The organism is Mangrovimonas sp. YM274, assembly GCF_030908385.1.
In the GTDB taxonomy this organism is placed as follows: domain Bacteria; phylum Bacteroidota; class Bacteroidia; order Flavobacteriales; family Flavobacteriaceae; genus Mangrovimonas_A.
Map to the genome: position 1 here is coordinate 1,783,873 of NZ_CP133091.1, position 115,343 is coordinate 1,899,215.

The 115,343-nt window shown below is 38.4% G+C and carries 73 protein-coding genes and 1 pseudogene (2 of these 74 only partly in view); 38 read left to right on the top strand and 36 right to left on the bottom strand.

The window, feature by feature from the left end; translation table 11 throughout:
* From mnmE to RBH95_RS07865, 9 genes are all read left to right on the top strand, one after another.
* Window positions 1-1,096, top strand: partial view of a tRNA uridine-5-carboxymethylaminomethyl(34) synthesis GTPase MnmE gene (gene mnmE / locus RBH95_RS07825; protein ID WP_307902133.1) — the 3' portion only. It extends 293 nt beyond the left edge of the window; 1,096 of the gene's 1,389 nt are visible here — the last part of the coding sequence; the start codon falls outside the window, past its left edge; it ends in the stop codon at window positions 1,094-1,096.
* Window positions 1,097-1,359: 263 nt separating this feature from the next.
* Entirely contained in the window at window positions 1,360-1,962 is a 603-nt protein-coding gene (locus RBH95_RS07830) for a helix-turn-helix domain-containing protein (RefSeq protein WP_307902134.1), read from the top strand.
* Between the two features lie 43 nt (window positions 1,963-2,005).
* The gene (locus RBH95_RS07835; RefSeq protein ID WP_374047821.1) at window positions 2,006-3,094 is read left to right on the top strand and encodes a site-specific integrase; all 1,089 of its coding nucleotides are present in this window, start codon (window positions 2,006-2,008) and stop codon (window positions 3,092-3,094) included.
* Entirely contained in the window at window positions 3,081-4,007 is a 927-nt protein-coding gene (locus RBH95_RS07840) for a hypothetical protein (RefSeq protein ID WP_307902136.1), read from the top strand. The genes RBH95_RS07835 and RBH95_RS07840 overlap by 14 nt, the downstream gene beginning before the upstream one ends.
* Window positions 4,008-4,219: 212 nt before the next feature.
* The gene (locus tag RBH95_RS07845) at window positions 4,220-4,534 is read left to right on the top strand and encodes a helix-turn-helix domain-containing protein (RefSeq protein ID WP_307902137.1); all 315 of its coding nucleotides are present in this window, start codon (window positions 4,220-4,222) and stop codon (window positions 4,532-4,534) included.
* Between the two features lie 20 nt (window positions 4,535-4,554).
* The gene (locus RBH95_RS07850) at window positions 4,555-4,890 is read left to right on the top strand and encodes a hypothetical protein (RefSeq protein WP_307902138.1); all 336 of its coding nucleotides are present in this window, start codon (window positions 4,555-4,557) and stop codon (window positions 4,888-4,890) included.
* Window positions 4,887-5,411 carry a ribbon-helix-helix domain-containing protein gene (locus RBH95_RS07855; protein WP_307902139.1) on the top strand — a complete coding sequence of 175 codons (525 nt, stop codon included), beginning with the start codon at window positions 4,887-4,889 and terminating at the stop codon, window positions 5,409-5,411. Before RBH95_RS07850 ends, RBH95_RS07855 begins: the two co-directional genes overlap by 4 nt.
* Window positions 5,412-5,421: 10 nt before the next feature.
* A complete protein-coding gene (locus tag RBH95_RS07860) occupies window positions 5,422-6,702 on the top strand; it encodes a DUF3987 domain-containing protein (protein WP_307902140.1) in 1,281 nt (426 codons plus the stop codon).
* A gap of 453 nt (window positions 6,703-7,155) precedes the next feature.
* Window positions 7,156-8,601, top strand: coding sequence for a S1C family serine protease (locus RBH95_RS07865; protein ID WP_307902141.1), 1,446 nt, complete (start codon window positions 7,156-7,158; stop codon window positions 8,599-8,601).
* A gap of 1,141 nt (window positions 8,602-9,742) precedes the next feature.
* Here the strand turns inward: RBH95_RS07865 and RBH95_RS07870 are convergent.
* Entirely contained in the window at window positions 9,743-10,315 is a 573-nt protein-coding gene (locus RBH95_RS07870; protein WP_307902142.1) for a hypothetical protein, read from the bottom strand.
* Between the two features lie 323 nt (window positions 10,316-10,638).
* On the opposite strand from RBH95_RS07870, the gene RBH95_RS07875 reads away from it, so the two are divergent.
* The 8 genes from RBH95_RS07875 to RBH95_RS07910 all read left to right on the top strand — a co-directional run bounded on the left by RBH95_RS07875 (window position 10,639) and on the right by RBH95_RS07910 (window position 21,968).
* On the top strand, window positions 10,639-10,944 hold the full coding sequence (locus tag RBH95_RS07875) for a helix-turn-helix domain-containing protein (RefSeq protein ID WP_307902143.1): 306 nt from the start codon (window positions 10,639-10,641) through the stop codon (window positions 10,942-10,944).
* 147 nt (window positions 10,945-11,091) lie between these two features.
* On the top strand, window positions 11,092-12,663 hold the full coding sequence (locus RBH95_RS07880; protein WP_307902144.1) for a class I SAM-dependent DNA methyltransferase: 1,572 nt from the start codon (window positions 11,092-11,094) through the stop codon (window positions 12,661-12,663).
* A complete protein-coding gene (locus RBH95_RS07885; RefSeq protein WP_307902145.1) occupies window positions 12,647-13,870 on the top strand; it encodes a restriction endonuclease subunit S in 1,224 nt (407 codons plus the stop codon). Before RBH95_RS07880 ends, RBH95_RS07885 begins: the two co-directional genes overlap by 17 nt.
* A gap of 19 nt (window positions 13,871-13,889) precedes the next feature.
* Window positions 13,890-14,138, top strand: coding sequence for a WYL domain-containing protein (locus RBH95_RS07890; protein ID WP_307902146.1), 249 nt, complete (start codon window positions 13,890-13,892; stop codon window positions 14,136-14,138).
* 5 nt (window positions 14,139-14,143) lie between these two features.
* Window positions 14,144-16,018: an ATP-dependent endonuclease gene (locus RBH95_RS07895; protein WP_307902147.1), complete on the top strand. Its 1,875-nt coding sequence runs from the start codon at window positions 14,144-14,146 to the stop codon at window positions 16,016-16,018.
* Window positions 15,987-17,018 carry a hypothetical protein gene (locus RBH95_RS07900; protein ID WP_307902148.1) on the top strand — a complete coding sequence of 344 codons (1,032 nt, stop codon included), beginning with the start codon at window positions 15,987-15,989 and terminating at the stop codon, window positions 17,016-17,018. Before RBH95_RS07895 ends, RBH95_RS07900 begins: the two co-directional genes overlap by 32 nt.
* 3 nt (window positions 17,019-17,021) lie before the next feature.
* Complete coding sequence (locus tag RBH95_RS07905; RefSeq protein WP_307902149.1) at window positions 17,022-18,812, top strand: DUF262 domain-containing protein; 1,791 nt, start codon at window positions 17,022-17,024, stop codon at window positions 18,810-18,812.
* Between the two features lie 9 nt (window positions 18,813-18,821).
* Complete coding sequence (locus RBH95_RS07910; protein ID WP_307902150.1) at window positions 18,822-21,968, top strand: type I restriction endonuclease subunit R; 3,147 nt, start codon at window positions 18,822-18,824, stop codon at window positions 21,966-21,968.
* Window positions 21,969-22,623: 655 nt separating this feature from the next.
* Here RBH95_RS07910 and RBH95_RS07915 read toward each other — a convergent pair.
* Window positions 22,624-23,250, bottom strand: coding sequence for a hypothetical protein (locus RBH95_RS07915; protein WP_307902151.1), 627 nt, complete (start codon window positions 23,248-23,250; stop codon window positions 22,624-22,626).
* 112 nt (window positions 23,251-23,362) lie between these two features.
* Here RBH95_RS07915 and RBH95_RS07920 point away from each other — a divergent pair, with 112 nt between their 5' ends.
* Together RBH95_RS07920 and RBH95_RS07925 are read left to right on the top strand one after the other, a co-directional pair.
* Window positions 23,363-23,830: a hypothetical protein gene (locus tag RBH95_RS07920; protein ID WP_307902152.1), complete on the top strand. Its 468-nt coding sequence runs from the start codon at window positions 23,363-23,365 to the stop codon at window positions 23,828-23,830.
* Between the two features lie 28 nt (window positions 23,831-23,858).
* A complete protein-coding gene (locus RBH95_RS07925) occupies window positions 23,859-25,082 on the top strand; it encodes an AbiH family protein (RefSeq protein WP_307902153.1) in 1,224 nt (407 codons plus the stop codon).
* A gap of 761 nt (window positions 25,083-25,843) precedes the next feature.
* Here the strand turns inward: RBH95_RS07925 and RBH95_RS07930 are convergent.
* The 3 genes from RBH95_RS07930 to RBH95_RS07940 form a co-directional block, all read right to left on the bottom strand.
* A complete protein-coding gene (locus RBH95_RS07930) occupies window positions 25,844-26,608 on the bottom strand; it encodes a M15 family metallopeptidase (RefSeq protein WP_307902154.1) in 765 nt (254 codons plus the stop codon).
* Window position 26,609: 1 nt separating this feature from the next.
* Window positions 26,610-27,578, bottom strand: a complete 969-nt coding sequence (locus tag RBH95_RS07935; protein ID WP_307902155.1) for an SH3 domain-containing protein — start codon at window positions 27,576-27,578, stop codon at window positions 26,610-26,612.
* A 93-nt stretch (window positions 27,579-27,671) separates the two neighbouring features.
* Complete coding sequence (locus tag RBH95_RS07940) at window positions 27,672-29,786, bottom strand: AAA family ATPase (protein WP_307902156.1); 2,115 nt, start codon at window positions 29,784-29,786, stop codon at window positions 27,672-27,674.
* Between the two features lie 667 nt (window positions 29,787-30,453).
* Here RBH95_RS07940 and RBH95_RS07945 point away from each other — a divergent pair.
* Window positions 30,454-31,032, top strand: coding sequence for a T9SS type A sorting domain-containing protein (locus RBH95_RS07945; RefSeq protein ID WP_307902157.1), 579 nt, complete (start codon window positions 30,454-30,456; stop codon window positions 31,030-31,032).
* Between the two features lie 196 nt (window positions 31,033-31,228).
* On the opposite strand, the gene RBH95_RS07950 is transcribed toward RBH95_RS07945, so the two are convergent.
* The 18 genes and pseudogenes from RBH95_RS07950 to RBH95_RS08035 form a co-directional block, all read right to left on the bottom strand.
* The gene (locus tag RBH95_RS07950) at window positions 31,229-32,734 is read right to left on the bottom strand and encodes an efflux transporter outer membrane subunit (protein WP_307902158.1); all 1,506 of its coding nucleotides are present in this window, start codon (window positions 32,732-32,734) and stop codon (window positions 31,229-31,231) included.
* The gene (locus RBH95_RS07955; RefSeq protein ID WP_307902159.1) at window positions 32,731-35,895 is read right to left on the bottom strand and encodes an efflux RND transporter permease subunit; all 3,165 of its coding nucleotides are present in this window, start codon (window positions 35,893-35,895) and stop codon (window positions 32,731-32,733) included. Before RBH95_RS07955 ends, RBH95_RS07950 begins: the two co-directional genes overlap by 4 nt.
* Window positions 35,896-35,906: 11 nt before the next feature.
* Entirely contained in the window at window positions 35,907-37,061 is a 1,155-nt protein-coding gene (locus RBH95_RS07960; protein WP_307902160.1) for an efflux RND transporter periplasmic adaptor subunit, read from the bottom strand.
* 178 nt (window positions 37,062-37,239) lie between these two features.
* Window positions 37,240-37,857, bottom strand: coding sequence for a CatB-related O-acetyltransferase (locus RBH95_RS07965; RefSeq protein WP_307902161.1), 618 nt, complete (start codon window positions 37,855-37,857; stop codon window positions 37,240-37,242).
* Between the two features lie 677 nt (window positions 37,858-38,534).
* On the bottom strand, window positions 38,535-38,966 hold the full coding sequence (locus RBH95_RS07970) for a hypothetical protein (protein WP_307902162.1): 432 nt from the start codon (window positions 38,964-38,966) through the stop codon (window positions 38,535-38,537).
* A 244-nt stretch (window positions 38,967-39,210) separates the two neighbouring features.
* Window positions 39,211-39,912 (bottom strand): CPBP family intramembrane glutamic endopeptidase, encoded by a 702-nt coding sequence (locus RBH95_RS07975; protein ID WP_307902163.1) that lies wholly within the window; start codon window positions 39,910-39,912, stop codon window positions 39,211-39,213.
* A gap of 10 nt (window positions 39,913-39,922) precedes the next feature.
* Complete coding sequence (locus tag RBH95_RS07980; RefSeq protein ID WP_307902164.1) at window positions 39,923-41,323, bottom strand: alpha-amylase family glycosyl hydrolase; 1,401 nt, start codon at window positions 41,321-41,323, stop codon at window positions 39,923-39,925.
* A 27-nt stretch (window positions 41,324-41,350) separates the two neighbouring features.
* On the bottom strand, window positions 41,351-42,931 hold the full coding sequence (locus RBH95_RS07985) for an amidohydrolase (protein WP_307902165.1): 1,581 nt from the start codon (window positions 42,929-42,931) through the stop codon (window positions 41,351-41,353).
* A 219-nt stretch (window positions 42,932-43,150) separates the two neighbouring features.
* Window positions 43,151-43,630: a hypothetical protein gene (locus tag RBH95_RS07990; protein ID WP_307902166.1), complete on the bottom strand. Its 480-nt coding sequence runs from the start codon at window positions 43,628-43,630 to the stop codon at window positions 43,151-43,153.
* Window positions 43,631-43,692: 62 nt separating this feature from the next.
* A complete protein-coding gene (locus RBH95_RS07995; protein WP_307902167.1) occupies window positions 43,693-44,976 on the bottom strand; it encodes an APC family permease in 1,284 nt (427 codons plus the stop codon).
* Window positions 44,977-44,991: 15 nt separating this feature from the next.
* The gene (locus RBH95_RS08000; protein WP_307902168.1) at window positions 44,992-45,945 is read right to left on the bottom strand and encodes a hypothetical protein; all 954 of its coding nucleotides are present in this window, start codon (window positions 45,943-45,945) and stop codon (window positions 44,992-44,994) included.
* A 206-nt stretch (window positions 45,946-46,151) separates the two neighbouring features.
* A complete protein-coding gene (locus tag RBH95_RS08005) occupies window positions 46,152-48,866 on the bottom strand; it encodes a phosphoenolpyruvate carboxylase (protein WP_307902169.1) in 2,715 nt (904 codons plus the stop codon).
* 197 nt (window positions 48,867-49,063) lie between these two features.
* A complete protein-coding gene (locus RBH95_RS08010) occupies window positions 49,064-49,375 on the bottom strand; it encodes a GNAT family N-acetyltransferase (protein WP_307902242.1) in 312 nt (103 codons plus the stop codon).
* Window positions 49,376-50,251: pseudogene (locus tag RBH95_RS08015) on the bottom strand (pirin family protein); the annotation flags it as partial.
* 30 nt (window positions 50,252-50,281) lie between these two features.
* The gene (locus tag RBH95_RS08020) at window positions 50,282-50,857 is read right to left on the bottom strand and encodes a TMEM175 family protein (protein ID WP_307902170.1); all 576 of its coding nucleotides are present in this window, start codon (window positions 50,855-50,857) and stop codon (window positions 50,282-50,284) included.
* Window positions 50,858-50,936: 79 nt separating this feature from the next.
* Complete coding sequence (locus RBH95_RS08025) at window positions 50,937-51,479, bottom strand: hypothetical protein (protein WP_307902171.1); 543 nt, start codon at window positions 51,477-51,479, stop codon at window positions 50,937-50,939.
* 90 nt (window positions 51,480-51,569) lie between these two features.
* Window positions 51,570-52,751, bottom strand: a complete 1,182-nt coding sequence (locus RBH95_RS08030; protein WP_307902172.1) for a TlpA disulfide reductase family protein — start codon at window positions 52,749-52,751, stop codon at window positions 51,570-51,572.
* A 284-nt stretch (window positions 52,752-53,035) separates the two neighbouring features.
* The gene (locus RBH95_RS08035) at window positions 53,036-55,192 is read right to left on the bottom strand and encodes a S46 family peptidase (protein ID WP_307902173.1); all 2,157 of its coding nucleotides are present in this window, start codon (window positions 55,190-55,192) and stop codon (window positions 53,036-53,038) included.
* A gap of 681 nt (window positions 55,193-55,873) precedes the next feature.
* Here RBH95_RS08035 and meaB point away from each other — a divergent pair.
* Both meaB and RBH95_RS08045 read left to right on the top strand, forming a co-directional pair.
* Window positions 55,874-56,893, top strand: coding sequence for a methylmalonyl Co-A mutase-associated GTPase MeaB (gene meaB / locus RBH95_RS08040; RefSeq protein ID WP_307902174.1), 1,020 nt, complete (start codon window positions 55,874-55,876; stop codon window positions 56,891-56,893).
* A gap of 138 nt (window positions 56,894-57,031) precedes the next feature.
* Window positions 57,032-58,618 carry an aspartate:alanine exchanger family transporter gene (locus RBH95_RS08045; RefSeq protein ID WP_307902175.1) on the top strand — a complete coding sequence of 529 codons (1,587 nt, stop codon included), beginning with the start codon at window positions 57,032-57,034 and terminating at the stop codon, window positions 58,616-58,618.
* 127 nt (window positions 58,619-58,745) lie between these two features.
* Here RBH95_RS08045 and scpA read toward each other — a convergent pair whose 3' ends face one another.
* The 8 genes from scpA to mce form a co-directional block, all read right to left on the bottom strand.
* The gene (gene scpA, locus RBH95_RS08050) at window positions 58,746-60,875 is read right to left on the bottom strand and encodes a methylmalonyl-CoA mutase (RefSeq protein ID WP_307902176.1); all 2,130 of its coding nucleotides are present in this window, start codon (window positions 60,873-60,875) and stop codon (window positions 58,746-58,748) included.
* Window positions 60,876-60,912: 37 nt separating this feature from the next.
* Entirely contained in the window at window positions 60,913-62,721 is a 1,809-nt protein-coding gene (locus tag RBH95_RS08055) for a methylmalonyl-CoA mutase family protein (protein WP_307902177.1), read from the bottom strand.
* A 33-nt stretch (window positions 62,722-62,754) separates the two neighbouring features.
* Window positions 62,755-64,065 (bottom strand): acetyl-CoA hydrolase/transferase family protein, encoded by a 1,311-nt coding sequence (locus RBH95_RS08060; protein WP_307902178.1) that lies wholly within the window; start codon window positions 64,063-64,065, stop codon window positions 62,755-62,757.
* A gap of 47 nt (window positions 64,066-64,112) precedes the next feature.
* Window positions 64,113-65,426 carry a sodium ion-translocating decarboxylase subunit beta gene (locus RBH95_RS08065; RefSeq protein ID WP_307902179.1) on the bottom strand — a complete coding sequence of 438 codons (1,314 nt, stop codon included), beginning with the start codon at window positions 65,424-65,426 and terminating at the stop codon, window positions 64,113-64,115.
* A 67-nt stretch (window positions 65,427-65,493) separates the two neighbouring features.
* On the bottom strand, window positions 65,494-65,919 hold the full coding sequence (locus RBH95_RS08070; RefSeq protein ID WP_307902180.1) for a biotin/lipoyl-containing protein: 426 nt from the start codon (window positions 65,917-65,919) through the stop codon (window positions 65,494-65,496).
* Between the two features lie 24 nt (window positions 65,920-65,943).
* A complete protein-coding gene (locus RBH95_RS08075) occupies window positions 65,944-66,309 on the bottom strand; it encodes an OadG family protein (protein ID WP_307902181.1) in 366 nt (121 codons plus the stop codon).
* Between the two features lie 2 nt (window positions 66,310-66,311).
* The gene (locus tag RBH95_RS08080) at window positions 66,312-67,871 is read right to left on the bottom strand and encodes an acyl-CoA carboxylase subunit beta (RefSeq protein WP_307902182.1); all 1,560 of its coding nucleotides are present in this window, start codon (window positions 67,869-67,871) and stop codon (window positions 66,312-66,314) included.
* Between the two features lie 37 nt (window positions 67,872-67,908).
* Window positions 67,909-68,316: a methylmalonyl-CoA epimerase gene (gene mce, locus RBH95_RS08085; RefSeq protein WP_307902183.1), complete on the bottom strand. Its 408-nt coding sequence runs from the start codon at window positions 68,314-68,316 to the stop codon at window positions 67,909-67,911.
* A gap of 518 nt (window positions 68,317-68,834) precedes the next feature.
* Here mce and RBH95_RS08090 point away from each other — a divergent pair.
* From RBH95_RS08090 to treF, 9 genes are all read left to right on the top strand, one after another.
* Complete coding sequence (locus RBH95_RS08090) at window positions 68,835-71,336, top strand: heavy metal translocating P-type ATPase (protein WP_307902184.1); 2,502 nt, start codon at window positions 68,835-68,837, stop codon at window positions 71,334-71,336.
* A 171-nt stretch (window positions 71,337-71,507) separates the two neighbouring features.
* Entirely contained in the window at window positions 71,508-71,954 is a 447-nt protein-coding gene (locus tag RBH95_RS08095; RefSeq protein ID WP_307902185.1) for a hypothetical protein, read from the top strand.
* 352 nt (window positions 71,955-72,306) lie between these two features.
* Window positions 72,307-73,605, top strand: a complete 1,299-nt coding sequence (locus RBH95_RS08100) for a hypothetical protein (protein WP_307902186.1) — start codon at window positions 72,307-72,309, stop codon at window positions 73,603-73,605.
* A 183-nt stretch (window positions 73,606-73,788) separates the two neighbouring features.
* On the top strand, window positions 73,789-75,252 hold the full coding sequence (locus tag RBH95_RS08105) for a gliding motility-associated C-terminal domain-containing protein (protein ID WP_307902187.1): 1,464 nt from the start codon (window positions 73,789-73,791) through the stop codon (window positions 75,250-75,252).
* A 1-nt stretch (window position 75,253) separates the two neighbouring features.
* The gene (locus tag RBH95_RS08110; RefSeq protein ID WP_307902188.1) at window positions 75,254-77,929 is read left to right on the top strand and encodes a type IX secretion system membrane protein PorP/SprF; all 2,676 of its coding nucleotides are present in this window, start codon (window positions 75,254-75,256) and stop codon (window positions 77,927-77,929) included.
* A gap of 99 nt (window positions 77,930-78,028) precedes the next feature.
* A complete protein-coding gene (locus RBH95_RS08115) occupies window positions 78,029-86,260 on the top strand; it encodes a T9SS type B sorting domain-containing protein (protein ID WP_307902189.1) in 8,232 nt (2,743 codons plus the stop codon).
* Between the two features lie 38 nt (window positions 86,261-86,298).
* Window positions 86,299-87,258: a type IX secretion system membrane protein PorP/SprF gene (locus RBH95_RS08120; RefSeq protein ID WP_307902190.1), complete on the top strand. Its 960-nt coding sequence runs from the start codon at window positions 86,299-86,301 to the stop codon at window positions 87,256-87,258.
* 129 nt (window positions 87,259-87,387) lie between these two features.
* Window positions 87,388-95,589, top strand: a complete 8,202-nt coding sequence (locus RBH95_RS08125; RefSeq protein ID WP_307902191.1) for a T9SS type B sorting domain-containing protein — start codon at window positions 87,388-87,390, stop codon at window positions 95,587-95,589.
* A 160-nt stretch (window positions 95,590-95,749) separates the two neighbouring features.
* A complete protein-coding gene (gene treF, locus RBH95_RS08130; RefSeq protein WP_307902192.1) occupies window positions 95,750-97,336 on the top strand; it encodes an alpha,alpha-trehalase TreF in 1,587 nt (528 codons plus the stop codon).
* Window positions 97,337-97,373: 37 nt separating this feature from the next.
* Here treF and RBH95_RS08135 read toward each other — a convergent pair whose 3' ends face one another.
* Window positions 97,374-98,099 carry an acetolactate decarboxylase gene (locus RBH95_RS08135; protein WP_307902193.1) on the bottom strand — a complete coding sequence of 242 codons (726 nt, stop codon included), beginning with the start codon at window positions 98,097-98,099 and terminating at the stop codon, window positions 97,374-97,376.
* Window positions 98,100-98,525: 426 nt separating this feature from the next.
* Here RBH95_RS08135 and RBH95_RS08140 point away from each other — a divergent pair, with 426 nt between their 5' ends.
* From RBH95_RS08140 to RBH95_RS08165, 6 genes are all read left to right on the top strand, one after another.
* The gene (locus tag RBH95_RS08140) at window positions 98,526-99,710 is read left to right on the top strand and encodes a Pycsar system effector family protein (protein WP_307902194.1); all 1,185 of its coding nucleotides are present in this window, start codon (window positions 98,526-98,528) and stop codon (window positions 99,708-99,710) included.
* A gap of 13 nt (window positions 99,711-99,723) precedes the next feature.
* Window positions 99,724-102,069 (top strand): hypothetical protein, encoded by a 2,346-nt coding sequence (locus RBH95_RS08145; protein WP_307902195.1) that lies wholly within the window; start codon window positions 99,724-99,726, stop codon window positions 102,067-102,069.
* A gap of 14 nt (window positions 102,070-102,083) precedes the next feature.
* A complete protein-coding gene (locus RBH95_RS08150; protein WP_307902196.1) occupies window positions 102,084-105,740 on the top strand; it encodes a metallophosphoesterase in 3,657 nt (1,218 codons plus the stop codon).
* Window positions 105,741-105,950: 210 nt separating this feature from the next.
* Window positions 105,951-107,426, top strand: coding sequence for an alkaline phosphatase PhoX (locus tag RBH95_RS08155; RefSeq protein WP_307902197.1), 1,476 nt, complete (start codon window positions 105,951-105,953; stop codon window positions 107,424-107,426).
* Between the two features lie 208 nt (window positions 107,427-107,634).
* A complete protein-coding gene (gene nhaA / locus RBH95_RS08160) occupies window positions 107,635-108,942 on the top strand; it encodes a Na+/H+ antiporter NhaA (RefSeq protein WP_307902198.1) in 1,308 nt (435 codons plus the stop codon).
* A gap of 58 nt (window positions 108,943-109,000) precedes the next feature.
* On the top strand, window positions 109,001-109,531 hold the full coding sequence (locus tag RBH95_RS08165) for a DUF4251 domain-containing protein (RefSeq protein WP_307902199.1): 531 nt from the start codon (window positions 109,001-109,003) through the stop codon (window positions 109,529-109,531).
* A 6-nt stretch (window positions 109,532-109,537) separates the two neighbouring features.
* Here RBH95_RS08165 and RBH95_RS08170 read toward each other — a convergent pair whose 3' ends face one another.
* The 4 genes from RBH95_RS08170 to RBH95_RS08180 all read right to left on the bottom strand — a co-directional run bounded on the left by RBH95_RS08170 (window position 109,538) and on the right by RBH95_RS08180 (window position 114,018).
* Window positions 109,538-110,737 carry a porin gene (locus RBH95_RS08170; RefSeq protein WP_307902200.1) on the bottom strand — a complete coding sequence of 400 codons (1,200 nt, stop codon included), beginning with the start codon at window positions 110,735-110,737 and terminating at the stop codon, window positions 109,538-109,540.
* A gap of 187 nt (window positions 110,738-110,924) precedes the next feature.
* Window positions 110,925-111,395 carry an META domain-containing protein gene (locus RBH95_RS08175; RefSeq protein ID WP_307902201.1) on the bottom strand — a complete coding sequence of 157 codons (471 nt, stop codon included), beginning with the start codon at window positions 111,393-111,395 and terminating at the stop codon, window positions 110,925-110,927.
* A 105-nt stretch (window positions 111,396-111,500) separates the two neighbouring features.
* The gene (locus tag RBH95_RS16695; RefSeq protein WP_374047828.1) at window positions 111,501-112,661 is read right to left on the bottom strand and encodes an acyltransferase family protein; all 1,161 of its coding nucleotides are present in this window, start codon (window positions 112,659-112,661) and stop codon (window positions 111,501-111,503) included.
* Window positions 112,662-112,755: 94 nt separating this feature from the next.
* Window positions 112,756-114,018: an outer membrane beta-barrel protein gene (locus RBH95_RS08180; RefSeq protein ID WP_307902202.1), complete on the bottom strand. Its 1,263-nt coding sequence runs from the start codon at window positions 114,016-114,018 to the stop codon at window positions 112,756-112,758.
* A gap of 323 nt (window positions 114,019-114,341) precedes the next feature.
* On the opposite strand from RBH95_RS08180, the gene RBH95_RS08185 reads away from it, so the two are divergent.
* Window positions 114,342-115,343, top strand: the 5' portion of a protein-coding gene (locus tag RBH95_RS08185; RefSeq protein ID WP_307902243.1) for an MFS transporter. Its footprint extends 129 nt past the window's final position; 1,002 of the gene's 1,131 nt are visible here — the first part of the coding sequence; the start codon lies at window positions 114,342-114,344; the stop codon falls past the right edge of the window.

Sequence of the window (115,343 nt, forward strand, 5' to 3'; positions counted from 1 at the left end):
AATCATCCAATTGTTCTTGCGTCGTGGTTGCAGAATGGCCAATGCGGGGGAGTTTACCCTTAGGGCATTTTTAAATGGTAAACTAGATTTGAGCCAAGCAGAAGCTGTAGCCGATTTAATTTCCAGTGACAATGAAGCATCACATCAAGTAGCCATGCAGCAGATGCGCGGTGGGTTTTCTTCGGAAATTGCCAAATTGCGTGAAGAACTGTTAAACTTTGCTTCTTTGATAGAATTGGAATTGGATTTTTCGGAAGAAGATGTAGAGTTTGCCGATAGAAGTCAGTTTAAGGAATTGGTGGAGCGCATTGTTTTTGTATTGAAACGATTGATTGATTCCTTCGCGGTTGGAAATGTCATCAAGAATGGAATTCCTGTAGCCATTGTAGGCGAACCTAACGTTGGAAAGTCTACATTATTGAATGCTCTACTAAATGAAGAGCGTGCCATTGTAAGTGACATTGCAGGAACCACTAGAGACACCATTGAAGATGAAATTTCTATTGGAGGTATCGGTTTTAGGTTTATCGATACGGCCGGAATCCGGGATACTAAAGATGTTGTGGAGAGCATTGGGATTAAAAAGACTTTTGAAAAAATAGAACAGGCCCAAGTGGTAATTTATTTGTTTGATAGTACTCAATACCAAGAACAAAGTGCCAAGTTTAAGGTAGAGCTTGAAAAAATTAAAAACAAATACCCACAAAAACCACTGATTATTTTAGCCAACAAAGTGGATAAAATCGATGCCGACCAACAGGCTAAAATGAGAGCGGAAATTCCTGAAATACAAATGCTGTCTGCCAAGACGGGAGAAGGGGTGGAAGACTTGACCAAAAACCTTCTCGATTTAATTAATACAGGAGCGTTGCGGAATAACGAAACCATCGTTACCAATTCACGCCACTACGACGCCCTGTTAAAAGCTTTTGAGGAAATCCAAAAGGTAAAATACGGTTTGGAAACGGGATTGTCTGGCGATTTGTTGGCGATTGATATACGACAAGCCTTATATCATTTTGGAGAAATAACTGGGCAAGTCACTAATGATGAATTATTAGGAAATATCTTTGCTAATTTCTGTATCGGCAAATAATCTTGCATAGCTTTACAAAAGAAAATATCTAAAACCCTTATAAAATAAGGGTTTTTTTGTATTTGTGTTTTTCGTGATTTTTCGAAAATAATCCATTTTTTGTTAAATTTTGTACCTCAATTGTACCTTTTGTTATAATTTATTCATATGTTTGGTAAAAATATGTCGTATGTTTTTAATATGATACTTTATGACCTTTATATAACCATTTTTAATTTTTAAATAATTGAAAATTAAATAATTAAAAAATGAATAGTTGACGTATGTTAGTTTCTAAAAAATGTACTTTTTGTGGCAAGAATTTTAAAGCAAAGACTTTGAAAACGAGTTATTGTAGTCATGCCTGTAATCAGAAACATTATAAAGAAAAGGAGAAACAAAAGAGACGTCAAGAGAGAATTTCAGAAGGGAAGATGGTTGCTCAGTCTTTTCAGAGCATTTTGGAAGATATAAAGGTCAAAGAGTTCTTAAGTTTAAAAGACGCTTCCTATTTATTGAATGTAAGTTTGTCGACCATAAAGCGGGTGACAAAATCAGGTGAACTGAAAAGTTTTAATATTGGAAGCAGAGTTGTGATCTCTCGAGAAGCTATAAATGAATACTGCAAAGCTTCCCAAGAAAGAAAGATGCGAAAAGCGCAGGATGAAAAACCTGTAATATCAAATAAGGTTCGCTTTTTTAATAAAAAGAATTATTATTCAATTGGTGAGATTCCTAACTATTATCATTTATCTCTTAAATCAGTCGAACGCCATATCAAGGCAAATGGGATTGAGAAACTTAAAAAGGGGAGGAATGTATATGTATTAAAAACAGATATAAAAAAACTTTTAGGAGTACCAACTAAAACAGAAATCGATGGTTAATGTAACATTAAGGCAAAAAAAAATAGCGAACAACAAATCTAGTTTGTATTTAGATTTTTATCCCGCAATCATAAATCCTGAAACAGGTAAGGAAACGAGACGGGAGTTTTTAAAGCTTAAAATATATAATGACCCAAAAACCGAAATAGAAAAGGCTCACAATAAAGAAACTATTGAGTTTGCTCAACTGATTAGATCAAAGAGACTGGTTCAGCTCCGCGATAAGGAATATGGATTTAAGGAGAATGTGAATTTGAACATTAATTTTGCGGCATTTTATGAAACAATGGTCGAGGAATATATGGATAAAGGAAGTTGGAATAATTATTTGGCATGGAATGCTTCTTTGAAGTATTTCAAAGCTTTTGCAGGTACCAAATTAAAGACAACTGATTTGACCCTTCTACATGTCAAAAAATTTAGAGAATTTCTGTTGAAAACAGATAATTTAAGAACAGGTAAAAAAAAGCTGTCTAGAAATTCAGCGGGCTCCTATTACAAAAAATTCATCAGGGTTCTAAAGGAGGCCTATAAACAAAATCTAACAGAGACCAATTTAGCATTGCATGCAGAGTATATCAAGGAAGAGGAGACCCATAGAGAATATTTAACTGAAGAAGAATTAGGCATTCTATGGAATACAGAGATTAAGGATGAAAAAATTAAGCATATGGCGTTTTTTTCTGCATTAACTGGATTGAGGTTTGTGGATATAGAAAATCTTCATTGGGAAAAGATTTATAATGATAAACATCAGGGGTGTTATGTACAGTTGAGAGAAAAGAAAACAAATAACTTATTTAATCATCCTATTTCAGAAACAGCATATGAGATTTTGATGTTGCAACCCACAAGAGAAGGTAAGGTATTTGCAGGTATAAAATATTCTCAAATAGTGAGACCATTAAAAAAGTGGATAGAGGATTCAGGAATAAATAAGAAGATCACTTTTCATAATTTCAGACACAGTTATGCAACCCTTCAACTGGCTAATGGTACTGATATCTATACGGTTTCAAAATTGCTCGGGCATAAGAATGTTTCCACAACTCAAATATATACAAAGGTGTTGGATAAGAATAAAGTAGAAGCGGCAAACAGAATAAAATTAAACTTGAATGGGTTATCTTAAAACGTATAATTATTTCTATACTAAAGCAAATAATATAGTTAAAAGGAAATTAGTGGAAGAATTTCAGGAAGCAAAAAAGAAAAGTAAGAATTATAATACTCTTCATAATAACATATTGAATTGGATAAATAGTTATAGGAAAGAAAGCTTTTCAAATGAGTTTGAAACTAAATATAAAGAGCCCTTTTTAATTTTTAAAAATAGAGGAGAATTTTATGAAAGCGATAATCCAGAAGATTTAATTAAATGGGTTTTAGAAGGTGAAATGGAAAACTGTTATGATAATAACAGGTATCCTTATAAAAAGTTTGTGGCTGATTTGGCGTTATCACAAAGTTTAGAGGATATCAGTAGGCATTTTCAAAATTACCGTTTGTATTATCAATTGGTTTATAGATCTGGTATGTACGAGTATTTTTATTTGAAGGATTTCGAGAGGATACTTCCAGAATCTTCTGTTGAGTATAAAACTATGAGGAATAGTTTGTATTCTGAGCGTGCTAAGGAAGAACTCAATCTTCCAGATACATTGCCTAAATCCATTGAAAAATATACGCCAAAAGAACTAGAGGATATTAGCAAGGTTAATAGTAAATTGAAATTATTTAATAATGATGAAAAGTTGTTGTTATTGAATATTTTAAAAACGCATGGGGGTGATATGTCAACGGCTGAATTCATTAGAATCTGTTTAATCACAAATGGGTTGTTTGATTATAAAATTTTCACAGGTGTGGATTATAAGAACACGGCCATTTATAGAAAGGTTAGTGAGGGGGTGAGCTATAGTGAAAAGATATATAATGAAGAATTTTTAAATGAACTAAAATTCAAATTAGAAGGGATGAATGTTCCTATTATTTCTCAAGAATTGAATAGGCTTTTGGCGAAAAAGACATTTCGCATTACATAGTAAAACAAATAAAATAAAAAGAAAATAGGCTAGGAATAGACTGTTTGTCTTAATGTAAAAGCTCAACTATTAGATAGTTGGGCTTTTTTTTGTTTATGCGAACGGCATGCGAAACCCTTTAGCAGGAGTGATAAAAGTCTAAACTTTGCTCGAGCTAGAAAGAGTTTCTGGCATTAATTAAAATAAGCATTATTATGCATAAACCAATTTTTATGCTTGACGAGGAAGGGATAAATCACCTTGTTGAGCAAATTACCGAGAGGCTACAAAAGACCTCTATTTTTTCAAACAGTGTTAATGAGGATGAGCTCCTTACAATTGATGAGGCTGCCTCTGTTATTAAATTAACAAAGCCTACTGTCTATGGACTGGTCCATAGAAACAAAATTCCCTATAGTAAAAAGGGGAAAAGGTTATACTTCCTAAAATCGGAGTTAATGGAATGGATTGCATCTGGAAAAAGAGCATCTAAATTAGATATCCATTCCAGGGTGGATGAATATCTTGCCAAAAACAGAATTGTTTAATTAAATAAAGCAAATTAAGAATGCAATTCGTAGAAAACAAAAAGGCGTTATCTCAATCTGAGATCAACCAATTGTTCGATAAATTTTTTGTAGATGCCTCAAGGGCTCAAGTGGAGCATGGTCATATTTCACTTGTTTATCGGACAATTCAAAGTTTGATAAATCTAGTTCGTTTGATTTATGGTAAACTACAAAAGGACCCAAGATTTAATTGGGTGATAATTCAAAACGATATTGATGAATTATACCGGAAAGATAATTCTATTAACCAGTATAATATCACCCTAATAATTGAAGAGAGTGATGAACCAAATATAGGTTCACTTGTGTATCTAATTAAAAAATCAACCATATGAAAAAAGAAAGTATAACCATTAGAGTAAGTGAGGAACTAAATCAAGACCTGGAAATCTATGCCATGCTTCACGAAAAACCAAAATCCGAAATTATCAGAGAGGGAATAGAGAATCTTTTAGGAACTAATGTGACTCAAGAGTTAAAGAATGATACTATAGTTAAAATTGAAAACAGACCTAACCTAAATCTAGTACAGTCATTGTCTTTTACTGAACTTATCTTTTGGATTTATAGGAAGCGAGAGGATCCAGAAATAAATGAAGGGACAGAATTTTATATTCAACATATCAAGTTGTTGAGAAAAATGAATAACCATCCTCTTTTTACCCCTGAGATTTTGATTGAGTTTAATAAGGTACTAGCAGAGTTAGAGACCTATGTGTGGGGAGAGGAATGGTATGATAGTGATTTTAGTTTTCCTAAGAATAATCCAGGAGGGTTTGACTATGAAAAATTAGCCTATTTCATGCATACCATAAGATATGATGAAGATAATAATCGGGTCGTTGAAATTGATTGATTTTTAGAGTATGAGAGATAGAGTTATCGACAAATCAGATGATATAGAAGTTGTGTCGTCTGAAAGTATGTTAAATGAAACAATAGAGAGATTGAATTATATAATCTCTCTATTGCCAAATGAATACAGAGATTTAATTGAGCAGGGCTTTTTACATAAAAGAATCCCCAAGGAGTATACTTTGAGTTCTATACTGTATGCAATATCCACAGCAACAGGTCTTACTTTTTTTGTTAAAGGATTGGGGTATAAAAATTATGGTAATTGTTACCATACAATAATAGGAAGCAGAGGAGATGCTAAAACCGAAGCTATTAAATTGGCCATACGCCCGATAAAAGAAATGGATGACAGGGATTATGATGATCACCTCTCTGAAATGGGGAGTTATGAGGAGGAAGAGCCTCCTCCCGTTAGAAAACAAATGTTGATTCAAAATGCGTCAATTGAGGCAGCGTATAAAATTCATTCGGAAAATCCGAATGCAATTGGAATTTCAATGGATGAGATCTATGGGTTGATTGAGAAAATGTCCAGTTCTTCAAGTCGAGATGGTAAAGAATGGAGAAATTTTTTTCTTGAAGGCTATACTAACGGGCATATAGACATATCTCGGAAAACGACCGATAGCTATAGGATTAAGGAAACGTATCCAACACTAATAGGTGGATTACAACATCAATTTCTTCCTTTTCTATTTGCTCACGGCAATTTGGAAAGCGGATTTATAGATAGGCTATTGTTCACCCCAAAGTTAACCCACAGTAATAAGTTAACTTTAGGAGATGTTGATTCTGAAGTACTAGACATGTATGCTTCTTCCATTAAAAATGTATTAGCATACAAAAGGCAAAGTGAAAGACCAGAAGAGACAAACAAGCAGTTTGAAATAACCATGTCTCCTCAAGCTGAAGATAGGCTGTTTAGGTATACGCAGGAATTGATTGTAAGACAAAGTAAGGCGCAATCGATAATTAAGGAGTACATGTCTAAAATGCAGATCTCAATTCAAAAATTATGCATCAATGTCTTTATTATGAAGCATGCCGCCAACTCTACGTTTGGTACTGTCATGGGGGCTGACATAGTGCATTTGGCTATTCAATTAAATGAGTTTTACTTTCTTAATTTTCAGATGCTTTTTGAGCAAGGTTTGAAATCTAAAAATGTATTACCAAAAGTTGAGGATGTAATACAATTGGCAGTGAAAAATAATGCCTCACAAAAGGCGGTAGCTGAAATTACAGGTTTAAACAAAAGTACCATATCAAAAAAATGGCCAAAGAACTAAAAGCAACCTGCAACTGGAAACTCAATTATTTCTTAAACATCGGTTTAAGGGATAGAAAATCAATGCTCTATGAGGATATATTCTATTTTATTGAGTTTCCAGTTTCCAGATGTTATGGTGGTAAAGTGACATGATTTGATTTTATTATCTATGTAATACAAATGTCTTACAAAATGTAATACAATACTGTAAGACAGATTTAAATGCGGACTATATTTGCTACATTCTCTAAGCTCCTATGGAATAAGAACTAACAGAGTTGTTAGTAAGGATTACGGTAATCCTCATAATAATTCTATCCTTTTTTAGTATTTTGGTGCTATAAAATCAACTAGGATGTTTTGCAGCATTTAGGACATGGTTTCTTCCTGCCACATGTATGCAAAAGTATTAGCTTTATCCATAATAGCAGTCATCTTATGTGTTTTATCGTTACTTAAACAAACTTATTGAATGAGGAAAATTTTACACATTTTATTGATTTTTTTTAGCATAACAATTTGTGCTCAAAATGATTTTGCGACTATTAATGTTTATAGAACAAAAGCCTTTACAATAGGGTGTAATGATTGCGTAAAAATTCTTCTTAATGATGTTTATTTAACACCAATTGATAATGGCGGGCATTTAGAATTGAAAATTTTCAATATCAAACCTACAAAACTCACGATAACAGATGGAAAAACTTATAAAGAAGACGTAAGCTTAAATTTGAGGAATGGACAAATTTATTACTTCAAAGTTAAAGCAAGAACACCTAGGGCATTAGGGTTTAGATTAGAAAAAGAAACGAAGCCTGTTACCAAAAAATTAGATTCAGATAGATTTATTGCCTTAAGTGATATGGGGATTTTAGATAATGACTTTTCAAGAAGACCAGATACGGATTGGACAAAGTCAAACCTTAAAAAACACTGGGCAGAAAACGGATCAGAAGATATTGAAGGGATTTATGAGAAAATAGGAACTTCTTTAGAATATGAATTAGCTGTATTAAAGGAACAAAATGAATACAAGATAATTTATCTCTCAGGAGCTAGTGGAACCAACTGGAATGAAGGTGATATAAAAGCTACTTTAATTAAAACCGCCCAATTTGGTATTTTCAAAGCAGACTGGTTTATGTTAAATAAATCATACAACAAAGACATAATTCTCTCTTTTGATAAAGCTACAATGTCTTGTTTATCTGAAAATGGGAGGGACAAAGACATGTATCTGAAAATTTATCCGACATATGATGAAGCAAGTAATTCATTAACAACTGAATGGAAAAGTTCGGGAACAGGATTTTTTATCGATAAAAAAGGCTATTTAGTTACTAATTACCATGTGGTTAATGAAGGGAATGTTTTTGAAGTTGATCTAACAATTAAAGGAAAAACAAAATCATACGAAGCGGAAATAATAAGTACAGACCGACAAAATGATTTGGCTATTTTAAAAATCACAAGTTCTGATTTCGAGCCATTGGATAATTTAAATTACAATTTTAACACGAACATTCAGGATGTTGGTTCTTCTGTTTTTGCTCTTGGCTATCCTTTAACTCAAATAATGGGAAACGAAATAAAATTTACGGATGGAAAAATAAGTTCTAAATCTGGATTTCAAGGAGATATTACTACATATCAAATTTCTGTTCCAATACAACCTGGAAATAGTGGGGGGCCTTTGTTTGATGAAAAAGGAAATTTAGTGGGGATAACATCATCTGGTATAAATAAACAGTTAGCTGATAACGCAAACTATGCAATTAAAACAAGTTATTTAAAACTATTGGTCGACTCGACAGACAATAAAATTGACTTACCTAACAATTCAACACTTGAAAGTAAAGGTTTGACAGATCAAATAAAGACTTTATCGGAATATGTTGTTATGATTAAAGTAAAATAGGGAATTTAGGGTAATAATAATTGGGTACATTTTTTGGGGGATTTGTGATTGAAATATGTAATCCCATTGAAATAAACTTCTGTTCTAAGCATGTAATACAAACGGCTTACAATAATTTGAGTTCAAATATTTAGAAATCTATGACGTCATGTGTTACAATTGTAATACAAGTTCAATTAGCCAGATACTACTTTTTAAGATTCCTCTTTTATTATTGGCATTTAGTTATCAAAAAGGAATACACATCAGAAAGAAAGATCATCATAAAAATAAACAAAAAGAGCCCTTTAAAAGGGGCTCTCTTTAGGTGGAAGTATTAGAACTTCCATTAACCAACCGTTTCAAAAATAACCAAAAAAGGTATGTTTAAAAAATAAACTTGGCTAACTCTCCCTATTAACATTGCACAAAGCCCATAAATATTGCCTCACAAAAAGCCGTAGCTGAAATTTCAGGTTTAAATAAAAGCACCATATCAAAAAAAATGGCCCAAAAACTAAAAGCAACATGAAACTGGAAACTCAATTATTCCTTAATTATCTGTTTAAAGGATAGAAAATCAATTCTGTATGAGGATATATTCTATTTTATTGAGTTTCCAGTTTCCAGTTGTTATGGTGGTTAAGTGACATGATTTCCTTATCAATGTAATACAAGTGTCTTACAAAGTGTAATACATTATGTATTACAATTGTGTAAGACAAGTTTAAATGCGGATAACTTTCCTAAATATTCTCTAAGCTCCTACGAAACAATGTTTAAAGAAGAAATTGGCGCACTAGATACTATTCCGAAAAAACTAAATAAAAAAAATATCGAGAGTTTTTGACCCTCGATATTTAAACTTTACACACTTAGTGAGATACTACCTTAATTTATTAGTGCTTCCAATAATCTGAACCCTTGGAATATTTTATATAAAATTTGTCCGTGTCATAGTATTTAAAATAACTTGTCGATAAAGAACCTTTTTGGCCACAAAACTCTTTATGTTTAGTTTCGAAAAATTCCGATTCAGGATAGTTGGTGATTTTCGAAACGTAAAATTCATTTGTCACCTCTTTTAGGTTGCCATTTATCTCATACGTGATTCTATTACTAAATACAATAGGACTTTCATTTTCTGAATATGATACCGTCTTTATTTCTTTTTTCTTGGATATTTGAATAAATCGCAATTTCTTATTAAAGCCTCGTTTATTGAGTATTCAGAAACTCTTTTTGTTGTTTTTGATGGGATGCAAATTATAGAATCTTCGATTGTAGAAACAGAATACCCAACAGATGAGCTAAGATTAGCGGAACTTGAACTTTGAATTTGGTTTGTCTGTATATTATTATATACGTTTACCCCAGTTACTGCAACAGAACCAATTGATGTATTAGAAGTCGAAGCTGAATTGCTCTCAGATGTTGTAAATGTTCTATTTTTGAAATAATCGTATGCAAAACCATTTAAAATGAAATTACACTCATTTAGTTTGATATAAATCTTACTGTCAGTTTTATTGTAAAAATTGAAACCAATATTACCGCCATGAGACCAAAGATTATATGTTATTTTGCAATTTTCATCTTCAAAAAATAGCATGTCGGACTTGGTTATTGATTCATTTGTTGGTTTTACATCATAAAGTTGATAGAAAGGTGTTTTTGCACAGGATGACAAAGTTAAGACTGTGCCAACTGTGTAAAGTAAATTTCTAAATTTCATAGTTCAATTATTTTAATTTGTATTTCTGGTTGTCTTTTATTCAATATTGAATGTTTTTACTATTTCATTTTGTTGATTTTCAAGTTGGATGCCTTGTAATTATTCTTGACATTTGAAAGAAGCCAACTGTATTTGGTCTTGGTTTATATAGGGTTATTTTGGGCAAAAATAGTTGTTTCTTCCTGCAAAAAACAGCTTTTTCTTACGATTTATTTTTGTTTTTTGTATATCAGATGATTATAAAAAGGTCGTGTGATAAAACGGAGTAGTTTTTCTTAAAGTGTTGTGTTAAATTTAAAAATGAGAATACTAAAAATGAAGTCATGGAAAACTCAAAAACCATTTTATTACACAATATAACCCCAGAGGAATTGAGGGATATGATTGTAAAGGACTTGAAAGTTGAACTTGAGGCTATTTTGTCAAAAGCAAAAGAAGTTGAAAATTATTCTATGCAAGAAGTTGCAGAACAATTAAAATGTTCAAAGTTAACAGTTAGTAACTACATTAAAAAGGGCTATATACCAGCCTTTAAAATTGGTAGGAGGTGCTATGTTAAAAGAAAGGATTTAGAGGATGCTTTAAAATTAAAAGAGGTGAAATCGCTCAGATATAGGAGAGGAGGTTGAATTTTTGATGGCTCTTTCTTTGCTAGTTCGTTTTTTTGAAATCTGTTCATAACAATTAACTTCTTTTATGGAAACCCATAAGGCTGTATAATGCAGAATTCCTATTTTTAGACTTTAAAATTTACAACCAATTCTTACAATATATTAATGTCCAAATCATCTAAAGCAAAAAAAGAAAAATCAATAGAAGAAACCCTTTGGGACTCCGCAAATAAATTAAGAGGCTCGGTAGAGCCTGCAGAATATAAGCACGTTGTACTGGGGCTTATCTTTTTAAAGTTCGCTAGTGATAAGTTTGAAGTACGCCGAGCAGAACTTATAGCAGAAGGCAAAGACAAGTTTTTAGAAATGAAAGAGTTCTATAACATGTCTAACGTATTCTTTTTACCAGAAGAAGCCAGATGGTCTTATATTATTCAACAGGCTAAACAGGACGATATCGCCTTAAAAATAGATACCGCACTTCACACCATTGAAAAGAATAACCCAGCTTTAAAAGGCGCATTGCCCGATAACTACTTCTCAAGGTTAGGTTTAGATAAAAGCAAACTAGCGGCTTTATTGGATACCATAAATAACATTGATACCCAAAAAGACAAACAACAGGACGTTGTAGGGCGTGTTTACGAGTACTTCTTATCTAAGTTTGCTATTGCCGAAGGGAAAGGAAAAGGGGAGTTCTATACACCTAAAAGCATCGTTAATTTAATAGCCGAAATGATTGAGCCGTATAAGGGTATAATTTATGACCCTGCCTGTGGTTCTGGTGGTATGTTTGTACAGTCTATTAAGTTTATTGAAAGCCATCACGGTAATAAAAAGGAAGTGTCTATCTACGGACAGGAATATACCAATACCACGTATAAACTTGCTAAAATGAATTTAGCTATTCGTGGTATTTCTGGGAATTTAGGTGAAAAGGCAGCCGATACCTTTGCCGACGACCAGCATAAAGACCTGAAAGCCGACTATATTATGGCTAATCCGCCATTTAACCAAAAAGACTGGCGAGCCGACAATGAGTTGCTGGACGACCCACGTTGGCGTGGTTACGATGTGCCGCCGAAGAGTAATGCCAATTACGGTTGGATTTTGAATATGGTTTCTAAGTTGTCAAGTAATGGGGTTGCTGGTTTTATTCTTTCGAATGGTGCGTTGTCTGGTGGTGGAGACGAATATAAAATTAGAAAAAAGCTAATTGAAAATAATTTAGTTGAAGCTATTTTGATACTTCCTGGTAGTATGTTTTATACTACGGATATTAGTGTTACAATTTGGATTGTTAATTGTAATAAAAAAGCCAGAACCGTTGAACTTCCTGATAATATTGTTAGAAATTATAGAGATCGCGAAGACAATGTTCTCTTTATGGATTTAAGAAAAATAGGAGAGCCGTTCGAAAAAAAATACATTCAATTTAGTGAAAAGCATATAGTTGATATTGCTAAAACCTACCACGACTGGCAGCAAGAAGATAAAGACTACCAAGATGTACCAGAATACTGTGCTTCAGTAAATGTGGCTGAAATCGCTAAAAAGGATTATTCCTTAGTGCCAAGTAAGTATATTGAATTTGCAAATCGTGATGAGGATATAGATTTCAATGAAAAAATGGCAGACTTACAAAGTGAAATGAAGGTTTTACTAAAAGCAGAGGCCGACTCTAAGCAAGAATTGTTAAACGTTTTTAAAGAGTTAGGGTTTGAAATCGAAATATAAAACATTAGGGCAATTCATCGAGCCTTGTAATGAGAAAAATTTAAAAAGAGAGATTTCTGATTCGATGCTTAGAGGGATAAGCAATCAAAAATATTTTCAAAAAGCTAAGACTAATACTATAGGTGTTGATTTATCAAAATACAGGATAGTTAGAAAAGGACAATTTGCTTTTAATAGAGCAACTACCAGAAATGGTGATAAAATATCAATTGCTCTTAGAAAAGGAAAGGATTGCATTGTTTCACCATCTTATAGAATATTCAGGTCTAAAGATGAAAATATTTTAAATAGTGAATATTTAATGATGTGGTTTAGACGCCCTGAGTTCGATAGATATGCTCGTTTTAAATCACATGGTTCAGCACATGAGTTTTTTGATTATGACGAAATGTGTGAGGTAGAGTTACCTGTCCCAAGTATTGAAAAACAGCGAGAAATTGTAGCAGAATACAATACGGTTATTAATCGTATTAAACTTAATAAACAATTTAACCAAAAACTGGAAGAAACTGCACAAGCCCTATATAAACATTGGTTTGTGGATTTTGAGTTTCCGAATGAGGAAGGTAAGCCTTATAAGTCGTCTGGTGGTGAGATGGTTTATAACGAGGAGTTGGATAAGGAAATTCCTGAGGGGTGGGAGGCTGCTTCTATATCTGATTTTGGTAAGGTTATTACAGGAAAAACCCCTTCTTCAAAAAATCCTGAAGATTTTGGTGATGAAATGCTTTTTATAACACCTGGTGATTTCAAATTTTATAACAAGTTCGCTTTAAGTTCTGTAAGGAAATTATCAAAATCTGGTATTAATAGGTTATCGAATAAAGTTCTACCAAAAGGTTCGATAATTGTTACTTGTATAGGTTCCGATATGGGGAAAATTGTGGTTACAAATTATAATTGTATTACAAATCAACAAATGAACTCGATTATAGGTTATGAAAAATGTTATACGGATTACTTATTTCATCATTTAACATTTATTGCTGATGAAATAAAAGCTATTGCAATGGGAAGTTCAACCATGCCAATGCTTAATAAATCCGATTTTGAGAAAGTTTTGCTTTTGAGGCCTAAACTTGAATTATTAAAAGTGTTTGATAGGCTTTTAGAGCCAATAAATGATGAGTTAATTAACTTATCGACTCAAACTAAAAATCTTAAATTGTTGCAGAATTTACTGCTTTCAAAAATGACTAAACTTTAAAAATATAAATGATAAAATCATGAAAGACTTAATTATCGAAGCTGGCCAAAACTTAAGAACAATTCAAATCGATTACACCGAAAAGGACGGTAGTAATGAAGGTTGGAGAGAAGTAGAACCTTATAGTTTTAGAGAAAAAAATGGGGTTGAATACTTTTATGGGTACGATATCGAAAAGGACGGTATTCGTGGTTTTATTATTGACTCAATAAATGATATTGAAATTACAGAGAATAGTTATGAACCTAGATGGTCGGTTGAATTTTAATAGTTATGAAGTTAAAAAGGTTTGAAATAAGTGGTTTTAGAAGAGTTTTAGATGCAGAATATTTATTTGGTGACGCTACTTTTTTAATAGGTGAAAATAACGTTGGTAAAAGTGCTGTTTTAAAGGCTTTAGAATTGTTTCATTCAGGAGAAACTAGATTGTCTATTTTGGATTTTTTTTACGATGAGGAATCTGGCTATCGTTCTGAAAAGGTTGTTTTTACAGCGGAATACGTAGGTTTGCCAGAGGAAGCTGAAACATGGAGAGGGTTTAAAGGAAGGATTTTAAAAAGAGAAATTGAAGGCGGGGAAATTGAGCGATATATTTTATTTAAAAAGGAATATACACAAGATGGTAAAAGTCTTCATAGTTTAAAGGAATATAAAAGAGCTTTAAAAGTAGAATTTGAAGCTTGCAAAAAAGCTCAAGATTTTATTGACTCAGGGCTATCTTTAGATGAGTTAACCGCTGTTTTTGGAGATGAGATTGATTTAAATAAAAACATAACAGTTAAAGCACATGAAGGGGATTTAGAAGAGCTTACCTCAATTTGGGATTATGATTATGATAGTTCTGAATGGTTTCATAGACCAGGAGGAATTGTTGGTAATATCATATCTAAACTTCCTAGATTTTTGTTTATACCAGCAGAAGATAGAAAGGATGAAATTGATGGTAAGTCAGGGGCATTACAAAAGGTTATGAAAAGCCTTTTTGATGATGTACGTGATACTTCTGAGAATTTTGCGAAGGCACAAGAATATTTAAATAAACTTGCCGAAGAATTAGATCCGACGGATGAGACCAAAGATTTTGGTAAAATGTTAGAGGAAATAAATTTGATAGTTGGTAACGTTTTTCCAGAAACAGGGTTGCATGTAAAGACTGAATTGGATGATGCTGATAAAATATTGAAACCTCATTTTAATATAGAAATGTCAAGTAATATAAAGACATCGCCAGATAGGCAAGGTACAGGTTCAATTCGTTCAGCAGCATTTGCTTTATTAAGATTTAGGTCGACTTATCTAGAAAGAAAGGATAGAACAGACAGGAATTTGATTATAGGGTTCGAAGAGCCCGAGATTTATCTCCATCCGAATGCTGCAAATAGCATGAGAAATGAAATATACAATTTAGCCGTAGCATCAACGTCTCAGATTATTTGTACAACGCATTCCCCGTATATGATTGATTTGGGGAAAGATTTAGATAAGGATAAATACCCAAAACAGGTGCTTAATCTTCTGAAAATATCTTTAAACGAAAAATTTGGATTATTTGCTTCAAATTCTAATCCTTTCAATACAACACAAGCTTATAATGATTTAATAGCAGAAGAACAAGACCAAATAAAGTTTATATTAAAAATAGATGATTACATCGCGAGGGTCTTTTTTGTTAAACATTTGATAATCGTTGAGGGTGATACTGAAGATGTAGTTTTTAGGGAGACTATTAGAAGATTACCTTTACCTGTTAAGAAAGTTGTAGATGCAGATTATCAAATAATAAAAGCACGAGGTAAAGCAACCATAATATCTTTAGTGAAATATCTTAAAGCTTTAGGATTCCAGCCATTTGTTATTAACGATGAAGATCAAGTTGCTGGAGCAACAAAGTTTAATAAACCCATTTCCGATGCATTAGGTTCAGAAGAAGACCGATTAATGTTGAAATATTGTATGGAAGATGTGTTAGGGTATGAACCTCCATCTGGGAATAAGCCTTACCAAGCATATTCTTTTATTAAGGATAATTGGGATATTGAAGAAGGCTGGGACGGTGTTGGAAAAGACTGGAAGGAAATTATAGAAAATAATGTATTAAAAGAAATATTCGAGAGTTATGTCGACATTAAAACTGAATCAGAAGCTTAAAAGAGTAGAACTTCAAAAGTTTGAATTAGATAACGAAATCGTATTTAATTATTTCGACAAGCTCCCAGCCAGCGAGCGAGATGAAAAGCTAGTACGAGCATTGTATATTGGGGTTTTGGCGTTAATGGAAGACCGTATTTCATCTTTTTTAGCAAAAACGACGAATGAGCTAGGTACAGAATTAGAAAGCCTTAAAATGCTTTTTGAAATGAAAAAGGAGCTTTTTTATAAGTCAACCATAAAAGGGGCTTTAGCAGAAGATGAGATTGCAGAGGTTTTAAACGAGTTTTTTCAAAGTAAAAAAATAAAGGATAGAGCATTACTTACAGGGAATGCAGCTGGTGAACTGGCTAAAAATAAAACAGGGGATATTATTTGCGAAGTTAATGGCGAACCAGATTTAAAAATAGCCATAGAATGTAAGTTTGATAAAAGTGTTAAGCTCGGCACGATTGATACCAAAGATATATTCATAAGAAAGACAGATACCGCTTGGAGTCAGCTTATCGAGTCTAATGCTAACAGAAATTCTAAAGTTAGCTTGATTGTGTTCGATATTTCATTAGTTGATAATTCCATTTTAAAATTTACGGAAAATGTAGGCTTTATTCCAGAAATTGGTTTTGTAGCCATTATAGACTCGCAAAAAGGCGATTATAACAACTTGGTTATCGCATATATGCTGGCTAGAGATATAGCTTTAAACGCGAAAGAAGTAGAACTAGATAAAGATGTTTTAGTGGTTTTAGTTACAAGAATAATTAAGGATATAAATGAAATTAAAGCGATAAAAACCTTAGTTGAAAAAAATATAGATAACAATAAGGAAATTTTAAAGCAGATAGAAAAATCTATGCTGTTAATGGATTTTAATCAAAAATACCTAACTCAGTTTTTACAAACAGGAACACTTACTAAAAAGGATTTACTAGACTTTTACATGGGAGAAGAAGTCAAAGACCAGTATAAATTGATTGAAAAGGATTTAAACGAATTATAGAGAATGGCAAAATATTCTGTACACCAACAACCCGTCGAAACCTTATTAAGCTGGATAAAATCAGGTGATATTGCGATACCAGAAATACAGCGTCCTTTTGTTTGGAAATCGGCAAAAGTTAGAGATTTAATCGATTCTTTATATCAAGGTTATCCTGTGGGGTATATTATTACATGGCGTAATCCTGATGTAAAATTAAAGAATGGTGAATTATCAGCTGGTAAAAAGGTGCTTATCGATGGACAGCAACGTATTACGGCACTAACAGCCGCAATAGTTGGGCAAAGGGTATTAAATAAAAACTACAAAGAAGTAAATATTAGAATAGCTTTTAACCCATTAAATGAAAAGTTTGAGGTCTTAAATAAAGCTATAGAAAAAAGTAGCGATTGGATTGATAATATTAACCCTATTATTAATGATGAAGTATCTATTACTAAGGCGATAAGAACATATCTAAAGGCTAATCCAGAAGCGGATGAAGATATCGTAGAAGAGCGTATAGAAAATCTGAAACGGATTAAAAATAAGCAGGTAGGTATTATAGAGTTAGACCATTCTTTAGATATTGATACGGTTACAGAAATATTTATTCGTATCAACCAAAAGGGAGTGGTGTTAAGTAATGCAGACTTTGTTATGTCTAAAATTGCAGCCGATGAGATTAATGGCGGTAACAAGATGCGTAAGCTGGTTGATTACTTTTGTAGGCTGATTGTTGATAAAGGGTTTAATAAGCATATTTTAGATAACGATAATGGTTTTGCTAATCACGAGTATTACAAGGCCATGAAATGGATGGCAACGGGTAAAGACGATTTGTATGTCCCAGACTATATAGATGTATTACGTGTGTCATACACCTATAAATTTAGCAGGGGTAAGTTTAGCGATTTGGTTGCTTTATTATCGGGTAGAAATTTCGAAACAAGAAGTTATCAAGCTGATATTGCAGAAAGAAGTTACCTAATGTTGTCTGAAGGACTAATGGATTTTATTAACCAAACGAATTATCAGCGTTTTATAATGTTGGTGGAGTCAACAGGGCTTATACATAATAAACTTATTTCTTCTAAAAACAGTCTTAATTTTTCGTATGCACTATATTTAAAATTGAGAAAAGATGGTATGCCAGAATCGGAAGTACAACATTATGTGAAACGTTGGTTGATTATGTCTTTGCTAATTGGTCGTTATTCTGGTTCTTCCGAGTCTATGATTGATGAAGATATTAAGCAAATCAATGAAAAAGGCATACAGGCCTATCTTGAGCAAATGGAACGCACGCACTTAGGAGAAGGTTTTTGGGATTTCGGTTTAGTTTCAGACTTAGAAACTTCAAGTGTTAATAACAATGCTTACAATGTTTATTTGGCGGCTCAATGTAATGCGAATGCAACAGCCTTTCTGTCAAAAAGCATGAAGATAAGTAGTTTGATAGAACAGCGTGGAGATATACATCATATTTTTCCAAAGAAATACTTAAGTGACAATAAGTTTATTCAACGTCAGTACAATCAGGTGGCTAATTTTGTTTATACCGAGCAATCTACCAATATTAAAGTCGGTAAAATGCCACCGAAGGAATATCTTTCAAAGGTTATAAACCAAATTGAAAGCGAAGAGTTTGATATAAGTACCATTAATAACAGTGATATTTTAGAAGAAAATCTTGTCGTTAATGATATTCCTTCTTCGATATTAAATTCAGAATACGCCGATTATGATGAATTTTTAAAGACACGACGAGAATTGATGGCAAAAAAAATAAAAGGGTTTTACGAAACATTATAACCACAAAGCATGAAAAAATTTACCGAAGCACAATTAGAACAGGCATTTATAGATTTATTAAATCAAGAAGGCATACCACATGTGTCAGGTAAAGTAATTGAAAGAGAACCAGAAGAGGTTGTCATTAAAGACGATTTAAGAGCGTTTCTTTTAAATCAGTATAAAGAAGATGGCTTAACCGAGTTAGAGGCGAATCATATCATAAAAGAGCTTCTGTTACTGCCTGCTTCAGACTTATATGAAAGCAATAAAACATTTATGAAAAAGCTTTCGGATGGTTTTGCTTTCAAGCGAGACGATAGAAGCCAGAAAGATATATGGGTTTATCTTATCGATTATTCCGAAGAAAACAATAATACATACAAAATAGTGAACCAGCTTGAAATAGTCGGTTCACAAAAGCGTATTCCAGACGGCATTCTTTACGTTAATGGTTTGCCAGTTATAGTGTTCGAATTTAAAACGGCTATTCAGGAAAATGTTACTATTCATAATGCCTATAAGCAACTAACCGAACGGTACAGAAGAGATATACCAGAGCTTTTTAAGTATAATGCGTTTTGTGTAATAAGCGACGGTGTTAATAACAAAGCAGGGTCGTTTTTCGCAGCCTACGAATTTTTCTATGCATGGCGTAAAATTGAAGGGACGACCAAAGAGGTCGATGGTATAGACTCTATGTTTACTTTGGTTCAGGGTATGTTTAATCAGAACCGATTAAGGGATATTATTCGCAATTTTATCTATATTCCAGACACGTCGAAAAAGGACGAAAAAATTGTTTGTCGTTATCCTCAATATTATGCAGCAAATAAGCTTTACGATAATGTTATAAAACACCAAAAACCAATAGGCGACGGTAAAGGTGGAACTTATTTTGGGGCGACAGGGTGTGGCAAGAGTTTCACTATGCTCTTTTTAACACGTTTGTTAATGAAAAGTGTTCACTTTTCGAGTCCAACCATTGTTTTAATTACCGATAGAACCGATTTAGACGACCAGTTATCTGGGCAGTTTACCAATGCTAAAAATTACATTGGCGATAACGTAGTACAAAGTGTTGATAGTCGGGCAGAATTGAGGACCTTGTTACAAGGTAGACAGAGTGGTGGCGTGTTTTTAACAACCATCCATAAGTTTACTGAAGATACCGAGTTGCTAACGGAACGTACTAATGTGGTATGTATCTCAGATGAAGCCCATCGAAGTCAGACCAATTTAGACCAGACAATCCGTGTAACAGAAAAAGGCGTTAAGAAAACCTATGGCTTTGCAAAGTATTTACACGATTCGCTTCCAAATGCAACTTTTGTAGGTTTTACAGGAACGCCAGTAGATGCAACTTTAGATGTTTTTGGTGGTGTTGTAGATGCTTATACAATGAAAGAGTCGGTAAGCGATGAAATCACCGTTAGAATTGTTTATGAAGGTCGTGCCGCAAAAGTAGCTCTTCAAAACACCGAATTAGAAAAAATTGAGGAATACTACAATAGGGTTGCAGAAGAAGGTGCAAATGAGTATCAGGTAGAAGAAAGTAAAAAGCAGTCGGCTAATATGCATGCTATCCTTGGCGACCCAGACCGATTACAAGCTATCGCAGAGGATTTTGTTACACATTATGAAAACAGGATAAATGAAGGGGCTACGGTTAAAGGTAAAGCGATGTTTGTGTGCAGTAGTAGAGAAATAGCATACGAATTTTATAAAAATGTCATTGCACTTAGACCAGAATGGGCAGAAGTTAAGATAGCGGAAGACGGGGCAGAATTATCTGAAAAGGAAAAGAAAGAGATTAAGCCGATGGAGCGCATTAAAATGATAATGACCAGAGGTAAGGATGATGATGAAACCATGTATAATCTTCTAGGTACGAAAGAGTATAGAAAAGAACTGGATAGGCAGTTTAAAAACGAAAAATCAAATTTTAAAATCGCTATTGTTGTTGATATGTGGTTAACTGGTTTTGATGTACCGTTTTTAGATAGTATTTACATCGATAAACCTATTCAACGCCATAATTTAATTCAAACGATATCACGTGTTAACCGCAAGTTTAAAGGAAAGAACAAAGGTTTAGTCGTCGATTATATCGGCATCAAAAAGCAAATGAACCTTGCTTTAGCTATGTATAATAAGGGCGATAGAGAAAACTTTGAAGATATAGCTGAGTCGCTTATCGTAGTTAGAAATCATCTAGATTTATTATCTAAGGTGTTTCATAAATTCGATAGTACTAAATATTTCGACGGAACCGCTTTGGAACAGCTAAATACGTTGAACACAGCTGCCGAATTTGTACAAGTCACAAAAGACCTAGAAACCCGATTTATGGGCTTGGTAAAGCGTTTAAAAGCGGCCTATGATATTTGTGCTGGTAGTGAAAAGTTAACACAGAAGGAACGTGATTATACCCATTTTTACTTAGCTGTTCGTTCGATCGTGTTTAAGTTAACAAGAGGTGAGGCCCCCGATGTCGCACAAATGAATGCTAGGGTGCGAGACATGATTAAAGATGCGTTGCAAAGTGAAGGGGTAGAAGAAATATTCAAGTTAGGTGACGACAACCAGACTGAGCAGGATATTTTCGATGAAGCTTACTTAGCAAAAATTGATAAAATTAAGCTTCCCAATACTAAAATTAAATTACTACAACAGTTATTAGCCAAGGCTATAGGCCAAATGAAAAAGGTTAACAAAGTTAAAGGGGGTGACTTTTCAAGAAAAATGGAAGCTTTAGTGGAGCGTTACAACGAAAGAAAAGAAGATGATGTATTGAGAAGTGAGGTGTATGAAGAAATGGCTGAACAGCTAACTAACTTAATTTGGGAAGTACACAAAGAGTTTTCGGCAGGCGATGATTTAGGTATCGATTTTGAGGAAAAAGCCTTTTACGACATCTTAAAAGAACTGTGCATTAAATATGATTTCAATTATCCTGAAGACAAGCTGGTTACATTGGCAAAAGCAGTTAAAATATTGGTTGAAAGCGAAGCTAAGTTTCCAGACTGGAATAAACGTGATGATATAAAAGCTGCGCTTAAAGTTGGTCTTATCTTATTATTAGACGAGTATGGTTATCCACCAGTAGAGCGTGATGAAGTCTATAAAGACATCTTTGAGCAAGCTGAGAATTTTAAGAAGTATCAGAGGGTGTGATTTTTATTTGTTGTGACTGTCAGATGTGGTTTTGATTAATTCATTTTAAGATATCATCCTCTCTGTAGTTAGGTTTGAAAAAGAGGACTTTTAAATGATAAACATCCCAAATTATGGGGCTTTTTATTACCGATTTTAGGGCTCATAAAAATATTTAGCTATGACTTACTCCTTAGTAAATATCTTGATTCTTCACTTATATATGCATAAGGGACATATTCACTATCTGAGGAATACTTAATGCAGTCCTCGTCCGAATAAGAATCCTCCTCATAGTTGCTAAAAAAAGCAACCATATCATGAACAGATTTGGGAACTATTAGAAGATTAAACCTGAGATCTCCGTTCATTATAAAAGCTCCTGTTTCATCTTTGATCTGTTTTGCTTGTTGGTAAGTCATAATTTTACTTTTATTAAACAACTAAATATACTAAAAACCTTACTACAATAGGAACATAAAAGCCAACCCATCTAAATTTAGAATCTCAGAAATATTCAAGTCATTTTAAATACAATTGCTACAAGCTGCAAGACTGCTATCAAGCATAATATAGCAATTATAATGTTTCCTAATTTACTTGGTTTTCGTGGTTTCGTTGACATATTAGCTCAAAACAAGATATTTAAAATTATTAGCCATTATGATGATAATTTTTATTCTTCCAATTTAATCTTACCTAGCAAATAATCACTTATCACTACCTTAATTTTCATTGAAAACTTCGCCAAAGATGTAAAATCAAATTCTTCCAGAATATCATCTTCAGCAACCATCGAGACTTGGTTTGAGCTGGCAATTGACATCCCAATTTGTAAATCTTTTGCTTCACCATCAACATGGCCAATCAAAGAATTTCTTAACCACAAAGCTTTATCCTTTAATTCTCTGTAATAAATACGATCCTCGGATATTGGAAATGCTATATCAACAAATTTATCTAAATATTTACTTCTAAATATTTTGTCATTCTTAGCAATTTTCCCTTTTGCCTCAAAGCCTACATTATACAATGTAGAAAATGAAATAATAGCACATTTTCTCGCAGCCCTAGCGGCCCACTGGAACTTGATCCGCACAAATGGATTTACTGTTCCTGGTTTCATCAATTTGCGTTGACTATCCATTTCTTTGGCCGTTTCAATATATTCCCACACCTTATTTATTTCTTCTGTATAAACATGTAGCCTCCCTACAACACTAAGCTCAAAATAATCAAGAGGGTTATAACTTCCCCCAACGTAGCCAAAAACACTTCTTCTTGGATTCTTATCTATTGACATAAATAATTAATTGGTTTTGGTTAAAAATAAAAAAATCAACACACCAAACAACTTGATCGTACAATGTTTTCATTAGTTTTACTCACCTAAATGACCGACTAATAAATCATCCATGAGTTACCTAAAAGATATTATTGATGCCCCCGAAAAGCTTAAATCATTTATTGCTTATTTAATACCTATGCCTTTTTGGTACGTGGCATTTTTCCTATTCAACAAAGAATTGTATTTAAGTCTGGATCTTTTTACTTTATCTTGTTTTGCATTTTGTTTTAATATTCTTTCCTCATGTTTATATGCCTGGATAACTATGAACTTCGACAAAATTGACAATACCCCAGAAAAAAAAGATAGAGCCATGTATGATTTCGGTGTAACTGTTATATCTGTAGCCTTCCAAGTTTTACTGTTAGGTATTTGGATTGCAGTAAGTGCAATTATTAGCCATTACACGCTTTTGGTTTTTAACCTTAAAGGATTTCTTGGACTATATTTTGGATTTACAATTCTCCTCATCATAATCACCTCCATTGGAGCGAAACAAGTACATAACACCACAATAAAAACAAAGGATATATAGAAACAATCCTTCAAAACCAACCACATATATGATGACAAAAATTTTAATTACTGGCAACGGCTTTGATAGAAGTCTTCACCTCCCAACCCTATACAAACACTTCATGGATATTACAGATTATCTTTTAATTCCAGACCCACATGAATTTGAAGATGTATACGGCTATATTGGTGAAGACTCCTTAAAGATTTTTGAGAATTATAATGCATTTGAATTCAATGAGAGAAATATTGTAGAAATGATACAAATTGCTCAATCAAACCTGTGGTTTAATTTTTTTCAAAATGAGTCAAGAATAAATACTTGGATAGATTTTGAAAACAGGATTGAATATTTACTTGACGTAATATTGAATTCACTTAAGAAAATAAAAGAAAACCCTGAACTAATTTTAGCAAAAGATTCCACACCCCATATTCATCCAAAAAAAGTTGGCCTAAGCATAATTGATTCTATCGAGCTAGCAAGATTCGGAATTTTCTCCGGTGGAGACCTTGGGACACAATTTTTCAGTCCTCGATATATTATAATGAGGCACCAAGAATTTTATGATTTTAATTTTCAGAAAATTTCAGAAGATTTAAACAGGTCTCTAAACGATTTCAAAAAGCTGTTCAACCTGTATTTAGAAACCTTTGTTATTCCCCTATATAATAATATAAAAGAGCAGCCTGACCTTTCCCAATTTCTTCTAATTGAATACCACTTCACATTTAATTATACCCCTTCATTCGAGGCGCTATTTGATTTCACTAAATATAGAAGACGTATAGACAATAGATACATACACGGTATTACAGATTCAAAACAAAACAAAATTGTTTTAGGGATTGATGAAATTCCAGAAATGGGGATAGATACCTCCGATTTTATTCCTTTCACCAAAACCCATCAAACATTACTTTATGATACAGATCATCGATTTCTAGAGGAGGTTGGGATTTATAATGAGTCTGAATATAGCATCTATTTTTATGGACACTCCCTTGATTCTTCTGACAAGGAATATATAAATGAAGTTTTTGAGTTTCAGAAAAAATTAAAATATCAGCTAACAATTGTGGTAATCTACCACAATACTGATTCAAAAACGAAGCTAATTTCTAATTTGATAAAAATCAGGGGAAGAAAAGAAATAAGAGATTGGAGTAAAAGAAAGCAGCTAATTTTCTTAAAATCTAATTCAAAAGCACTTAATGACCACCTTTTAGACAAGAAGCGGGGAAATGTAATAACCGCAAGGTCAATTTAGGCAATGCTCCCCTTATTGATGAGGATAGCATAAAAGCTAAATACAATTATCCAATAAAATAACTTTCAGCATTGGTTAAGATTCCCTTGTAAATAAACAACTCAACTCCATCCTTTGTGATTTTTTGCTACCTTGTTCCCTCCAATCTAAATTCATTCAATCTCCTGTTGACATGTAAATACATCGCTGCTCTACCACTTTTCCAGTCCTCAGACTCAGTATTATAATTTCTTATAATTGAATAATGTATATTATACGAATCCAGAATACAGTCAATATAATTCTTATAATTTTCTTTTTCTTCAAATTGGTTTTTAAAGTTCAGCCTTAAAAACCCTAAAAGCATTATTAATATTCAGGTCCAAATATTCCTTTAAGCTCATTTCCTTTTAAAAACTGACAAATAAATTTAATAAAAAAAGGCTCCTAATGAAGGAGCTTTTAAATTCAATTTCAATTATCTTTAAAGTATTATTAAAACATAAATCAAAAGTCAAATAGGAGTAAGATTTATAGGTTATTTTTGATACTTCTAATTTCCGTGTAATTTCCGAGTCTTTTTGTAGCTCATTTCATTGTATCCATTGTAAAACTTGTGAAATTACTTTCTGTATCATATCAGGGAGTTTATTTGGAAATGTTTTTTTTAAGTATTACAATAATTTAAACAAAAAATATCGAGAGCTTTTGCCCCTCGATATTTTAACTTTACACACTTAGTGAGATACTACCTGCTTTAAAAAGCTAAACCCTCAATTTATCTAGAATTCTTTAGCATCTTTAGAAATTCCATTTACATAATTGGATATCATTTTTACTTTCTCTGCAAATTCATAACCTTTAAAATTAGCTATATCTGTATAAGTAATGTTTTCATTGTAGTAATTCAAATATCTACTTGCTAAAGGTAAATATGACCAATGCCATTTTTCTAAATTATATCCTGTTCGTCCGTTTTCTTTTTCTGTATAAACTTGATAAAATCCGAATTTTTTTGCGTTTTTTATAAGCCACTCATATTCTTTTCTTCCTTTTCCTTTATCAAAATATGAATTATTTAGATTAATTAAATCTATATCGGTTCCCCAATGATGTCTTGAGGTGGATGGCATAGAGCTGTATTCTAAAATTTTTGCTGTTCTTTCTAAAGGTTCGATATCTTTATACTTAACCCATTTTCTTTCCCAAATGGACTTTTGCTCATAAAAATTCCTTGTTCCAGAAACAACAATCAAGTTAATTCCATCTTTTTTTGCTGAATTATACATTTCTTTAAAGGCATCATAAACTTCTTTATTTAAATAAATTTCTTTAGAGGAATGATTGGAACTGATTTTAATAAAAGTACTATCATTTCTATAATTGAATTTGCCTAAAATAAAATCTTTATTATAAGTATAATTTTGGGTAACTATTTTTTCCTTTTTGGGAACGGTTTCGTTTATTACGGCTATTTCTTTTGGTTGTTCATTTTTACATGAAACAAAAAAGATTAATAAAGTAAATATTGGTATTTTTTTATACATATTATTTATCGAAACAGCATCCGTGAATCCAACCAATATTTCCACTTGGAGTCTTAACTTTATACCAAAACTCTGTAATTTCTTTATTGTTAATTTCTACAGTTGTTTGATTGTTTGATTTTTCTATAAATTCAACTTGACTACCGATAGCCAAATTTTCTATTTTTTCACTATTAAGTTCAGGGCTTGTTCTTACTCTTAAATTATCAACATTGATAGAGAAAATTAAATTGTCTGATAAAGCTTTAGTTTCATTTTTTGTTGCGCTAATATCGCTGCTTGGATTTTTATAATTTAAAAAATTCTCATACGAGTTCATGTTTAATATTCCTGAATTTTTAATTAATGCAGAATAGGCTTGTTTCCATTTTGTTCTAGATTCTTCAGAGGTTGGAGAATAGCGGTCTATTTCTTGGAAAATTTCAACTCTTTTTTCAGCTTTTTCTGTGTCTGGTTCGTACGTTTCATTTATACCTCTTCCGTTATTTGTAACTGAACCCCAGTTATATTTATGTTCTAATTCATAAACTTGTTGGAAAGTTTTGATTTCGTCTTGTAATATCCCGTTAATTTTTAACTGATTAGTTATTTCTTGAATCGATATTTTTAGTTCATAAGATTCCCATTTTCCTTTAGGATCAATATCTTTGATTACTCCTGTTGTACCTAAATTAATCTTTTCTCCAATTAACCTTTTAACAGTATAACTTATTGGAATTCCGTTTTCATCAACGAAGTCATTTTTATATTGTCTATCTTTATAACTATCCAATAATTTTAGTTCTTTCTCCCTTTTAATAGCTTTCTCAGCTGCATTTTTTTCTTTTAAAATTTTAGAATCAATTTGCTCAGTTTTGTCAGCAGTAGCCTCTGCTACATTTTTAGTTTCGCTATCCTTTTTACAAGAGCTAAATGCCAAAAGAAAAAGTAGAGCAATAAGTACTGTTGGTTTAGTTGAGTTTGTTTTCATTTTTTATTTATTAATTATTTGTTTTGTTATTCTTAATATGTCTAACGGTTTGACTATGTGCCTTATCTCTTAAGTCATAGTGTGTAGACGTTGTTAGCCTTCGTTTATTTTATTAAATATTTCTATCAATTCATTATCCATTTTTTCATGGTTCGAAGCAAATTCTTTAATGATAGAATTCTGGAAACTAATGAGGTTGGTAATCCCTAACTCTTTGGCTAAGGTTTCTAAAAGTTCTTTTCCTGGAAAAAGACTTAACCACCCATCATTCTCTAGACTTTCCTTTACTTCACTTTCGCAATCAGAAATTATTGTTTCAATTTCACTTGATGACAGGGCTGTTGTTAGTGTATCACTAATCTCATCAGAAGTTTTTGTGAATTTATTTTTTATGATTTGACTTTTGTCCTTCTTTATGAGACACTCTGAATCTTGTTTTTCAAAATAGGCATCTCCATTTAACACTTTCCCAATTGAAAAATCTTGAGGCTTTAAATTTAAGTTGAGCCTGAAACTAATCATATCTCTAACGACCTGTGATGAAATTTTTAATGCCGCCTTGAAGAGAATATCTTTTAGTTCTTGTTCAGATTTATTGATATTAAAAATTTCTCCCAGAACATTTCCAATTATACTCAAATCTAAGAGGTAGTTTTCAATTTCATGCTTTTCAAGAACGAATACCTTTCCTGATGAATGTGCTCTATATTTGGAAACCATGTCAGGGGTTAAGTAATCTCTATCTCTAATTAGGTAAAAGTTCATCCAACCTAAATTAGCATCCATTATAGATAAAATAGCACCGTTAATTCTAGTTAAATTATCACTTCCACTTGATGGTATTAATTTGAAATTAGAATTATCTTTAGGGAATAATGTACTGTAGAATTTCCTATCAGGACTGGAGTTATCGCCTTCTAGAAAAACTAGATTCTTTGCTACTCCAATATATCCTGAATAACCAAATAAATTTTTAAGTTGAATTATTACGTCTTCTTCGTTATCACCACTGACAAACTTTGCTTTTCTAGTGGATAAATCCCTTGCAACATAGACAACACGATCACGACCTGCCTCATCGATAATTTCCGAATTGTGGGTAGCAACCCAAATTTGATTTCCGTTCCTAATGGATTTAATATTTCTGATTAGGAGACGGGACAATTCCGGATGAAGGTGCAGTTCGGGTTCATCAATGACAATAATGGCATTTTCAACATTGTGTCTTATGAAAAAAGATAGAATAAAAAATACTTCCTTTTCTCCAGAAGAAAGGTCATTGAATGTTATTACTTCTTTAGAGGGAAGTTCAATAAATAGGTTGGAGGGAATAGACTCGTTCTTATCAGCGAATTTATAGTCTGGGAAAATTTGATTTAATAGGGTCTCATATGGTCTAATCGGGTCAGCTGGTTCGTCCCCTACGTCAATTCCTTTGTTCTTTTGGTTGTAGTAATTACCTAACTCTCTTAAATAATGATATCTCTGCTGTACCAAAAATTCATACATGTCAAGATACTGGATTTCACTTGTATTAAAGGCCATTTGCCATAAGTGCTCCTTTCTTTTTACATTATCAAATGAGAATATTTTTTTCCTGTCGAATCCTTTTTGAGGATAGTTTCTATCTGCCCTTAAAAAGAACCCTAACGACCTTTTTAATTTATCCTTAAGCTCTCTAGTTACGTAACTGTGAATTTGGTTATGAAGAGTTGAATCTTTAGCGTATTCGCCAGAATTATATTCGAAAGCCCTGTAGTAAACATCATTAGTTTTAAGATAATCTAAAATGTCATATTGGTGTTTGTGTGGTCTCTTCGTTCTTTCGATGAACTGTTCCTTTTGTGTTTCTTTAACCTCAGGCGTTAACCCTTCTTTGATGTCAATACTATTGATTCCTTCTTTTATAGTTTTTTCAATACTTTCTAATTCTGTTTTTAATGAATCAATAATTATCTTTTTTTCTTCAGGGCTTAATCCTATTGCTATTTCAAAGGAAAATCCATTGAAAGTTCTGCTGAGTGACCACCCCAAACTATATGAACTTGATAAAGCGTAACCGATTAATTCAAGTACTGAGCTTTTTCCACTTCCGTTTGGACCAGCAAAAACAGTTAATTCGGATGATTTATTATTAAAATTAAAAGGACCTAGGCACTCATTTTCTAGATGTCTGAACTTTTTAATTATGATTTTATTTATGTACATAATGTTTATTGAAGTCTAAAAATATAGAAGCAAGCACAATGATGTCTAGTGCCATTATTATAAGAGTTATGATGTTTTGGCAAGGATAGGCTTATTAACGTTAAGTTTGTTACAAGCTTTTTTTGAAATGTGTTATGCATTGGTTGGTTTGGTTGGTTTTCAAATGTAATAAAAACCTTAAAAATATAAAGCATTTCGCCGTTTTTTGTTTTTAGAATCAAAATTTGAATCTACTCATTAAAAAGTTATATATTCGTTTCAATAAAGTAGTTCTTGATTATTCAATAAATAGTTTCCAAGTTAGTCTTTTTTAAGAAGAAGTTGACATTGCTACTTTCCGTGTAATTTCCGAGTCTTTTTGTACCTCGTGTCGTGATATCCCTTATAAAACAAGGAAAGTTAAATACTGTATCGGCAAATAATCTTGCATAACTTTACAAAAGAAAAACTAAACACTATTTGGGCTGCTAGATAGCTTCGGCAATTCTTTAGACATCTAGTGTTTTTTTGGTTAAATGTAGGATTTGTAGTATTGTTTAGATGTAATAGTCTCTTGAAGTAGCCTATATACAGGCTTTTTAATTTGATGTTTAATTTCCTTAATTTTTTTTGGTTTATATTCGAATTGTTTTATTACTTTTCCTACGTGAAAATTTAACTTTATACCATGAAAAAACAATTACTTTTATTTGCAGTTTTTGCTGTCATAGCTTTTAGTGCTAAAGCTCAGGTTACACATGAAGTTTATTGGGGGGAGAATACAGCTTCCAATATTACAATTAACCAAGGAGATACCGTTATGTGGATTTGTGCTTCTTGTGAGGTTAACCATACTGTAAGTACGTTTTCGGGGCCAGAAAACTTTTATTATGAATTAAATGGTCCTGAGAGTTATGCAACTCATACCTTTAATACGGTTGGTACCATTTCCTATACATGTATTAACGAACCTGATTTTGTAGTAAGTACGGTGACAGTAGAGGGAGCTCTTAGTACAAATGAATTTTCCCTGAATAAATTTTCAATTGCCCCAAACCCAGGAGTTTCAGAGCTTAATATAAAGCTTCCTAATCTTGTTGACAATGTAGAGGTAACAGTATTTACATTGTTGGGAAAACAAATTCATAATAGTGTTTTATTGAATGAACAAACGTCGATAGATGTGTCAGATTGGAGTGCCGGTATTTATTTAGTGAAATTGAAATCAGGCAACAAGTCAATCATTAAAAGGTTTTTTAAGCAATAAGGATTTGTAAATATTAATCGATAACAACTTTAATTGGAAGTCTATACAAATTTTGTATAGACTTTTTTTTGTTTGCAAGGATATCTCAAAATAGAAATAATTGTAGTGTTTGTAAACCACAGGTTGGGGTTTAAGAAAAAAGAATAGAGGTTGGTGTCATTGGAAGACTTTAGAGATGTTAAAGATTGCTACAAAATTACTTTTTGTTCGGTATTTTTAAATCGGTTAGTTGTCCTTTATAGATGAGGGTATCCCTTCTTATGCTATTGTCTTCTAAATTCATTTGCTCTTCATATGCTTTTGCGTATGCTTCACGCTCACTTTCACTTATCCAACCACCTCCTAAGGCCTTGTAAAGTGTTATGTATGCCAAAAATACTTCTTTATAGGTTTGTGAATATTCCAATTTGGCGGCAAATGTTTGCCGTTGATTTTCTATAACCTCCAAATAACTGGTAACACCTTTGTCATATCGCAAACCAGAAAGGTAGCTAGCATTTTCAGCGGCTTTATAACGAAACTCTTTTATTTGTAGTTCCTCCTTAAGCGTTTGGACGGTAATCAAGGCATCATCTACTTCCCTAAACGCATTGAGTACCGTGTTTTCATAGGTGAATAAGGCCTGTTTGGCGCCTTCACGTTCAATATCAACTCTTCTTTTGTTTTTGCCCCATTCAAAAAGCGGCCCTACAAGACTGCCTTGTGCGCCCCATCCTAATCCATTGGAAATGATATTGGACAACTCTGGACTTCCATAACCTAAAACGCCTGTCAAACTTATCGTTGGAAAACGCAAGGCCTCGGCTACGCCTATTTTTGCATGTTGCGACCAATAGTTGTATTGCGAAGCAATAATATCTGGACGTCTTAAGAGTAAGTCGGAAGGGAGTCCAGCAGGGAGGGAATCGGGCAATTTTTTTTCTATTAGAGTAGCTGGACTTGTGACTGGACCCGGGTAATTCCCTAAAAGTAATTTCAAACGATGTTCTGTACGGGCAATTTGTCGTTGATACAGAGGAATAGCTGCCTCTGCGGTGGCACTCTGAACTTCCGCTTGATTAACATCCAATAGTGGAATGATACCCTTGTCGTAACGCAATTTGATGATGGTTAAGGCGCTGTCCCTAACCTTAAAGGTGTTTTGGGCAATGACCAATCGGGTACGGTAGTCCAATAAATCATAATAGCTAGCGGCCACTTCACTGATCAAACTTAGTTGCGTGGCCCTTTTTGCATAGGCAAGAGACAATAAATTGGCCCGAGCAGATTCATTGCTACGTCTAATGCGGCCCCAAACATCAATTTCCCAGTTTAGGAACGTTTGAAAGGAATAGTTGCCTGTCACCTCATCAACGGTAACATATTGAGGGTAATTGGTAGGGGTTAGGTTTCCTGAATAGCCTATGGCTGGTCCAAAATCGGCTTTACTAACGCCCAGCACGGCACGAGCCTGTTCTATCCGGCTACTGGCAATTAAAACATCTCTATTATTGTCCAAGGCAGTTGTAATCAAAGAGTCTAGGACAGGGTCTTTAAACAGTTCCCACCAATTCAAATTGATAACCGTATCTTGTTGAACATTAAACCTGAAATCAACAGGTTCGTTAACCTTTGGAGGCGTATAATTAGGTCCAACTGCACAGGAGTAAATCGCTAAAATAAGCGTAGCAAATAGGCCATATGTTATGAGTTTGTGTGTCATTCCTCTTTGGGCTCTAAGGTTTCCGGTGTGTCCTTTTTCAAGCGTTTCTTCTCATAGCCAAATAGTTTGCCTACAAACACAAATAGCATAGGATACAGAAAAACACCAACGAAGGTGGCTATAACCATGCCTCCCAATAAGGTCATTCCCATTACTTTTCGTGCTTCAGCTCCAGATCCCGTGGCAATGACCAAAGGGAATATTCCAAAAATAAAGGCAAAAGCAGTCATAAGAATGGGTCTAAAACGTTCTTTGGCCGCCATTATGGCCGCATCATACAAGCTTTTTCCATTGTGGAATTCTTCGGTAGCAAACTCAACAATAAGAATCGCATTTTTGGCCGCCATACCAATGAGCATGACGAAGGATACTTGGGCAAAAATGTTGTTTTCAAAGGAAGGCGATAAGAATCTAGCGATGTACAGTCCAAGGAATGCTCCAAAAATAGCAAAGGGGGTTCCTGCCAAAACACTAATAGGTAGAGACCAACTCTCATATTGAGCAGAGAGAATAAGAAAGACGAAAATCATGGAAAGTCCCAAGATGGGCAGCAAACCTCCAGAGGCCTTTTTCTCTTGATAGGAAAGTCCGTTCCACGAATAGCCGACATCACTGGGGAATACTTCTGCGGCTACCTCCTCCAGAGCGTCCAAGGCTTGCGTGGTACTATAGCCAGCGGCCGCCGCTCCAGAGACTTCAATAGACCTAAAGAGATTGAACCGATTGGTGTAATCTGGTCCTGAAATATGTTCCATATCAATGAAGGTAGACATAGGAACCATATCTCCATTCCTGTTTTTCAGAAAGAAGCTATTCAACCCCGATTCATCTTGACGGTACTCAGGTTTGGCTTGTATATAAGTTTTATAGAGCCTTCCAAATCTATTAAAATCGTTAACATAAGTCCCTCCCATATAGGCCCCGACTGTAGCATATAAGTCATTTAAAGGGATGCCTAGTTTGAGTGCTTTTTCCTTATTAATTTGTAGTAAGCGCTGAGGCACTGAAGCATTGAAAGGGGTGAAGGCTCTTCCTATTTCAGGACGCTCCATTGCTTTTTGCGTAAATATATTGGCTTGTTCAGATAGGTATTGTGGGGTGTTGCCTCCTCGGTCCTGTATCATCATGCTGAATCCTGATCCCTTGCCCAAACCGGGGATAGGGGGAGGGCCAAAGGCCAAATTGATACTGCCAGGTATTTTTAGGAGTTCTTGATTGATGTTTTCAACGAACGCTTTGGCGGTAATATTCCGTTCATCCCAATCTTTTAACTTTACAAACATCACTGCCGAATTGTTTAAAAAGGAGGTAGACAGCAAACTGTAGCCCGTTACATTAGTAACATATTGCACATCTTCTTTGGCTACCAACAAATCTTCTACTTGTCTGGTGATGTCGTTGGTCCGCTGGATGGATGCGGCTGGTGGCAACTGAATATTTACAAAAAAGTAACCCATATCCTCTTCAGGGATAAAGCCCATAGGAACCACTTTTGATAAGACTCCCATACCCACAATCAAAATTCCTATAAAAATCAATCCGCGTTTGATCTTGCCGGTAACCACATTGGTCACGGACATATAGCCTCCGGTAGATTTTTTCATAAACTTATTGAACCCTCCAAATATTTTGCCTAAAACGCCTTTATAAGGCTTGGGTTCTTTTAAGAGTAAACTACAGAGGGCTGGCGACAGTGTTAAGGCGTTTACAGAGGATACAATTACAGACAAAGCAATGGTAATGGCAAATTGTTGGTAGAGTTTTCCTGTAATACCGGACATACCAGCAACAGGAATAAAAATAGCTACCAATATCAAAGTGGTTGCAATCACGGGACCTGTTACCTTTTTCATGGCATCGATAGTGGCTTCTTTGGGTTGCATACCCCTTTCAATGTTTACTTGTACCGCTTCCACCACAATAATAGCATCGTCTACCACGATACCAATGGCCAAGACCAATCCCAACAGCGATAAAACATTGATGGTAAAACCAAGCATTGGAAAGAATATAAAAGCGCCTATAAGCGACACAGGAATTGCAAGACATGGTATGAGCGTGGCTCGCCAGTCTTGAAGGAATAAAAACACCACAAATATTACCAAGATTAAGGCAATGATTAAGGTTTCAATAATGTCATCAATTCCGGCAGTAATGGCCAAAGTGGTGTCTAAGGAAATATCATAAGAGATGCCCTCGGGGAATCGTGTACTCATAAAGGCCATGGCTTCTTTGATACCGCCTGCAACTTCCAAAGCGTTGGATCCTGGCGCTTGATATATGGCAATCACGGTACAGACTTCTTTGTTCAATCGTGTAAACGCGTTGTATTTTTCAATGCCCAATTCAACCTCTGCAATGTCCTTTATTTTTATTTCGGAACCATCGGGTTTTTCGCGAACAATGATATTTCCAAATTCTTCTTCTGAATTAAAGCGAGAGGGCATTCTAACGGTATAGGTGAATTCGGTGCCTTGAGGCGCTGGTTCTGCGCCCAATTGGCCTCCTGGTACCAAGACATTTTGTTCATTAATAGCTTTGACAATTTCCGGTACTGTCACTCCTAATTGAGACAATCTGTCCGGTTTCACCCAAATCCGCATGGAATAATCGGAGCCAAACACGGTAACATCGCCAACGCCGGGAAGTCTTAAAAGTTCGTCCCTAAGGTTTATCAACGCATAGTTCCCCAGAAATTCTTGGTCAAAACTGCCATCGGAAGCGAGTGTGACCACCATCATAACATTAGACATGGCCTTTTTGGTGGTAACTCCCAATTGCTTGACGGACTCTGGTAATCTGGCCGTTGCTGCTGCAGCTCTGTTTTGAACCAAAACCGCATTCATATCTGGGTTTGTTCCCACATCAAACGATACCCTAATGGCCATCGTACCATCATTGGAGTTGGTAGACAACATATAAAGCATATTGTCTACGCCGTTAATTTGTTGCTCTAGAGGTGTGGCTACCGATTCTTCAATGTCTATGGCATTAGCGCCAGGGTATTTGGCTCTCACAACCACTTGTGGTGGACTCAGACTAGGGTATTGTTCAACAGGGAGCCCCGTTAAGGTAATAGCGCCTACTAGCGTAATGATGATGGCAATTACCATTGCTAATACGGGTCGACGTACAAATAAGTTACCCTTTGAATCGGACATATAATTTGTTATTAGTTTTCTACCTTGCTTTGATACTGAACTAATTTGGGGGCAACTTTCATTTTGGATTTTACTTTTTGAACCTCGTCAACCACTATCTGTTCTCCGGGCTCAAGTCCTTTTGCAACAATGTAATAATCCTTATAATTTTTTAAGATGTCTATATTTCGTATCTGTACGATGCCATCATTGCCCACCACAAACACCATATATTGTCCTTGAATTTCTTGAACGGCTTTTTGGGGGACTAAAATGGTATTCTCCCGCAGATTGACTAGAGCTCTTACCTTAGTGAATTGCCCTGGACGGATCAGTCTTTCAGGATTGGGAAATGAGGCCTGAAGTAATATAGAGCCTGTACTAGGGTCGATATTACGGTCTATAAAGTCCAAATGCCCTTTGTGGGTATGGACGGAATTATCGGAAAGAATCAATTCTAAGATTTGCTTGTCTGCCAACGTTTTGAATTTTTCGTCGGTGTCGCCCGTATTCACCAATAAACGTTTCATGAAGGTTAGGTATTCTGCTTCCGCGAGAAAGAACTGCACTCTTATAGTGTCAATATCCGAAACCGTATTTAAGATGATAGGGTTGGGTTGTTTCCCAACATATTCGCCTTCTCGAGCCAGTGTTTTTCCAATCACCCCATTTATGGGAGCATAAATTTTACAATGTCCTAAATTAATATTGGCGATTTCAAGAGAGGCTAAGGCCGCTTTAAGTTCGGCATCCGCAGCTTCTTTTCTTGCCGTGGCTCCATCCAAATCACTTTTACTTACGGCATTCAGATCTGCTAAAGGTTTGATTCGGTTGTAATCGCTATTGGATTTGGCCAAAAGTGTTTTGGCAGCAGAAACGTTACTGTTTACTCTGGCTACTTCTGCTTCAAAGGTTTGAGAGTCTATACTATAAAGAAGCTCTCCTTTTTCCACTCGATTGCCTTCTTCAAAATGCATGCCTTCCAAAAAGCCGTCCACACGTGCCCGGATGGGAATATCTTTGATGCCGTATACTTGCCCTACAAAATCCTTGTAAATGGGGACTGTTTCGGTTTTTAGCTGTATCACGCTTATGGGAGCAACCTGTGCGATGGGCTTTTCCTCGTCATGTTTGCAGCCAAAAATGAGTAGTACTAAAAGAACAATGGAGTAATTGTAGTTAGGCATGTTTTGTACTTTAGTTCCTATAAAAATATGAAAAATCTAAAGAAAAACATTGTGATTTTAAATGTAAATAATTGTTTTTTAATGAGTTGTGTTTATTTTTTTGTGAGTATTGTGATGTGCTGAAAAGAATAAGGACTTTGCCCATAGACCGCCTGCGAGTCCTTTGAAGGTCGCCTTTCTATAATTCATCTATGCTATTGGAGGTCAATTTTTGAATGTTCTGAGTAATTTTTTCTATGTCCCAATGCCACCACTGCAATTCCAAAAGCTTCTTTATGGTGTTTTCGTCAAATCGTTTTCTTATTTCTTTGGCAGGATTGCCACCTACAATAGCGTAAGGCGCCACGTCTTTAACTACTGTGGAATTTGCTCCTATAATAGCGCCGTCCCCAATGGTAACACCCGCCATAATGGTGGCTTTATGCCCAATCCAAACATCGTTTCCAATGATTACATCGCCTTTATAGGGATATGTTTTGCCTTCCATGGCTTTTTCCCAACCATTTCCGAAAATGGCAAAGGGATACGATGAAATTGAATTAGTGAGATGGTTGGCCCCATTCATGATAAAAGATACCCCAGAAGCAATCATGCAGAACTTACCAATTATTAATTTATCGCCTGTAAAATCAAAAAGGTATTTGACGTTCCTCTCAAAATTGTCAACATTTTCAAAGTCGTCATAATAGGTGTAATCGCCTATAATGATATTCGGATTTTTAACAATGTTCTTTAAAAAGCAAAGTCTATCATAATTTTCAAGGGGAAATTTTAGGTCTTTGTCAGGGCCGTTCATATTAGTTTCAGTGTTTTGTGGAATTGATAGCTTTAAAGATAGGGAAAGTGCAATAATTTTCTGCTTGGACAAGAACCTGAAGTGAGAACTGGCTAAACAAAATTAGGAGTATTGAACTATACCTCTTGTTTTAAAAGGTTTTTCCCATTGAGTTCTTTCAGTATGTCGAATATCAATCCTTGAATTAGAATAATGATGAAAGTCAATGGTAAATCAACTATCCAACTTAGTCTTTTGGTAGCATTCCATTCATACATTGAATGGTATTTATCGGGGCAACAGTCCACCGTCCATTGAAATTTTGAATAAAAGTATATAAAGGAAAAGCTGGTCACAAAAAGATAAATGAGATTTAAAGATTTACTTCTCAATTTCTCAGATGTAATAGTAAATAAGATTATTAAAACTATGGGAATTAACCCAAGGTAGATGGGTGTTTCACCTAAAGTTTGGGAGTAGATGAGGTTAATTCTAAAAGCAAAAGATAAAATAGTTAATATGATACCAAATAGAAATCCATAAACAACACCAAAAAACTTTATTTCAATTAGTTGCATTTGTGGGAGGTTTTAAAAGGGAGAACAAATCTAGTGGAATAACTTTTGGAAATCTGTGTTATAGATGTTGTTCTATACCATATAAAGTTAGTTGCTATTCTTTTAAAGTAATAAATGGAGTTAGAACTTAATTATTGCTATTGTAATTACTTGAACTATAAATATCAAAATTCCTACTAAAGTTAATTTTTGATTATATGTTCTATTTATTTTTTCCATTTGAGGATATAAATCCTTAGTCCAAACATGTTTTAGTTCTTGTGCTTGGTAACCTCCATTATTTTTAAACTCACGACCTTCTTCCGTTATCAAGATATTTGCACTTTCATCTTCTCGAATATAACCATTGAACAAAAGCTCATCCTTAAATGACTCTTTCATCCAATCTTTCCATTGATATTGATGTAATGTTTTCGCAATAAATTCCATATCAATTTTTACGGGATTTGTTACTTTGAAAATTTCTTTAAATGTTAGAGATTCAAATGATAAAAGTAGGCCAAGAATATTATCTAAAATTTCGTTTCTGGATAATAGGGTTTTCTGTTCCATAAGTTATTTAATGAATTGGGGTAAATGGTTTACAAACATTGTCATAAATATAGTTCTTTTTATTTGGCTATAAAGTAATAGTCTATGGTTAGATATAAAGATTTTCTTCTTAAGATACAGGTTAACTTATGCTTCACAGATACTAGCCTCTTAAATAAATATTCCATTACAAATCAGCCAATAATGATTCCAAAGAACTCCAAAATGTCAACCAATTAGGGGATACTTTTGTGAACCGAAGTTTTTATATCGTTGCTGATATATCCGATTCCTTTTTTACAAAATACCTTACATATATGAGCACTAAAAGCGGCACTATAATCAAACCAGTTGTAAAATTCAATAGTGAAGCCCAATCGGTCAACTCTTTCCCGCCCTGAGAAATCAGGACTAAGCCTCCCAAAGGCCCTTTTGAAAATAAGGTGTTGTAAACGAAATTCCATCCCAAATGAAGTCCAAAGGGGAGCATTATAGATTTGGTTTTGGCAAAGGCCCAGGCCCATGCGTAGCCCATTAATCCAGTTCCGATAAATACCAAAATCATTGCCATGACATTTCCTAAAACACCATATGAGAACCAATGATAGACTCCAAACGCCATTGCTGAAATCAAAATACTTTTTCTTGGGCCTATTTTGTGGATGAGCATATAGAGTAGGGCGCCTCTAAACATCAGTTCTTCTGTCAACACCGATTTAAAATCCCACCAAAATGAGTTGAAAACAATTCTGGTAGTAATGGTATCATTCAAAACCCAATTCGAAGCTTTTAAATAAGCCTCAAAATATTGCACAAAGACACAAAGTATTCCAGTGACTAAAAACCCCATTGAGAATTGTTTCAGCCGTTTTGCCAAGGGCAGAATTCCTAAGGCTAGGATACTCTTTTTCTCAATGAGATATAAAAGCATCCACGAAACGGCAATGGCAATTAAAATTCCTATCATTTGGTTTGTACTATTTCACAAAAACTTTAAAAGCCCATGGTGCCATTTCAATTTTAGTGTTTTTATTGAGTTCCACGGGTTCATTTGAAATGAAGTCTTTATAGTTCCCGTGATACAAAGATTCCTTAAACTCTACAGTCCTTTTGTTCTCTGAAAAATTAAAAACGGCAAAAACTTTATCTTTATCATTTTGTCTCACAAAACTAAAAACTTCACTTTCTGCATTGTTGGGAACTTTTATCATGGTTGTGCCCCATTTGGCATGCCATAAAGCTGTGTTGGTTTTCATTAGCGCAAACAACTTCTTGTATAAATCGCCTATATAATGTTCTTGCCATTGGATAGGATCCTTCTCAAAAAATGCCAGTCTCTTTTTGTTTCCAGCTTCCTGACCGTTATATATCAAGGGCATTCCTTCCCCAACAACAGAAAGTACAATTGCAGCTTCCAAACCGTCTCCAAATTGCTCCCACATGGTACCTTCCCAAGCATTCTTGTCGTGGTTACTTACAAAGGTCATGCGCATACTATTTTGAGGAAAGGCACATTCATTCCAAGAATAGTAAATATACAGGCCATTAACATCTGCTTTGCCTGTACAGATCTTATGGACAGTTTCATTCCAGCTCCAAGCATAGGTCATGTCGAAGGCTTTGGCATGTAAATCTCTAAATTCCCATTCGGCCAGCATAAAAACGGGTTTTATGGCATCGAGCTCCTCCCGGGCATTATTCCAGAACTCTACAGGTACAAAGCCTGCAACATCACAGCGGTAGCCATCAATATCTGCTTCCTTAACCCAGTATTTCAAAGCGTCCGTCATGTTTTTCCTAACCTCAGGATTGTTATAATCGAGGTCAATGATATCATCCCAATCCCACCATGGAGTAGGTCTAAAATCTCCCTTAAAATCTTTCTCGTACCAATCGGGGTGATCTACCACCCAATTGTTATCCCAAGCCGTGTGATTGGCAACCCAATCTAGAATGACATGCATGCCTTGTTTATGGGCATCATCAACAAAATTTTTTAAGTCCTGTAAATTGCCAAATTCAGGGTTGACGTCGTAATAATCTTTCACCGAGTATGGACTGCCTAAAGTTCCCTTTCTGTTTTTGACACCAATGGGATGAATGGGCATCAACCAAATAATGTCTACCCCTAATTCCTTTAAACGAGGCAGTTGCTTTTGAGCCGATTCAAAGGTACCCTCGTCCGTAAACTGTCTTGTGTTTAATTGATAGATCACGGCATTCCTTGACCATTCTGGATGAGTGAGCTTGACGTATTCCTGTGGTTGATACCTGTCTTCAATTTTAGGCTTAACATGCTCTTGCTTGTTTTCTGTTACATTGTTTTGACATGCAGTAAGAAATGCTATTAAAAAGAAGTAGTAGACTGTGTTTTTCATATTGATGATTTTAATAGCAGGCAATGGCTATTTTCGTTTATAAACGCTTTTCCCTTCCTTAATAGTTTCCAGAACTTTAATGTCTTTTAATGTCATAGGATCAACCTTCAATGGGTTTTTATCCAAAATCACCAAATCTGCTAATTTACCTTCACTTAAGGTCCCTTTGATATCATCTTCAAACAATTGATAGGCAGACCAAGATGTGATACATTTCATTGCCTCATAAGGTGTTAAACGTTCATTTTTGCCAATAATATCTCCAGTGCGTGAAACCCTATTTACAGTTGTATGCATGATCATCATTAGATTAGGTAGGGCAACAGGGGCATCGGTATGACTGGTAACATGAACGCCTTTATCCATACAAGTTTTGATGGGGCTAATGTGCATGGCTGCTTCTTTACCTATAATTTGTTTATACCAGTCTCCCCAATAAAAAGTGTGCATTGGGAAAAGGGATGCTACAATATCATATTTTTTAAGGCTGTCTATTTGGTTTGTCCTAATTAATTGACCATGTATTAGTGTGTTACGTCGGTCATTATTTCCATACTTTTTAACTGCAGGTTCAAGAGCTTTTAAATATTGGTCTAGAGCTGCATCCCCATTACAGTGGATTTGCATTTGCCAATTATTTTTTAGGGACATGTCTACAATTCTGGCAACTTCATTGTCATCCGGAATAGCAGGGTAACCTCTGTAATCTGCATTCTGTCCATCGGGAGGTAACGTATAGGGCACAGTTCTCCAAGCGGTTCTGCCTTGAGGAGAGCCATCCAACGTTAATTTAATTCCAGCGATTCTATAATGATTTTTATAGACCTTGCCATACCATTCAGTTTCCATATACTGAGGATACATATAATCGACATAAGAATTGACGTCAATTGGCATTTTTCCGCGCTTGGCATAATCGGCCAACTGCAGATGGTTTTCCATAGCCCGTCCTTCTTGAGCCGTAGTATAGCCATAACTGGTAGCTAATTCAAACCCTTTTTCAATAAAAAAATCCCCTAATTCTGAAGAACTTGGTGTTAATACCTTTAACATGGCGGGAATACTCGCTAACTCTTCCATAACCCCATTGGGTTCTTGGCTATTAGGCATTCTTCGTATAATACCGCCAGCGGGGTCCTTGGTATCCTTGGTTATATTCAATAATTCCAACCCTTTAGAGTTTACTACACTGAAATGCCCCGATATGTGACAAGCCATTACAGGCAAATCTGTGGATACTTGGTCTAAATCTTCCTTGGTTGGAAATCTATGCTCTTGGAGTGCGGCATCATCAAAGCCTAGTCCGACAATCCAACCATTGGTTTTGTCCACTCCATTTTTTTTATACCAGTCTTTTAGTTCCGATATAAGTTCCGGAATGGTATTGCATTTGCCATCTGGCGAAGCCAATAAATTGGCACATACAGCTTGAGCACCAAAACTGCTGAAATGGGAGTGGCCATCTATAAAGCCGGGAACCAATGTTTTTCCTTCCAAGTCTATCATAGTATGCCCTTTACCAGCCTTAGTCATCGCCTCTGCCGATTCTCCCACATATACAATCTTGCCCCCCCCGAACAACAAGCGCTTGGGCATACTCTGGAGCATCGCTTTCCATTGTTATAATATCGCCGTTGTAATACACTGTGGTACCGGTACCATCAATTACGGGAGTTTCTTTTTTACAGGAGGAAAAAAGTACAAGACTTAAAACAAGAGCCCCCAAAATTTTTAGTTTCATAATATATAATTTTTATAGCAGGCAATGGTCTTGTTTGATTTCTTTGAGAGGAAAATTCAAAACAATAAAGGGACATGGTGTTGATATTAGTTTATTTGTTTCAATATTTTAATTTGGTTAACTAACTTATTCAAGCCATCATAAACTTCTTTACAAAATCCAAATTTTGTTTCTTCATTATTTATTTTTAAATCTATTTCATATGCTGTACCATCGGCATATCCGCCACATCCTGAATTCGATTCTTTGGCTTCACTTTCAAAAGCAATAACTAAATCAATCAATCCATTAATAGACCCTGAGAAATGCTCGGTTTCAGATGCTTCATTCGTTGATGAATGATAAAAAAACATTTTCTTGTTCCGTTGTGTTATATAGATTCGACCATAATTTAAATCGACGCATCCAGATAATTGTTTGTATATTATTTCGATTTCTAAGGAATCAGTGTTTTTGAATTTTTGACTGATTATCTTAGTATATGTTTTATCTATCTCAGTTTTATGTTTTGATCCACTACAACTAATTGAAATTATAAGAATAAAAAGTACTGAGTTTAGTTTCATTAAATTTTAAATTAATGTCAAGCCTTTTATAAATATAGTTGTTTTTGTGCTTTATAAAGCTATCAGTTTCTAAATCTCTCAGACCGCTTATACAAATATTCCATCACAAAACAGCCAGCAATAATTCCAAAGGATACCAAAATACCAAGCAAATTAGTGCGATACTGTTGCTGGATGAGTACCACAAGGGCGGTCATGCACAAAACAAAGCCAATTAAGGGAATGAATTTATTGCTTCCTGTGTCTCCGGCCAATCTGAATCCAACCAGATTAACAATTCCAAAAATCAATAGGAATCCCATACTCCCAGCGGTGGAAATACTTTCCAATTTCAAAACATTCACCAGAATCAAAGTCGCTATAGAGGTGATGAGCAGCCCAATAGGGTGGTTCCAAAATTTAGCTAAAAAGTGATGTGGTAGTTCATCATCTTCGGCAATTTCATAATTCACCCTACTACCGCCGTAAAGTGAGGCGTTAATGGCGGAAAAGGTCGAAATCAAGGCTGCTATGGTAATAATAGTAAAGCCTACTTGCCCCAACATGGGTTTGGCAGCTTCAGCCAATACATAATCCTGTGCATCCGCAATATTTTGGAAAGGTAAGGAGCCCACCGTAACCAAAGCAATGATGACATATAGGACAATCACAAAAAGGACTGAAGTATAATAGGCCCTTGGAATATTGCGGCTGGGATTGACAATATCTGGAGCGGCATTGGCAATCAGTTCAAAACCTTCATAAGCCACAAAAATAACCATCCCTCCCGCAAACAAATGAATAAAGGGTTCCCAATTGGCAACGGCCAATTGTTCGATATTGGGATTCCCTATTAAACCAAAGGCACCAATACCAACAAACCCGATAAGAATAATCAGTTTAATAACGACGGCATAAGATTCTATTTTACCAACTACAGCAATACTGTAATAATTAATAGCTGTTGCCAAAATAATAATGCCACTAGCATAAATATGAAAATCGATGGTTTTGTCATGTGTGATTTGCCACAGGTTAGGGGCATAGGCTCCAAAGGCCGAGGCATACAAAGACAACATGATAATATAACTCACCCACAACAGATTATTCATAGCACCGCTAAACACCGATTTCCCAAATCCTTGATTGATAAATTTTACGGTGCCGCCACGGTCAGGATAGTGCAAGGAGAGTTTTACGTAAGAGTAGGAGGTAATCAAGGCCAACAGTCCTGCCCATAAAAAGGCAATTGGTGTGCCGCCCTTAGCCAAACTTACGGCCAGACCTAACACGGCAAAAATGCCGCCACCAACCATACCGCCAATGCCTATAGAAATAGCTTCTTTAAGGCCTATTGTTTTGTTCATATAAACCTTGATTGCTTAATACACTTTAAAGCCTGTATACATTTTGCGTTCTATACAATTGGGAATTTCTGATATCAAGAGGTATTGCCCAGGGTCCAGTTGAACTTTAAAAAAGCCTTTGCTTTTTTCGGGTAAATCTTCAACACCTCCCAGAAAACTTACACCTTTGGGAGCTGGCGTCCTAAAGGCTTTAATGTTGGCCGTGTTTAGCCATTGGCCTAAGGTGGTTACTAAAGAATCATTTTCAAGCTTCACCAAATTAACATCATGCCCCAACATATGCTCATATTTCTTTTGATCTTCAAAATCCACGGAAAAGGTATAGGATCCTGCTTTAAGCGAATCGACAAACTGAATGCCGCGCTCACTGGATATTGTTATAGGGAGGTCCGCTTTGGGCGGTTCCAGATTATTAGGAGTATTTTGTACTCTTAATTCTTTGAGCATACCCATAAAAGTATGGGCCATACCATCGGGCATGCGGACATAACATTCCATAACATAGGTGCCAGGGCTTAGGTATACCGTAGACTCTGATGAGGTTTGTCCAGATGTTAACCCAACACCTCCGCCCAGTTCTACACGTTGGAACCATTCTGGAATATTCTGAAATGCTTGCATGCCAGCTTCCACATTACCTTGGTCAAAATGCTTGAATGCTGCTAAAAAAGGAGGAATCAACTCTTGTTTAAAGGCTTCGATGCCCAAGCTATCTGGCATTTTTTCTAGTATAAAGAAGTGAGGATCCAATGAATTGTTTTCATATTTAAAAGTGGTCCAACCGTAAGGGATATCATCTACCATTTCAAAGTTCATTCCAGTGGAACTTACAGTCACATAATTTGGGGAATCCATGGAATCTGTACTGTTAACAGAGGACGTATTACGTTTAGGGCTGTCTTTACAGGAAGTCAAAATTGCTACAGCGATAAAAAAGGGGGCTAAAAATGTTTTCAAAAGTAATTTCATAATGAATGAATTTTAGATAGAAATAAAATAAAGCTCCTTTAAAGATAACATTTTGTTTTTTAGGACCGTATGTTGCAATATCTAGAGTTTTTATTTGCGAGAGCTCCAAAGAAATGCCCGTCTCGTGTCAATTAAACTCCAGTGTTTTCCCTTTGGATAAAATGGGCTCTGTAATAAGTTTCCCAATATGATTGATAAACAGGGAATTAACCAGTGCCTTTTAAGCCTGTCGATAAGGCATTTATTAAAATCAAGAGTTGTACCAAGTAGTGCTCGGCCTGTTTAGGGTCTGTTTCACGAATGGCTCTCCATTTTTTCAGGTAGCTTACCTGTAATTCGCTTAAGGACTTTAGCGCATGGTTTCTGTATTTCATATCCTCAAGTTTGGAAATGCGCCTAGTGGCCATGGGCTCAGTAAAGATATTGTCAATTTCCTGCAGGCAAGAATGGTAATCGTTGATAATTAAAGTTATGAGTTCCGCTTTGGTTTCCGAATCTTGAATCAGTTCAGCAAACTGTTTCATGATATCGATATCTGAATCCAAGAGGTTTGATTCAATTTGAATAAGGAGGTATTTCCAAAAAGGCCATTCCAAAGCTAATTGTTTCAGCTGTTCATAGTCCTCGGGATAGTGTTCTTGAAACTCGTCCAAAGCCCCGCCCAATCCAAACCAACCACTTAGGTTGAATCTGGATTGACTCCAACTAAACACCCAGGGTATCGATCTTAGATCGTTTAAGGTACGCTGTCCTGTACGGCGTGCTGGTCTAGAACCAATTTTGCTCAGTTCTAAGACATCTATTGGAGTGGCATGCGAATATAACTCCATGAACTTGGGATGATCTAGTAATTTTCGGTAATGTATTCTGCTTAAATCAGCCAAAATATCCATCATGCCGTACACTTTTGAATTTTTGTCTACTGGAGGGGTTTTGACGGTTTGTCTAGCCGTTCCCGCTAAAAACATTTCAAGATTGTAGCTTGCCGTTAATTTATTGGCAAATTGATTGGCAATGGTTTCTCCTTGGACTGTCATTTTAATGTGGCCACTCAAGGACCCTGGAGGCATACTGTCCAAAAACCGATGGATTTTCCCGCCCCCACGACTAATGGTTCCCCCACGTCCGTGGAAAAAGCAAACTTTAATTCCCAAAGCATTGGCGGCCTGGGTTAAATTTTCTTCGGCTTTGTAAATGTTCCAACGGCTGGTGAGGATGCCCCCATCTTTGTTACTGTCGCTATAACCCAACATGACTTCTTGGGTAAACCCATCTAAGGTTTCACGCCGTTGCTTAACAATAGGATGGTTTAGGTAGGAGGTTAAAATCTCAGGTGCTGCATTCAAGTCGTCTATGGTTTCGAAGAGGGGAGCCACCATTAGTCCCGCATCTTTAAGACCAACCTCTCTCAAAAATAAATACACTACAAGCAAATCACTCAAAGATCGGGTCATACTTACTATGATAGAACCAATGCCTTCTGTGCCATAAAGGTTTACATACCGTCTTACTTCGCGTAGATAGCCGAGGACATTATCCGCTTCAGGACCGCAGGAGGTCCCTGCAACCAAAAATGGACGGTTATTGGTAAGTTCTTTATTTAAAAAATCCAAGCGTTGGGCCTCATCCCATTGGGCATAGTCTGAATTGGCATAACCTGAGCTTGCCAGCATTTGGCTGATGGCTTTTTCGTGATAGGCGCTGTTTTGTCTAATATCCAACTTGGCCAAATGGAATCCGAAACATTGAACGAGGCGTTCAATAGGAAATAGCCATTGCTTGGCCATGTGTACCGCTCCCAAATCAATGAGTACTTGCCGTAATTTTTGGAGTTCCAGCACTAATTCCTTAGATGATTTAAAATAACTGGCCTCTCCCAGGCTATGATTGTCTTCAATGGTATGTTCCAAGCGCACCAATAATAGATTCACATATTGACGGAACGGTTCTGATGGGTTTCTATCGATAGCTTTTTGTCCTTCAGCACCAAACAATTGGGCCGCGGTTGCAATGTCCTTTAAAAAACCCTTTGGAATGGGCGTGATATAACTGGAGATACTTAGCTCTGCAGCGAGGTCAAAAAGTTGTTGGTGTATAACCTGTAGTATGGCCTTCCTATGTAATCTTAGGGTAGAGGCTGTGAACTCTGGTGTCACAAAAGGGTGGCCATCCCTATCGCCGCCAACCCAACTGCCAAATTGAATGAGCGGAAACTGCTCGGGCCATTCCAAAAGCTCAGGCGAGTACCCAAGGGTAGTCCAGGCATGCTGTAACCGTTGGTCTGTTAACCTAACCGCTTCGGGGAAGACATTTACAAAATAATGCATGAGATTGCCGCGCTCGTCTTCAAGACGAGGCTTTTGCAGGTAGATTTCCCCGGTTCGCCACCAACGCTCCATTAAACTAATCATTTCCTGTTTTAATTGGGCTTGTTCCGAGGTGGACCAATTGGGGTTTTCCCTTTTCACCAAAAGCAAATAGAGTTCCCGATGAATGTCCAATACGGTTAAGCGCTTGGCTTCTGTGGGATGGGCTGTTAAAACCGGCATCACCATAATTTGCCGTAACTTTTCAGCAATGTCTTTTTCGTCCAATCCCTCAGTATGCCATTGGTGAAGCGTTTCTCCCCAAGATCCGCGGGTGGTTTCAATGCCAAATTGGGTTTCCGATTCTCTTCGGTATTGGGTGGCGGCATTTTCTTCGGCTAAATTTAGAAGCTCAAAGCAAATGCCTATAGCCTGGGTCATTTTTTCATTAGAGCTGTATGTTTTCGCCGCAGCATCCAAATTGTCGAATGGTAAAATATCAACCAGTTCGGCTTCATCAATGGATACAAGCATTTCTTTAAAGACGGATAATAAGTATTGGAAATCTGCTTTTATTTTTTTTAGTCCCTTTTGCTGCAGTGCTATCTTCATCATTTTATAGTGGTTTAAATCTTTGTTTCCTAAAATTAAAATAGACAAGGATGACAAAAAAACAGGCTTATGGTTTTTATGCATCCAAAAATTGGGGCTGTAAAATAAATAGTGGTATGATGCCTAAATATAGTGAATTTGAAGGTTTTAAGTTTCTTTTTTGTATTAAGTTATTGTGATGGGCAATGGCCTTTGCGGAATCAATTTTTATAGATACTCATGCGTAAATTTTCGTCTTGCTCCATTACTCGTTTGGCATAAGGACACAACGGAAGGATTTTAACCCCTTTGGATTTGGCATATGCCACTCCTTTTAGCACAAGCTGTTTGCCGTAACCTTTGCCCGAAAACGTTTCAAAGGTTTCGGTGTGGTCTATGATGAATTTGTTGTTACCGGCCCAAACATAGGTCATTTTTCCTGCGGGTTTACCGTTTTCAAAAATGGTAAAGGTTCCTTTTTTGTCGTGTTCTTCTCTTGTGAAACGTATCGTGTTTTTCGGTTTGTTATATATGGGTAGGGGAACAAATTCTTCGTCATCTCCAGGTACCTTGGGGAAAGCTTCCAGATTTTGTTCGTTCCAGTTCACTTTAGCTTGCTCCAAAATAGCTTTGTCCGAATTCACAAAATTCCAATGAATAAAACGTTCTTCAGGGAATGGGGTGCCTCCAAAAATGTATATGGTGGTATTGGCCTCCATTTCAAAAGCGCAGAGAGTACTGTCCTTGGCAATTAAAATTTGCTTGGGACCATATTGGTGACCATCACTTTTAATGCCCCCTTCCAAGATGTAAAGGGCGGATTCTCCATACAGGGCGTGGCCAATAGAGGCCATTTGCTCGGTTGTACTTTTTAACTCCAAAAAGTATAAATCACTGTGTACCGGCACAGGTGATGTTTTGCCAAAGGCTTTGCCTGCAATAAGCTTGATATGGATGCCTTTATCTTTCCACGAGGGGATGTCGGAGGCCTCAATATGGTGAAAAGACGGTTCCGATTGTTCCAAGTCTTTGGGAAGGCCTACCCAAATTTGAAGGCCGTGGAGTTTTTTATCCGTTGTTCTCAAGTAGTCTGGAGTCCTTTCTGAATGGACCACACCTTTACCGGCGGTCATCCAATTAACCGCTCCTGGCTGTATTTCCATGGCTGTTCCCAAACTGTCTCTATGAAAAATAGCGCCCTCAAACAAATAGGTGAGGGTAGACAAGCCTATATGCGGATGTGGTGGTACATCCAAATTTTGATAGTCCTTAAGTTCAGCCGGTCCCATATGGTCAATAAACACGAAAGGACCAACCGCCCGTTTTTGGCGAAAAGGCAAAAGCCTTCCCACTAAAAAATTGCCAATATCGGCAGCGCGTTCTTCGATAATCAATTGGATGTTGGACATGGTAGCATGAGTTTGAAAGGATTAGGTTTTTCAGTTTTGAAGGGTGTTTTCTATCTGCTTATCTGGGATGATCCACATAATGGCCACTATAACATAGCGTAGGATACCAATTACTGGAAGAAAGAACGAAGTGACAACACCTACAAGATACAAAACAAGAGATGCGTATTCCTTTTTGTTACCGGAAAGAGCCTTGCCAATTTTGGAAGTTTTACCTTCAAATTTAATCGCTGCTTTTTCCAAAACTAAAAAGGCAATGGCTGCTAAAAGTAGGTTGATACCATAAAGCGCAACGGGATAGGTGTCAAAATGGTTTTCACCCATCCACCCTGTAGTAAACGGCACCAAAGACAAACTGAACAGCAAGAATAGATTACACCACAAGACACTGCCGTTCACTTTTTCCATAGCTTGGAACAAATAGTGGTGGTTGTTCCAATACACCCCCAAATAGATAAAACTAAGCACATACGACATGAATTTGGGAAGTACAGGTTTTAGGGCTTCCCAACTGGAGCCTTCGGGAACCTGCATTTCCAAAACCATTATGGTAATGACGATGGCCAAAACACCATCGCTAAAGGCTTCCAATCTGTTGGTGGTCATGGTGTTGTTTTTAGTGTCGAATTGTCAAAAGTAAATTACACTAAAAAATTGTGATGGGCAAGCAGGGGTAATGTGGGGATTATTTGCAGTTGGATTGCAATATTTTATGTTTCCATTGAATCCAATATTCCTGTAAACCTTCAGGAGTTGTTTTTAAATCACTAATATGCAATTCTTGGCCATTCATAAGAGCTTTGGAGAGTTCTTGCTTTCTTCTTGCCAAAGCAGGAGAATGGTTCCAACCACCAACATGGTCAAAAGACGTATAGGCGTCGCAGGCCTCTTTTACCCTAACAAAAGGAATAGATAGGCTGTAAATAACCTGCCTAGTTCCCATACCTTCGGTATGCATTGTTATGTTGCTGAAATCCACTTTGCTGTAAATACCCGCCTGGTAAAGTGCTTTCAGTTTGTTGCCTATAGCTCCAGACATTTTGTTGGAAAATTGATGGGCAATATCAGAACCGTTGATAAATTCAGGACCTGTATAGGTGCCTGTGCAGCCTCCTTCGGAACATTTAATGTTGGCGTTTTGTTTTGTGTTTTGGGGGTGGTTTATAGCTGGATTGGTTCCTGCAATAATGTAAGCACATATTAGTAGACTGATAAGGAATTGATTCATGTTTTGAAATTATGAGGTATGTGATGTGTAGATGTCATTATCAATCTGCTATAGAAAAGGAAACTAAGGTTATTATAGGAGTGTATGCTTTTACTTCGTCTTCATATACGCATCAACAAACTGTATCAAATCCTCCCCATGTAAGTTTTTGGCAATTACCATACCATTTGCATTTAGGATAAAATTGGCAGGAATGGTTTGTACCCGTATGTGTTTCAAAAAAGCAGCATTGTCTCCTTGCAGGTCCGATGCATGAAACCAACGATTGGCGCCGTCAAATTCTGTTGCAGCCTTCCATGTAGAGGCATTGCTTTCTAAACCATAGGCAACAATTTGAAACCCCTGTTCATGGTAGGTATCCCATAAAGGCACCAGTACTTCGCGGTTTTCTTTACGGCATGGTGCACACCATGACGCCCAAAGGTCTATAACGGTAAGTTTACGGCCTAATTGCGCATACAGACTAACGGTATCTTTTGTAAGGGTTGGTAGTGCGGCATCAGGAAACTTATCTCCAACCAACACAGGTAAATTAGCCGCATCACTATCCTTGCAAAGTTCCTGTGTCCAAGGGTGTTCAGGCATACTTTCCTGCCATTTACTGCATTGGCGTACTAAAAATTCAGGAATACGTTCATAATCATGTTCGGGGCTAACCCAACGTAAGGCTGCCATAGCAGGTAGAAAATGAGAACTGCTATCGGCAAAGTTGATCAATTCCGTTTGGTAGTCTAAAATGGCGTGTTCTTTTTCCAGTAATTGGCTGCCATCTTCAATTTGCCATTCCTTTCCTGCCAAATGGTTTTGGTAAGCTTGATATTTAAGGTCTCTAAGGGTGAGTAGTGCTAAATTCACTTGAGATGGTGCTGCCATACTGAAACTTTTCTGAAATGCCTCCCATTGGGCAGAAATATGTATACTTTCTCCCTGTTGCCAAACAAAAGGCATATAGTTGGCGCTTTCAGGAGTTTCCGTTTCCAAATAGTTGGCGGCTTTGCCTGTAGGTTGAACAGCCAACTCCAATAAGCTGCCTGAAGCAGTGGCAGGCATGGTTTGGAATTTAAAACTGCCATCATCTTCAATAGTGGCCGAATCGATAACTTTTGCAAAATAAGGAGCTGCTACCGCTTTTAAATTTTCGGGCTTTAAAAGGTAGATTTTTGCCCCCTTTTGTTCAAGACCTGTTAAGGAACCAGAAATATCAGCTGGCGATTGACAGGAGAATATGCTTATAGTGATAGAGGCTAATATTAAGGACTGTTTTAGGCTCATGAGTTGTTGGGTTTATGTTGTACAACAAATCTAAGATTTTTGGTTTGTTGTGTCCATGTTTATAAGGGGATAAATAGAAGAAAAAATCAAAATGATTTGGCCGGTTGCCTATACCATTTTGAAATTAGCATTAAGGTTTTGGTAGGTCAAATTTTGACAGGCAATGATTTAGTAGGGAATAGACTTTCAATTTTAAGGGATGGGAGTGCTAGGTATATCAAAAAAAACCGAGAGCACATGCTCTCGGTTTTTTGTATCAATGTTTGCTATTTCAACGAAGTGATCTAGCTTTGATTGTCTGTAGCTATGATGGTTAATTCATCGATGATATTTGACGCATTGGAGTAGGTGTCTATCAACCAAAGTAGGTATCTAACATCTACATTAATAGTACGCTGTAAATCCTTATCAAATATAACATCACCGGCCATTGCTTCAATGTTGCCATCAAAAGCCAAACCAATTAACTCTCCCTTGCCATTCAACACAGGCGAGCCAGAATTACCACCAGTAATATCATTGTCTGTTAAGAAGTTTATAGGAAGTTGCCCCTGACTGTTGGCGTATCGCCCATAATTTTTCTTTTCGAACATCTCAAGCATCTTTGCCGGTAAATCAAATTCTTCATCATTAGGCTTGTATTTGTTTACCATACCTTCTAGGGTAGTGTAATTGTTGATGCTGGCATCGTTTCTCGAATCCTTTGGCAAAGCTCTTACTTTTCCATAGGTCAAACGAAGGGTAGAGTTGGCATCTGGATAACTGATCTTGCTCAAACCAGATTTACGTAAGCCATCAACTAGCAATCTGAAGGATGCTTGATAGTCGTTTAAAGGTTGTACAAGATGCTCTGGTTGCTCTCTATACTTGGTCAACAAAGCTTCAGAAAGGATATAGAGTGGGTCGTTTGCCAATAATTCGGCATTAGGGTAATCCAAGAAGGCCAATGCGCCTTCTTTGGTAGTAAACATACTTAGTTGGAAACAAGCATTGACATAGGTGTCTAGGTTGTCCTCAGCCTTTACATTGGCAATGACTTCTGGCAATTGGTAATTGGATTTTGAAGCATACAATTTGAGTTGCTCTGCCAATATTTCCTTTTCAAGTGGTAAATAGTGGTCCTTGTACAAAGCTTCAATATAGGCCTTGATTTTTGGAGACAATTCTGCACGTTTAGCCTCATTGGATGAGATGTAGGTTTCAAAAATTTGACCTATTCTATATGGTAAATTAGAAAATGTGCTGGAGCGTAGAATAACCCTTAGGTAGTTGTCGTGTTTCGCCTTGTCGTTCGTTAAACTGTAATAGTTGTTAATATTGGAAACAACATTTCCATAGGTGTCTTTGTTGGCAGATTTGTTGGCCCATTTGTTGAACTTGCTTTCGGTTTTACGCTTAGTTTCGGCAGTTTTATGAGCCGTTAGGGCGTCAATCATGCCTTGACGGTTTTTCCAATAATTCGCAATAACGGCATATTTTGAGGCGTACATTAAGTTGATGGACTCGTCTTGGTCCATATACTTTTTCATAACATCCATGCTTAATTTAGAGCCTTCCACCCAAGCTGGGTAAGCGTAATTAACGTTTTGCTCGATTCCTTCGGCTGGCATCCAACGGTTGGTTCTTCCTGGATAGCCCAAAATCATGGCGAAATCATCTTCTTCCACACCATCAATATTCACAGGTAAATGGTGTTTGGCCTTTAAGGGTACATTGTTAGTTGAATATTCTGCAGGTTGTCCATTGGCATCTCCATAGACTCTGAAAAGTGAAAAGTCTGCTGTGTGGCGTGGCCATTCCCAGTTATCGGTGTCACCACCATATTTCCCTAGACTTTTTGGAGGTGTTCCAACCAATCTTACGTCGGTATAATCTTCATATACAAAATAGTAATACTCGTTTCCTTGAAAGAAGGAACGTACAGAAACTTTATATTTACCATTTTCGCTATTTTCCTGTTCAATTTTTGCAATCTCTTGATTGATGATGGCTTCGCGCTCTATTTCAGTCATTGAAGCGTTTACTTTAGACAAAATGCGTTCAGACACATCGTCCATTCTCACAAAGAATCTTACATATAATTGTTCAGGTTTTAATTCTTCATTTAAAGACTTGGCCCAAAAGCCATTTTTAAGGTGGTTTTGCTCTGCTGAAGATAGCTCGGCAATAGCATCATACCCACAGTGGTGATTGGTAAGTAAAAGCCCATTTTCTGAAATAATACTGGCCGTACATCCACCATTGAACTGGACAATGGCATCCTTTAAGCTTTGGTTATTAATACTGTAGATTTCCTCTGGAGTCAATTGAAGTCCCATTTTTTGCATGTCGCGATGGTTGAGGCGTTCGATGTGCATCAAAAACCACATGCCTTCATTGGCAAATAGGGAGACTGGTAATGAAATCCAAAAAATAAGGATTAACAGACTAATTTTCTTCATTTTTATTTTGTGTTTAGTTTAATAATAAGTGTGCTCAAGACAAGGGGTTACTTTTGCGCCCCAAGGTCCTGTTAACAACGCGCAAAAATAGGGGTAATATTTTGATTTTGGCCATATTTTAAGTAATCCTTAACCCTTGGCAGATTGCTGTTTGTAATACGGTTTTTAAGTGCGATTATACCCATTAACTTTTATGGGTTTTTATCGATGACTAGCAGAGTATTTAACGGTTCGTTTTGCATTAAGGGGATAAAACTCATGCCTGTTGTAATGCTTGCTCAAAAGAAAGATCGTACAGAGTTTAAATACAATTAGTTACAATGGGTAAACGGGACTTGTGATGGGCCTAGTACTTAGTTGTATCCGTTGGCAGCGGCTTGAAAAATCTAGTAATATGTAGATTGGTTTTTTGTTTAAATCGTCTTGTGTTACCAATACCGCAAACCTATTTTATGAAAGAGCCTCATTTTAGTTCAGCATTTATGGATAGAATGTCCGTGAAAATTTCAGGGGGGGCCTCCTAAGGTTATCCTAAGGTCAACTTAAGGTCATCCTAAGGTGTAGTTAAGGTCAACCTGTTTTAAAATGCAACCCCAATTAAAAGCATAATATGTTCAATTAAGGACCAATGTCATATTATAAATAAACTACACTTCTTATTTTTGTAGTAACATTATTACCATGAAACACTACAAACCAAAAAACCGACTTTCCGCTCAAGCCTATATTGACGGAGTGCTAAAGGGAGATCGTATGATTTTGTCACGTGCCATTACTGTTGTGGAAAGTAATTTGGAGAGTGATAAAATACTTGCAAAGGAAATCATTCAAAACATATTACAAGCCTCCGGAAAGTCTATTCGTATTGGGGTAACAGGAGTCCCGGGCGTGGGTAAAAGTACCTTTATTGAAGCATTTGGGAAATACCTCATTTCACTAGGACATAAGGTTGCTATTTTGTCAATAGACCCCAGTAGTCAACGTTCCAAAGGAAGTATTTTAGGCGACAAAACCCGTATGGAGGAGCTTAGCGGAATGGACGAGGCTTATATACGACCTTCCGCCTCTGGCGATACTTTAGGAGGCGTGGCCAATAAAACTGCAGAAAGCATGCTATTATGTGAAGCGGCAGGCTACGACGTTATTTTAATTGAAACTGTGGGGGTTGGTCAATCTGAAACTGCGGTGCATGGCATGACCGATTTCTTTTTACTGCTTATGTTGGCCGGTGCTGGCGATGAATTGCAAGGGATTAAAAAGGGCATTATGGAAATGGCCGATATGGTAGTCATTAACAAAGCCGATGGAGATAATGTCAAACAGAGCGATAGGGCAAGGTTGCAATATCAAAATGCATTACACTTGTTTCCGCCTTCAGAATCGGGGTGGACTCCAACAGTTACGAAGGCTTCCGCTTTGCACAATACGGGCATTGCAACCATTTGGGAAAATATCTTGAGTTATAAGGAACTGGTTGTTGGCAATGGCTATTTTGTTGAAAATAGAAATCAGCAAAGAATACAGTGGATGTACGATACCATTAATGAAGAGCTAAAACAATTGTTCTACGGTTCTGAAACCATTGCAAAACAATTGCCAAAATTGGAAGCCCAAATCATGGCCTCTCAAATTTCTCCTGTAAAGGCAGCCGAAGATATGATAGCTCAATTTAAAGAGGCTATAAGCTTGGAAACGAGTTAAATTATTTAAGGGATTCGTTCGTATAAATTCAAGAAAAACGACGATAGGTCAGCTTAATTTCTGTAAATTTATTCGGACTTTGAAATTGGGCCTTAGTATAGTTATTTCATAACTCAACGAAGATTACAACCAACGAATATGGACTTTTTGCACACATCATACCTTGCTTTATTTTTGATAATCTGTATAGGGTTTATCATTGGAAATATCAAGATAAAAGGAATTTCACTGGACATTTCTGCTATTATTTTCGTGGCTTTGTTATTTGGCCATTTTGGAGTCTCCTTACCCGATATCTTACAAAAAATTGGACTGATTCTATTTATCTATACCATTGGGCTACAAGCAGGACCTGGATTTTTTGATTCTTTCAGGGAACAGGGTAAAAATTTGGTAGCGATATCGGTTTTGGTGGTGCTTTCTGCTGCTTTTCTGGCTTACCTTTCCATGGTACTGTTTCATATTGAAAAGCCTATTGCAATTGGCTTAATGTCTGGAGCGTTGACCAGTACACCTGGTTTGGCCACGGCTATCGATGTTACTGAGTCGCCCCTGGCTTCCATAGGCTATGGTATTGCTTATCCTTTTGGAGTGATTGGAGTGATTTTGTTTGTGAAGCTGTATCCCAAAGTCTTCAAAATAAATTTGAAAAAGGAAGAAGTCGATTATGAAGAAAAGGTACATGGACATTACGAAGCTATTACTAGATGTACTTTTATGGTAGAGAATGAAGGAGCTATTGACAGGACTATAGCGGAATTGAGAGTGCGTTCAATGACCAAAGGGGTTATTTCAAGGGTAATGCACGAAGGACATGCTTTTATACCTCATAAAGATACGGTATTGCACAAGGGAGACTACATAAGAGTAGTTGGTACCAAAGAAGCTTTAAGACGGGTAGAGCTGCTTATCGGGCCACAATCCAATGTTGAAATTGAATTAGGGAAGGAATATGTGGTTCAGTCTTATTTAATGACCAAAACGGAGTTGGTCAATAAGTCATTGGGAGAGCTTAATTTAAGAGATAACTTTAATGCTACCATTACTCGTATTCGCAGAAGTGGCATCGATTTATCTCCCAATTCAACATTGAGATTGCAAATAGGGGATAAATTGATGATTTCAAGTGAAAAGGAAAGTGTTCCTCAGATTTCCGAATTGATTGGGGATAACAAGAGTAAATTGTCCGACACCAATTTCTTTCCTTTGGCATTAGGAATTGTTATTGGGATTTTGGTGGGAGGTGTTTCTATTGCCTTTGGAGATAGCTTTAGTTTTAATTTAGGCTTAACGGGAGGAGTGCTTATTGTTGCCATGGTGCTTGGCCGGATTGGTAAAACAGGACCTGTATTATGGGTAATGAGTGGTAATTCCAATCAATTATTAAGACAATTTGGGCTAATGTTGTTCTTGGCTGTAGTAGGGACGAAAGCAGGAGCCACCCTAGTAGATACCTATTCGCAATACGGTATTAAATTGTTTCTCATCGGCGGTATCATTACCTTTTTGCCTATGTTTTTGGCTGCCCTGATAGCTAAGGTGTTTTTTAAAATAAATACCCTAACCTTATTGGGGACGCTTACCGGTTCCATGACCAGCACACCAGGATTGGCAGCAGTTGATAGTATGACTTCTACAGACGCTCCTTCAGTTGCTTATGCCACTGTGTATCCTATTGCCATGGTACTTTTGATTATCTGTACTCAAATATTGGGGTTGCTTTAAAATTATGTTGAAAAGCAATATTTTAGTTTTCCTCTAAAACTGAACTTGTTTAAAAGAAAAAAAGCTCCAAGATGTTAAACGCACCCCGAAGCTTTTAATCAAACAGATGTAAACAAAAAAAGTACTATTAATCGTGTTCTAAATATTTCTCCATGATGGTAATAGCTGATTTGGCAATTACGGTTCCTGGGCCAAATACAGCAGCTACTTTACGGTCTAATAAGTATTGGTAATCCTGTTCAGGAATTACACCTCCGGCAAATACTAGAATATCAGGTCTTCCCAATTGTTCCAATTCATTTATCAATTGTGGAATTAGGGTTTTATGTCCTGCAGCCAAACTGGAGGCCCCCACAAAGTGCACGTCGTTTTCTATAGCTTGTTTGGCTACTTCTTCTGGGGTTTGGAACAAAGGTCCCATGTCCACATCAAAGCCAAGATCGGCAAAACTGGAAGCGACTACCTTAGCGCCTCTATCATGACCATCTTGTCCCATTTTGGCAATCATGACTCTTGGTCTGCGACCTTCAATTTCAGCAAACTTATCTGCCAATTGTTGGGCTTCCTCAAAGGTGTAATCATCTTTCACCTCTTTTCTATAAACACCACTGATAAGTTTGGTATCTGCTTTGTGGCGTCCAAAGTGAGCTTCCAAAGCATCGGAGATTTCACCCAAAGTGGCAAAGTTTTCGGCGGCATCTACGGCTAATTCCAATAGGTTGCCCTTGCCTGTTTCAGCACAATGGGAAAGTGCTTTTAGTTTAGTGTCTACCAAAGCTTGGTCTCTGTTAGCTTTAAGGCTGTTCAAACGTTCGATTTGAGACGTTCTCACTGCGGAATTATCCACCTCCAAGATTTCAATATCCGATTTCTCGTCGGTTTGGTATTTGTTCACACCCACCAAAATATCTTGACCAGAATCCAATCTGGCTTGTTTTCGAGCAGCGGCTTCTTCAATACGCATTTTAGGAACGCCAGTTTCAATGGCTTTGGCCATACCACCCAATTCCTCAACCTCTTCAATGAGTTTCCACGCTTTTTTAGCAATTTCTTGAGTAAGGTATTCTACATAATAAGAACCTGCCCAAGGATCAACCGCTTTGGTGATTTGGGTTTCCTCTTGAATGTAAATTTGGGTATTACGTGCAATCCTTGCCGAGAAATCCGTAGGAAGGGCAATCGCCTCATCCAAAGCATTGGTGTGTAAGGATTGTGTGCCTCCCAAACCGGCAGCCATGGCTTCAATACAAGTTCTGGCTACATTGTTGAACGGATCCTGTTCACTCAAGCTCCATCCCGAAGTTTGGCTATGGGTACGCAATGCCATGGACTTCGGATTTTTGGGGTTGAACTGTTTAATGATTTTTGCCCAAAGCATACGTGCCGCACGCATTTTGGCAATTTCCATAAAATGGTTCATTCCCACAGCCCAAAAGAAGGAAAGTCGTGGTGCAAATTCATCGATTTTTAGTCCTGCGGCCAATCCTGTTCTAATGTATTCCAAACCGTCTGCCAAGGTGTAGGCCAATTCAATATCTGCCGTGGCACCTGCTTCCTGCATGTGGTACCCGCTAATAGAGATAGAATTGAACTTAGGCATGTGTTGGGTGGTGTATTCAAAAATATCCCCGATAATCTTCATGGAAGGTAACGGCGGATAAATGTAGGTGTTACGTACCATAAACTCTTTGAGGATATCATTTTGAATGGTACCACTCAGTTGGTCCAAAGCCACGCCTTGTTTTTTGGCAGCTGCAATATAAAAGGCCATAATAGGCAGTACGGCACCGTTCATGGTCATGGACACCGACATTTTATCCAAAGGAATTTGGTCGAATAAAATTTCCATATCCAAAATGGAATCAATGGCAACACCTGCCTTACCAACATCACCGGTTACCCTTGGGTGATCGGAATCGTAGCCTCTATGGGTAGCCAAATCAAACGCTACCGAAAGTCCTTTTTGTCCAGCAGCTAAATTTCTTCTGTAAAAGGCATTGGATTCTTCCGCAGTCGAGAAACCCGCATATTGACGAATAGTCCATGGACGTAAGGCATACATGGCACTATAAGGCCCTCTGGTAAAAGGAGGTAAACCTGCTACAAAGTTTAAGTGCTCTGCTTCGTCTATGTCTTTTTTTGTAAAATGAGTTTTCACAGGGATGCCTTCAGGGGTATTCCAAACGGCTTTTTTGCCTGCAGCTTTGGGTGCCTGTGTGTTATGGTCTAAACTTAGAGTTGAAAAATCTCGTTTCATAAGTCATTGTTTTTGTGAGTCAATGGTCTTTCACAGGTTAGTGTGCAACTAGGCCATTTAGTTTATGTTGTATCCCCGAAATAGTTTGAATAACATCCGATTTGATATGGATGCAATCATCCAATCCTGCCTCTTTTAGGGAATCTATTAGTGCTACGGGATTTCCGGCCAGTAACAGAATTTTATCTTTGTTAAGGGATCTAAAGGCTCTTACAAAGTCTAGAGCATCCGTTTCGTAATCCTGGTCGGAGCTACAGATTACCACGACATCTGAGTTGGAAGCGGCACTGCTTTCGGCGGCTTCTTGAGCTGAAGTATAGCTTTTCTCTTGCCAAACCTCAAAACCTGAAACCCCTAAAAAGTCATATGAAAAAGCAGCTCTTGCTTTTCTCATGGTGAGATTTCCGAAACTGCTAAGCTCTACAATAGGACGTTTTTTAGTGGTCTCTACAAGTTCTTCAGTAGTTCTTCTAAGTGCTTCAATTTCCAACGTAGCGCGACGAGGTGTCAACAATTTGCTGGATTGAGAGCTTCCTTCGGATAAGATATTGGAAGGAATACGCTCCATTAGGTTAGGGTATTTGTTAACCCCCACCATGGCCAAACGACGCTGACTTAAAAGGGTAAGTTTTCTTTGACGGATTTCAGCGATTTGCTGTTGGATATATTCGCTTTCAAAAGCTTCGTAGAAACCACCTTTAGCTTCTACTTCTTTAAATAAAGCCAGTGATTTATCGGCTATTTTGGAGCTGACATCTTCTATGTAATAGGAACCGTCCACAGGATTGGCCACTTTTCCGAAGTAAGATTCCTCTCTTAAAATCGTAGAGATATTGCCGGCAATTCTATTTGAAAACGCTGAGGTTTCCTTAAACTCCTTGTCAAACGGATCGATGACAACACCATCTACATTGCCTAACAGCGCCGACATGGTTTCGGTAGTGGCGCGTAACAGGTTGGTGTAGGGATCGGTGACGGATTTGCTCCAAACGGAAGTTTTAGCGGTTAAACAATGGTTATAGTCGCTAACGCCATAGCTTTTGGCAATAGCAGCCAACAGGCTATTGAAGGCTCTAAATTTTCCGATTTCAACAAAATACTCCGAACTTATTCCTAACTGCACATGAAGGTTGTTGAATAAAGCTTCAGGATCACCGCCATGCTTTAAGCAACATTCAATGACATACACCAAGGCGTTTAAAGTAAAGGCGACTTCTTGAACTTGATTACTTCCCGAATCTAAAAAGGCAGTACCGGAAATGCTTAAAGTTTTATAATTAGGGTAGGCACTACTAAGCTCTACAAGACGATTAATATCCTCAAGTTTTGGTTTGGAAAGGTTTCCTGTGGTGACATACTCTGTAATAACATTAAGGTCCATAAACCCTTGTAAGTTTTCTGGAGCTATTAAATGGTTGTGTACATATGCAAAGAAATTGACAGCAAATTGCCATAAGTTGTGTTCTAATTGAAAGGACACATTTATGGTGTTGAGGTCAATATCCTTTAATAATTGGACAACGGAAACTTCAGTTTTCACATCAAAAATCAAGCCTGTAATGCCTTCAGTAATGGCTTTGAGGGCTTGCGTATTAGCTTCCGTAGCAGAATTGACATAGATATGTCTGAAGTTTACAAATGAAGCGGCATTTTCTCCTGTATTGGACAGCGGAGAAATGGCATCTTCAGGCGTGTAAAGAGGAGGGAGCGTTATATCATTTAAATTTTTCCAAACCAATTGTTTTTCAAAATTACCTCCTTTTAAGTCTATGGTCACTTTTTCCATCCATTCCTCTTTGGTAACGGGAGCAAAGTTGGAAAATAGTGTGTTGTTTTGAGTGTTCATACGTTTGATTTTATGTTGAACTTTGGTAGACGCTTATTTACCGAAACGTTCAAAAATGGCTTTGTCCAGTTCTTCTCTATGATCAGGATGCGCAATATCTCTGAGGGCTTCCGCACGCTTTTTCAAGGTCTTTCCAAATAATCTGGCAACACCAAATTCGGTTACTACATACCTGGCATGGGCTCTAGTGGTTACAACGCCGGCACCTGGTTTTAATATCGGCGCAATTTTAGATACCCCTTTTAAGGTCGTTGAAGTCATGGCAATAATAGGTTTGCCGCCTTTGGAGAGGGCAGCCCCTCGCATAAAGTCCATTTGGCCTCCTACACCAGAGAACATTCGTGTTCCTATGGAATCGGCACATACTTGTCCTGTGATATCAATTTCAATAGCCGAGTTGATGGCAGTTACCTTGGGGTTTTGACGAATGACGGCCGTATCATTAACATAGGCGATATCCCGCATTTCAATTTCGGCATTGTCATCCATAAAGTCATAAAGACGCTGGGTTCCCATGGCAAAACCGGAGACTATTTTATGTGGATTGATTTTTTTGTTGGACCCATTGATTACTCCTTTTTCAACTAAGCTTACAATACCATCGGAAAACATCTCGGTGTGAATTCCCAGATTTTTATGATTGGTCAAATAGGAGAGTACCGCATTTGGAATTCCTCCAATACCCATTTGTAAGGTAGCGCCATCCTCAATAATTTCTGCAATGTTTTTTCCAATGGTAGCCTCTTCTTTGGTAGGAGGTGCCAATTGCATTTCATAGATAGGTTCATCTACTTCAACACAAGCCGTAAAGTTGCTAATGTGTACAATACCATCTCCAAAAGTACGAGGCATTTTGGAGTTGATTTGGGCAATAACGGTTTTACCCGTTTCAATGGCCGACACAATAATGTCTACTGAGACTCCCAAAGAACAGAAGCCGTGTTTGTCTGGTGGAGATACATTTACTAAAACTATATCCAAATCCATATAGCCCTCCCTAAAAAGACTAGGGATGTCACTTAAAAAGATGGGGATATAATCAGCGGTGTCACCAATGCTTTTACGGATGTTGCCACCTATAAAAAAGGCGCTTGTATGAAAATTATCTCTTAATTTTGGGTCAACATAGCCGCATTCTCCTTCGGTATGTAGGTGTACAATTTCTACGTCTCTTAACTCTGGGCCTCTTGCTACCAAAGCTCTAACCAGGGTTTGAGGAGTGGCAGAAGCACCTTGAATGAGTACGGTATTTCCAGACTTTACCAATTTTAAAGCTTCCTCTGCAGTCATCACATTTGGTACACTTGATACTTTTGGTGGATTCATTACATTTGCTAAACTCATAACAATAGTATTTTAGATTGTTGCTTGTATTTTTTATTATTCAGTGTTTAAGCTAAAAAGCTTAATAGAATACCTGCTGCAATGGCCGATCCTATAACACCAGCAACATTTGGTGCCATAGCGTGCATGAGCAAATAGTTGGTAGGGTCTGCCTTCAGACCTTCAGCGTGTACAACCCGTGCACTATCTGGAACTGCAGAGACTCCTGAAGCTCCAATTAGTGGGTTTATTTTCTCGTCACCCTTAAGGAAAACGTTCATAAGTTTTGCAAATAATAGCCCTCCCATAGTGGCAATTACGAAGGAAATGGCACCTAATCCAAAGATCAGCATAGAGTCTTTTGTAATAAAGATGTCTGCTTGGGTGGAGGCTCCTACAGTAACTCCCAAAAGAATGGTCACGATATCGATAAGTTTGGTTCTGGCGGTTTCAGCCAAACGTTCGGTACGACCTGATTCTTTCAATAAATTTCCAAAGAACAACATTCCTAATAGCGGTAGGGCACTAGGCGAAATAAAGGTGGTTAACAACAAGGCGGCCACAGGGAAGATCATTTTTTCCTTTTGGGATACCGCTCTTGGGGGTTTCATTTTAATAAGACGTTCCTTTTTGGTGGTCAACAACTTCATGATTGGCGGCTGGATTACCGGTACCAATGCCATGTAAGAGTAGGCGGCAATAGCGATAGGTCCAATCAGGTTTTTAACGGTAGTACCATCGGGAAGGATGTTGATACCATTGGCTAGTTTAGAGGACAGGAAGATGGCGGTAGGACCATCGGCCCCTCCAATTATCCCAATAGCACCAGCTTCAGGAAGCGCAAAACCAAGATAAAGGGCGCCTAAGAATGTCCCGAATACCCCAATTTGGGCAGCGGCTCCAAGCAACATTAATTTAGGGTTGGCAATCAGAGAAGAGAAATCGGTCATCGCTCCAATTCCTAGGAATATCAAAGGTGGGTAAATCCCCTTGACGACCCCAAAGTACAAGTAGTTTAGTACGGATCCGGTTTCATAAATACCGGTTTGGTTGCCCATTACAAAAGGGATATTTCCTATAATGACTCCTGTGCCAATGGGGATTAAAAGTAAGGGCTCATAGTCAAACTTGATACCTAGGTATATGAAGACAATCCCTATAATGATCATGATGATATGGCCAGATTGGGCGTTGGCAAAACCTGTATAGGCATAAAATTGCTTAACCCCATCAAAGGCTTCGGTTATAAAATTATCATCACTTGTAGTGTTCGTAGATATTTCTGTGGTGGTTGTATTGGTAGCGCTTGAAGTGAGTCCTAGGACTGGTTTAATACAAAGCAGTATCGATATAACTCCAAATATTAATGCTAATTTTTTCATTTTCTTTAGTTTTGGGCCTGTTAAAGTAGTTGTGGTACTTCTTGATTTCTTAAGAAAACATGGCTGGTTATTCTATCTCTATCAAAGCGTCACCTTGCAATACTTGCTTGCCAACAGTTACATGAACGGCAGAAACTACTCCTGATTTATCGGCCATAATGCTGTTTTCCATTTTCATGGCTTCTAAGATTAATAGTTGGTCATTTTCCTTGACCTGATCACCAACCTTAACATTTAGGGCAAGAATAACCCCGGGAATAGGCGCCGTAATGGCCTGTTTGTTGGAAGAACTAGGGTTTACCACCTTCGGTTTTTCCTTATTGGCAGAAGAAGATCTTCTTGCCAACACAGGCGTTTTTTGTTTTTTAATTTCCTGTTCCAGTTCCACGGCATAGCTGGTACCGTTTACTTCAAGGTTTATGGTATTCTCTTCCTGAGAGATGATTTTTACCTTGTAGCTGTTTTTATTTATGTTAAATGTGAAATTTTTCATGATTTTTGCTGTCTAGGGATATTCTTAAAATCGGTTACTATAGGCGCCGTAAATTTTGGAACTCCATGGGGAGTACATTTTGCGGGCTTGTTTTATGGTTAACACAGCGTTTTCATTGTCATGTTGTTCGCTTAAGTATAAGTGAATTCCCATGGAAATGGCAGCGGCCACTTCTCCTGTAAATTCCTTTTCTATGGTTTTGTTGACAATAGTTTGATCTGTCGTTTTTGGTTTTCCAGGTTTCAACCCGTTGTAAAACTTGAGGATTAAAGGAAGTCCAAATTTGAAAAATATGGTCAAGGTCAACAGACCTGAAAACACAATCATCAATCCCGTAAGAAGGATGACATAACCTTCGTCTATATTGCTTATGGATAATGGAATAGTCATGATTATAAAGGGATGTTTGAGTGTTTTTTAGGAGGGTTTACCTCTTTTTTATTGGCTAATAGTTCCAGACCTCTAATAATTCGGAATCGTGTGTTTCTAGGTTCTATAACATCGTCGATAAAGCCGTATTTGGCAGCCACGTATGGGTTGGCAAATTTGGTAGTGTATTCATTTTCCTTCTCTTCGATGTAGTTAAGTTTTTCATCGGCATCTGTAATCTTTCTAATGTTGGAGCCTTCCAACACCTCTACAGCTCCTTTGGCACCCATTACTGCAATTTCTGCGGTTGGCCAAGCATAATTTAAATCACCGCGCAACTGTTTGCAGCTCATTACATCATGGGCTCCACCATAAGATTTTCTAAGAGTGATGGTTACTTTAGGTACAGTGGCTTCTCCATAGGCAAAGAGTAGTTTGGCACCATGTAGTATAATACCTGCATACTCTTGCCCAGTGCCTGGTAGGAACCCTGGAACGTCTACCAAGGTTACTAATGGAATATTGAAGCCATCGCAGAAGCGGACAAAACGGGCTGCTTTTCTTGAAGATTCACAATCTAAAACTCCTGCGTAAAATTTTGGTTGGTTAGCTACAATTCCTACAGAGTGCCCATTGAATCGGGCAAAGCCTACAACAATATTTTTGGCGTAATTGGAGTGCACTTCCAAAAATTCACCATTATCGGTAATTGTTGAGATGACATCCAAGATATCATAGGGTTGGTTGGGGTTTTCAGGAATAATACTATTCAGTTCATCATCCAGTCTATCGATAGGGTCTGAAGTTGCTATGGTTGGTGGTTCTTCTAGATTGTTGGAAGGAAGGTAGCTTAGTAGCTTTCTGATGAGCATTAGGTTTTCTTCATCATTTTCGGCTAAAAAATGAGACACTCCAGATTTGGTAGAGTGGATGTTGGCACCTCCCAATTGTTCTGTAGTCACTTCTTCTCCTGTAACCGATTTAACCACTTTGGGGCCCGTTACAAACATGTAACTGGTTTGGTCTGTCATGATGGTGAAATCTGTTAGGGCTGGAGAATAAACGGCCCCTCCGGCACAAGGGCCAAGGATAGAGGATATTTGAGGGATGAGTCCAGAAGCCATAATATTTCTTTGGAAAATTTCGGCATAACCGGCAAGTGATCGTACTCCTTCTTGAATACGAGCACCGCCACTATCATTGAGGCCAATAACAGGAACACCTATTTTCATGGCCATATCCATGATTTTACAGATTTTTAAAGCATAAGTTTCGGAGAGCGAACCTCCAAATACCGTGAAATCTTGAGAGAATACATATACAATGCGCCCATCTATGGTACCATGACCCGTTACAACACCATCAGATAGGTAGCGTTCCTTGTCTAGGCCAAAGGATTTGGTCCTGTGGGTAACGAACATATCAAATTCTTCAAAGCTATTTTCATCCAAAAGAATTTCAATACGTTCGCGTGCGGTTAGTTTTCCTTTAGCGTGTTGTGAGTCGATACGTTTTTCTCCGCCTCCCAATCGAGCTTCGGCGCGTTTGGCGATGAGCTCATTAATTTTATCTTGATTTGCCATGGGGTATGTTTTTGTTACCGTATATATGGTTTGGTATTTATTTAGAACATAGTTCTGTGAGGACTCCTAGTGTAGATTTTGGGTGAAGGAAGCCTATGTCTAGACCTTCGGCTCCTTTTCGAGACTGTTGGTCTATTAGTTGTACGCCTTTGTCTCCTGCCAATTGTAAGGCTTTGGTAGCGTCGTTAACGGCAAAAGCGATGTGGTGAATGCCTGGGCCTTTTTTTGCGATGAATTTTCCAATAGGTCCATCGGGGGAGGTGCTCTCCAATAATTCGATTTTAGTTTGACTAGTACCGACCAAAAAAAAGGCTGTCTTCACTTTTTGATCGACAACCTCTTCTATAGCATAGCATTTCATCCCTAAGACTTGTTCATAATATTTAATGGCTTCATCTAAGTTTTCAACAGCAATTCCAATATGCTCAATGTGTGAGATATCCATGATTCATAGTTTATGTTACAATTCCGTTTGTTACATCAAAGCTATTGTAGGATTCCATTTTATATTATGATATATATCATGTTATTCGTAATTTCTTTAAGAAATATTTAACGAAAACGTAATAGTTGAAAACTTTTTCGCTGGTTTGGAACCTATTTTTTTTTCATTTTATGGTCTAAATGACCAAAACCAAAGGTTTGCGCATCACATAAACAGGAGATTTTTAGTATTTGGGTTTCATTGAAATTCCGTTTAAAATCTATTGAAAAAATAGAGAAAGTTCATCCGTTTTCTTTTGGGTATCCCTATAGCTGCCCCATAGTAACCCTATGGATACTCTATGGGGACTTTATGGGTAGATTTGTCTAAATAAATAGGAGTATAGTAAAGGTGGCATAAGTCTTAAAGCTATAAGGCGTCACAAAAAGATGTAGTATCTTTATACCATATTTTACGAATTTTCTTTTGGAGATTGCCCTCATGAAATTCGATTTAATAGTTCATATAATATATAAAGTATGGTTCATACCTATCATATACATGGCATGTCCTGCAATGGTTGTAGAAAGCATGTGGAAGACACCTTGTCTAAAGTAAAAAATGTATCCAATGTAACGGTAGATTTGGAAGCGGCCGAAGCTACAGTGGAAATGACCTCGCACATTCCTATTGAGGTTTTTCAGGAAGCTCTTAAAGCAGACGGCGGACGTTATAGTATCCATATGCCGGGAGAAAAACAGGAGCACAAACTAAAAAAAGAAACGCCTGCTAAGGGGCAGGGAACGGGAGTGTTTTATTGCCCTATGCACTGCGAAGGTGATAAAACCTATGATAAAGCTGGGGATTGTCCTGTATGCGGAATGGATTTGGTAGAAGAGCAAAACTTGACGGCGGTTTCAGCTCAACAATGGACTTGCCCAATGCATCCGGAAGTAGTTAAGGATGAGGAGGGAGCCTGTCCAAGATGTGGGATGGATTTGGTGCCTATGAAACCTCAATTGTCGGCAGAGGAGCAAACTTATAAAAAACTTCTAAAGAAGTTTTGGTTGGCAGTAGCCTTTACACTTCCCATATTTATTATTGCCATGAGCGATATGCTGGCCAATAATCCGCTATATAATATCATAAATCAAAAATACTGGAATTGGGTGCAATTTGTCTTGTCCTTACCAGTGGTGTTTTATGCGGCTTGGATGTTTTTTGAACGTGCTTATAAAAGTATCAAAACCTGGAATCTTAATATGTTCACTTTAATAGGTATTGGGGCGGGAGTTGCCTGGATCTTTAGTGTAGTGGGCTTGTTGATTCCAGATTTGTTTCCGCAGCAGTTCAAATCGGAATCTGGAGTGGTACACGTGTATTTTGAAGCAGCAACAGTTATTCTGACTTTGGTATTATTAGGACAGTTGTTGGAAGCAAAGGCCCATAGTAAAACCAATTCAGCTGTGAAGGAGCTTTTAAAATTGGCGCCCAATAAAGCCGTTAAGGTTGTAGATGGGGAGGAGAAAGAGGTCAGTATTGATAAAATAGTATTAGGAGATTTGCTAAAAGTAAAACCGGGAGATAAAATACCGGTGGATGGTGAAATTGTGGAGGGGGAATCTTCGGTGGATGAATCTATGATTACGGGAGAGCCTATTCCCGTAAATAAGGTGAAAGGCGATAAAGTGAGTAGTGGAACTATTAATGGTAACCAAGTTTTTGTTATGAAAGCTGAAAAAGTAGGAAACGATACCCTTTTATCACAAATTGTACAAATGGTTAATGACGCTAGCAGAAGCAGGGCGCCTATTCAAAAATTAGCAGATCGTATTTCGGCATATTTTGTACCAATAGTTGTATTGGTGTCCGTGATCACTTTTATAGTGTGGGTAGTTTGGGGGCCACAGCCGGCCTATGTGTACGCCTTGATTAATGCCATTGCCGTACTTATTATTGCGTGCCCTTGTGCTTTAGGCTTGGCAACACCTATGTCAGTAATGGTAGGCGTAGGAAAGGGGGCGCAAAATGGTGTCCTTATTAAAAATGCAGAAGCTTTAGAGACTATGGGAAAGGTGAATACTATTATAGTAGATAAAACGGGTACTATAACAGAGGGAAAGCCTACGGTTGAAAAAATTGGAGCTTTTGATAAAGAAAATGTAACCGCTGAAAAGGTGATGAAATTGGCGGCATCCCTAAACAGTAATAGTGGACATCCTTTGGCCGAAGCAATTGTAAAGTATGCTAAAGAGAAAAATATAAAGGTGCTGCAAGCTGGAAAGTTTGAATCCTTAACAGGGAAAGGAGTATCCGGTGTGGTAGATGGATTGGAAGTGTTTTTGGGGAATAAAAAATTAATGGATGAAATAGGAGCCAAAGTTAGTCCGGAAATGCAAGAAGAAGTGCAAAACTTTCAAGAGCAAGGAAAAACAGTTTCGTATTTAGCAGTGGGTAAAGCGGTTAATGGCTACGTTGTTATTGGAGATAAAATAAAAGCTACTAGTGCCAAAGCTATCGAAGAACTTCAGGATTTGGGCATGGAAATAGTAATGCTTACAGGGGATAATGAAACAACAGCGCAAGCCGTAGCTTCGGAACTTAATGGAATTGGTTTTAAAGCGGGCTTAATGCCGGAAGATAAACTTAAAGAAGTGGAGCGGCTGCAGGCTGAAGGTAGAGTGGTAGCCGTGGCAGGAGATGGAATAAATGACGCCCCTGCTTTGGCTAAGAGCGATGTAGGGATTGCCATGGGAACAGGAACTGATGTGGCCATAGAAAGTGCCATGATTACTTTAGTGAAAGGTGATTTGCAAAGTATTGTAAAAGCGAAACATTTAAGTGATGCCGTAATGAAAAATATCAAGCAAAACTTATTTTTTGCTTTAGTATATAATACGGTTGGGGTGCCTGTTGCCGCGGGTGTATTGTATCCATTTTTTGGGATACTTTTATCTCCAATGTTAGCGGCGCTGGCTATGAGTTTTAGTTCTGTGTCGGTAATAGCAAATGCACTTAGGTTGCGTAAAACTAGTGTTTAAATAGGAAGGTATTGGGCGTTGTTGTTTGATAGTGAAGTGGATAGGTGGTAGGTGGTGAAAAACCTAAAAAGGCAAATTATTGTATAAATTTTATGAAAAAAATCGATGAAATGCTTGTTTTTTACGTTTAATTACATAAATTTGCTGTAGTTAACGCCTTAAATCTAAACTATGAAAACTAAATTTACCCTATTAAGTATTGTTTTTATACTTGTTACGGGCATTGGTTTTGCCCAAAAGAATAAAGAGGAATCTCCTAGCATTATTAGCGGTAAGGTCTCTATTGCAAAGTATCATGACAGAGATCAGTTAGAGCATATGCCTAAAGGAGATTTATTGGAGCTCTACAAAGAGCGCATTGAAGTTATTGTAAAAATCTTGCCTAACATTGCCTTCGCTACCAAGCCTGGTGTTACAATGGCTACTATGGGAATTCCCGAAACTAAGGATAACAAAAAAGCTTTGGAGGATAATATTGAAGCGTCCAAAGAGTATTTTGAAAGTACCATTGAGTTTCAAAAGCGAATTTTGCCGTACTCGGATAAATCCAACTTAATCATGGCGATTTTGTTTTATGAAGAAACCTTGAAGTCCTTACATACCTACGACGATTTTTAAGATTCAAATTACCACTAAGCTTATATGAAGTAATGGGCTTAGAGGGTGATTAATTTAAGGTATAGTAAAACTATCATTACAATATCATAATAGAAAGTGTACCCCTGCTTTTTGAATTGTGATGTACTATTGTAATGACGTATGATTGAAAATTCGGAAGCTAATAAGTGAATTCTGAAATACTTAAAAAGTAAGTTTATTCTGTCTTTTTATAGGTTGTAAGTAGGTTTTTTATTACTGGACTAATAAAAAATAGCATTTAATCGACTTTTTTTGTATTTCGTAGGATTTGTTTATACTTTTGATACATTAACAGTACAAGACCCTTAATCTATTAATAATTACATTACTTATGAAAAACTTTACTCAGACACTATGTTTGTTTCTTTTGGCTGCGGTCAATCTGTTTGCCCAACAGGAGAAGGGAATCATAGGGACCACGAACTGGTTAAACAACTGGACCGAATTTAGACCCAACCATGTAGACTATGGTGAACCAACTCAAATCTTGAGTGGTAATATTACACAAGACACCAAACTTTTTAAAAAGGATACCTATTTATTATTAGGTAGTGTATTTGTAACAGACGGCGCTACACTTACTATTGAACCAGGAACCGTAATCCTTGGTGATTTTAAAACCAACGGAACTTTGGTAGTAAGTAAAGGCTCTAAAATTGTTGCAGATGGTTTGGAAACAGATCCAATTATTTTCTCATCTAACAGAAGTGTGAAAAAAGAAGGTGATTGGGGAGGCGTGTTCATTCTTGGAGATGCCCCAATCAATAAATTTGGAAATGGCTCTTCTGTTAACTACGGATTAAGACCTACTTCTTTTGAATATATTAATTATGGTGGAGAGAATGCAGAGTCTGATTCGGGAATCTTTAGATATGTAAGAATTGAATTTGCAGGAAAGCGTACCAAGGAGTATGGTTTCTTCAACGGTTTAACACTTGCCGGTGTTGGAAATAAAACGGTTGTTGAAAATGTTATGGTAAGCTATTGTGAGGGAAATTCATTTAGTGTTATTGGTGGTGAATTTAATATGACACAAATGGTGTCCTATAGAACCAGTAGCGATGACTATAAATTCAACTACGGAGCGCAATGCCAAATTACCAATTCATTGGCTATCCGTTCTCCATATGTATCTGGTGCAGATGGATCTAGATGTATGTATGTGGCTTCTTATGAAGATAAGAACGAAGTAGACTTGACCAAAAAAGGAACTTTTGTGAAAGCAGAAAACCTTACCCTAGTCAATATAAGTGACAATTTAGCGTCCGATATTGAGGTAGGCTTGGTGAAAGAAGCGTTATACATTGCACAACATGCTTCATTGGAAATGAGTAAAAGTGTAATCTCTGGATTTAACCCAGCTGTAATTCTAGACGACAATATTACAATTAATAACAAAAACTTAGACCGTATCAAGTTTAGTGAAATGTATTTCAACAACTGCAACGGGAATATATTTACAGAACACAATTCCAACAATGAAGATTTGGAGAACTGGTATGGTAACCGCGCATTTTTCAACGTGTATTCTAAAGGAAGCGATTCTGAAACATTCATCGATTTGAGCAATTCAAAACGACCAGACTTTAGGTTGCGTATCAACAAAATTTATGCTTCCAATGCCGATTAGGCATTGGAAGATTTCCTAGGATCATTTTACAGGAAATATAGGGTGTTGCTAATCTTCTAATTTTAAGAGAAGTGTAAGCAAGCCCTTTTGGAGCCTAAATCAGATAGAAATAAATACTGATAAGGTGTTTTGGACCGATAAGGTTGACAAAATTAAAAACGGATAATTGCTAAATGTAATTGAATGCAAAAAACTACTATCTTAAACAGACTTACTTTGCTTTTGGGTGTATGTGTTTGCTTGTGTGTGCAACAAGCCAATGCCCAGATAGTAATTGGTACGCCAAATTTAGGATTTAGTCAGGCGTGTGCCAGTGAAGCTTTCAATACCTATACTGTATCTTTTGTGTTTTCTCCAGAAGCAGGATTGGCTACATCCAACCAGTTTATCCTTGAAATGTCAGATCCTGAAGGCGATTTTTCTAACCCTACAACAATATTCACTTCACAGCCAGGAGCTGTTACCGTGTCACCGGCAACTTTAAGTTTTTCATTGCCGACCACTACAGCTGGAGAAGGGTATAAGCTGAGAATAAAAAGTACAGCTCCTGTTGCTACAAGTGCAAAATCTGTGGCCTTTGCCGCTTATTACAAAATTCAAGACAGTCCATTTTCAATTAATAATTTGGTTTCTACCGGAGCATTTTGCTCTGGCGGAAGCTATTTGTTGACTATAGATAATCCAGGAACAGGAGAAAATGATTCTCCGCTCAATTACCCTTCGCTTACTTTTAATTGGTTTAAGGAAACGGGGCCTACAACGGCTGTGTTTGTTTCTCAAGGACCTACACTTTCCGTTAGTCAAGAAGGAACCTATTTTGCCGAAACCAATTATGGGACCTGTACGTCCAATTCATTTTCTAATAGAGTAACCATTAGTGAGGTGTCTGCCGGGGAGGCTGATGCCACTATAGCTTCGAGTTTAGGAAATCCATTTTGTCCAGATCAGGGTATGACAACCTTGGCAACGATAGGCGGTGACAGCTACCAATGGTACAAGGATGGTGTGGCTATTTCAGGAGCTACGGGACAAACTTACCAAACCAGTGAATCTGGATTGTATTCAGTTGAAGTTGATTTGGGAAGCTGTGAAACTTCGGGATCTATTGATTTGGTTAGTGAAAGTTTTGAAAGCGAGATTAATATTCCTGAAGAAAACCAATTGGAAGAGGGCGATTCGTTATGGGTACAGGTAAGTACCACCGCCAGTAACCCTATATACGAATGGTATTTTAATGGAACATTGCTTCCTAATGCAACTGAAGATACTTTTGAAGCCTATGATTATGGTTCCTATAAAGTTGTGATAACACAAACGACGGGTTGTGAGAGTTCACATGAATTCCTTTTTGAAATAGGGGAACCTATAGATCCATTTCCAGTAGTAGACAATATTCCAAATCTTATCAGCCCCAACGGCGATGGAATCAATGATACTTGGGTTATCCCGCAACAATATGTTAGTGGGAGTAATACCGATGTTGTGATTATGGATAGCAGAGGGAAGGTAGTACTTCAAACCAATAGTTATATGAACAATTGGCCTGAGAACCAAATGGGAGTAAGTAGTGTAAACCAAGTATTTTATTATATCATAACCAGTCCTGGACAAGACTCTAAAAAAGGTTCTATAACTGTTGTAAAGTAACATGAAGACGTATCTGTTGGCCATACTATTAATTATCTGTACGATGCAGATAACCTATTCTCAAGAAGAGGATGGGGTAGTATCTTTTGCCTTACCGGTACGTAATTCTTTGCGTTTCAATAGATATGTTATCAATCCTACCTTCAGTTTTGTACGAGAGCAGCACAAGTATCTTAGTTTTAATAATAAAAGGGAATGGGTGCAGTTTGAGGATGCGCCACAAACTTATTTGGCGAGTTTCTCTGGTAGGTTTAAGGAAAATATTGGGATTGGTATAGGTGCATTTCAACAAAATTATGGAGTACTTACTACGTTTGGAGGTCTTTTGAATTTTGCTTACAACGCCCGTTTAAATTGGGAGAGCAATTTAACTTTTGGACTAAATGTAGGAGCTTATAGGAGTGGTGTAAATAGTGGTAATGTGGTTACTAATTACGATGACCCTTCGCTTAATAATATCCCCTCGAATTTCTTATTGACCATTAATCCTGGAATCAATTATGGAACAGGCTTTTTTGATTTCGGTGTGGCATTAACCAATTTGGTACTTTATAATGTAAACGCTTCACAACTAATTAAGGATACCCCAGAACAAGGTGTACAAGGACATGTCATGTATACGGGGTATATGGACAGCAGGGGCTTTTTTGATCAAAGTAGATTCCAAGCTTTAGTAAGATCAGAGTTTCGGTCAGATGAAACCATAGTGTCTGGTTTGGCAATGCTAATGGTGCCTAAAGGAATCTGGGCTCAGGCAGGATATAACACTTTATACGGAGCTTCGGCTGGTTTGGGCTTAAATATTACCCCTCAAATTGCCATTGAATATAATTTTGAAAAAGCAGTTGGTGAATTCACCGATTTTGGTCCTTCCCATGAAATTACTTTGGCTTATAGATTTAATAATACAGAACGCTTTGACTATAGTAGAGAGGATGATGTGAGTGCCATCGTGTTCCCTGAAAAGAGAAGAAAACCGGTGTCTCAAAAATCTAAGCAACAGGCAGAGGCCAATAGAAGGGCTGCTATTGCAAAAAGAGAGGCTGCAAAAGCGAAAGCAGACGAAGAAGCTAAATTGGCTGCAGAAGCCAAGGCAGAGGCAGAAGCAAAAGAAGCGATATTAGCAGCGGAAGCAGAAGCTAAATTGGCTAAGGAGGCTGCTGCCAAAGCAAAAGCCGAAGAAGCGGCTAGGTTGGCGGCCGAGGCAGAAGCAAAACGACAGGAAGAAGAAGCAAGAGCGAAAGCTGTCGCAGAGGCCAAAGCTAAAATAGCAGCAGAGAAAAAAGCTAAGGCTGCTGAAGAGGCAAGGTTGGTAAGAGAAGCAGAGGAAGAGGCCCGTATAGCTGCAGAAGCTGCCGCAAAAGCTAAGGCTGATGAGGAAGCTCGTTTGGCTGCGGAAGCCAAAGCTCAGGCACAAGCCGAAGAACAAGCTAGGTTAGCTGCTCAAGCCAAAGCTGAAGAAGAGGCTAGATTGGCAAAAGAAGCGGAAGCTGCTAGATTGGCAGCTAAGGCCCAAGCCCAAGCTCAAGCTCAAGCAGAGGAAGAAGCAAGGTTAGCTGCAGAAGCTGCAGCAAAAGAAAAAGCAGCAGAGGAAGCTCGATTGGCCGCTGAAGCAAAAGCTAAGGCTGAGGCAGAAGAGCAAGCGAGATTGGAAGCAGAAGCATTGGCCAAAGCTCAAGCCGAAGAGGAGACCCGTTTAGCTGCAGAAGCTGCCGCAAAAGCCAAAGCTGAAGAAGAAGCTAAATTGGCTGCGGAAGCAAAAGCCAAGGAAGCGTTGTCGGATAAGGAAATGGCAATGGAAGCTACAGACAATTTGGCTAAATCCATGAACGAGATTACCAAATTGACAGAGACTGATAGCACGGCTCAAGTGGACTTAATCACAAGGTATAAAGAGGCAATCGCCATAAAGAATCAAGACCTTAAGGATTTAAAAGAGGAAAATGATTTGGGAGATCAAGGAATTATAGTGGCTCCAAAACCATTTAAGAGTATATCTGCAGAAAACAGAGCTATCGAAGCTTTGAAGGCAGATATAGATCAAATCATTGATACCCGGACCCAGCGTATTGAAGAATTGGAAGACTTGTATGAACAAAGATTGCAGTTTGCGCCAATAGAAAATGATCCTGTAATGTTGTATTACAAGAAAACCATTAAGCGATTAAAGTCTGAACAATTGAAAGCTATGGATACCAAAGCGAGTTTAACAACTACTTTGGAAGGTATCAATAGAGCGACTGAGATAGAAAGAAAACGTAGAATCAAACGTGCAGCCTATGATAATGAGGACGATAGATATATGCGTGATAGATTGGCTTTGAAAAACATCAAACAAAGTACACAATTAAGATCTGCACCATTGAAGGTTGATGAATTTAATTTTGGAGAAGACCTTGGAGGAAACATCCAAATTGTGAAAAATGTTAAGAATGTAGAAAGTGGATATTACATGATTTTGGCGGTACACAATGATGTAGCTAAGAGAGATGATTTCTTAACAAAAGTGGTTGCTTCTGGAAGAACGGATGTTGATTTCTTCTACGATGTCAATACCAGTAAATATTACATCTATTACCAAAAATTTGATGCCATCGAACAGGCCAATGAAGCAATGAAATCAAAAGGTAATAGACCTTATAATCAAAAGCTATCAATAATTAAAATAGAGAATTAAGTATTAAAAATTAAAGATTTGAATTAAAAATAGTAGTAATGGCATACCTGTTTTCTGCAATGCCCCTTGGAGAAAATAGGATTAAAAAACAGAAACACCATGAAAACGCCTACTTATTATAAGCCTTACCTTTTAGGTTTATTTCTATTGCTGATGAGCTTTGGTACCATGGCCCAAACCTATGAGCCATTTACCATAAGGGAGAGCATTGAAGTAAAAGGGAGTATGCTGGTTATAGGTAATAATATTCTTGGACAGGACAACCTGCCAGGAAATGATAATACCGTGGATAACCAAGATGTAGAAATGCAATATATCGATATCGATTCAGACGCTTCCACGTTCAGCTCAAGTAGTGCCGATATTGTATTGCCTCCTCAGGAAGATGGAAGTGAAACCAACTGTTATTCGGTTGCTTATGCTGCTTTGTATTGGGGAGCCATGCTTCAAAGTGGGGACCGATCCGATATCAACCAAGTCAAGTTCAAGACTCCCGATGGCACTTCTTATGTCGATATCACAGGAGAACTTATTTATGACGCCATTGTAGATCCAATTATTTCTGAAGACAATGAGCCAGGCAACACCCCTTATGCATGCTATGCGGAGGTAACGGATATTTTGAATGGTTTAACAGATATTGAAGGAACTTATACGGTTGCCAATGTCACATCAAGTGAAGGATCCAATTATTCAACGGGACTATCGGCAGGATGGACTCTCTTTGTGATTTACGAAGATCCGAATCTCCATATGAAATCCTTCACGACTTTTGATGGGTTTAGCCACATATATGATGACCATTACGAAGAAATTCCTGTGGATGGTTTTACAACGCCCCCAGCAGGACATATCGATTTACAATTTGCCTATGCCGTTTTGGACGGTGATAAAAATAATAGAGCCACCAAATTAGAAATTAATAATAAGGAGGTAACCACCCCCTTAAGATCGGCAAACAAATTTTTTGGGTCGGTTATTGAAAACATTAATGGGGTGTCCTATCCCAGAAATCCCTCCGGAACCAATACTTTGGGATATGATACTGGATTTTTGGAAATTATTAATTCTGAACCGGAATATATAGGGCATAGTGAAACATCAGCTTCCTTTACACTACAGGTGGCTCAAGGACAGGCAGATCCTTTGTTTTCATTTTTTAGTGCCTTTGCAGTGGATATAATTTCGCCAGAAATAGAGTTGGTAAAAATTGTAGAAGATGAATTTGGTAACGAAATAAATGGTGATGATGTTATTTTAGGTCAAAACCTGTTTTATGAAATAAGCTATCAAAATATAGGGAATGAAGATATCACCAATTTTACGTTAACCGATATCCTTCCTGAAAATATTGTTTTTGATCCCGCTACAGACATTGACTTGACCAATTCAGGTGGTGCAACTTTGTCTTCTTACGACCCTGTGACTCGTACTATTGTGTTCGACATTCCTGATGAATCTGTAGAATTTGGAGATCCTGTATTCGTGATTCGTTTAGCGGTACAAGTGGTACCAAACTGTTACGATTTAAGTCAGGCTTGTTCCAATGAAATCATAAATCAGGCTTTTGCAACTTATACTGGAGCAATTAGTTCTATTACTGTGGAAGATCAACCAAGTTACGTATCTGTAGAATGTAATAGTTTCCCGCAACCAACCAACTTTTTGGTAGACATTTCAAATTGTGATTATGAAAGAGAAGAAGTGTTATGTGGCGGAAGTGTTGAATTAACCGCAGCCGATGGTTATGAAGCCTATTCTTGGTCAACCAGCCCATCTGGGGCACCGGTTATTGGAACAACGCAAACTATTACGGTAACCGAAACGGGAACTTATTATGTAACCAATACAGCGCCTGCAACTTGTTTATCTATTGAAGAAGTGGTAACCGTGACCTTGTATGGAACCACCCAAACAAATCCAGTGATTCCTTATGCAGATGAAGTAGTCATCTGTCCAAACGATGGTAAGGAACTGCCAAATATCTTTTTATGTGGCGCCAACGATTCACGTGATATTTTAACTGGAATTAGTGATGCTGTATCAATTATTTGGGAAAAGTTGGATGAGTCAAGCTGTGAAGCTGTGGCAACTCCGGACTGTGCCAACGAAAATGATGCCTGTACTTGGAATCAAGTAGGGACAGGTCCAGATTTTACGGCTGATAATTCTGGTCAATTCAGACTAGTAATCAACTACCCAGGGGGGTGCTATAGTATTTTCTATTTTAATGTCTATCAAAATTTATTGAATCCTACAGCTACGGCTCAAGATATCATTTGTGAAACACCTGGTCAAATTACAGTAGGGGGTGTGCCTTCCGGGTATGAATACAGTATTGATGGTGTAAACTACCAAACCAGTAATGTGTTTACGGTCAATTCTCCAGGATATTATACCATTTACATCCAACAAATAGGAGTAGACACCAACCCTTGTATTTTCGAGACACCGAGTGTACATGTGATGGAAAGAGAGTTTTCTGTGGTTAGTAACATTACCCAACCAGAATGTTATGGTGACTTTGGAAGTGTGCATTTAGCGGTTAATGAAGCCTTACCGCAATATTACTACAGCCTTTACCAAGGTGGAACTTTTGTGGATGGAGTTGGACCTATCATGGCGAGCGATTATGAATTTTCTTCATTAAATCCAGGAGTATATACGGTTAATGTAAGTACTGATGATGGATGTGTGTATACGGAAGAAATTGAAATTGTAGAACCTCCAATGATTGAGGTGTCGGCAGCCTTAACAACACCGCTAACTTGTACGGATGGTGTGATTACGGTTTATGCTTCAGGAGGAACGCCTCCTTATTACTATTTTGCGAATAGTGATACGGATTTTCAATCATCTCCTGAAATTACAGTATCCACACCTGGATTATATGAAATTACGGTGATGGATGCCAATAACTGTACGGCAACTACGTCTATAAATGTGGAAGCTATCCCTGCTCCGGAATACACAATTTCTCAGACGAATATTACTTGTATAAGTTCTGGAGATACGGGTACCATAAATATTGAAGTTGTAGACGCCAATGGAAATGCATTGCAGTACAGCATCGACGGGGGATTGACTTTTGTAAGTTCACCGGTGTTCACAGGTCTTGCGGAAGGGGACTACGAAGTAGTGCTCCAATATACCTTGGGAAGTTCGGTGTGTCTGACGGAGCCCCAGACGGTGACCATCACGGCGAACGACCCAATCATTGGGGTAGCCGAACTGACGGCGCCCTATACCTGTAGCAGTACCGGGACTATCACGGTAAGTAACGTTTCAGGTGGCGTAGCGCCCTATACCTATAGCCTTGACGGAGTGACCTTCCAGTCGGGCAGTACCTTTACGGGACTGACGGCGGGCACCTATACAGTAACTATTGAAGATTCCACAGGATGTACCTATATCACAGCTCCAATCGTTATAGAACCTTTGGATCCTCCAACAGATGTAGACTTTACCAGCACCCCTGTGACCTGTCCATCGAACACGGCCACAGTTACGGTCGCTACGGTAACAGGGGGAACGGGCGCTTTGGAATACCAGATCATCGCACCTGCCTCGGCGGCCACGGCCTACCAGGCCTCCAATGAATTTGCCGGATTGGAACCGGGCACCTATACCTTCCAGGTTAAGGATGCCAACGACTGTAACTATACAGAAACCTATACCATCGATCCGCTTCCGGCCCTTACCATGGGAGCTGTCCTTGTAAAGGATTTGGACTGTACTGCATCTCCGGATGCCATCATCGAAGGGACCATAGGCGGAGGGACCCCTCCATATACCTATGCGGTATCGATTGGTGGCGCAGCCTATAGTGCATTGGGCGCTACTGGAGCTACCTTTACCTATACCACGGGAACAGCCGGAACCTACCAGTTCCAGGTAACCGATGCCAGTGGGTGTACGGCAGAAACGGGCGTGATCACAGTTCAGCCCATTTCCATGCCGGCCCTTACGGTGGCCCTGGATGCACCGATACTGTGCAACGGCGATGCCAACGGTTCTATAGATGTGACCATTGACACCACGGTAGGAACCCCACCGTTCACCATCAACGTAACCAACGACACCACGGGAGTGGACTACGGTACGCAGACCTCTGGATTGACAGCGGGAACCTATACGGTAACCCTAACCGATGCCAAGTCCTGTGAGGCCACAGAGACGGTAACCATCGGTGAGCCGGATGCCATAGCAGTGGACTACCATACCGTAGACATCACCTGTACCTCTACAGGGGTATCCCAGGGATCCATCATTATTGATGGAGTAACGGGAGGGACGGCCCCATACAATTATTTTGTGACCGGAACCAACGGTTACGATAACTCCGAGCTGAACGCCACGGGCTCCACTTCGGTGAGCTTTGACGTGGTGGACTTTGGGCTTTACCAGATCAATGTGGTGGATGCCAACGGCTGTTCGGTATTGATCCAGGATGTCTTGGTGGCCTCGCCGCCTACCGATCTTGATATCTCCATAGCCACCACAGTGGACTGTGCAGCAGGGGGGGAGGCCGTAGTGAGCATCGGTTCCACCTTGGTGAGCTCCGGGCCATTTTATTTCAGTATCTACCAGGGACCGGTATCGGTATATCCAAACCCGGCGGGATCATGGATCCCAGAGGATGCCCCAGGTAGCCAGTCGGCCACCTTTACGGGACTGACCCCAGGGGTTAGCTATACCTTTATCGTATACGATGCATCGACCAACTGTAGCTATTTTGAACCGGCCACCACACCGATCCCGACCAATTCGACCCTAACGGCCACGGCCGTATCGGCAGCGAACATCAGCTGTACGGGCAGTGCGGACGGAACTGTGGCGTTTACCATCAACAGTTCCTACGGGACTTCCATAGACATCAACTACGAAGTGTTCGATACCCTGACGCAGGAATCTGCAGGGGTGACCGGATCTGGAACGGTAGGGGGCAACGGCTCCTTGACTGTAACGGACCTAGGACCGCTTCCTTTTGGGAACTACTACGTACTGATCACGGAGAACACAGGGCCGAATGCCGGCTGTAGCATTGTGACCATTCCGTTCAATATTACCGAATCGGAGATCCCGTTGAGCCTGAGCACATCGATCGACCAGAATGCCAACTGTAACATGGCCTCAGGACAGATCAGTGCGGTGGGACATGACGGAACGGCACCTTACCAATACCAAGTAACAACCACGGCAACCGCACCTTCGGAAACGGATGCAGCATGGGCCTCGGCCAGTACCTTCAGCTTGGATGCAGGAGACTATTATGTACATGTGATGGATGCCTATGGCTGTATCGTGAGCAGTCCAGTGGTGGTACTGCCAGCGGACCCTTCCCCAGAGATTTCGGCAACGCTTGCCGATGAATGTCTGGATGTGGACGGTACCTATGAAATGACGGTAAACCTAGATATTGCAGGAATTCCTCCATATAGCTATAGTATCGATGGCGGCGCCTTCCAGACACAGACGGCACCGTTTACCATAACGAACCTAGCCTCGGGCGACCATACGGTAGAGGTGCAGGATGCCAACGGCTGTGGGAACACGGTAACGGTGAGTATTGCGGCACCGCTGAACATAACACCATCTGTAGAGGCACTGCCTACCTGTAACAATGACGATGGACAATTGTCCATTGCAACTTTGGGAGGTTCAGGAACATTTACCTATGCCATCAGTCCGAACCCTGCCACGGCAACCCTGTCGGGCAATGTGTTCTCGGGACTGCCTTCGGGACTGTATACCATTACGGTAACCGATACCGTGACTTCCTGTGAGGAAGTTGTAGAGGTATCCTTGCCGGCAGCGGTACTGCCAACCTTTACGGCTACGCCAAGTACCGTGACCTGTTTTGGTGACGATACGGGCGCCTTCGATATCAACGTGTCCAACTACTCCGGGGCCTATACCTATGAGGTATTCGACAATGCCGGGGTATCGGTAACGGGAGCGGTTGCGGCCAATACGGCCAACAACCCACAAACGGTAACGGGTATGAATGCCGGTACCTTTACGGTGGTGATCACCGAAACGGACGTGCCGTTCTGTTCGGCAACCGCTACGGTGGTGATAGGCTCGCCTTCCGAAGCGTTGGCCCTTACGGCTACGGAAACCTCCAACGTGACCTGTACCGATGATCAGGGGACCATTACGGCCATTGCCGAAGGGGGATGGGGCAGCTATGAATACGAACTGACCGGAGCCGCTACGGTGGCCTACTCACCGAACGGAACCTTTACGGGACTTTCTGCAGGGACCTATACCGTGAACGTTATGGACGCACAGGGCTGTATTGCCTCTGCGGACGTGACCCTTGAAGTTCCGGAGCCTATTGCAGCGACCTTTACGCCAAGTGTGACCATGCTGTCCTGTTTTGGGGATGAGAACGCTACGATCGTTATAGACAACGTAACGGGAGGCCAGGAGAGCAACTATACCTATACCTTAAATACACTCGCTCCTATAGCAAGTACCTCTGGACCGCAGACCTCCAACGAGTTTGCCAACCTGGGGGCAGGGACCTACAACGTGACCATCACCGATGGCTATGGCTGTAGCACGACCTCGGCGGACATTGCCATCTCCGAGCCAACAGCCATCGAGGCGAGTTTGGTGAAGAGTGCCTCGCCGACCTGTCTGAACGACGGGGAGCTTACCCTGAGCGCTACGGGAGGAACGGGAGCCTATACCTATAGCGATACCAGTGCCTTTACCACGGTATTGGGGTCGTTCACGACCTCTGTATCCTTTACGGTACCGGCGGGAAGCTATGAATATTACGTTAAGGATGCCAATGGCTGTATAGCGACGATATCCAACGAGATCACCATCGATCCGCTTCCGGAGTTGACTATAGAGTTGGCCTCTACCAACCCGACCATCAACTGTGCGGGCGACAACAACGGTACCATTGTGGCCGTTGCCGAGGGAGGTCTGGGCAACTATGTCTATACCTTGCAGGATGCTTCGGGCAATGCCATCCCAACAGCGGTACAGGATACCCCTGGGGTGTTTACGGAGCTTTTGGCGGGTACCTATACGGTACATGTGCAGAGTGACGATTGCGAGAGCACTTCGGCAACCATCAGCATTACCGAGCCTGATGCACCATTGGAAGCGACCTTTGAGATCAACAATGTAACCTGTTTTGGGGGCAATGACGGCTCTTTGGAGATTATTGCCACAGGAGGAACGGGCATCATCAAATATGCCATCTCCCCACAGATGGACCAGTTCTTCGAGACCAATGTGTTCGAGAACCTATGGCCAGGGGACTACGAGGTGATCGTACAGGACGAGCTGGGCTGTTATGTAATGTTCAGCTTTACCATCACCGAACCGGAACCGTTGATCGTGAGTATTGTTCCTGACTCCATATTGCCGACCCCATGTGCGGGCGACAACGACGGGGAGTTCAGTATCGAGATCTCCGGGGGAACGGCGCCTTACAGCGTAAGCCTTGATGCGTACGACGGCCCTTATACTACGGGAGCTGCAGGGCAGACGGTATTTGACTTTACGGAACTCTCCGGAGGGGACCATATCGTATATGTCCGTGACAGTATGGGCTGTGAGTCCGAATGGAACATCACCTTCCCGGAGGCGGTGAACCTGGACCCGCTGTTGGAAGTGGAGTACGTATGTATCGACAACTTCTCGGCAAACATCGTGACCGTGCTTATTGATGAGAGCGTGGACCCAGCCGAAGTGGACTACTCACTGAACGGTGGCCCTTACCAGGTGAGCAATGTGTTTGAGAACATACCTCCGGGAACGGACCACTATATAGAGGTGCGCCATACCAATGGCTGTATCCAGACCACGGAGTTCTTCGATATAGGCGTGTTCGAGCCGGTGGACCTGGCCCTAAACGAGGGTGACCAGAACCAGATTGTAGCCCTGGCCACGGGAGGTAACGGAGAGTATACCTTCACCCTTAACGACGAGGACTACGGTAGTGAGAATACCTTTATGATCTCTGAGACGGGCGAGTATCTGGTAACGGTAACGGACAGCAACGGCTGTATTGCCGAGGCAAGGATCTACCTTGAGTACGTGGACCCTTGTATCCCGAACTACTTTACCCCGAACGGTGACGGTATCCAGGACACCTGGGCGCCGTGTACGGACGACTTCCCGAACCTGGAGTTTGATATTTACGACAGATATGGGCGCAAGGTGGGGACCTACCACCAGGGCCAGTACTGGGACGGACGTTATAACAACCAAGAGCTGCCAACGGGCGACTATTGGTATGTGGTAAGGCTCAACAGCTCAAACAACGACAGAGAGTTTGTTGGACATTTTACCCTATATAGATAATAATTCAATGTTTAGAAGACCCCAAATACACTAATCATATGAAAAAGATAATTACTTATATTTTTCTAATAGCAATTGGTCAAGCCTACGGCCAAGAGCTTAACCTACCAGTTTGGACGCAGTACCTTGCGGACAACGATTTTGTGGTTTCTCCAACCTACGCTGGGATTGGGGACAACCTAAGGATACGCCTTAATGGTCTCACACAGTGGGTGGGGATTAAGGACGCGCCGGATAACCAAGCATTGTATGCTGATTTTAGGATTGCGGATCGATCTGGAGTGGGATTGTCGCTTTATAATGACAAGAATGGAAACACACGTCAAAAAGGGGTGAAGTTCTCTTTTGCGCACCACTTGGTATTGGATTACACTTCCGAGCAGTACCTGTCTTTTGGGATTTCTTATAACATCAATAGTTTTAGGATAGACATTGAGAATTTTGAGCCCAACTACGAGACGCCTATTGTAGACCCTTATGTTACAGATGACCGTGCGGTCAATAACAATAACTTTGATGTTGGGGTACTTTATCGTAATAAAGGGTATTACTTGAGTTTAAATGTCAACAATATTTTGAAAAAAGATATTGACGATTTTAATGGAATAGAACCAAGCCTGCTCTTGAACTATCAACTGTATTCAGGGTTGGTTATCCAAAGTAAGGAAAACAAGCGTGTGGAGTATGAACCTTCGGTATTCTTCCAGTATTTTGGAAGTGATGGTCGTTCTGCTACAGATGTCAACTTTAAGTACCGGAAATTCAACAGAAAGGAAGATTATTATTGGGTGGGACTATCATACCGCTTTTTAAATGATCAGTTTTTTAAACCCCTAAATATCGGTCCTATGGCAGGAATTATGAAGTCTAAATTCTATTTTGCCTATTCGTATCAAATTACTACAAATGCGTTGGCGGGTTATAACTCAGGAACGCATAGTATTACAATAGGTATCGACTTCCTTCAAGGAATGAGTAATTGCCCATGTACAAAATAATGAACCTTAAAAATATTAAAAGAGATGCCAATGAAAACATAATTACAATAACACATATCAAATAATAATGACACCATATTTTTTTCAGCAATGCCCCTTGTTGAAAAATAATCAAATAAACTAATCACCATGAAAAAACCTACTTTTTCTAGAATAGCCATTATTATTGTGTTGATAATTTTGGGATGTCAGTCATATGCCCAAAATTATGTGCCCTTTACACCTAGGTTTAACGAAGACTTAAAAGGAGATATTATCCTTATAGGTAATAATATTCTAGGGCCGGACAATAATGCTTTTAATGACGGATCGGTATACAACCACAATGTGGATATGACGTATATCGATATTGATAATGATGACACTACCTTTAGTTCATCTAGCGCCGATTTAGATATTCCTAACCCCAATTGTTATCAAATCATTTATGCAGGCCTGTATTGGGGAGCTGTAACCAATGGAGATGAATCTATCACTGATGTAAAATTAAAAGGTCCTACCGGAGATTACCATGATGTGGAAGGAACCATTATTTACAATGCCAATGGTACAACAGTTGCAGGAAATAGCTTTCCTTATTCTTGCTATGCCGATGTAACATCTATTGTAACCAACTTGGGTACCAATCTGGGAACCTATACGGTGGCCAATGTATCTTCGGCAGAGGGAGAAACAGCTACCTTCGATCCTTACAACGGAACCGGATATTCCGCAGGATGGTCACTTTTTGTAGTATATGAAGATCCAACCTTGCCTGGTAAATCTATTACAAGTTTTGATGGGTTTAGTGCTATAAGTAGTTCCGTAAATACGGATGTGCCGGTTTCTGGGTTTAGAACTGTACCTGCTCCGGCACCGGTAAGAGCAACTTTTGCCTTTGCAACTTTGGAAGGGGATAAACCTATCCAGAATGATAGGATGTTACTTAATGGACAGGAATTATCAGCTGCAGATCGCCCCGCAAATAACTTTTTTAATAGTTCGGTAACTCAGTTAAGTGCACTTCCTGTTGATAACAGAGTGCCCAATAGTACCAATACGCTAGGTTTTGACACAGGAGTGATGGTAGTACCCAATCCAGGAAATTCCTTAATTGCCAACGATGCCACTTCAGCTGTTGTGACTTTAGAAAGTGATCAGGATACTTACTTTCAGTACTTTTTTGCCTTTGCAGTGGAAATTATTGAGCCTAATATTGTCTTGACCAAAATTGTGGAAGATGATGAAGGCAACAACATTGGAGGTGAAACAGTAGGTTTGAGTCAACCTTTGAATTATATCATAGGTTTTCAGAACACAGGAAATGATAATGCTACCAACCTGGAAATTAAGGATATTTTACCAATCAATATTATCTTTAATTACCCAGAAGATTTGGAGTTGCCCGAAGGAGTAACTGCGGTAAGTTATGATCCCGACACTAGAGAGCTTATTCTTAATGTAGATAATGATTTGGTTGAAGTAGGCGATCCTGTTTTGGAAATCATCATTCATGCCCAAACGGTAGATACTTGTAATCAATTGGCAGATTCTTGTTCCAATATTATCAACAATCAAGCTTTTGCAACCTATAATGGCTTTTGGAATCCTGATTTTTTAATTACCGATGACCCTAGTTATAGTAGTAATACAGGCTGCTTAATTACGCCTCAAGCTACAAATTTCCTAGGAGATTTAGATGATTGTACTTTCGAAGAAAATGTGGTGCTTTGTGGAGCTAGTGTGGAATTGACCGCTGCCAATGGCTACGATGAATATTCTTGGTCAACCAGTCCATCTGGTTCACCAGTTATTGGAACAACTCAAACTATTTCTGTTACGGAAACCGGAACTTATTACGTTCACAATACTGCCATTGCGCCTTGTCAATCTATAGATCAAGTATTTCATGTAACTACTTTTGGCGCGGGGATAACCAATCCAGTGATTCCATTTGCAGATGAAGTGGTTATTTGTCCAAATGATGGAAAAGAACTGCCAAATATCTTTTTATGCGGTGCCAATGATTCAAGAGAAATTAACACTAATATCTCTGGTGCTACTTCCATAATCTGGGAAAAATTAAATGAAGCTAGCTGTGAAGCTGTTACAAATTCTGATTGTGCCAACGAAAGTGATGCCTGTACTTGGAATGAAGTAGGGACGGGACCTGATTTTACAGCAGATACTTCTGGTCAGTTTAGATTGACTATTAATTTTGAAGGAGGCTGTTTTGTTCAGTTCTATTTCAATGTATACCAAAACTTATTGAATCCAACGGCTGTTGGTCAAGATATTATCTGTTCAACTCCGGGAAGTATTACGGTGGGAAGCGTGCCTTCTGGTTATGAATACAGTTTGGATGGCGTTACCTATCAAACCAGTAATGTATTCACCGTAAATGCTCCTGGAGTATATACAGTATATATTCAGCAAGTTGGGGTAGATACCAATCCTTGTGTGTTTACAACACCACAGGTACAGATTATGGAAAGTGATTTTACTGCAACCAGCATGATTACCCAACCTTTATGTCATGATGATAAGGGAAGTATCCAATTAGCGGCTATCGATGCTGAGCCTCAGTATTTCTTTGAATTATATAGTAATGGTACTTTGGTCAACAGTGTTGGGCCTATCGATGAAAACAATTACACTTTTGAAAATTTAAACCCAGGAACCTATACAGCAACTGTTGAAACAGAAGATGGCTGTGTATATTCTGAAGATGTAACCATTGTGGAACCTCCTTTATTGGAAGCCACGGCTGCACTAACAGTGCCATTAACCTGTACCGATGGGGAAATTACAGTATATCCAATTGGAGGAACACCTCCTTATTTCTATTTTGTAAATAGTGATACTGAATTTCAATCAGTACCTGAGATTGTGGTAACGGCGCCAGGAGTATTTAATATTACCGTTGTAGATTCCAATAACTGTAGTGTTGAAGCGAGTATTACTGTGGAAAGTTCTCCAGCTCCAGAATTTACGATTGACCAAACAAATATTACTTGTGCTTCTTTAAACAATTCAGGAAGTATCACAGTTACTGTAACCGAAGCATACGGAAGTTCCATAGCTTACAGCATCGACGGGGGATTGACTTTTGTAAGTTCACCGGTGTTCACAGGTCTTGCGGAAGGGGACTACGAAGTAGTGCTCCAATATACCTTGGGAAGTTCGGTGTGTCTGACGGAGCCCCAGACGGTGACCATCACGGCGAACGACCCAATCATTGGGGTAGCCGAACTGACGGCGCCCTATACCTGTAGCAGTACCGGGACTATCACGGTAAGTAACGTTTCAGGTGGCGTAGCGCCCTATACCTATAGCCTTGACGGAGTGACCTTCCAGTCGGGCAGTACCTTTACGGGACTGACGGCGGGCACCTATACAGTAACTATTGAAGATTCCACAGGATGTACCTATATCACAGCTCCAATCGTTATAGAACCTTTGGATCCTCCAACAGATGTAGACTTTACCAGCACCCCTGTGACCTGTCCATCGAACACGGCCACAGTTACGGTCGCTACGGTAACAGGGGGAACGGGCGCTTTGGAATACCAGATCATCGCACCTGCCTCGGCGGCCACGGCCTACCAGGCCTCCAATGAATTTGCCGGATTGGAACCGGGCACCTATACCTTCCAGGTTAAGGATGCCAACGACTGTAACTATACAGAAACCTATACCATCGATCCGCTTCCGGCCCTTACCATGGGAGCTGTCCTTGTAAAGGATTTGGACTGTACTGCATCTCCGGATGCCATCATCGAAGGGACCATAGGCGGAGGGACCCCTCCATATACCTATGCGGTATCGATTGGTGGCGCAGCCTATAGTGCATTGGGCGCTACTGGAGCTACCTTTACCTATACCACGGGAACAGCCGGAACCTACCAGTTCCAGGTAACCGATGCCAGTGGGTGTACGGCAGAAACGGGCGTGATCACAGTTCAGCCCATTTCCATGCCGGCCCTTACGGTGGCCCTGGATGCACCGATACTGTGCAACGGCGATGCCAACGGTTCTATAGATGTGACCATTGACACCACGGTAGGAACCCCACCGTTCACCATCAACGTAACCAACGACACCACGGGAGTGGACTACGGTACGCAGACCTCTGGATTGACAGCGGGAACCTATACGGTAACCCTAACCGATGCCAAGTCCTGTGAGGCCACAGAGACGGTAACCATCGGTGAGCCGGATGCCATAGCAGTGGACTACCATACCGTAGACATCACCTGTACCTCTACAGGGGTATCCCAGGGATCCATCATTATTGATGGAGTAACGGGAGGGACGGCCCCATACAATTATTTTGTGACCGGAACCAACGGTTACGATAACTCCGAGCTGAACGCCACGGGCTCCACTTCGGTGAGCTTTGACGTGGTGGACTTTGGGCTTTACCAGATCAATGTGGTGGATGCCAACGGCTGTTCGGTATTGATCCAGGATGTCTTGGTGGCCTCGCCGCCTACCGATCTTGATATCTCCATAGCCACCACAGTGGACTGTGCAGCAGGGGGGGAGGCCGTAGTGAGCATCGGTTCCACCTTGGTGAGCTCCGGGCCATTTTATTTCAGTATCTACCAGGGACCGGTATCGGTATATCCAAACCCGGCGGGATCATGGATCCCAGAGGATGCCCCAGGTAGCCAGTCGGCCACCTTTACGGGACTGACCCCAGGGGTTAGCTATACCTTTATCGTATACGATGCATCGACCAACTGTAGCTATTTTGAACCGGCCACCACACCGATCCCGACCAATTCGACCCTAACGGCCACGGCCGTATCGGCAGCGAACATCAGCTGTACGGGCAGTGCGGACGGAACTGTGGCGTTCACCATCAACAGTTCCTACGGGACTTCCATAGACATCAACTACGAAGTGTTCGATACCCTGACGCAGGAATCTGCAGGGGTGACCGGATCTGGAACGGTAGGGGGCAACGGCTCCTTGACTGTAACGGACCTAGGACCGCTTCCTTTTGGGAACTACTACGTACTGATCACGGAGAACACAGGGCCGAATGCCGGCTGTAGCATTGTGACCATTCCGTTCAATATTACCGAATCGGAGATCCCGTTGAGCCTGAGCACATCGATCGACCAGAATGCCAACTGTAACATGGCCTCAGGACAGATCAGTGCGGTGGGACATGACGGAACGGCACCTTACCAATACCAAGTAACAACCACGGCAACCGCACCTTCGGAAACGGATGCAGCATGGGCCTCGGCCAGTACCTTCAGCTTGGATGCAGGAGACTATTATGTACATGTGATGGATGCCTATGGCTGTATCGTGAGCAGTCCAGTGGTGGTACTGCCAGCGGACCCTTCCCCAGAGATTTCGGCAACGCTTGCCGATGAATGTCTGGATGTGGACGGTACCTATGAAATGACGGTAAACCTAGATATTGCAGGAATTCCTCCATATAGCTATAGTATCGATGGCGGCGCCTTCCAGACACAGACGGCACCGTTTACCATAACGAACCTAGCCTCGGGCGACCATACGGTAGAGGTGCAGGATGCCAACGGCTGTGGGAACACGGTAACGGTGAGTATTGCGGCACCGCTGAACATAACACCATCTGTAGAGGCACTGCCTACCTGTAACAATGACGATGGACAATTGTCCATTGCAACTTTGGGAGGTTCAGGAACATTTACCTATGCCATCAGTCCGAACCCTGCCACGGCAACCCTGTCGGGCAATGTGTTCTCGGGACTGCCTTCGGGACTGTATACCATTACGGTAACCGATACCGTGACTTCCTGTGAGGAAGTTGTAGAGGTATCCTTGCCGGCAGCGGTACTGCCAACCTTTACGGCTACGCCAAGTACCGTGACCTGTTTTGGTGACGATACGGGCGCCTTCGATATCAACGTGTCCAACTACTCCGGGGCCTATACCTATGAGGTATTCGACAATGCCGGGGTATCGGTAACGGGAGCGGTTGCGGCCAATACGGCCAACAACCCACAAACGGTAACGGGTATGAATGCCGGTACCTTTACGGTGGTGATCACCGAAACGGACGTGCCGTTCTGTTCGGCAACCGCTACGGTGGTGATAGGCTCGCCTTCCGAAGCGTTGGCCCTTACGGCTACGGAAACCTCCAACGTGACCTGTACCGATGATCAGGGGACCATTACGGCCATTGCCGAAGGGGGATGGGGCAGCTATGAATACGAACTGACCGGAGCCGCTACGGTGGCCTACTCACCGAACGGAACCTTTACGGGACTTTCTGCAGGGACCTATACCGTGAACGTTATGGACGCACAGGGCTGTATTGCCTCTGCGGACGTGACCCTTGAAGTTCCGGAGCCTATTGCAGCGACCTTTACGCCAAGTGTGACCATGCTGTCCTGTTTTGGGGATGAGAACGCTACGATCGTTATAGACAACGTAACGGGAGGCCAGGAGAGCAACTATACCTATACCTTAAATACACTCGCTCCTATAGCAAGTACCTCTGGACCGCAGACCTCCAACGAGTTTGCCAACCTGGGGGCAGGGACCTACAACGTGACCATCACCGATGGCTATGGCTGTAGCACGACCTCGGCGGACATTGCCATCTCCGAGCCAACAGCCATCGAGGCGAGTTTGGTGAAGAGTGCCTCGCCGACCTGTCTGAACGACGGGGAGCTTACCCTGAGCGCTACGGGAGGAACGGGAGCCTATACCTATAGCGATACCAGTGCCTTTACCACGGTATTGGGGTCGTTCACGACCTCTGTATCCTTTACGGTACCGGCGGGAAGCTATGAATATTACGTTAAGGATGCCAATGGCTGTATAGCGACGATATCCAACGAGATCACCATCGATCCGCTTCCGGAGTTGACTATAGAGTTGGCCTCTACCAACCCGACCATCAACTGTGCGGGCGACAACAACGGTACCATTGTGGCCGTTGCCGAGGGAGGTCTGGGCAACTATGTCTATACCTTGCAGGATGCTTCGGGCAATGCCATCCCAACAGCGGTACAGGATACCCCTGGGGTGTTTACGGAGCTTTTGGCGGGTACCTATACGGTACATGTGCAGAGTGACGATTGCGAGAGCACTTCGGCAACCATCAGCATTACCGAGCCTGATGCACCATTGGAAGCGACCTTTGAGATCAACAATGTAACCTGTTTTGGGGGCAATGACGGCTCTTTGGAGATTATTGCCACAGGAGGAACGGGCATCATCAAATATGCCATCTCCCCACAGATGGACCAGTTCTTCGAGACCAATGTGTTCGAGAACCTATGGCCAGGGGACTACGAGGTGATCGTACAGGACGAGCTGGGCTGTTATGTAATGTTCAGCTTTACCATCACCGAACCGGAACCGTTGATCGTGAGTATTGTTCCTGACTCCATATTGCCGACCCCATGTGCGGGCGACAACGACGGGGAGTTCAGTATCGAGATCTCCGGGGGAACGGCGCCTTACAGCGTAAGCCTTGATGCGTACGACGGCCCTTATACTACGGGAGCTGCAGGGCAGACGGTATTTGACTTTACGGAACTCTCCGGAGGGGACCATATCGTATATGTCCGTGACAGTATGGGCTGTGAGTCCGAATGGAACATCACCTTCCCGGAGGCGGTGAACCTGGACCCGCTGTTGGAAGTGGAGTACGTATGTATCGACAACTTCTCGGCAAACATCGTGACCGTGCTTATTGATGAGAGCGTGGACCCAGCCGAAGTGGACTACTCACTGAACGGTGGCCCTTACCAGGTGAGCAATGTGTTTGAGAACATACCTCCGGGAACGGACCACTATATAGAGGTGCGCCATACCAATGGCTGTATCCAGACCACGGAGTTCTTCGATATAGGCGTGTTCGAGCCGGTGGACCTGGCCCTAAACGAGGGTGACCAGAACCAGATTGTAGCCCTGGCCACGGGAGGTAACGGAGAGTATACCTTCACCCTTAACGACGAGGACTACGGTAGTGAGAATACCTTTATGATCTCTGAGACGGGCGAGTATCTGGTAACGGTAACGGACAGCAACGGCTGTATTGCCGAGGCAAGGATCTACCTTGAGTACGTGGACCCTTGTATCCCGAACTACTTTACCCCGAACGGTGACGGTATCCAGGACACCTGGGCGCCGTGTACGGACGACTTCCCGAACCTGGAGTTTGATATTTACGACAGATATGGGCGCAAGGTGGGGACCTACCACCAGGGCCAATACTGGGACGGACGATATAACAACCAGGAGCTGCCAACGGGCGACTATTGGTATGTGGTGAGGCTCAACAGCTCAAACAACGACAGAGAGTTTGTTGGACATTTTACCCTGTATAGATAATAATAAGAAATTGTCATAGCGACATAAAAAGCTGAGTTTTCAGATTAAGGTGTATACATGACTGTGTACGAAGTGACTGCCCCAAAAGGGGCAGTTTCTTTTTTGTAGCTTTTCTATTTCTTAAAAAAGCGTATTTTAAGAGTAGCTTAAACCTTGAGATATGAGATTTTATATTTGGGTGTTGTGTTTTTTGTTGTGGTCCTGTAAACAGGAGACTACTTCGGGTGTTTTACAAAAGGAAGTTCAAAAAACATCCTATGAGGCTCCAAGCGTATTGTTAAAGGGTTTATTTATTGATGTGCAATTATCGAATGTATTTAGGGATAGCAAGACTTTTGTGGATTGTACAGCCAAACTGCCTTACGATTCCATTTTAGAGATGTATCATAGAGAAAAAACGCTTGCCAATTTTAAACTAGACCGGTTTATAGTTAAAAATTTTGAACTTCCTAAGGAGCAGCAATCAACCTTTATATACGATGCTCAAAACACAGCAAAGGAGCATATCGAAGATTTATGGCCCTATTTAACCCATGTAGCTGATACAATGCACGGGAGGAATAGTTTGATTTCCTTGCCCAATGCTTATGTAGTTCCTGGTGGACGTTTTCGGGAAGTGTATTATTGGGATTCCTATTTTACCATGTTGGGCCTTGTTGAAAGTGGAAAGTTTGAAACCATTGAAGCCATGTTGGATAATTTTGCTTATCTCATTGAAGTTTTTGGGCACATTCCCAATGGCAACCGGAGTTATTATATATCAAGGTCACAACCTCCCTTTTTCCCTCAAATGATTGTGCTTTTAGCAAGTTATAAAGGAGATAGTGTCTATCTGAAATATCGAGATGCCCTGCGCAAAGAATACCAATTTTGGATGGCTCATGACAATTCAGAGAAAGCCTATCAGCATGTAGTTTCAACAGATTTTGGATTAATGAATCGTTATTTTGATGTCTTAAACCAACCAAGGGATGAATCTTATAAAGAGGACTACAATTTGAAGAATGAAGGAACAACGGATTCTCTATTTTATCGACACGTGAGGGCAGCAGCAGAATCTGGCTGGGACTTTAGCTCCCGTTGGTTGAGAGATGCCTCCCTTATAAACACAATGAATACTTTGGAGATCCTTCCAGTTGATCTCAATGCTTTACTCTATGGGATGGAGACTGTATTGATAAAGTGTTTTGAAAACGAGGATTCTAAATTTGCAGTAGAATTACAAAAGAGTCAGCAAAATAGAAAAGAATTTCTAAATGCTTTGAGTTGGAATCAGGAATTAGGAGTTTTTGAAGATTACAATTGGCGTACTCAAAAAAGAACAGGACGTTTGTCCTTGGCTATGGTGTATCCCTTGTATTTTAAAATGACCTCACAAGAGCAGGCCGATGCGGTTGTGAATTTTGTTTCAGCGGAATTTTTGAAGCCAGGAGGGGTCGTGACGACCAATTATCCTACAGGGCAACAATGGGATGAACCAAATGGATGGGCGCCTTTACAATGGATGACTGTAATAGGGTTGGAAAATTATGGTCACCATGACTTAGCAAAGACTATTATGGAGCGATGGGTGGCCTTAAATGAAAAGGTATATTTATCGACTGGCAAGTTTATGGAGAAATACAACGTAGAAGACCTAAGCTTGGAAGCAGGTGGTGGTGAATATCCTTTACAAGATGGCTTTGGATGGAGCAACGGAGTGTATTTGGCCTTTAAGCAGAAATTAGAAAAGGCTAATCACAAATAATTTATTTGAGAGCGGCCTTGAAATTTACTTTAGGTATTTATAGTTTCGGTAAATACAATACCATATTTTCTATTTCTATATCGTCCAAATGTCCCATTTTTTTTCGGTCTTGGGTAATAAGGTGCATATGCATAAAGGAGTCATGGTGTGTAAAGATTCCTTGGTGCTCAGTTGAGAAAAACCCAACGATGTCTACAGTTTCATTTTTCAATGGATAATTAACCTGTCCTTGGTGGGCTTCTTTAGGAGAGGATACTTTAGAGCCCTCTGGCAAGTTTTGTATATGAATGTTGGCATTAGCTATGGTACCATGTAATTTGAAAGTAAAGGGCCGTTTAAAAGCCTTGGTGTTACTATCTATAAAAAGTTCTAATTGCGGAATGGTTTTTAAGGAGGAAGGTAACTCTATAGGTTCCCATTCGATGATGTTGGCATGAACAAAAAAAGGAGCAGAAACGTTATAGGTTTCCTCTACGACCATGGTAGAGTCCGAGGTTACTTTGGAAACATAACTGTGTCCGTCAAAAATAGTTAATTCTCCCGTTAAAAAACTTTTGGGACCAAGACCATACAAGCCATTCTTATTAGCTATGGTATCCAATAAAATAGCTCCTTCCAAAGCACCATCCCACATGACATTCTTCATAGCGCGGACAATAGCAATATCTTGGTAGGTTTCAGAAATTTCGGGTGTTTTAGTGTTTGTTTTACAGGCAAATATTGTTAAGGCTAGTATTGCTGAGAGGAACTTTTTGCGATTCATGGTGATGAGGGTTGTAATTTTCTTTGTAAAAATAAGAAGCTATTTTCAATTTTTGGTAAATAGTTTAAAAAAAGATATTTTCATATTTTTTGTAATGCATTGTTGTTTAGGCTTTTATGTGTTTTGTTCTATCTGTTGTAATGAATTAAAGAACCTTCACTTGAGGTTAGGTTATTACTTTTTAGAACACGGTTATTTTTATCATGACGTTTAAGTTTTAAAATTAACTTATGAGAAATGTAGGGGCAATTATTAGAAGGCTTAAGGCTCGAAGCGGTTTAGAAATATGGTTATGGAAAATGTCTAAAATTTGGAATCTAATTTCGTCTTATTCAGCATAAGTGTTAAAATTTATATTATATCCTTTTCAATGTTACCTAGGTTACTAAGTGTATTTTTGTAGCCAAATTTCATTATCTTTAATTTATGAAAGAAGAACTCCTACAACAGGCTGAAGACTTTGTAAGTCAGCTTTTTGAGAAAAAACTATCCCCTAAAAACTTTTATCACAACATAGAACATACGCGACGAGTTGTGCAGGGGATTGCACAGTTAAGTGCTATGGAATGTTTCAGCGAAACCGATACATATTGGCTTAAGATTGCCGCTTGGTTTCACGATACAGGATTTATAGAAAAAGATTCGGGGCATGAGGAAGTAAGTGCTGCATTGGCAAAGGAATTTTTGGAGTCCAAAGGGGTTGAAAAGGAGGATATTGCAAGAGTTGAGCAACTTATTTTGGCTACAAAAATGAGTCATAAACCCAGTAATGTTCAAGAAGGAGTTATCAAGGATGCAGATTGCGGACATGTGGCTTCGGAGGGCTTTTTTGAAATCTCTGAAGATTTGAGGCGTGAGGAACGCTATAAAAAAGAGCAAGAAATTTCAGAATTGGAGTGGCTGTTTGAAAACAAGCAGTTTATGGATAGGCATCAGTTTTATAGCAATTATGCTTTAACAAAATGGCAGCCTATTAAGGAGATGAACAGCTTTGAGTTGGATCAAAAAATTAAAAAAATAGAGGATAAACAAAAAAACAAAACCAAAAACAAAGGTTTTGGAAGGGGTGTCGATACCATGTTTAGGGTTACCCTTAAAAATCATATAGAGTTGAGTGCCATTGCTGATACTAAGGCCAATATTCTTTTATCTGTAAACGCTATCATAATTTCAGTGGCGCTTTCTGGGCTGGTTCCAAAGTTGGATAATGCATCCAATTCATTTTTGGTATATCCTACACTTATTTTGATGATTTTTAGTGTGGCATCGGTTGTATTGTCAGTTCTGTCTACACGTCCCAATATTTCTAACGATGCTAATTTTAACGAGACCCTTACCCGTGAATTGATTAAATCAAAACAAACTAATTTGTTGTTTTTTGGCAACTTTTATAAAATGTCCTTGCAAGATTTTGAATGGGGCATCGACTATTTAATGCAAAATGAAGATACACTATATAATTCCATGACTCGAGATTTGTACTATTTAGGTTTGGTCTTGGAGCGTAAATACCGTTTGTTACGAATTACTTACACGGTATTTATGATTGGTATTATTGTGTCCGCATTGTCTTTTGTAGTGAGTTATCATTTTATGGCAGATATTAAATAAGCTATTTGAGTTTATGGAAGATTTTAACCCAGGACCATTTAAACCCATTATTTCCTTTCGATATTTAAAGGAATATTTTGAAGAACTACTTGTTTCATCAAATGCTATGGAGCGCTTTCAAGCAGAACAGGTGATAGCTATATTGGAGCAACACCCAACTTTGGTTACAGGGACTAGTTCTGCAGAGGAGTTTAACCAATACCAAGATGAAATAGGTCAAGTAATGTCCTTTTTGTTTCCAGCTGTTTTGGGCAGTAACGAAATTAAAGCTGCCGTATTCCCTTATTCCAACCAATTTTTTTACGCTTCCCAAAGGTTTAAGGATATCAATAGCCATACAACTTCAGACACAGGAGAGGCCTTGAGAAAGCTTTATAAGGAATCCGAAGAAGCCTTGAATATTATGCCCTATGCCATTATTTTGAACAAGCACTATGGATATAATGTTGATTTTGGCAGGCCTAAACAAATTACTTTGGAGGATGAAGAGGGCAATGCACGCGTATATCGGGTAACTTATAATGCCGATTTTATAGATATCTATCCCAATGATAATGCTATAGAAATTACCGAAGATATTTTGGATGAACTTTTGGCGAATGCACACGACACTAGTGTTTGGTATCGTTATTTTCCGAAAAATTCATGGACTGTAGAAGGCTTTGGGGTTATTAGTATGATAGATGTGACTTTAGATCATGAGATTGAAGCATTCAAAACCCACCTTATACAGCCAGGTAAGGAAAGTTATCAGGATATAGTAGAAGATATTAGGAAAATTTTTGGAATTCCAGACCTAGAAGTTGGTAGTTATAAGGTAGATGGTAATAAATTATTGCCTCCTTTTGATAAAGGTTTTGGAGTGCTTACTTTAAAACGTGGAGACAAATTAACTTGTAGTAACTACGCCTGTAAATATATTTATCAGCGCTTGTTTGTAGAGCATCAGGCAGTTATTATCCCTAACATTGAACGTTATCATAAGGAGTCTAAGGGGAACAAATTGAGTAATACCCTTGTTGATAAGGAACTAAAAAGTGCAGTGCTATTGCCAATTGTTATTGATGGGGAGCTTCAATTCATTATAGAATTGGCGACCTATCGGGCCAATCAGCTTAATGCCATCAATATGGTAAAGTTAGACAGTATTATGCCATTCATATTAAGTTATGTAAAGCGTACTATAACAGAGTATGAAAATGAGGTAAGTGCTGTAATTCAGAATGAGTGTACTTCTATACACCCTTCTGTGCAATGGCGTTTTGTGGAAGAGGCCAATGCATATATCCAAAATAAAACCTTGGGAGAATCTCCAACATTTCATGAAATAGTCTTTGAAAATGTATATCCTTTATATGGACAAATTGATGTTGTAGGCTCGTCTGAAGCCAGGAATCGAGCAATTAAGCAGGATTTATTGTTGGCATTGCAGCAATCCAGACAAATTCTAAAGGAACTTATAACTTCACAAAACATGCCTTTTTATGAACAATTGGTATACCAAATTGATAGGCATGTTTTTGAGTTGGAAGCAGATTTCCACAGTAACACAGAGCAAGAAATCCACTTGTTTTTTGATCAACATATTTTGCCATTATTTGAACATTTGGTCAATTCTGGAACACAAATCAATTCGGTTAAGGCGTTCTTGGAATCCTTGGATGATGATACTCAATCTCTTTATGTGGCCAGAAAGGATTACGATCATTCCATTAACCTAATCAACAAAAAACTATCCGCATTTCTTGACGATCAGCAAGAAAGAGCCCAAGCTATATTTCCTCATTACTTCGAGAAATTTAAAACAGATGGGATTGAGCACAATATGTATGTGGGCCAATCTATTGCCGAACATGGAAACTACCATGAATCGGTGTTGTACAATCTTAGGTTATGGCAGCTTCAGGTGATGTGTGAAATGGAAGCTATGTATTATGAACAACATCATAAATTTCCTGTGCAGTTGGATGTAGCGTCACTGATATTAGTTTATGATGTGCCTTTGACCATTCGATACCGTATCGACGAAAAACATTTTGATGTAGATGGGGCATATAATGTGCGTTACGAAATGATCAAAAAACGCATTGACAAAGCGCACATAAAGGGTACCAATGAGCGCTTAACGCAAGCACATAAATTATGTGTGGTGTATTCAAGCAATGAAGTAGAACAAGAGTACCTCAATTACTTTGAGTTTTTACAATCCAAGAACTATATAGGCAATTCCATTGAAATTTTAGAATTGGAAGAGCTTCAAGGCGCTAGTGGTATTAAGGCTTTACGTGCGGAGATTAATCCAAATCTAAAAAAAATGGATGCCTTGGTATCTATAACAGATTTGGAAGTTTCTCTATAATTTAATTCTCCTATATGAAGAACATTTTACTTGTGCTTTTTGCGGTATTGATGTTTGGCTGTGCGAGTCATCGTTATTTTTATGAGCCGCCTCAACCTGAAAAGATTCAACATGTCAATAAGGAAACACTTAATGTGTTTTTGATAGGGGATGCGGGAAAACCCGATAAGGATGGGGGACCTTCAAAGTCTCTAAAGGCATTGTTGCATAATTTTCAAGCAGCCGATGAGAATGATATATTAATGTTTTTGGGAGATAATATATACCCAAAAGGATTTCCAGATAAGGGGCATAAAGGATATGAAGCAGCCAAAAAAGCATTGCAGCTCCAAACTGACGTTGCTTCAAAATTTCCAGGAAAGGTATATTTTATTCCAGGTAATCATGACTGGTATTCTGGGCTTGATGGTTTGAAGCGACAAGAAAAATATGTAGAAAAGAAGGTGGGTAAAAATACCTTTCAGCCTGAAAATGGTTGTCCCATTGAAAAGGTAAATCTTAACGAAGATACGGTGTTACTGCTTGTGGATTCCCAATGGTATATTACCAATTGGAATAAGTTTCCAACTATAAATGACGATTGCGAGATCAATACCCGGACACGGTTTTTGGAAGAGTTTAGAAGTGAAATTAAAAAGGCTAGAGGAAAAACCACCTTGGTTGCCATACACCACCCAATGTTTACAAATGGGCCTCATGGAGGGCAGTATACATTTATGGATTATATGAAGCCTTTACCTGGCTTAGGGACTATAAAAAATATTCTTCGTAGTACATCGGGAATTTCCAATGCCGATATCTCCAATTGGTTTTATAACGATTTGCGCAAAAGCCTCATTGCAGCTGCCCAACAAAATGAAAAAGTTATTTTTCTTTCGGGGCATGAGCACAGTATTCAATTCCTTCAAAGGGATAATTTAACTCAAATTATAAGTGGTTCTGGTGCAAAAGAAACAGGAGTAAGGTATAGAGAGGGAGATTTTGGTTGGGGAGAATATGGTTTTGCCCTTCTAAATATTCATAAAGATCAATCTACCGATGTACAGTTTTTTGAAACCAATACAGATAACAGCGTTTTTAAAAAACAAATTCATTCAGCAAGACAATATTCTAAAATAAACTATCCAAAGCAATTTCAAGATTCCATCACTGCGTCCCTGTATTCAGAAAAGGAAACAGAAAAATCGGGCTTTTATAAGTTCTTGTGGGGAGAACGGTATAGGGATTATTACAGCAGACCTGTTACAGCTAAAACAGTCAATTTAGACACCCTGTATGGAGGGCTTACTCCCATAAGAAAAGGAGGGGGCACGCAGTCTCGTTCCTTACGCTTAGAGGATGCAGAAGGAAAGCAATATGTAATGAGGGCCGTACGTAAAAGTGCTACCCAGTATATACAGGCTTCCATGTTCAAGAATCAATATGTAGAAGGCCAATTTGAAGATACGGCCAGTCAAAAGTTGGTGCTGGATGTATTTACTGGCGCTCATCCCTATGCTCCATTAACCGTAGGAACCTTATCTGATGCTGTTGGAGTTTATCATTTGAATCCTAAACTGTATTATGTACCTAATCAGAATGCCCTGGGTGAGTTTAATGAAGAATTTGGAGGTGAAATGTATCTTTTGGAAGAACATGCTTCCGAAGGTCATATGCATCTTGCCGATGGAGGATTTACGGGAGATATAATAAACACATTAGATGTTATTAAGGAAGTCCACTCCGATGAAGATGTGAGTATTGATCAGGTGAATTTTGTACGTTCCAGGTTGTTTGATATGTTAATTGGAGATTGGGACCGTCACCATGACCAATGGCGTTGGTTGGAATTTAAGGAAGATGGCAAAAAAGTGTATCGTGCCTTGCCAAGAGATAGAGATCAATCTTATAGCATGATGTCTGAAGGGTTTATGTTGGGAGCTGGTGTAACTTTGATACCGGCCGCTAGGGTTTTGAGATCGTATGCACCAGATTTAAAAGATGTAAAAGGCGTTAATGCAGAGCCTTATCCATTAGATATGGCTTTTTTGGTAGATGCAGACAAATCGGTTTGGGATGCTCAAGTGGCCTATATTCAGGAACGTGTTACCGATGATGTGATAGATACCGCCTTTACATATTTTCCAAAAGAAGTTCAGGATGAAACAATAGATAGAATTAAAACAATCTTAAAACAGCGACGCTCTAATTTACAAGTGATTTCAGATAGGTATTACAAGTTAATTAGCCGATTTGGAGTAGTTACTGCTACTAACAAGGATGATTATATTTTGATAGAAGCTTTAGGAGACGGTAAGGTGGAAGTGCGTGTTTTAAGGAAAAAAGACGGAACTGTAAAAGATCAATTTCATCATAGAATTTATAATCCTAAAGAAACTAATGAAATATGGGTTTATGGCCTGGATGATGACGATACATTTGAAGTAAAGGGGAAAAGCAAACACATTAAAATAAGGTTGATTGGAGGTCAAAACAATGATGAGTTTATTGTTGATAAGGGGAAAAATGTGGTGATTTACGATTATAAAACCAAGAAAAACGATTTAAGCAAAGCTAAACATGCACGTATTAAGTTAAGGGATGATTATAACACCAATGTATACGATTATAAAAAGGTCAAAAACAATGTTAATCAATTAATACCTATTCTTGGAGCCAATCCTGATGACGGTCTTAAAATAGGAGTGTCAGATACTTATACCAGATATGGCTTTGAAAGAAACCCATTTACTTCTCAGCATAAATTTCGTGCGGCTTATTATTTTGCTACAGATGGGTATGAGTTGTTGTATAGGGGAGAGGTTGCGAATGTTGTGGGAGGTTTTAATTTGCGTTTAAATGCAGGGTTTCAAAGTCCCAATTATACATTGAATTTCTTTGGATATGGCAATGAAACGTCAAATTATGATGATGATTATGGTTTGAACTATAACCGGGTAAAGGTCCGATCTTTTTTAGTAGCACCTGCGCTGGTCTGGAATTCCAAACGCGGAAGTGAAATTAGTCTAGCTATAGGATATGAATCTATTGAAGTGCACGACACAGCTAACAGGTTTGTATCTAATGAAACAGGAGTATTGCCCGAATATGTTTTTGATGAAGTCCAGTTTGGAGGGCTTAATGCCCGATATCATTTTGTTAATTATGATAATAGAGCTTATCCAACGATGGGACTATTGTTTAATTTGGATTTGGGATATACGCAGAATTTAGATACAAAAGGAACGGATTATGGCTATCTTATTTCTAAACTGGGTATAGCGCATAAATTGAATCACTCAGGTAAATTGGTGTTGGCAACAACCTTAAAAGGTCATGTAAACATGGGGGATGATTTCGAGTTTTATCAAGCTGCGGCAATAGGGGGATTAGATGGTTTGAGGGGATTCCGAAACCAGCGCTTTACAGGAAAAACCGCATTTTATCAAAATACAGATGTTCGGTATAGTTTTAGTAGTTTAAAAACAGCTTTGGTTCCCATTAAAATAGGAATGTATGGTAGTTTTGATTACGGCCGGGTTTGGTGGTCTCAAGAAGATTCCGATAGATGGCACAATTCCTATGGAGGAGGTTTGTTTGTAAACGGGGCGGATTTGTTGACCGCTAATCTGGGAGTATTTGGTTCTGTTGAAGGCCCTCGGGTTACCTTCGGACTTGGATTTGGATTTTAATGGTCCCAGGAGTGTGTTTTCTTCTTATAATTTGGTTTAGTTTTGATTTTGAGTAGTTTATTTGGAACCACTTTAAACAGTTTACTAAAATTTACATAGATAACATTAACGAAACAATTTTTTCATTTAATACCAATTTTTAGTTAACCGAAAGGAGGATTTGTTGAAATATTTTTATCCAAACATTAATCCATTCAAAAACTAAAAAAAATGAAAAAAATTTTCTTTTTAACGTCATTGGCAGCATGTTCATTGTTGTCTTGTGACAATGAAGTGACGCAAGAAGAACCAGTTCAAAATGTGGAGTTGGCATCTGCAGCAAAAAAGCCTGGAACCATTCAATTTCAAAGTTATTCAAGGACACCTTCATTACTAGAGGTAAAGCCAAAATTTAAAAACATTGAAGTATATCCTATTTTATCTTCTGAGGATGTGCTTGAAAACTCTCCGGAGTTCGTTTATGGGTCGATGGCAGATGGTGCCGGTTTGTTGAAAAATGATGACGGGACCTATACTTTAATCAATAACATTGAGGCAGACTATTCTATTGCAAGAATTACCTTGAACGAAAACTTTAAACCTGTTCATGGTGAGTATATTTTGAATGCTGCAGCGACAGCTTCTACGGCCCAGTGCTCCGGCTCATTGATTACCCCAGAAGAACATGGCTTTGGGCCGCTTTACCTTTCTGGTGGTGAGTGGGGAGGCGCTTCCAAAGGGGTGTTTGTAACTAATCCTTATAAAGATGCGAATGATGCTTCTGTTGCTACTATGTTGCCTGCAATGGGACAATGGTCTACTGAAAATGCAGTGGCTATTGGTAAGGATGCCTATCCAGGCAAAACGGTCGTGTTTATTGGAGATGACCACTCAGACAACGTTGTGCCTTCAGGTCAATTAGGAATGTATGTTGGTAATATGGGAGATTTGGACAATGGAAACCTATACGGATTGAAAGTGACCGATCCTAGTGTGGAATTTGAAATGGATATGGAGCAAGGACAATCCTACCCAATGGAGTTTGTACAGTTAGAAGAGACTGAAATAGACCTTTTAGATGCCGAATGCAAGGCTAAAGGTGTTATGGGATTCTCTAGATTGGAGGATATCGATTGGAGAAAGGGATCTGCCGAAAACAATAGAGAAATCTATTTTTGTGTTACTGGAAGAAAAAAGAATGATCTAGTGGGGAAGGGATCAATTTATGGTCGTGTTTATAAAGTAACGTTAAACCCAGAGGATCCAACACAAGCAGGAACTATTACCTGTATTTTGGATGGAGACATTGTTGATGGAGAAGCTAAAAGATTCCACAGTCCAGATAATATTGTTGTGACTGAAAATTATATCTATATCCAAGAAGATCCAAATGGGTATTGGGATTCTGCCGACAAGCAGCATTTTGCTTCTTTGTATGAGTATAGTTTGAATTCTCACCAGCTGAAAACAGTGTTGGAATGTAACCAAATAGAGGCAGAAGCCTTAGGTTATGGTACAACAAGCAATGCGTGGGAGATTACAGGGATGATTGATATTTCGGATGTTGTGGGAGTTGATAAGACCTTTCTATTGATTACTCAAAACCATGGGTGGGTAGATCCAAGTTTTACAGATCCTAATGCCAATCCTATGACTACTTCTAATGAGGGTAGTATGTTGTACGTGGTTAAAGGGTTAAAACGCTAGTAATAGTTTTTAAGGATAACAAAAAGTCCCGACCATTTTGGTCGGGACTTTTTGTGTTATCATAACGTTAGGTTTTAATGTTTTGGATTAAATGCAATTGTTTTCCTTCTGTAAAATAGGTTTTGATATTGGTTTGTATTCATAATTTGAACGTCGTATCTTGTTGAGGGTCAAAGTATTTTTATACCTTAGATAAAAATATTTAAATATGGCCCAGAAGTTAAGAAAAACAGTTATGGCTCCTATTGCTAGGTTTGTGAAAATTGAAAGCTTAAGTGGACTTCTGTTGTTTTTAGCTACTATTACGGCTTTAATTTGGGCCAATTCACCTTATGCAGCCTCCTATCACAGAATTTGGACCCATGATGTGGGATTTGAATTTGGAAATTTTGAACTAACAAAACCCCTATTACTGTGGGTAAATGATGGCTTGATGGCCATTTTTTTCTTTTTAATAGGATTGGAAATTAAAAGGGAAATTCTATTGGGGGAACTGAACGGTTTTAAAAAGGCTTCGTTGCCCATTTTTGCCGCTTTGGGTGGAGTTTTTATTCCAATTTCTTTGTTTTTTTTTCTAAATAATGACCCAAGTACTATTGATGGTTGGGGAATCCCAATGGCAACAGATATTGCCTTTTCCTTAGCTATTTTACAGTTGTTGGGGGATAGGGTACCCTTATCCCTTAAAATATTTTTAACGGCTTTTGCTATTGTAGATGATTTGGTAGCAGTCTTGGCTATTGCTATTTTTTATAGTAGCCATATTGACTGGGGCTTGATAGGTTATGCTTTGGTAATTTTGTTGTTTTTGGTGGTTTTAAGCTATAGAAGGTATTATAATAAGTATATATATTTCTCTTTAGGTACCATAGTTTGGTTTTTGTTTTTAAAGTCGGGGATCCATCCTACTATCGCAGGAGTGTTGGTGGCATTAATTATTCCTATAAGAAAAGCAACACCTTTAATGGATAGTTTGGAGGGACTGGACGATATTACAAATAAATTGCACCGAGTTACAATCAAGGAGAAGCCTATGTTATCCAAAAGACAAATCTATTTGATTGATGGTATGCAGGATTGGATTGCCAATGTGCAATCACCTCTTCAACATTTGGAGCATCATTTCCATGGTTGGGTTGCTTATTTTATCATTCCAATATTTGCTTTTGCCAATTCGGGTATTTCTTTAGATATAGGAAGTGAAGGGGATATGAGTTTGCCTATCAATTTGGCTATTGCATTGGTGGTAGGTAAAAGTATAGGAGTGATTTTGTTTTCATATCTGGGAGTGAAATTAGGAATTGCCGCATTACCTAAGGGGTTAAAGTTTAAACATATCATAGGGGTAAGCTTTTTGGCAGGTGTGGGGTTTACAATGGCCATTTTTATTGCAAATTTGGCTTTTGAAGAAAATGAGAGTTTTATAGAACTTTCTAAGTTGGGAATTTTATCTGGCTCTGTTATTGCGGGGCTATTGGGGTATTTGTTTTTAAGATTTGCTACCCGAAAAAATTAATAAAGATACTGGGTCTAATTGTATTGAATAAAGAAGAATCACTTCAAAACAAAATACTATGAGAAAGCTAATTATTTGTATGGTGTTGTTGTGTGTGAGCGTGCCCTTAGAGGCTCAAACCAAATCCGAAAAAAAAGCCTTAAAGCGAGAACAAGAGCGGGAGGCATTTTTAAAAACAAAAACCTTAGTGGAAGGAGAGGTGTTTACTTTTTCGGCTGATTGGGCAACAACGCAAAAGGGACGTCGTATTAATTTAATAGGTAATCCCAACTTTTTGAGATTTGACCATGGAAAGATTGATGCTGATTTACCCTATTTTGGAGTGGCCCAAGTGGCAGGTTATGGGTCTAGCTCTAGTGGAGGAGTGGTTGTAAAAGGTAATATGTATAATGAGACTAAGAAGGTTGATGAAAAAAAGCGAAGGATAGTTATCAGTTTTTCAGTAAAAAACACTTCTGAAAATTTTAATATGATTCTTACGGTTTACGGTAATGGAAATGCCATTCTATCCGTTGGTAGTAGTAATAGAAACCGAATTAGCTATGATGGAAAAATAACGGAGAGTAGTGAAGGGACTAATGGCGAATAAGTTAGTTTAAATGAGCTTCTTGATTTTTGTTCGATACGTTTTTTCGATGTTAATTCTAATCCCAATTGTAAAAACATTAAACTGCTCAACCCCTAAGGAGGTTTTTCCATTAGAAATGCGATATTCAGAATAGAAATAAGCTCTATTCAATGGACGGTATTCTAGACCAAGAATAAAGTCTTCTGTTTTAAACCCACTGCTTATTGGCTTTTGGCCATCTGGAGCGGTGATGTTTTCGGTTTCAGGTTCATAACGGTTATAGCCTCCAATAAAAACAAATTTATGATGACGATACCTTCCGAAAAATTCAAATCCTGTTGCGTTGAATATCACAGAGGGGCTAATAACTTCTGAGTTCTCATCAATAATAGTTCCATGTGTTAAATCACCATTAGATTGACTTGAATATACGGCTGCTAACTCTAAGTTTTTGTTTTTAAATTGGGCTCCAAAGGCATAATATTCAGGTTGATTGTTTAAACCAAAAATCAAACCACTATCAATGAGGTCTTGATTTAAATAGGCTTTGTTATAGGCGGCTCCAACTATAAAGTGTTTTAAAAATCGAACTCTTAACGAGCCGCCATAGCTGTCAAAAAACTTATCGTTTGTGGCGGATCTAGCCTGCATTTGAAGGCCTAAAGAAAAGGGGCCAAAAGAATTTCTGTAAACAAAGGCTTGGTCGGCACGACCGGTTCCCATAGTTCCTCCATCGGTTCCTGCATAGTAGGTTGGCGTTCCGTGTCCACCAAAAACATTAAAGTAATCTGTAAGTCCTGTAACATCATAATACACACTCCATTGTTTTCCAAAAGTTAGTTTGCCATATTTTTTCAAGTCAAATCCTAAATATCCCAAACGACTACCAAAGACTTGTTGAGACTGTGAGGTTTCCGCTATTAAAAAACCACTTGATAAATTGGCATCCGCATTAAAGTCTAAATTGCCTTTAAACATTTTAAGCTGTAGTTCACTCCCCATGAAGAAGGTAACATGTTTAACTTTGATGTCAATAGTTAAGCCAATTCTTGAACCATTTTCTTGAAATTCCAATTCCTTTTGAAACCCTGCCATATGACCTCTAAAGCTTCCGTAGGGCTTTATGACTAACTGAAGGCTATCTGTTGCTTCTGAATGCTCTTGTGCATTTATATGACCACAAAAAAGCAGTCCAATTAAAGTTATGTACAAGATTTTTATTAGCATTGGAGTTACAAGCCGTATAAATTGGAATTAAACATAGTTACAAAAAACAATCTATTGAAGCATGTTTTCTGTAAGGTCCATGGTAAAAAAAGAAGTGTTTCTTTACAAAGCTAATATAAGTAATTTTTTGAATGTAATATTGTAACTATTTGATTTTTAAGTGTTAAATAGAGGTTGAGGTGTGTTGTCACTTTTTATGGAATCTCATGGCGCCAATGTCACCAATAATAAGGTTTAAGGTTTGCCCTTGTTCACTAATTGAAAAAGTACTCACTTTTTTTAAGGTATCAAGAAAAAGTGTTTCTCCTGTCATATCAGGACACATTTTTCGGGTAAGAGCCATGGCTTCATTAAAATGAATAGAGTTACCGTTTATAGTGAGCGGTGCACTAAAATTATTACAGCCAGTATTGCCGCTTGTTGTTGATTTTTCTAAATTGAAAGTAATCTTTGGCGCTCCATGTGGGTAGATTTCACTAAAATCTTTTGGCGCTCCCATAATATAATTGGCTTCCCAAGTACCTTCTAATTCTTTTGATGGCGAAGAATTTGATGTTGCTGAAATTGGCTCTTTATCCATGGATTTTTCTTTTTTTTCATTGTTGCAGGCGGTCGCAGTAATGAGTAGATAGGTTAAGAATACATATATTGGACGCATAATTCAATTTTTTAGTGAAATAAAATAAGGTTACACATATATTTACAAGATAAGAAAATCTCATAAGATTAAAATGGTTGATTAAATGAATTTGTATGATTTTTATTAGCGGATTAGTCTTGCATTGGAGCGAAAGTGTTTTTTTAGTTTTAAGAATCTAAGTTCAAAATATTGATAGGACAAATGAGATAGGACAAAAGTTCCTAAAATTGATAGAACGTATAAGATTAAAACGATGAGTGAAGAGGGAAGTTGTATGACTTTTTTCGTTTGAATTATAACAAAAAGGACGAAGTGGACCACAAACATATGGTACATGTAGATACCATAGGAAATTTTTCCAAGGTAATTAAGAAATGGTGAGGTGATTTTGAAAAGTTTGGCCTTGGCTAAATTGATTATAAGAAGATTAAAAAGAAAGAGTTCAAATACATCTTTGAATACATCATTTGAAAAATTAAAAAGGTTGGTTGTAAAATATAGAGCAAAAACTAAATAGACAAGAGTATTAACCAAAGGATGATTGCTATGGAGTTTGTAGCCTTTTCTTTGTAATAGAGCTATAAGGCCTCCGGTTGACATATAGAAAAACAACATGCTGAACTGGCTCAGAAAAGGCAAGATGTTAGAGTGGAAAATCAAAAAGTAAGCAATGGAAAACAAAAAGAGATATTTGGTATATTTTTTTAAGGGAATAAGAAACAGTAGTGGGGCTACTAATAAGTAAAATTGCTCTTCAACACCAATGGACCATAAAACACCAAGTATAGAACCAGGATTGTAAAGTACTGTAAAAACGTTAGGCATAAATCCAACATTCCAAATCAGGGCTTGCCAAATATTGTAGTTGATTTTAAAAGGAATATGAAGGGAGGGTAGAATAATATGGTAATAACTCAACCCTATAAAAAGAACGGTATAATAAACGGGATATAGTCTTAGTATACGTCGGATATAAAAAATTTTTATGTTTATGGAGCCGGTCTTGCTCCTTTCATCAAATAGTAACCCTATTATGAGGTATCCGCTTAAAGTGAAAAATACAAATACGGCTTGTGGACCACGTTGAGAAAAAGCAAATTCAGAAAGGTTTGGCAAACTTAATGATTGGGAAAGCATGGCGATATGGTTAATAACCACCATAATGGCCAAGAAGCCTCTAAGGGAATCTAAGTTGTGGATTCTATTTTTACTGTGATTTTTTATAGAATCGAGGTAAATAGATGTAAATGATCTAATTATTTGTACCTCAATATACCTAAAAATCGCCTACTGTACTTTAAATTAAATAATAAGTTTTTTCCTGTTGATTTAAAATGGTTTAAAAACAAATTAGAATTTTGTAGTGTATCAATAGTTTTTATAAAATGGAAATACCAAATATGAAGGATATGTTTTGGTATTCAGAACTCCAAAACGAATAATGAGCTAAGATTTCTCTTTTGGTAAAATACCGTATTTCTAAACTAAATTTATCCATTAATTTGTAGCCGGCTCCAAAGGCCATATTCATATAGGTATTAATATCCAAATGTTTTAAATCGGTATCGTTAATCTTGTAATCAATGGAGGATTTATTTATGCCAAGATCAAAAACGAAAGCTCCATTAATAAAAATTTTAGAATTTTTATTAAGAAAAAAGTAATGTCTAATTCCTAGTGGTAATTCTAACGTTGCATAATCAACAGTAGTAACTACATGACCGTAAGCAAAACCAGTAGCTTCAGATGTTTCAGATGTTTGATCGGTTTTAAAATATTGATATGTGGGTTCAACAATAATTGCCCATTTATTTTTGTTAAATGGTAAAACAAATTCTGCTTCAAGGCCAAAACCGAAGCTTAATTTTGTGTCAAACTCAACATTTCTGTAACCAGAATTTTTACTTTCAATACTTAATGAGGACATATTAATTCGTGGTCGCAGTGAAAGATTAAAAAAATCAATTTTCTTTTTATCCTTATAAATTTTACTGTCCGAATTGTGACAATGATTGTAATCTGTAAAAAGTTTGATTAAATCACTTTTGTGGTAGTTTAGACTTTTAAAAGTGTTGAAATTTAGACTTTCACATTTTAAAGAATTCCATAATTGTTGTCTAAACTGATTGTTTTCATTTATTTTGTTGCTACTAACTCTAAATTCTTTATGGATTAGTTGCGCGATTGGCTCTTGGTCTATATTAAAAAAATATCTCCTGTATAAACCTTCGACATGTAAATACAAAGTGGCTTTTCCTTCTAGTAAGACCTTCAAGAAAAGTTCTTGTTTTTGAAAGTTTGGTTCTCTTTTGGTATCTAAATTTTGGATATCTACCGGAGAAGTGTCAATATCAACTACGGTTTTTATAAACTTAACTTTGTTATAAATTCCAAATTCTTTAATTGAATTTATTTTACCTGTTTTAATAGTGGAAGTTTCTGTAGGCTTATATTTAAAATCGGTTGGGTTGTATTTCCATTCGGAATTTTTTATCAGACATTCAGTTTTAGTTCCAGCATCATCAATAAAATATCCTTTTTCAAATTCTATTTGGGAGTAACTAATGGCATTCCATAAAAAAGTAAGAATAAAGAATAGGCCTAACTTGTTTTTGATAGGGTTGGGTAAGGTATAAAGCATTTTTAAGTGGTTGGTTGTATCTGGTATTTTGGAGTCTAATGTAATACTTTTCTGTATATGGGACAACTATTTATTATTGTATCAATCATCCTATTTGTAACGGGTTGTTTAATAGTGTTTTATTGAGGAAATATTTGGAATGAATTGGTTAATTCAAAATACCTAAGAAATTATAGATTAAACTATGGTATTATCATTAAAAACTGTTTAAAATATGGATATTATAATTTTTTAATTTTACGATATGAGAGTGGTTTGGCTGTTTGGATTTAATGTAATTTTGTGAGCTTAATTCAATGTAAATTGTTTTATAAAGTTCTATGATGCAGGAAAGAGTTAAACAACGTCTCGCGTTAAATACCTATTTCTTTTTTTCAGGTTTAACCTTTGCTACTTGGGCATCCAGGATCCCTAGTATCAAAACATATTTCAATTTTAATGAAGCTGAATTAGGGACAATTTTATTGGCAATGCCTATAAGTTCAATTATTGGTTTACCGGTTTCTGGTTGGTTAATTTCCAAGTATAACAGTCGCGGGCCTTTGGTTGTAGCATTTGTATGTTTTGCCTTGGCGCTGATGGCTATAGGTTTTGTAACAACTCCTTTTTTATTAGTTGTAAGTATTTGTGTGTTTTCATTTTTTATGCGAATCATAAATATATCCATGAATACACAGTCTATAACATTACAAAAGAAATACGAAAAACGCATTGTAGGTTCTTTTCATGGATTATGGAGTACAGGAGGTTTGGTTGGGGTTGGATTTTCAACTTTGATGGTGAAATTGGATGTTGGAATGTCGGTACATTTAATGATTGTTTCTATAATTACCTTGGTGTGTTCTATTGTAGCTTATTTTTTTACCTTAACTAACGATAAGGCCCCGACAGGTAATAAATTAATTTTAGGTAAGCCTGATGCCTTTATCCTCTATCTAGGGCTTTTGGTGTTTTTTGCCGCCTTGTGTGAAGGAGGTATGTTCGATTGGAGTGGTGTATATTTTAAGGAAGTTGTGGAAGCTGAGGTATTTACTTACGGATATTTAACCTTCATGACATTTATGGCTATGTCCCGCTTCTTTTCAGATCGTTTGGTGGAATTGTTAGGGATGCCAAAAACCTTTGCAATTAGTGCCGTTAGTGTCGCGATTGGAATTTTGATTTCGATTATTTGGCCTTACTTTTGGCCAGCTTTGTTTGGATTCTGTTTAGTTGGTTTTGGTACGGCTTCCGTATTCCCAATGGCCTTCAGTTTGGCTGGAACTTCCCAAAAGTATTCGGCAGGAATGGCTATTTCCATAATTTCTACCTATGGAACCCTCGGT

What these genes read in the sequence shown, in the direction of transcription:
- RBH95_RS07850 (WP_307902138.1), top strand. Translation starts at nt 4,555, where the DNA reads ATGCAATTCGTAGAAAACAAAAAGGCGTTATCTCAATCTGAGATCAAC.
- RBH95_RS07855 (WP_307902139.1), top strand. Translation starts at nt 4,887, where the DNA reads ATGAAAAAAGAAAGTATAACCATTAGAGTAAGTGAGGAACTAAATCAA.
- RBH95_RS07860 (WP_307902140.1), top strand. Translation starts at nt 5,422, where the DNA reads ATGAGAGATAGAGTTATCGACAAATCAGATGATATAGAAGTTGTGTCG.
- RBH95_RS07845 (WP_307902137.1), top strand. Translation starts at nt 4,220, where the DNA reads ATGCTTGACGAGGAAGGGATAAATCACCTTGTTGAGCAAATTACCGAG.
- RBH95_RS08005 (WP_307902169.1), bottom strand. Translation starts at nt 48,866, where the DNA reads ATGATGAAGATAGCACTGCAGCAAAAGGGACTAAAAAAAATAAAAGCA.
- RBH95_RS07830 (WP_307902134.1), top strand. Translation starts at nt 1,360, where the DNA reads ATGTTAGTTTCTAAAAAATGTACTTTTTGTGGCAAGAATTTTAAAGCA.
- RBH95_RS07890 (WP_307902146.1), top strand. Translation starts at nt 13,890, where the DNA reads ATGAAAGACTTAATTATCGAAGCTGGCCAAAACTTAAGAACAATTCAA.
- meaB (WP_307902174.1), top strand. Translation starts at nt 55,874, where the DNA reads ATGAAACACTACAAACCAAAAAACCGACTTTCCGCTCAAGCCTATATT.
- RBH95_RS08000 (WP_307902168.1), bottom strand. Translation starts at nt 45,945, where the DNA reads ATGAAATTACTTTTGAAAACATTTTTAGCCCCCTTTTTTATCGCTGTA.
- RBH95_RS08030 (WP_307902172.1), bottom strand. Translation starts at nt 52,751, where the DNA reads ATGAGCCTAAAACAGTCCTTAATATTAGCCTCTATCACTATAAGCATA.
- RBH95_RS08055 (WP_307902177.1), bottom strand. Translation starts at nt 62,721, where the DNA reads ATGAACACTCAAAACAACACACTATTTTCCAACTTTGCTCCCGTTACC.
- RBH95_RS07920 (WP_307902152.1), top strand. Translation starts at nt 23,363, where the DNA reads ATGAGTTACCTAAAAGATATTATTGATGCCCCCGAAAAGCTTAAATCA.
- RBH95_RS08090 (WP_307902184.1), top strand. Translation starts at nt 68,835, where the DNA reads ATGGTTCATACCTATCATATACATGGCATGTCCTGCAATGGTTGTAGA.
- RBH95_RS07995 (WP_307902167.1), bottom strand. Translation starts at nt 44,976, where the DNA reads ATGAACAAAACAATAGGCCTTAAAGAAGCTATTTCTATAGGCATTGGC.
- RBH95_RS07895 (WP_307902147.1), top strand. Translation starts at nt 14,144, where the DNA reads ATGAAGTTAAAAAGGTTTGAAATAAGTGGTTTTAGAAGAGTTTTAGAT.
- scpA (WP_307902176.1), bottom strand. Translation starts at nt 60,875, where the DNA reads ATGAAACGAGATTTTTCAACTCTAAGTTTAGACCATAACACACAGGCA.
- RBH95_RS07915 (WP_307902151.1), bottom strand. Translation starts at nt 23,250, where the DNA reads ATGTCAATAGATAAGAATCCAAGAAGAAGTGTTTTTGGCTACGTTGGG.
- RBH95_RS07965 (WP_307902161.1), bottom strand. Translation starts at nt 37,857, where the DNA reads ATGAACGGCCCTGACAAAGACCTAAAATTTCCCCTTGAAAATTATGAT.
- RBH95_RS08140 (WP_307902194.1), top strand. Translation starts at nt 98,526, where the DNA reads ATGAAAGAAGAACTCCTACAACAGGCTGAAGACTTTGTAAGTCAGCTT.
- RBH95_RS07925 (WP_307902153.1), top strand. Translation starts at nt 23,859, where the DNA reads ATGATGACAAAAATTTTAATTACTGGCAACGGCTTTGATAGAAGTCTT.
- RBH95_RS08175 (WP_307902201.1), bottom strand. Translation starts at nt 111,395, where the DNA reads ATGCGTCCAATATATGTATTCTTAACCTATCTACTCATTACTGCGACC.
- RBH95_RS07865 (WP_307902141.1), top strand. Translation starts at nt 7,156, where the DNA reads ATGAGGAAAATTTTACACATTTTATTGATTTTTTTTAGCATAACAATT.
- RBH95_RS07875 (WP_307902143.1), top strand. Translation starts at nt 10,639, where the DNA reads ATGGAAAACTCAAAAACCATTTTATTACACAATATAACCCCAGAGGAA.
- RBH95_RS08145 (WP_307902195.1), top strand. Translation starts at nt 99,724, where the DNA reads ATGGAAGATTTTAACCCAGGACCATTTAAACCCATTATTTCCTTTCGA.
- RBH95_RS08075 (WP_307902181.1), bottom strand. Translation starts at nt 66,309, where the DNA reads ATGACTATTCCATTATCCATAAGCAATATAGACGAAGGTTATGTCATC.
- RBH95_RS07880 (WP_307902144.1), top strand. Translation starts at nt 11,092, where the DNA reads ATGTCCAAATCATCTAAAGCAAAAAAAGAAAAATCAATAGAAGAAACC.
- nhaA (WP_307902198.1), top strand. Translation starts at nt 107,635, where the DNA reads ATGGCCCAGAAGTTAAGAAAAACAGTTATGGCTCCTATTGCTAGGTTT.
- RBH95_RS07980 (WP_307902164.1), bottom strand. Translation starts at nt 41,323, where the DNA reads ATGAAAAACACAGTCTACTACTTCTTTTTAATAGCATTTCTTACTGCA.
- RBH95_RS07870 (WP_307902142.1), bottom strand. Translation starts at nt 10,315, where the DNA reads ATGAAATTTAGAAATTTACTTTACACAGTTGGCACAGTCTTAACTTTG.
- RBH95_RS08110 (WP_307902188.1), top strand. Translation starts at nt 75,254, where the DNA reads ATGAAGACGTATCTGTTGGCCATACTATTAATTATCTGTACGATGCAG.
- mce (WP_307902183.1), bottom strand. Translation starts at nt 68,316, where the DNA reads ATGGATATCTCACACATTGAGCATATTGGAATTGCTGTTGAAAACTTA.
- RBH95_RS07970 (WP_307902162.1), bottom strand. Translation starts at nt 38,966, where the DNA reads ATGGAACAGAAAACCCTATTATCCAGAAACGAAATTTTAGATAATATT.
- RBH95_RS07990 (WP_307902166.1), bottom strand. Translation starts at nt 43,630, where the DNA reads ATGAAACTAAACTCAGTACTTTTTATTCTTATAATTTCAATTAGTTGT.
- RBH95_RS07955 (WP_307902159.1), bottom strand. Translation starts at nt 35,895, where the DNA reads ATGTCCGATTCAAAGGGTAACTTATTTGTACGTCGACCCGTATTAGCA.
- RBH95_RS07960 (WP_307902160.1), bottom strand. Translation starts at nt 37,061, where the DNA reads ATGCCTAACTACAATTACTCCATTGTTCTTTTAGTACTACTCATTTTT.
- RBH95_RS08045 (WP_307902175.1), top strand. Translation starts at nt 57,032, where the DNA reads ATGGACTTTTTGCACACATCATACCTTGCTTTATTTTTGATAATCTGT.
- RBH95_RS07905 (WP_307902149.1), top strand. Translation starts at nt 17,022, where the DNA reads ATGGCAAAATATTCTGTACACCAACAACCCGTCGAAACCTTATTAAGC.
- RBH95_RS08095 (WP_307902185.1), top strand. Translation starts at nt 71,508, where the DNA reads ATGAAAACTAAATTTACCCTATTAAGTATTGTTTTTATACTTGTTACG.
- RBH95_RS07950 (WP_307902158.1), bottom strand. Translation starts at nt 32,734, where the DNA reads ATGACACACAAACTCATAACATATGGCCTATTTGCTACGCTTATTTTA.
- RBH95_RS07975 (WP_307902163.1), bottom strand. Translation starts at nt 39,912, where the DNA reads ATGATAGGAATTTTAATTGCCATTGCCGTTTCGTGGATGCTTTTATAT.
- RBH95_RS08115 (WP_307902189.1), top strand. Translation starts at nt 78,029, where the DNA reads ATGAAAACGCCTACTTATTATAAGCCTTACCTTTTAGGTTTATTTCTA.
- RBH95_RS07840 (WP_307902136.1), top strand. Translation starts at nt 3,081, where the DNA reads ATGGGTTATCTTAAAACGTATAATTATTTCTATACTAAAGCAAATAAT.
- RBH95_RS07935 (WP_307902155.1), bottom strand. Translation starts at nt 27,578, where the DNA reads ATGAAAACAAACTCAACTAAACCAACAGTACTTATTGCTCTACTTTTT.
- RBH95_RS08070 (WP_307902180.1), bottom strand. Translation starts at nt 65,919, where the DNA reads ATGAAAAATTTCACATTTAACATAAATAAAAACAGCTACAAGGTAAAA.
- RBH95_RS08155 (WP_307902197.1), top strand. Translation starts at nt 105,951, where the DNA reads ATGAAAAAAATTTTCTTTTTAACGTCATTGGCAGCATGTTCATTGTTG.
- RBH95_RS08105 (WP_307902187.1), top strand. Translation starts at nt 73,789, where the DNA reads ATGCAAAAAACTACTATCTTAAACAGACTTACTTTGCTTTTGGGTGTA.
- RBH95_RS08135 (WP_307902193.1), bottom strand. Translation starts at nt 98,099, where the DNA reads ATGAATCGCAAAAAGTTCCTCTCAGCAATACTAGCCTTAACAATATTT.
- RBH95_RS08035 (WP_307902173.1), bottom strand. Translation starts at nt 55,192, where the DNA reads ATGAAGAAAATTAGTCTGTTAATCCTTATTTTTTGGATTTCATTACCA.
- treF (WP_307902192.1), top strand. Translation starts at nt 95,750, where the DNA reads ATGAGATTTTATATTTGGGTGTTGTGTTTTTTGTTGTGGTCCTGTAAA.
- RBH95_RS08150 (WP_307902196.1), top strand. Translation starts at nt 102,084, where the DNA reads ATGAAGAACATTTTACTTGTGCTTTTTGCGGTATTGATGTTTGGCTGT.
- RBH95_RS08125 (WP_307902191.1), top strand. Translation starts at nt 87,388, where the DNA reads ATGAAAAAACCTACTTTTTCTAGAATAGCCATTATTATTGTGTTGATA.
- RBH95_RS08020 (WP_307902170.1), bottom strand. Translation starts at nt 50,857, where the DNA reads ATGACCACCAACAGATTGGAAGCCTTTAGCGATGGTGTTTTGGCCATC.
- RBH95_RS07910 (WP_307902150.1), top strand. Translation starts at nt 18,822, where the DNA reads ATGAAAAAATTTACCGAAGCACAATTAGAACAGGCATTTATAGATTTA.
- RBH95_RS08060 (WP_307902178.1), bottom strand. Translation starts at nt 64,065, where the DNA reads ATGAGTTTAGCAAATGTAATGAATCCACCAAAAGTATCAAGTGTACCA.
- RBH95_RS08165 (WP_307902199.1), top strand. Translation starts at nt 109,001, where the DNA reads ATGAGAAAGCTAATTATTTGTATGGTGTTGTTGTGTGTGAGCGTGCCC.
- RBH95_RS07940 (WP_307902156.1), bottom strand. Translation starts at nt 29,786, where the DNA reads ATGTACATAAATAAAATCATAATTAAAAAGTTCAGACATCTAGAAAAT.
- RBH95_RS08080 (WP_307902182.1), bottom strand. Translation starts at nt 67,871, where the DNA reads ATGGCAAATCAAGATAAAATTAATGAGCTCATCGCCAAACGCGCCGAA.
- RBH95_RS08025 (WP_307902171.1), bottom strand. Translation starts at nt 51,479, where the DNA reads ATGAATCAATTCCTTATCAGTCTACTAATATGTGCTTACATTATTGCA.
- RBH95_RS08120 (WP_307902190.1), top strand. Translation starts at nt 86,299, where the DNA reads ATGAAAAAGATAATTACTTATATTTTTCTAATAGCAATTGGTCAAGCC.
- RBH95_RS08065 (WP_307902179.1), bottom strand. Translation starts at nt 65,426, where the DNA reads ATGAAAAAATTAGCATTAATATTTGGAGTTATATCGATACTGCTTTGT.
- RBH95_RS07900 (WP_307902148.1), top strand. Translation starts at nt 15,987, where the DNA reads ATGTCGACATTAAAACTGAATCAGAAGCTTAAAAGAGTAGAACTTCAA.
- RBH95_RS07930 (WP_307902154.1), bottom strand. Translation starts at nt 26,608, where the DNA reads ATGTATAAAAAAATACCAATATTTACTTTATTAATCTTTTTTGTTTCA.
- RBH95_RS08170 (WP_307902200.1), bottom strand. Translation starts at nt 110,737, where the DNA reads ATGCTAATAAAAATCTTGTACATAACTTTAATTGGACTGCTTTTTTGT.
- RBH95_RS07945 (WP_307902157.1), top strand. Translation starts at nt 30,454, where the DNA reads ATGAAAAAACAATTACTTTTATTTGCAGTTTTTGCTGTCATAGCTTTT.
- RBH95_RS07985 (WP_307902165.1), bottom strand. Translation starts at nt 42,931, where the DNA reads ATGCTCCAGAGTATGCCCAAGCGCTTGTTGTTCGGGGGGGGCAAGATT.
- RBH95_RS08180 (WP_307902202.1), bottom strand. Translation starts at nt 114,018, where the DNA reads ATGCTTTATACCTTACCCAACCCTATCAAAAACAAGTTAGGCCTATTC.
- RBH95_RS08100 (WP_307902186.1), top strand. Translation starts at nt 72,307, where the DNA reads ATGAAAAACTTTACTCAGACACTATGTTTGTTTCTTTTGGCTGCGGTC.